The organism is Klebsiella scottii (genome assembly GCF_036561945.1).
GTDB classification, from domain to species: domain Bacteria; phylum Pseudomonadota; class Gammaproteobacteria; order Enterobacterales; family Enterobacteriaceae; genus Klebsiella; species Klebsiella scottii.
Genome location: NZ_JARXNI010000020.1, coordinates 2454535 through 2569877, shown reverse-complemented (window position 1 = coordinate 2569877; position 115343 = coordinate 2454535). Strand labels below are relative to the sequence as shown.

97 protein-coding genes and 1 pseudogene (2 of these 98 only partly in view) are annotated in these 115343 nt (G+C 57.4%); 50 read left to right on the top strand and 48 right to left on the bottom strand.

Annotation, left to right across the window (positions count from 1 at the left end; genetic code table 11):
- On the top strand, window positions 1-235 hold the end of the coding sequence (locus QFI97_RS19735; protein ID WP_076945013.1) for a GntR family transcriptional regulator. 479 nt of this gene lie to the left of the window's left edge; the window shows 235 of its 714 coding nt (coding positions 480-714); the start codon falls outside the window, past its left edge; it ends in the stop codon at window positions 233-235.
- Between the two features lie 63 nt (window positions 236-298).
- Here QFI97_RS19735 and ldtB read toward each other — a convergent pair whose 3' ends face one another.
- Window positions 299-1219, bottom strand: a complete 921-nt coding sequence (ldtB, locus tag QFI97_RS19730; protein WP_045855429.1) for a L,D-transpeptidase — start codon at window positions 1217-1219, stop codon at window positions 299-301.
- 368 nt (window positions 1220-1587) lie between these two features.
- Here ldtB and QFI97_RS19725 point away from each other — a divergent pair, with 368 nt between their 5' ends.
- Window positions 1588-3183: an ABC-F family ATPase gene (locus QFI97_RS19725; RefSeq protein ID WP_346431839.1), complete on the top strand. Its 1596-nt coding sequence runs from the start codon at window positions 1588-1590 to the stop codon at window positions 3181-3183.
- Between the two features lie 78 nt (window positions 3184-3261).
- Here QFI97_RS19725 and QFI97_RS19720 read toward each other — a convergent pair whose 3' ends face one another.
- Window positions 3262-5628, bottom strand: coding sequence for a glycoside hydrolase family 31 protein (locus tag QFI97_RS19720; protein WP_346431837.1), 2367 nt, complete (start codon window positions 5626-5628; stop codon window positions 3262-3264).
- A gap of 14 nt (window positions 5629-5642) precedes the next feature.
- Window positions 5643-6944 (bottom strand): MFS transporter, encoded by a 1302-nt coding sequence (locus QFI97_RS19715; RefSeq protein WP_095095422.1) that lies wholly within the window; start codon window positions 6942-6944, stop codon window positions 5643-5645.
- 301 nt (window positions 6945-7245) lie between these two features.
- Between QFI97_RS19715 and QFI97_RS19710 the strand changes: the two genes are divergently transcribed.
- Window positions 7246-8319: a LacI family DNA-binding transcriptional regulator gene (locus tag QFI97_RS19710; protein ID WP_331835713.1), complete on the top strand. Its 1074-nt coding sequence runs from the start codon at window positions 7246-7248 to the stop codon at window positions 8317-8319.
- Here QFI97_RS19710 and QFI97_RS19705 read toward each other — a convergent pair.
- The 6 genes from QFI97_RS19705 to moeA form a co-directional block, all read right to left on the bottom strand.
- Window positions 8316-9581 carry a DUF1479 domain-containing protein gene (locus tag QFI97_RS19705; RefSeq protein ID WP_346431836.1) on the bottom strand — a complete coding sequence of 422 codons (1266 nt, stop codon included), beginning with the start codon at window positions 9579-9581 and terminating at the stop codon, window positions 8316-8318. The two genes, QFI97_RS19710 and QFI97_RS19705, sit on opposite strands and share 4 nt — an antisense overlap.
- A gap of 140 nt (window positions 9582-9721) precedes the next feature.
- On the bottom strand, window positions 9722-10537 hold the full coding sequence (locus QFI97_RS19700; RefSeq protein ID WP_095095428.1) for a Cof-type HAD-IIB family hydrolase: 816 nt from the start codon (window positions 10535-10537) through the stop codon (window positions 9722-9724).
- A gap of 192 nt (window positions 10538-10729) precedes the next feature.
- Entirely contained in the window at window positions 10730-13162 is a 2433-nt protein-coding gene (locus QFI97_RS19695; RefSeq protein ID WP_346431835.1) for a formate C-acetyltransferase/glycerol dehydratase family glycyl radical enzyme, read from the bottom strand.
- Window positions 13163-13166: 4 nt separating this feature from the next.
- Window positions 13167-14066 carry a glycyl-radical enzyme activating protein gene (locus QFI97_RS19690; protein ID WP_331850527.1) on the bottom strand — a complete coding sequence of 300 codons (900 nt, stop codon included), beginning with the start codon at window positions 14064-14066 and terminating at the stop codon, window positions 13167-13169.
- Between the two features lie 156 nt (window positions 14067-14222).
- A complete protein-coding gene (gene moeB, locus QFI97_RS19685) occupies window positions 14223-14978 on the bottom strand; it encodes a molybdopterin-synthase adenylyltransferase MoeB (protein WP_095095434.1) in 756 nt (251 codons plus the stop codon).
- Window positions 14978-16213: a molybdopterin molybdotransferase MoeA gene (moeA, locus tag QFI97_RS19680; protein ID WP_346431834.1), complete on the bottom strand. Its 1236-nt coding sequence runs from the start codon at window positions 16211-16213 to the stop codon at window positions 14978-14980. Before moeA ends, moeB begins: the two co-directional genes overlap by 1 nt.
- A gap of 254 nt (window positions 16214-16467) precedes the next feature.
- On the opposite strand from moeA, the gene iaaA reads away from it, so the two are divergent.
- From iaaA to gsiD, 5 genes are all read left to right on the top strand, one after another.
- The gene (gene iaaA / locus QFI97_RS19675) at window positions 16468-17409 is read left to right on the top strand and encodes a beta-aspartyl-peptidase (protein ID WP_095095440.1); all 942 of its coding nucleotides are present in this window, start codon (window positions 16468-16470) and stop codon (window positions 17407-17409) included.
- Window positions 17410-17422: 13 nt separating this feature from the next.
- Window positions 17423-19282 carry a glutathione ABC transporter ATP-binding protein GsiA gene (gene gsiA, locus QFI97_RS19670; protein ID WP_346431833.1) on the top strand — a complete coding sequence of 620 codons (1860 nt, stop codon included), beginning with the start codon at window positions 17423-17425 and terminating at the stop codon, window positions 19280-19282.
- A 37-nt stretch (window positions 19283-19319) separates the two neighbouring features.
- Window positions 19320-20861, top strand: a complete 1542-nt coding sequence (gene gsiB / locus QFI97_RS19665) for a glutathione ABC transporter substrate-binding protein GsiB (RefSeq protein WP_346431832.1) — start codon at window positions 19320-19322, stop codon at window positions 20859-20861.
- Between the two features lie 99 nt (window positions 20862-20960).
- A complete protein-coding gene (gene gsiC, locus QFI97_RS19660; protein ID WP_346431831.1) occupies window positions 20961-21881 on the top strand; it encodes a glutathione ABC transporter permease GsiC in 921 nt (306 codons plus the stop codon).
- A gap of 1 nt (window position 21882) precedes the next feature.
- Window positions 21883-22794, top strand: coding sequence for a glutathione ABC transporter permease GsiD (gene gsiD, locus QFI97_RS19655; RefSeq protein WP_331835706.1), 912 nt, complete (start codon window positions 21883-21885; stop codon window positions 22792-22794).
- A 62-nt stretch (window positions 22795-22856) separates the two neighbouring features.
- On the opposite strand, the gene QFI97_RS19650 is transcribed toward gsiD, so the two are convergent.
- Window positions 22857-23861: a LacI family DNA-binding transcriptional regulator gene (locus QFI97_RS19650; RefSeq protein WP_346431830.1), complete on the bottom strand. Its 1005-nt coding sequence runs from the start codon at window positions 23859-23861 to the stop codon at window positions 22857-22859.
- A gap of 248 nt (window positions 23862-24109) precedes the next feature.
- Here QFI97_RS19650 and QFI97_RS19645 point away from each other — a divergent pair, with 248 nt between their 5' ends.
- Together QFI97_RS19645 and QFI97_RS19640 are read left to right on the top strand one after the other, a co-directional pair.
- Window positions 24110-26173 (top strand): glycoside hydrolase family 31 protein, encoded by a 2064-nt coding sequence (locus QFI97_RS19645; protein WP_346431829.1) that lies wholly within the window; start codon window positions 24110-24112, stop codon window positions 26171-26173.
- Entirely contained in the window at window positions 26170-27549 is a 1380-nt protein-coding gene (locus tag QFI97_RS19640; RefSeq protein ID WP_346431828.1) for an MFS transporter, read from the top strand. Before QFI97_RS19645 ends, QFI97_RS19640 begins: the two co-directional genes overlap by 4 nt.
- Window positions 27550-27595: 46 nt before the next feature.
- Here QFI97_RS19640 and rimO read toward each other — a convergent pair whose 3' ends face one another.
- Window positions 27596-28921, bottom strand: a complete 1326-nt coding sequence (gene rimO / locus QFI97_RS19635) for a 30S ribosomal protein S12 methylthiotransferase RimO (RefSeq protein ID WP_095095453.1) — start codon at window positions 28919-28921, stop codon at window positions 27596-27598.
- Window positions 28922-29190: 269 nt separating this feature from the next.
- Here rimO and QFI97_RS19630 point away from each other — a divergent pair, with 269 nt between their 5' ends.
- Entirely contained in the window at window positions 29191-29706 is a 516-nt protein-coding gene (locus tag QFI97_RS19630; RefSeq protein ID WP_499843348.1) for a hypothetical protein, read from the top strand.
- A gap of 317 nt (window positions 29707-30023) precedes the next feature.
- Here QFI97_RS19630 and QFI97_RS19625 read toward each other — a convergent pair whose 3' ends face one another.
- Window positions 30024-30302, bottom strand: coding sequence for a hypothetical protein (locus QFI97_RS19625; RefSeq protein WP_346431827.1), 279 nt, complete (start codon window positions 30300-30302; stop codon window positions 30024-30026).
- A gap of 1211 nt (window positions 30303-31513) precedes the next feature.
- On the opposite strand from QFI97_RS19625, the gene bssR reads away from it, so the two are divergent.
- Entirely contained in the window at window positions 31514-31897 is a 384-nt protein-coding gene (bssR, locus tag QFI97_RS19620) for a biofilm formation regulator BssR (protein WP_095098005.1), read from the top strand.
- Between the two features lie 102 nt (window positions 31898-31999).
- Window positions 32000-33112: a PQQ-dependent sugar dehydrogenase gene (locus tag QFI97_RS19615; protein WP_346431826.1), complete on the top strand. Its 1113-nt coding sequence runs from the start codon at window positions 32000-32002 to the stop codon at window positions 33110-33112.
- 2 nt (window positions 33113-33114) lie between these two features.
- Here the strand turns inward: QFI97_RS19615 and QFI97_RS19610 are convergent, their stop codons facing one another.
- A complete protein-coding gene (locus tag QFI97_RS19610) occupies window positions 33115-33735 on the bottom strand; it encodes a glutathione S-transferase family protein (RefSeq protein ID WP_346431825.1) in 621 nt (206 codons plus the stop codon).
- 256 nt (window positions 33736-33991) lie between these two features.
- Here QFI97_RS19610 and dacC point away from each other — a divergent pair, with 256 nt between their 5' ends.
- A complete protein-coding gene (gene dacC / locus QFI97_RS19605) occupies window positions 33992-35194 on the top strand; it encodes a serine-type D-Ala-D-Ala carboxypeptidase (RefSeq protein WP_095095471.1) in 1203 nt (400 codons plus the stop codon).
- A gap of 28 nt (window positions 35195-35222) precedes the next feature.
- Here dacC and deoR read toward each other — a convergent pair whose 3' ends face one another.
- Together deoR and ybjG are read right to left on the bottom strand one after the other, a co-directional pair.
- Window positions 35223-35981: a DNA-binding transcriptional repressor DeoR gene (gene deoR / locus QFI97_RS19600; protein ID WP_095095474.1), complete on the bottom strand. Its 759-nt coding sequence runs from the start codon at window positions 35979-35981 to the stop codon at window positions 35223-35225.
- Between the two features lie 120 nt (window positions 35982-36101).
- Window positions 36102-36695: an undecaprenyl-diphosphate phosphatase gene (gene ybjG, locus QFI97_RS19595; protein ID WP_095095477.1), complete on the bottom strand. Its 594-nt coding sequence runs from the start codon at window positions 36693-36695 to the stop codon at window positions 36102-36104.
- Between the two features lie 315 nt (window positions 36696-37010).
- Between ybjG and QFI97_RS19590 the strand changes: the two genes are divergently transcribed.
- Window positions 37011-38246 (top strand): MFS transporter, encoded by a 1236-nt coding sequence (locus QFI97_RS19590; protein ID WP_346431824.1) that lies wholly within the window; start codon window positions 37011-37013, stop codon window positions 38244-38246.
- Window positions 38247-38290: 44 nt separating this feature from the next.
- On the opposite strand, the gene QFI97_RS19585 is transcribed toward QFI97_RS19590, so the two are convergent.
- Together QFI97_RS19585 and QFI97_RS19580 are read right to left on the bottom strand one after the other, a co-directional pair.
- Entirely contained in the window at window positions 38291-39103 is an 813-nt protein-coding gene (locus tag QFI97_RS19585; protein WP_095095482.1) for a Cof-type HAD-IIB family hydrolase, read from the bottom strand.
- Window positions 39103-40305, bottom strand: coding sequence for an MFS transporter (locus QFI97_RS19580; protein ID WP_095095484.1), 1203 nt, complete (start codon window positions 40303-40305; stop codon window positions 39103-39105). The genes QFI97_RS19585 and QFI97_RS19580 overlap by 1 nt, the downstream gene beginning before the upstream one ends.
- A 151-nt stretch (window positions 40306-40456) precedes the next feature.
- Between QFI97_RS19580 and QFI97_RS19575 the strand changes: the two genes are divergently transcribed.
- Window positions 40457-41002, top strand: a complete 546-nt coding sequence (locus tag QFI97_RS19575; protein ID WP_095098008.1) for a TetR/AcrR family transcriptional regulator — start codon at window positions 40457-40459, stop codon at window positions 41000-41002.
- A 288-nt stretch (window positions 41003-41290) separates the two neighbouring features.
- On the opposite strand, the gene QFI97_RS19570 is transcribed toward QFI97_RS19575, so the two are convergent.
- On the bottom strand, window positions 41291-42976 hold the full coding sequence (locus QFI97_RS19570; protein WP_095095512.1) for an aspartate:alanine antiporter: 1686 nt from the start codon (window positions 42974-42976) through the stop codon (window positions 41291-41293).
- Between the two features lie 269 nt (window positions 42977-43245).
- Between QFI97_RS19570 and ybjM the strand changes: the two genes are divergently transcribed.
- The gene (ybjM, locus tag QFI97_RS19565; RefSeq protein ID WP_331835699.1) at window positions 43246-43629 is read left to right on the top strand and encodes an inner membrane protein YbjM; all 384 of its coding nucleotides are present in this window, start codon (window positions 43246-43248) and stop codon (window positions 43627-43629) included.
- A 6-nt stretch (window positions 43630-43635) separates the two neighbouring features.
- On the opposite strand, the gene QFI97_RS19560 is transcribed toward ybjM, so the two are convergent.
- On the bottom strand, window positions 43636-43899 hold the full coding sequence (locus QFI97_RS19560) for a GrxA family glutaredoxin (protein ID WP_004859945.1): 264 nt from the start codon (window positions 43897-43899) through the stop codon (window positions 43636-43638).
- A gap of 205 nt (window positions 43900-44104) precedes the next feature.
- Here QFI97_RS19560 and QFI97_RS19555 point away from each other — a divergent pair, with 205 nt between their 5' ends.
- The 12 genes and pseudogenes from QFI97_RS19555 (at window position 44105) to QFI97_RS19500 (ending at window position 55240) form a co-directional block, all read left to right on the top strand.
- Window positions 44105-44395, top strand: coding sequence for a YbjC family protein (locus tag QFI97_RS19555; RefSeq protein WP_095095517.1), 291 nt, complete (start codon window positions 44105-44107; stop codon window positions 44393-44395).
- Window positions 44379-45101 (top strand): nitroreductase NfsA, encoded by a 723-nt coding sequence (gene nfsA, locus QFI97_RS19550; RefSeq protein ID WP_331835697.1) that lies wholly within the window; start codon window positions 44379-44381, stop codon window positions 45099-45101. The genes QFI97_RS19555 and nfsA overlap by 17 nt, the downstream gene beginning before the upstream one ends.
- A gap of 116 nt (window positions 45102-45217) precedes the next feature.
- On the top strand, window positions 45218-46120 hold the full coding sequence (gene rimK, locus QFI97_RS19545) for a 30S ribosomal protein S6--L-glutamate ligase (RefSeq protein ID WP_095095523.1): 903 nt from the start codon (window positions 45218-45220) through the stop codon (window positions 46118-46120).
- Window positions 46121-46208: 88 nt separating this feature from the next.
- Window positions 46209-46691: a type III secretion system chaperone family protein gene (locus QFI97_RS19540; RefSeq protein ID WP_095095526.1), complete on the top strand. Its 483-nt coding sequence runs from the start codon at window positions 46209-46211 to the stop codon at window positions 46689-46691.
- 347 nt (window positions 46692-47038) lie between these two features.
- Window positions 47039-48151: a spermidine/putrescine ABC transporter substrate-binding protein PotF gene (gene potF / locus QFI97_RS19535; RefSeq protein ID WP_095095530.1), complete on the top strand. Its 1113-nt coding sequence runs from the start codon at window positions 47039-47041 to the stop codon at window positions 48149-48151.
- 162 nt (window positions 48152-48313) lie between these two features.
- Complete coding sequence (potG, locus tag QFI97_RS19530) at window positions 48314-49447, top strand: putrescine ABC transporter ATP-binding subunit PotG (RefSeq protein ID WP_095095533.1); 1134 nt, start codon at window positions 48314-48316, stop codon at window positions 49445-49447.
- Window positions 49448-49457: 10 nt separating this feature from the next.
- Window positions 49458-50411, top strand: a complete 954-nt coding sequence (potH, locus tag QFI97_RS19525) for a putrescine ABC transporter permease PotH (RefSeq protein ID WP_331835696.1) — start codon at window positions 49458-49460, stop codon at window positions 50409-50411.
- Complete coding sequence (gene potI, locus QFI97_RS19520) at window positions 50408-51253, top strand: putrescine ABC transporter permease PotI (protein WP_095095539.1); 846 nt, start codon at window positions 50408-50410, stop codon at window positions 51251-51253. Before potH ends, potI begins: the two co-directional genes overlap by 4 nt.
- Window positions 51254-51313: 60 nt before the next feature.
- Window positions 51314-51803: pseudogene (locus QFI97_RS19515) on the top strand (YbjO family protein).
- Between the two features lie 42 nt (window positions 51804-51845).
- Complete coding sequence (rlmC, locus tag QFI97_RS19510; RefSeq protein WP_346431823.1) at window positions 51846-52976, top strand: 23S rRNA (uracil(747)-C(5))-methyltransferase RlmC; 1131 nt, start codon at window positions 51846-51848, stop codon at window positions 52974-52976.
- Between the two features lie 78 nt (window positions 52977-53054).
- On the top strand, window positions 53055-53771 hold the full coding sequence (locus QFI97_RS19505; RefSeq protein ID WP_095095548.1) for a response regulator transcription factor: 717 nt from the start codon (window positions 53055-53057) through the stop codon (window positions 53769-53771).
- On the top strand, window positions 53768-55240 hold the full coding sequence (locus tag QFI97_RS19500; protein WP_331835694.1) for a sensor histidine kinase: 1473 nt from the start codon (window positions 53768-53770) through the stop codon (window positions 55238-55240). Before QFI97_RS19505 ends, QFI97_RS19500 begins: the two co-directional genes overlap by 4 nt.
- 89 nt (window positions 55241-55329) lie before the next feature.
- Here QFI97_RS19500 and artJ read toward each other — a convergent pair whose 3' ends face one another.
- From artJ to QFI97_RS19470, 6 genes are all read right to left on the bottom strand, one after another.
- Window positions 55330-56061 carry an arginine ABC transporter substrate-binding protein ArtJ gene (artJ, locus tag QFI97_RS19495; RefSeq protein ID WP_331835693.1) on the bottom strand — a complete coding sequence of 244 codons (732 nt, stop codon included), beginning with the start codon at window positions 56059-56061 and terminating at the stop codon, window positions 55330-55332.
- Between the two features lie 181 nt (window positions 56062-56242).
- Window positions 56243-56911, bottom strand: coding sequence for an arginine ABC transporter permease ArtM (gene artM / locus QFI97_RS19490; RefSeq protein ID WP_346431822.1), 669 nt, complete (start codon window positions 56909-56911; stop codon window positions 56243-56245).
- Complete coding sequence (gene artQ / locus QFI97_RS19485) at window positions 56911-57627, bottom strand: arginine ABC transporter permease ArtQ (protein WP_095095560.1); 717 nt, start codon at window positions 57625-57627, stop codon at window positions 56911-56913. The genes artM and artQ overlap by 1 nt, the downstream gene beginning before the upstream one ends.
- A gap of 6 nt (window positions 57628-57633) precedes the next feature.
- The gene (gene artI, locus QFI97_RS19480; protein WP_095098014.1) at window positions 57634-58365 is read right to left on the bottom strand and encodes an arginine ABC transporter substrate-binding protein ArtI; all 732 of its coding nucleotides are present in this window, start codon (window positions 58363-58365) and stop codon (window positions 57634-57636) included.
- Between the two features lie 20 nt (window positions 58366-58385).
- The gene (gene artP / locus QFI97_RS19475) at window positions 58386-59114 is read right to left on the bottom strand and encodes an arginine ABC transporter ATP-binding protein ArtP (protein WP_095095563.1); all 729 of its coding nucleotides are present in this window, start codon (window positions 59112-59114) and stop codon (window positions 58386-58388) included.
- Window positions 59115-59337: 223 nt separating this feature from the next.
- A complete protein-coding gene (locus QFI97_RS19470; protein ID WP_095095566.1) occupies window positions 59338-59856 on the bottom strand; it encodes a lipoprotein in 519 nt (172 codons plus the stop codon).
- 117 nt (window positions 59857-59973) lie between these two features.
- Here QFI97_RS19470 and QFI97_RS19465 point away from each other — a divergent pair, with 117 nt between their 5' ends.
- Both QFI97_RS19465 and QFI97_RS19460 read left to right on the top strand, forming a co-directional pair.
- Complete coding sequence (locus QFI97_RS19465; RefSeq protein ID WP_095098017.1) at window positions 59974-60294, top strand: heavy metal-binding domain-containing protein; 321 nt, start codon at window positions 59974-59976, stop codon at window positions 60292-60294.
- A gap of 2 nt (window positions 60295-60296) precedes the next feature.
- Entirely contained in the window at window positions 60297-61127 is an 831-nt protein-coding gene (locus QFI97_RS19460) for an N-acetylmuramoyl-L-alanine amidase (protein ID WP_095095569.1), read from the top strand.
- A 7-nt stretch (window positions 61128-61134) separates the two neighbouring features.
- On the opposite strand, the gene QFI97_RS19455 is transcribed toward QFI97_RS19460, so the two are convergent.
- From QFI97_RS19455 to poxB, 4 genes are all read right to left on the bottom strand, one after another.
- Entirely contained in the window at window positions 61135-62148 is a 1014-nt protein-coding gene (locus QFI97_RS19455) for a 3-beta-hydroxysteroid dehydrogenase (RefSeq protein WP_095095573.1), read from the bottom strand.
- 96 nt (window positions 62149-62244) lie between these two features.
- Entirely contained in the window at window positions 62245-63678 is a 1434-nt protein-coding gene (locus QFI97_RS19450) for an SDR family oxidoreductase (RefSeq protein ID WP_346431821.1), read from the bottom strand.
- 10 nt (window positions 63679-63688) lie between these two features.
- Window positions 63689-64690 carry a low-specificity L-threonine aldolase gene (gene ltaE / locus QFI97_RS19445; RefSeq protein WP_095095580.1) on the bottom strand — a complete coding sequence of 334 codons (1002 nt, stop codon included), beginning with the start codon at window positions 64688-64690 and terminating at the stop codon, window positions 63689-63691.
- Window positions 64691-64808: 118 nt separating this feature from the next.
- On the bottom strand, window positions 64809-66527 hold the full coding sequence (gene poxB / locus QFI97_RS19440) for a ubiquinone-dependent pyruvate dehydrogenase (protein WP_346431820.1): 1719 nt from the start codon (window positions 66525-66527) through the stop codon (window positions 64809-64811).
- Between the two features lie 151 nt (window positions 66528-66678).
- Between poxB and QFI97_RS19435 the strand changes: the two genes are divergently transcribed.
- Window positions 66679-67113, top strand: a complete 435-nt coding sequence (locus QFI97_RS19435; RefSeq protein ID WP_331835689.1) for a DoxX family protein — start codon at window positions 66679-66681, stop codon at window positions 67111-67113.
- Between the two features lie 46 nt (window positions 67114-67159).
- On the opposite strand, the gene hcr is transcribed toward QFI97_RS19435, so the two are convergent.
- The 4 genes from hcr to aqpZ all read right to left on the bottom strand — a co-directional run bounded on the left by hcr (window position 67160) and on the right by aqpZ (window position 71660).
- Window positions 67160-68128 carry an NADH oxidoreductase gene (gene hcr, locus QFI97_RS19430; RefSeq protein ID WP_346431819.1) on the bottom strand — a complete coding sequence of 323 codons (969 nt, stop codon included), beginning with the start codon at window positions 68126-68128 and terminating at the stop codon, window positions 67160-67162.
- Between the two features lie 11 nt (window positions 68129-68139).
- Window positions 68140-69792, bottom strand: a complete 1653-nt coding sequence (gene hcp, locus QFI97_RS19425) for a hydroxylamine reductase (RefSeq protein WP_346431818.1) — start codon at window positions 69790-69792, stop codon at window positions 68140-68142.
- A 145-nt stretch (window positions 69793-69937) separates the two neighbouring features.
- Window positions 69938-70837, bottom strand: coding sequence for a LysO family transporter (locus tag QFI97_RS19420; RefSeq protein WP_095095594.1), 900 nt, complete (start codon window positions 70835-70837; stop codon window positions 69938-69940).
- Between the two features lie 127 nt (window positions 70838-70964).
- Window positions 70965-71660, bottom strand: coding sequence for an aquaporin Z (aqpZ, locus tag QFI97_RS19415; RefSeq protein ID WP_041144770.1), 696 nt, complete (start codon window positions 71658-71660; stop codon window positions 70965-70967).
- A 391-nt stretch (window positions 71661-72051) separates the two neighbouring features.
- Between aqpZ and QFI97_RS19410 the strand changes: the two genes are divergently transcribed.
- The 3 genes from QFI97_RS19410 to macB all read left to right on the top strand — a co-directional run bounded on the left by QFI97_RS19410 (window position 72052) and on the right by macB (window position 76870).
- On the top strand, window positions 72052-73710 hold the full coding sequence (locus QFI97_RS19410) for an ATP-dependent endonuclease (protein ID WP_346431817.1): 1659 nt from the start codon (window positions 72052-72054) through the stop codon (window positions 73708-73710).
- A 101-nt stretch (window positions 73711-73811) separates the two neighbouring features.
- The gene (gene macA / locus QFI97_RS19405; RefSeq protein ID WP_346431816.1) at window positions 73812-74927 is read left to right on the top strand and encodes a macrolide transporter subunit MacA; all 1116 of its coding nucleotides are present in this window, start codon (window positions 73812-73814) and stop codon (window positions 74925-74927) included.
- Window positions 74924-76870, top strand: a complete 1947-nt coding sequence (gene macB, locus QFI97_RS19400; protein ID WP_346431815.1) for a macrolide ABC transporter ATP-binding protein/permease MacB — start codon at window positions 74924-74926, stop codon at window positions 76868-76870. Before macA ends, macB begins: the two co-directional genes overlap by 4 nt.
- Window positions 76871-76938: 68 nt before the next feature.
- Here the strand turns inward: macB and cspD are convergent, their stop codons facing one another.
- Window positions 76939-77160 carry a cold shock-like protein CspD gene (gene cspD / locus QFI97_RS19395; protein WP_004860015.1) on the bottom strand — a complete coding sequence of 74 codons (222 nt, stop codon included), beginning with the start codon at window positions 77158-77160 and terminating at the stop codon, window positions 76939-76941.
- A 325-nt stretch (window positions 77161-77485) separates the two neighbouring features.
- Between cspD and clpS the strand changes: the two genes are divergently transcribed.
- Complete coding sequence (gene clpS, locus QFI97_RS19390; RefSeq protein ID WP_095095606.1) at window positions 77486-77803, top strand: ATP-dependent Clp protease adapter ClpS; 318 nt, start codon at window positions 77486-77488, stop codon at window positions 77801-77803.
- A gap of 30 nt (window positions 77804-77833) precedes the next feature.
- On the top strand, window positions 77834-80113 hold the full coding sequence (gene clpA / locus QFI97_RS19385) for an ATP-dependent Clp protease ATP-binding subunit ClpA (RefSeq protein WP_076945049.1): 2280 nt from the start codon (window positions 77834-77836) through the stop codon (window positions 80111-80113).
- 136 nt (window positions 80114-80249) lie between these two features.
- Here clpA and infA read toward each other — a convergent pair whose 3' ends face one another.
- The 5 genes from infA to trxB form a co-directional block, all read right to left on the bottom strand.
- Window positions 80250-80468: a translation initiation factor IF-1 gene (gene infA / locus QFI97_RS19380; protein ID WP_002211347.1), complete on the bottom strand. Its 219-nt coding sequence runs from the start codon at window positions 80466-80468 to the stop codon at window positions 80250-80252.
- A gap of 512 nt (window positions 80469-80980) precedes the next feature.
- Window positions 80981-81685, bottom strand: a complete 705-nt coding sequence (aat, locus tag QFI97_RS19375) for a leucyl/phenylalanyl-tRNA--protein transferase (protein ID WP_095098020.1) — start codon at window positions 81683-81685, stop codon at window positions 80981-80983.
- Window positions 81686-81865: 180 nt separating this feature from the next.
- A complete protein-coding gene (gene cydC, locus QFI97_RS19370) occupies window positions 81866-83587 on the bottom strand; it encodes a heme ABC transporter ATP-binding protein/permease CydC (RefSeq protein ID WP_095095609.1) in 1722 nt (573 codons plus the stop codon).
- The gene (gene cydD, locus QFI97_RS19365; protein WP_095095612.1) at window positions 83588-85354 is read right to left on the bottom strand and encodes a heme ABC transporter permease/ATP-binding protein CydD; all 1767 of its coding nucleotides are present in this window, start codon (window positions 85352-85354) and stop codon (window positions 83588-83590) included.
- Between the two features lie 113 nt (window positions 85355-85467).
- Entirely contained in the window at window positions 85468-86436 is a 969-nt protein-coding gene (gene trxB, locus QFI97_RS19360; RefSeq protein ID WP_095095615.1) for a thioredoxin-disulfide reductase, read from the bottom strand.
- 531 nt (window positions 86437-86967) lie between these two features.
- Between trxB and lrp the strand changes: the two genes are divergently transcribed.
- The 9 genes from lrp to QFI97_RS19315 all read left to right on the top strand — a co-directional run bounded on the left by lrp (window position 86968) and on the right by QFI97_RS19315 (window position 100728).
- Entirely contained in the window at window positions 86968-87462 is a 495-nt protein-coding gene (gene lrp, locus QFI97_RS19355; RefSeq protein ID WP_000228469.1) for a leucine-responsive transcriptional regulator Lrp, read from the top strand.
- Window positions 87463-87597: 135 nt separating this feature from the next.
- Window positions 87598-91692: a DNA translocase FtsK gene (gene ftsK, locus QFI97_RS19350; protein WP_346431814.1), complete on the top strand. Its 4095-nt coding sequence runs from the start codon at window positions 87598-87600 to the stop codon at window positions 91690-91692.
- Window positions 91693-91824: 132 nt separating this feature from the next.
- Window positions 91825-92436, top strand: coding sequence for an outer membrane lipoprotein periplasmic chaperone LolA (gene lolA, locus QFI97_RS19345; protein ID WP_095095621.1), 612 nt, complete (start codon window positions 91825-91827; stop codon window positions 92434-92436).
- Window positions 92437-92444: 8 nt separating this feature from the next.
- On the top strand, window positions 92445-93788 hold the full coding sequence (gene rarA / locus QFI97_RS19340; RefSeq protein WP_095095624.1) for a replication-associated recombination protein RarA: 1344 nt from the start codon (window positions 92445-92447) through the stop codon (window positions 93786-93788).
- A gap of 92 nt (window positions 93789-93880) precedes the next feature.
- On the top strand, window positions 93881-95173 hold the full coding sequence (gene serS, locus QFI97_RS19335) for a serine--tRNA ligase (RefSeq protein ID WP_041144783.1): 1293 nt from the start codon (window positions 93881-93883) through the stop codon (window positions 95171-95173).
- A gap of 201 nt (window positions 95174-95374) precedes the next feature.
- Complete coding sequence (gene dmsA, locus QFI97_RS19330; RefSeq protein ID WP_331850522.1) at window positions 95375-97813, top strand: dimethylsulfoxide reductase subunit A; 2439 nt, start codon at window positions 95375-95377, stop codon at window positions 97811-97813.
- A 10-nt stretch (window positions 97814-97823) separates the two neighbouring features.
- Complete coding sequence (locus tag QFI97_RS19325; RefSeq protein ID WP_095095630.1) at window positions 97824-98441, top strand: DMSO/selenate family reductase complex B subunit; 618 nt, start codon at window positions 97824-97826, stop codon at window positions 98439-98441.
- Window position 98442: 1 nt separating this feature from the next.
- Window positions 98443-99306 carry a dimethyl sulfoxide reductase anchor subunit family protein gene (locus QFI97_RS19320; protein WP_346431813.1) on the top strand — a complete coding sequence of 288 codons (864 nt, stop codon included), beginning with the start codon at window positions 98443-98445 and terminating at the stop codon, window positions 99304-99306.
- A 273-nt stretch (window positions 99307-99579) separates the two neighbouring features.
- Window positions 99580-100728, top strand: a complete 1149-nt coding sequence (locus QFI97_RS19315; protein ID WP_346431812.1) for an MFS transporter — start codon at window positions 99580-99582, stop codon at window positions 100726-100728.
- Window positions 100729-100783: 55 nt separating this feature from the next.
- Here QFI97_RS19315 and QFI97_RS19310 read toward each other — a convergent pair whose 3' ends face one another.
- Genes QFI97_RS19310 through QFI97_RS19290 form a run of 5 tightly spaced genes read right to left on the bottom strand, consistent with a single transcriptional unit; the run spans window position 100784 to window position 104556 of the window.
- A complete protein-coding gene (locus QFI97_RS19310) occupies window positions 100784-101224 on the bottom strand; it encodes a PTS sugar transporter subunit IIA (protein ID WP_346431811.1) in 441 nt (146 codons plus the stop codon).
- A gap of 52 nt (window positions 101225-101276) precedes the next feature.
- Window positions 101277-102188, bottom strand: a complete 912-nt coding sequence (locus QFI97_RS19305; protein WP_346431810.1) for a transketolase family protein — start codon at window positions 102186-102188, stop codon at window positions 101277-101279.
- Window positions 102188-102985, bottom strand: coding sequence for a transketolase (locus tag QFI97_RS19300; RefSeq protein WP_044352287.1), 798 nt, complete (start codon window positions 102983-102985; stop codon window positions 102188-102190). Before QFI97_RS19300 ends, QFI97_RS19305 begins: the two co-directional genes overlap by 1 nt.
- Before the next feature lie 12 nt (window positions 102986-102997).
- Window positions 102998-104263, bottom strand: coding sequence for a PTS ascorbate transporter subunit IIC (gene ulaA, locus QFI97_RS19295; RefSeq protein ID WP_095095648.1), 1266 nt, complete (start codon window positions 104261-104263; stop codon window positions 102998-103000).
- A gap of 17 nt (window positions 104264-104280) precedes the next feature.
- Window positions 104281-104556, bottom strand: coding sequence for a PTS sugar transporter subunit IIB (locus QFI97_RS19290; RefSeq protein WP_095095651.1), 276 nt, complete (start codon window positions 104554-104556; stop codon window positions 104281-104283).
- Window positions 104557-104678: 122 nt separating this feature from the next.
- On the opposite strand from QFI97_RS19290, the gene QFI97_RS19285 reads away from it, so the two are divergent.
- Window positions 104679-105527 carry a MurR/RpiR family transcriptional regulator gene (locus tag QFI97_RS19285; protein WP_095095654.1) on the top strand — a complete coding sequence of 283 codons (849 nt, stop codon included), beginning with the start codon at window positions 104679-104681 and terminating at the stop codon, window positions 105525-105527.
- Between the two features lie 88 nt (window positions 105528-105615).
- Here the strand turns inward: QFI97_RS19285 and pflA are convergent, their stop codons facing one another.
- From pflA to ycaO, 4 genes are all read right to left on the bottom strand, one after another.
- Entirely contained in the window at window positions 105616-106356 is a 741-nt protein-coding gene (gene pflA, locus QFI97_RS19280) for a pyruvate formate lyase 1-activating protein (RefSeq protein WP_041144788.1), read from the bottom strand.
- A gap of 205 nt (window positions 106357-106561) precedes the next feature.
- Window positions 106562-108844 carry a formate C-acetyltransferase gene (gene pflB / locus QFI97_RS19275; RefSeq protein WP_095095657.1) on the bottom strand — a complete coding sequence of 761 codons (2283 nt, stop codon included), beginning with the start codon at window positions 108842-108844 and terminating at the stop codon, window positions 106562-106564.
- 51 nt (window positions 108845-108895) lie between these two features.
- A complete protein-coding gene (gene focA, locus QFI97_RS19270) occupies window positions 108896-109753 on the bottom strand; it encodes a formate transporter FocA (RefSeq protein WP_095095660.1) in 858 nt (285 codons plus the stop codon).
- Between the two features lie 384 nt (window positions 109754-110137).
- Entirely contained in the window at window positions 110138-111898 is a 1761-nt protein-coding gene (gene ycaO, locus QFI97_RS19265; protein ID WP_346431809.1) for a 30S ribosomal protein S12 methylthiotransferase accessory factor YcaO, read from the bottom strand.
- Window positions 111899-112036: 138 nt separating this feature from the next.
- Here ycaO and QFI97_RS19260 point away from each other — a divergent pair, with 138 nt between their 5' ends.
- From QFI97_RS19260 to aroA, 3 genes are all read left to right on the top strand, one after another.
- Window positions 112037-112729, top strand: a complete 693-nt coding sequence (locus QFI97_RS19260; RefSeq protein WP_095095665.1) for a DUF421 domain-containing protein — start codon at window positions 112037-112039, stop codon at window positions 112727-112729.
- Between the two features lie 310 nt (window positions 112730-113039).
- A complete protein-coding gene (gene serC / locus QFI97_RS19255) occupies window positions 113040-114128 on the top strand; it encodes a 3-phosphoserine/phosphohydroxythreonine transaminase (RefSeq protein ID WP_095095668.1) in 1089 nt (362 codons plus the stop codon).
- Window positions 114129-114200: 72 nt separating this feature from the next.
- A protein-coding gene (aroA, locus tag QFI97_RS19250) for a 3-phosphoshikimate 1-carboxyvinyltransferase (protein WP_095095673.1) crosses the window boundary here: on the top strand, window positions 114201-115343 show its 5' portion. The gene runs 141 nt beyond the window's last position; 1143 of the gene's 1284 nt are visible here — the first part of the coding sequence; it begins with the start codon at window positions 114201-114203; its stop codon lies beyond the right edge, outside the window.

Here is a 115343-nt window from a genome sequence, read left to right as displayed (position 1 = left end):
AAGCTCCGTATTCCAGTATGTTGAGACGCTTGGGCTGAAGATAATGGGGTCGTACCGCGTGGTGCGCGCCATTAAGCCCGGCGAGCTCGAACAGCAGCACCTGGTGTGCGAAGCCGGCGATCCGGTGCTGGAAGTTGAGCAGGTTATCTACCTGGAGGACGGTACGCCGCTGGAGTATGCCCACTGTCACTACCGCTACGATCACGGCGGCATCGTTATCGTTAACAACGGCTGACGTCAGGCGAAAAGAAAAGGGCGAGGTTTTCACCTCGCCCTTTTTTGTGCATGGCGCTCAGGATCAGTTCAGACGAACCGGCATACCGGAACGGTTTTGCACCGCCTGCTCAACCACGCTCTGATCGACGTCGGACTGGCCGGTAACGGCCTGTACGGATTTGTTCAGCGTAATCGGGACGATTTCACCGCCCTGGAACTGGGCTTCAGTGGTCGACAGCGGGTTATGGACTTCAACGTAACGGCTGCCGTCCGGCTCGCTGGTGGCTTTCACCGGCTCATCGATAAATTCGACGCGGGTGCCGACCGGCACATTCTCAAACAGGAATTTGATATCGTCGTTACGCAGACGGACGCAGCCGTGGCTTACGCGCAGGCCGATACCGAAGTTGGCGTTGGTACCGTGGATCGCGTACAGACGACCGATATACAGCGCGTACAGGCCCATCGGGTTATCAGGACCGGCCGGCACCACGGCCGGCAGCGGGTTACCGGCTGCGATGTATTCGGCGTGCATTTTCGCCGTCGGCGTCCAGGTCGGGCCGGCTTTCTTGCGCTCAACCTTGGTCACCCAGTTGATCGGCGTATCTTTGCCGAGCTGGCCGATACCAATCGGCAGCACGATCACGGTGTTAGTGCCTTTCGGGTAGTAGTAAAGACGCATTTCCGCGCTGTTGATGACGATACCTTCATGCACGGTGTCCGGCAGAATCAGCTGCTGCGGGATATTCAGCACGGTGCCGCCTTTCGGCAGATAGGTATCCACGCCCGGGTTCGCTTCCAGCATGTTGGACAGACCCATCTGATATTTGGCGGCGAAATATTCCAGCGGCTGTTTGTTGTCGTCCGGAACCGTAACAACCTGGTTCTGGCCAATCAGTCGGCTACCGTCAGTCGGCAGGGGATAGGTTACCGCGGATGCGGTATTGCAAAAGCCCACGATGGCGAAGGCTGCCGCAAGGAGTGTCGATAATTTCATATTCATCATGTCGTGTGCGATGTTAAAGCCACACAGGCCTTTGTTTGATTTTTCAGGGAGTAGATGGGAGCGCATTATATGTGCATTCCCGCCAACAGGGAAATGAGATGTGTACGAAATCACACTTTTTTGCCGGTTGTTTCAACTGTCGTCCTTTGGCTGCTCAGGCTGCGTCGACGGAGGGGCGATCGCACGGCATACCTGGTGCCGCCGGCCGCAGCCGCAGCCTGCCGGACGCCGCCGGCTGAGGTCAAAAGGCGCCATTCGCTGCGCCGGCGGTAAGGGAATTCACCGCAGACCGTGAAAAGAGATGGTTTTGCTGGCATAATGTCCGATGTGTCACACTTCTCATTCTCTTTTTTCAGGATAACCCCGTGCTAGTATCCAGCAACGTCACCATGCAGTTTGGCAGTAAGCCGCTGTTCGAAAACATTTCCGTCAAATTTGGCGGCGGCAACCGTTACGGCCTGATTGGCGCCAACGGTAGCGGTAAATCTACCTTTATGAAGATCCTCGGCAACGACCTGGAGCCAACGCTGGGCAACGTCTCCCTCGATCCGAACGAGCGTATCGGTAAGCTGCGTCAGGATCAGTTTGCGTTCGAAGAGTTCACCGTGCTGGATACGGTCATCATGGGCCACGGCGAGCTGTGGGAAGTGAAGCAGGAGCGCGATCGCATCTATTCTCTGGCGGAAATGAGCGAAGCCGACGGCTATAAGGTGGCGGATCTGGAAGTGACCTACGGCGAGATGGACGGCTACTCCGCCGAAGCCCGCGCCGGCGAGCTGCTGCTCGGCGTCGGCATCCCGGTTGAACAGCATTACGGCCCGATGAGCGAAGTCGCTCCCGGCTGGAAGCTGCGCGTACTGTTAGCCCAGGCGCTGTTCTCCAACCCGGATATCCTGCTGCTCGACGAACCGACGAACAACCTCGACATCGATACCATTCGCTGGCTGGAGCAGACGCTCAACGAACGTGACAGCACCATGATCATCATTTCGCACGACCGTCATTTCCTTAACATGGTGTGTACCCACATGGCGGATCTCGACTACGGTGAACTGCGCGTCTACGCCGGTAACTACGACGAATACATGACCGCGGCCACCCAGGCCCGCGAGCGTCTGCTGTCTGATAACGCCAAGAAAAAGGCGCAGATTGCCGATCTGCAGTCTTTCGTCAGCCGCTTTAGCGCTAACGCCTCTAAATCCCGTCAGGCGACCTCACGCGCGCGTCAGATTGATAAAATCAAGCTCGACGAAGTGAAAGCCTCCAGCCGTCAGAACCCGTTCATCCGCTTCGAGCAGGACAAGAAACTGTTCCGTAACGCGCTGGCTGTCGAAGAGCTGGCGAAAGGTTTTGATAACGGCCCGCTGTTTAAAAAATTCAATCTGCTGCTGGAAGTGGGCGAGAAGATTGCCATTCTGGGTGCCAACGGCGTGGGTAAAACCACCATGCTGAAAACCCTGGTTGGTGAACTGACGCCGGATAACGGTAGCGTTAAATGGTCTGAGAATGCGCAGATTGGTTACTACGCGCAGGATCACGCCGAAGACTTCGATAACGATCTGAGCGTTTTCGACTGGATGAGCCAGTGGAAGCAGGAAGGCGACGATGAGCAGGTTGTGCGCAGCTTCCTCGGCCGTCTGCTGTTCAGCCAGGACGATATCAAAAAGCCGGCAAAAGTGCTGTCCGGTGGCGAAAAAGGCCGCATGCTGTTCGGCAAGCTGATGATGCAAAAACCAAACATTCTGGTGATGGACGAACCGACCAACCACCTGGATATGGAATCTATCGAATCGCTCAACATGGCGCTGGAGATGTATCAGGGCACCCTGATTTTCGTTTCCCACGACCGTGAGTTCGTCAGCTCGCTGGCCACCCGGGTGATTGAAATTACGCCGGAGCGCGTCATCGACTTTAGCGGTAATTACGAAGATTATCTGCGCAGCAGAGGCATCGACGGCTAACCGTCTGCCGCCCCGGCGCTGCCGGGAGTGAAACAGAAGCCCCGGCCAGCCTCGCGCGACCGGGGTTTTTTATTGCCCTTAGTCCAGCAGCCACTCGTCGACGTCTTTGCCATTCACCGACAGCCGGCGCTTTTCACCCGCGGGTAGCGTTATCTTCAGCGCCTTCCACGCCGGGCGGTAGCGGCCGCGCGCGTTCACCTGCAGGCTGATGGCGCTGGCGCTGCAGGTCATTTCCCACCCCAGCCACAGCGCGTCGCCGTCGCGATAGCCCCAGCTCTCGCCGTCATCTTCAAAGATCAGGCCGCTCGTCGAGCCCGCGCCCTTGAGCGGAAACAGCTTCAGCTCGCGGCTATCGTCTTTTTTGGCGTCGACGTGGACGATCCTCTCGCTGAGCGGCAGACCCGCCCCGGCGCGCACCATCAGCGGCAGTTTTTCCAGCGGCGCATCGAGCGTTATCCACTGGCCGCCGGCGAACCACTCCCCGCTATAAAAGTCGTACCAGCCGGACTCATTTTCCGGCAGCCACACCCGGCGATGGTGCTGGCCTGGCTCCACGACGCTGGCGACGAGGAGATCGCGGCCGAGCAGGAAGTCGTCGCACTCCTCGAAGGTCTGCGGGTCATGCTGGTGATCGAGGAAGGTCGGGCGCAGTATCGGCTCATCGTCAGCGTGCGCCTGCCACAGCAGGGTGTAGAGGTAGGGCAGCAGGCGATAGCGCAGCTCAATCGCGCCGCGAATCGCCGGCAGGACCGCCGGATACATCCACGCCTCGTTAACCGTCCGATCGTCGTTCCATGAGTGGATCGTGAAGCGCGGATGCATCACCCCGTTCTGCACCCAGCGGACGAACAGTTCGGCATCCGGCTTATCGCCGGAGAAGCCGCCGACGTCGTGACCGACGTTATACAGACCGGAGAGGCTCATCCCCAGCCCCATGCGGGTGTTGTAGCGCAGGGTATCCCAACTGGTGCGGTTATCGCCGCTCCAGGTTTGCACGTAGCGCTGCATCCCGGCGCAGCCGGAGCGCGAGATCAGGTACGGGCGTTTCTCCGGGGCGAAGCGCTGCTGGGCCTCCAGCGACGCGCGCATCATCAGCAGCGGCATCACCGGACGGATATGCTTGATGGCAATCTCCTGGCCAAAACCGTGGCAGCGCGCCTCGCCGTCCCAGACTTCAAATTCGTTATTGTCGTTCCACGTCGAATCGATCCCCATCTCCAGCAGCTGAGCGGTGACCCCCTCCTGCCACCAGGCGACGGTTTGCGGGTTGGTGAAGTCGAGGTGGGAACCTTCGTCATCCCAGAAGCTGGAGCGCTCCGGGGATTCGCTTTCGGAGTCCTGAATAAACAGCCCGCGCTCCGCCACCTCGCTATAGCGCGGGTGATCCTGCAGCAGGCAGGGCTTAATATTGGCCGCCAGCTTGATGCCCGCGTCGTGGAAGCGCTGGCTCATCACCTTCGGCTGCGGGACCTTGTCGTAATTCCAGTTAAAGACGTAGCGCTTACCGCCGATCGAGGTATAGCCGGAGGAGAGCTGGAACGAGTCGCATGGAATGGCGTGCTCATCGCAGAGGCGGATAAAGTTCATCAGCTGGTTTTGCGCATCCGGCGCATCGGTGTAGTGCATCGTCGAGCCGCTGTAGCCCAGGCTCCACTTCGGCCCGAACAGCGTTTTTCCGGTCAGGCGGACAAAGGCTTTGGTGACGTCCAGCACGCGTTTGCCGGTAAACATGTAGTAATCAATATCTCCCGCCTCGGCCTGCCAGCGGCGATAGGCGGTGTGATAGTTGTCGATTTCGTTGCCCAGATCCAGCCAGCAGCTGCTGAGGTTATCGTAGAACAGGCCGTAGCTAATATCGCCGCGCTGGGTGATGGTGAAGGGGATGTGCTTATACAGCGGATCGGTGCTGACGGCGTTATAGCCCATCGCATCCAGGTTGCGCATCTCGTAGCGATTCCCGTTGCGCTGCAGATTGCCCGCCTTCTCGCCAAGACCGTAGAAGCGTTCATCTTGACGTCGGCTCTGGTAGTGCGCGACGCCATCGCCGTGCGCGTTCACCAGATAGGCGCTGGTCGGGCGGTCGTTGACCAGCGGCTGCCATTCTCCGGCATCGTCGCGGTAGCTCCACTCCAGCCACAGCGGCTGGTGGACGGTGACGCGCAGCCGTTCGGTGGCGACCGTCAGGGTCTCCTGCTGCTGCTCCAGGGTCCAGGCGGGAAGGGTAAAGCCGCTGACGTCGTCGCGGCTGCGTCCCTCCCAGGGAACGTCCTGCTGCGGAGCGATGCTCCAGGTGCGGTCCAGCGCCAGCTCCCCTCTGCGCTTAAGCAGGACGCGGAACAGGTTTTCTTCCAGTACGTACAGGCACAGGGTGTGCTGCCCGTCGACCGTCAGCTCGACGTGGTGGGCCAGCTGCTGTTGTAATTTCCAGTGTTTCAACGTTTTCATTTTTACATCCACTCTCAGGCGCGTTTGGCGCGACGTTCAGCAATAAAAGCCACCAGGAAAACCGCGCCAATCAGGTCAAAGAAGCCCATGGCGACGAATAGCGGGTTGAAGCCAATCTTGTCGGCGGTCACCCCGATTAATAAGGAGAACAGGAAGCTGGCGATCCAGGCCGCGGAGCCGCGCATGCCGTTGACGGTCGCCATCTGGCCCTTATCGAACGACTCCACCACCAGCGCGCTCAGCATGCAGGAGATAATCTGGTGGCCGAAGCCGCCGATGGAGATCAGGATGATGGTGATGTAGGGGTCGCGGGTAATGGCGACGAGGGCCAGAGAAATCATCAGGAAAGCGCCGGTCAGCGAGCTTGCTACCACGGAATTAACCCGTGAACAGCCGAACCAGCGGGTGTACAGTTTGGTCAGATAGCCGCTGACCACGCTGCCGAGATCGGCGGCGAGGAACGGCAGCCAGGCGAACATGGCAATTTGCTTCAGGTCCATGCCGTGCTCTTTGGCGAGGTACAGCGGCACCCAAAAGCTCAGGACCGCCCAGGCGGGCTCCGCCATAAAGGCCGGGATCGCAATACCGTAGAAACGCTTATTTTTCGACACGGTTTTCAGCGCGGTAAAGAACGGCAGCTTCACCGCCGGCGGCTCGTTGTCCTGACGAATGAACTCCAGCTCGGTCTTGCTCAGATTCGGATGCTTCTCCGGATTGTTGTAAAACACCCACCACAGGATCACCCACAGCAGCGCCAGCACCCCGGTGAACATAAACGCGCCCTGCCAGCCGAAAGAGGCGTGGGCAAAATAGATGATCGGCGGCGCCAGCATCGCGCCGACGGAGAAGCCGACGCCGGCCCAGCCGGCGGCAATTGGGCGTTCAGATTTTGGAAACCATTCGCCGATGGTTTTGGCGTTGGCCGGGGTTGCGGCGGCTTCTGCTCCGCCCATGAAAAAACGCAGGATCGCCAGATGCAGCCAGCTGCCGGCACCGGCGTGGGCGATACAGGCCACGGCCCACAGGGTGGCGCAGATCATAAAGCCGAGCTTCAGGCCAATAACGTCAATAAGCCAGCCGCAGAGTGGCTGGAAGAGGGTGTAGGCCAGCTGAAAAGCGCCGACGATCCATGAATACTGCTCGGTGGTTATGCCCAGCGTCACCTTCAGCTCGGGGGCGATAATGCCTAAGGAGTTGCGGGTAATGTAGTTAACGGTGACGCCGAGTAAGAACAGGGTCAGCATCCACCAGCGTAGGTTTTTGACTACGCGGCGCGATTTACTGACCGCCATATCGTTGTTGAGGCCTTGGCTCATAGAACTCTCCACAAGAATTTTGTAGGGGGAAATGACCGATGCTCAGTCCCTGAGTTGTCATACCTGTTTTATTAACGCTATGAATATTATTGTTTTATTTATCTGGTTTTCCGTATAACTAGTATGGAAGTTATCGGACCAATTCAGGTTAAGATAGAAAATGAGCGGCCAATAGTCTTATTTATGCAACTTTTTTCATGAGATGAGGAAAAGCTCACGACAGATAGCGAATCTGGCTTGATAAACTGCTTTTTAGCGCCATGAAAATTCTTTCATTTGCAAGATGGAGCTGGATCACAAAATGGATAAAAAGCTGAGAATTGCCGAAATCGCGGCCCGCACGGGGATGTCGGCGAGTACCGTTTCCCGGGTGCTGGCGGGCAAAGCGAACACCAGCGAAAAGGCGCGCCAGCGGGTCCTGCAGTGCGCCCGCGAAATGGGGGTGATGGAGGGACTCGCCGCCGGACGCATGCTGCTGAACAGCCTGGTGGTTTTCGCCCCTTCCCGGGCGTTTGATGAGCGCTCAGATATCTATTACTACCGGGTCATTCAGAGCATTAATAATGCGCTGGCTCCGCATGAGGTCCGCCTGCGAACCTGCGCGCTGGAAGAGAACGACAGCGATGCCAACCTGTTTTTGGCCCGCATGAACGAGGCGGAGACCGAGGCGGCCATTCTGCTGGGCATTGACGATCCGCATATTCACGATCTGGCCGCCGATTTCGCCAAACCCTGCGTGCTGATCAACTGCCGGGATGAGGGCATGCGCCTGACGTCGATCGCCCCGGATCACCGGCTGATTGGCCAGTTTGCCGCGCGCTATCTGTTTGAGATGGGGCATCGGGCGGTCATGAACGTGATGTGTCTGCGGCGCTACACCATGGAGCTGCGGCTGGTGGGCATCAAGGAGGCCTGGCGGGCGCGTAACCTACGTTTCCTCGACGGGCGAGATCTGATCGGCGTGGCGAACTTCAGCGCCAGGGAGACGGAGGAGCAGGTAGGAGAGTGGCTCGATGCTCAGGCGGGTAAGCCGCTGCCGACGGCCTTCCTGGTTGGCGGAGATTATATGGTGGTGGGGACCGTGAACGCCTTGCAAAAGCGCGGCCTGCGGGTTCCTCAGGACATCTCGGTCATGAGCATCGACGGGTTTAACCTCGCGGCTATCCAGGATGTGCCGCTTACCGCCGTCCACGTCCCGCGCGATGAGCTCGGCACTGAGGCGGTGCAGCTCCTGCAGCAGCGGCTGATCCGTCCCCACGCCCCGCGCGGTTCGCTGCTGCTAAACGGGACGCTGGTGGTTCGGGATTCGGTACGGCGGATACGGCCCGGCAGCCGCCGCACCGCCGTTGAGCAACAGGGGCTGTACGACGATTAAACGTCGATACCCAGCGCGCGTTTGCCGTGAACGTTGAGATCGTCGAGGGTAAAGCGCGCCTGCCAGTCGGCTTCGTAGTCTTCGCGCGGGAAATCGCCCGGCGATGCGCCTTTCTCGAGCGCGATTTTAACCTTGTGCGCGTAGGCGAGATTCTTCTCGCACAGCGGGGCGGCGGGGATATACATCACGTTGCCCCAGCCCTGCTGGTTTTCGACCGGCGCCACCGAGTGGATCACGTCGCAGTGCCACCACACCGAATCGCCGGCGCTGATGGCCGGGATCGCGCTTAGCGCTTTAATCAGCAGCGGGTGCCATTTCTCGGAAATCGGCAACACTTTACCCGGCGCCACGCCGCACAGCTCATCGTCAGGGACGTCGTCGAGCAGCGGACGCAGCAGAACGTAGGCCATCGCCTCCGGAATCGGCACCACGTGCAGCAGGCCCTGATCCGGGATCATATCGGAGAGCGCCGTCCAGCCCTGGAAGGTGCGGAATACCGAGCATTTGGTGGTGTTGTCGACGGTGTACTCTTCCACTTCGGTCCGGTGCGCCGCATCCCACGGGTCGTAAGCGTCAATATTGCCGTTAAAGACGTTGGCGAATACCTGCTGATAGGCGGGCAGCAGCCAGCGCTCGAGGGCGCCTGAATCGGTGTGCGCCCCCAGCCCCTTCGAGGTGGTGCCCGGCGGGCGGCGGCGGATGCGGTCAGGATAGATAACGCTGACGTCCGGGTCGAACCACTGCTTGCCGTCATGGCTGAAGGTCCACAGGCGGTTAAGGAACGACTGCACCGCGGCCATCTCGTCGCTCTGCCGCGCCTGCATCTGCGCCTGCGACCAGTAAATCGGGTAAATCTCCGGACGCGAGGCGTCGAGCGAGCCGAAGAAGGTATCGCCGGGGCCTTTGTAAACGTCGTCGAAGCGGTTGAGATCGAGGTATTCCAGCATCGAGTTATCCCACGCCAGCGCCCGCTCGCGTGAGAAGTGACCTTTGATCACCGCGCAGCCGCGGCGTCTGATGGCCTCGCGCTGGGCATCGCTCACTTTGCCCTGCGCAATATCGCTGAACGGGATAATCGGCCAGACCTCTTCCCCGCGCGCCTTGATGGCGTCAATTTCGTCGAGGCGCGCGCTAATTCGCGCCGTCAGCCGCTCGAACACGGCCTGCACGTCGCCAATTTGCGCGCGCAGATCCTGTTTTATTTGTCGAATCGCCGCTTTGTGGTCGGCGGGGAGCGTTTCGCTGGTATGGATAACCGTCATGATAGCCTCACCTTGCTTTCATTCGAAAGTATTAAATCTTACAAACGTTAATTTAAGTTAAATTTAAGTTAATGCAAGTTTAAAAATTGGATGAGGTGCACAAAATGGAAAAAACCGGGGCAGGAGGCCCCGGCGGCAGGCTATTCGTTGAAGGGGGCGGCGTGGTCCACAACGGCCTGAATCACATTCAGCGCGCCGTGGTGGTTATTGTCATCGGTCGCAAAGCGGGAGATGGCCTTGATGCTATCGGCGGCGTTGCCCATAGCGAAAGAGTACTTCACCAGCTTCAGCATTTCGGCGTCGTTGCCGCTGTCGCCAATCGCCACGCACTCCTGCGGCGAGATGTGCCAGCGTTTCAGCAGGCGGCTGATACCGTTAGCTTTATGCAGGCCGGGGATAATTAAATCGACGAAGCCAAAGCCGCTGGTCACCGGCTTCATGATGCCGTCCAGCGAGACGTGCAGCTTATCAATAAGCTGCGGGATATCGCTGTCCGGCAGGTTAAGCGAGAACTTAAACAGCGTGTCGTCGATATCATGGTAACTGGCGATGCGCTGCAGACGATGATAGTGCTTTGACATCAGCGCGACGAAGCTGTCGGGCGCGCGGTCGCTGACGTAGGCGCTTTCAAGGCCGCAGGCGACGAAGTTGAGCTGCGGGTCTTTGAGCAGCTCGCCGATCACAATCTGCGACTCATGGCGGGTCAGCTCGCCGTGAAACAGCTGCCGGCCGTGCTCGTACACCAGCGCGCCATTCTCGGCGACGAAGGAGATCTGCTCGCGAATTTCCGGGAAAAAGGAGATCAGCTGGTAGTACTGATTGCCGCTGGCGACAACGAATTCAATACCCTGCTTATTGAGCTGCGCGAACTGCGCGAGAAAACGCGAGCGGTCATACTGCTTGGCGTCATTGAGAAAAGTTCCGTCCATATCAGTGACGATAACTTTAATGGTCATACCTATGCTCCTGGCTTAACTGCGACCAGTAACATTCTAATTACAATGTGACCCAAAGCACAAATTTATTTCGAATGAAAGGCTACCCGCCGTCTTTGCGGCTTCCTGCCGCGCAAAATCCAAAACCGGCGAGGAGCGGGTAGCCCGGCCAGGCGTAGCGCCAGCCGGGTGTTGTGTGATGCGGGGTCCGCTCTACAGCGTATGCTCGGTACGGGCGATAATATCGTCCTGGGCATCCGGCGACAGGGCGGTAAAGAACGCCGAGTAGCCGGCGACGCGAACCACTAAATCACGATACTGGTCAGGGTGTTTCTTCGCGTCCAGCAGCGTTTCGCGCGAGACGATGTTGTACTGGATATGCCAGCCTTTGTGCACCTCGAAGAAGGTGCGCAGCAGCACCATTAGCTTCTGCTTATCGGACTCGTTCTCCAGCGTCGCCGGGTTGAGCTTCTGATTCAGCAGTACGCCGCCGAGAATCGCCCCGGTGGGGAGCTTACCGACCGAGCTAATCACCGCGGTTGGCCCGAGGTGGTCGGTGCCGGAAGCCGGGCTTGCCCCTTCGGCCAGCGGAGAGTGGGCTTTGCGTCCATCCGGGGTAGCCATCGTCTGGGCGCCAAACGGCACGTTGGCGGAAATAGACGAGGTCCCGGCGTAGTAGTTCCCGCCAATCGGGCCGCGGCCGTAGCGCGGGTTATGGTAATGCTTCAGCTCGTCGATATAGGTTTGATAGGCGCGGGCCAGCAGGGCGTCGACGCTGTCCTCATCGTTGCCGTACTTCGGTGCGCCGTTGATTAAGCGCTGGCGCAGCTGCTCGTGGGTCAGCCCTTCGAAGTCCTCCGCGAGGGCTGTCGCCAGCTGCTGCTGGCCGATGGCGCCCTGCTCGAAGACCAGCTTTTTCACCGCCACCAGGCTATTACCGAGGTTGGCGATCCCGACCTGCAGACCGGAAACCCAGTCATACTTCGCGCCGCCCTGTTTGATGCTTTTCGCCCGCTCGATGCAGTCATCCACCAGCGCGGAGCAGAGAATATCGTGCACGTTCTCTTCCAGCATGGTATCGACGACGTACTCAATTTCGATCGACTTACGCGTGTAGTAGCGGATCTGGGTATCCCAGTCGGCCAGCACCTGCTCGAAGCTGCCGAAGTTGCCTTTCGATAGCGCGTGCTCCTGCGGCAGAAACACCTGGCCGCTGGTGGCGTCGCGGCCGCCTTCCAGCGCGGCCAGCATCACGCGGGCGAAGTTGATAAAGCTCATCCCGGTGCAGCGATAGCCCCATTTGCCGCCCACGGCGGTTTCGATACAGCCAATCGCCGCGTAGTCGTAGGCATCCTGAGGCTCAATCCCGAGCTTGATGAACTCTGGAATAACGATCTCATCGTTATTGAACGCCGGCATGCCGAAGCCGCAGCGAATGACCTGCACGCAGGCATCGAGGAAGTCGTTACTCATCCCGGCGTGGTAGCGCACGCTGAGGTTGGGCTGAGTCGAGCGCAGACGCCCGCAGGATTCGAGGATCGCGTACGAGAGCGGGTTCACCGCATCCTGCGGCTGGCCGTCGCGCAGGTTCTGGCCGCCGATGGTGACGTTCTGATACAGCGGGCTGCCCGCGGATGCTTTGGAGTGCGAGCCGGAGCGGATCTTGTTCACTTCCAGCAGCTTCAGCCAGCAGCTGTGCAGCAGCTCGATGGCATGCTCGCGGTCCAGCGACTGCTGGAGCTCGACGTCGCGACGGTAGTAAGGATACAGGTGCTGATCCATACGGCCGAAGGAGACCGAATGGCCGTTGGATTCAATCTGCAGGATCAGCTGAATGAAGTAGCACAGCTGCAGCGCCTGCCAGAAGGTTTTCGGCGGCTCGTGGGCAACGATCTCGCAGCCTTCGGCGATAGTCAGCAGCTCGTCGCGGCGGGAGGCGCGGGTTTCTTCCGCCGCCATGCTGCGCGCCAGTTCGGCAAAGCGTCGGCTGTGATCGCTGACCGCCTCCAGCACGATATCAATGGCCTTAAGGAACTGCTCGCCGTGCAGATCTTCCAGCACGGTCAGGTTAATACGCGAGCGGCGTTCGGCGACCTTAGCGCGCATGCCGTCGAGGCCTTTTTCCAGCAGCAGCGGATAGTTCACCGCGAGGTGAGCATCGCCGGAAGTCATGTTGCCTTCCGCTTTAATAATTCCGGCGGCGAGCAGCGCTTTTTGTTCATCGGTGAACATCCCGTAGCAGCGATCCTGCACGGTCTGACCGCGCCACCACGGGCAGATTTCATGCAGGATGCGCTTGTTCTCTTCGCTGACCGCGAAACCGGCGCCGGGACGATCGGCGAGATCGTCAATCTCCTTCTCAATCCAGCTGACGGTATATTCCGGGAAAATTGGCGCCGCGCGCACTTCGCTGGCCTGGTTGCCGACGATCAGCTCGTCGTGTTTGATCCAGATGGTGCGTTCTGCCAGATGGTGGGCCAGCGCCAGCGCGCGGCGTACCGGGATTGGCTTATCCAGGTGCTGCTGATAAGCGGCGGTATAGTGCCGCGCCCGTTCGGTGCACACCGGCGGCTTAACGATATGTACCAGCGCGGTTTTATGCGCCTGAATGCGGGGGCTTAGCGTATCCAGTTTCAGAGTGGTCATCATTTTATCCTCGTAGAGTAGCCGTTAAACCTTTGCTCTGAGCGTAGGTCTGCGCGAAGGCGAGCAGCTCGGGGGCAGCAAGGGGTTTGTCCGGAGCGGTATAGGGCTGACTGAGTAACTGATATTTGTTCATTCCCAGCGTGTGGTACGGCAGGAAGTGGATCTCGCCAACCTGCAGACGGTCGGCGGCAAAGTCGGTAATCGCGGCAATCGTCGCCTCATCGGCGTTGAAGCCCTGAATCAGCGGGACGCGGATGATGATTTTCTTCCCCGCCTGCGCTACGCGCTGCAGGTTATCGAGCACCCGGCCGGCGCTGCCGTCGGTCCACTCTTTGAAAATGGCTTCGTTGACGTGCTTGAGGTCGGCGAGGAACAGGTCAACATAGGGCAGCGAGGGCTCAACGTATTTCCACGGCACGTGCAGGCAGGTTTCGACCGCGGTATGAATCCCCGCCGCGCGGCTGGCCTGCAGCAGCTGCCGCGCCAGCTCGGGATTCATAAACGGCTCGCCGCCGGAAAGGGTCACGCCGCCGCCGCTGCGATCGTAAAAAGGCTTATCGCGCAGCACCGTGGCCATAATCTGCGCCACCTCTTTTTCTTCGCCGCATACGCTGAGGGCGGTTGTCGGGCAGCAGTCGCGCAGCCGCTCATAGCCTTCGGCGGTGAGCTTCTGGCGGTGGATAATCAGGCCGTCGAGTTTACGGGTTATCACATCCGGCGCGGCCTGCTGGCACAGATCGCAGCCCGCAAGGCACAGGCGGGCGTCGTATAGCAGATCCGCAGTGCGAGAGCGGCTTTCCGGGTTTTGACACCAGCGGCAGCCCAGCGAGCAGCCTTTAAGGAATACGACGGTGCGGATCCCAGGGCCGTCATGGGTTGAGTAGCGCTGAATGTTGAAAATCATGAAGGCCCCCCCCTTTTTTTGCATATGAAGATTAAATAACTTTCGAATGAAAGTTGTATTGATGCAAATCAACAAGCGGGGCGGGCCGCTGCGGCGAAGAGGGGAAAGGCGCGGTCGATCACAAATTTTCCGGCGACGGCCGCCGCCGGAGAAGGGCTAACGGCTGGCGCAAACCTCGCACTGCGGGTCGCGCATCAGCTTCATTTCGCGGAACTGACAGGTCATGGCGTCGTACATGACCAGCTTGCCCGCGGCAGGCGTGCCGTACTGAGTTAAGACTTTAATGGCCTCCATCGCCTGCAGGGAGCCAATGACGCCGACCAGCGGCGCCATCACGCCAGCCTCAACGCAGGTGAGGGCATTCTCGCCGAACAGCCGGCTCAGGCAGCGATAGCAGGGCTCGTTATCCTGATACATAAAGACGCTGATTTGCCCCTCCATGCGGATCGCGGCGCCGGAGACCAGCGGCGTTTGATGCTGAAAACAGCCCGCGTTGAGCTGATTGCGTATCGCCACGTTATCGGTACAGTCGAGCACCAGATCGTGGGCGGCGATCTGCGCCGCCAGCGCCTGCTGGTCCAGCAGCGCATTCAGCGGGGTGAGCCGTACGTGGGGGTTGATCCGCGCCAGCGAATCGCGGGCGGAGTCCACCTTCGGCAGACCGATAGCGGCATCGCTGTGCAGCGTCTGGCGCTGTAGATTGGAGAGCGAGACGCTATCGAAATCGAGCAGGGTAAGCTCGCCGACGCCGGCCGCCGCCAGATACTGGGCGGCAGCGCAGCCCAGGCCACCGAGGCCGACCACCAGCACCCGGGCGCCTTTCAGCCGCTCCTGACCGTCAAAATCGAAATTGCGCAGGATTATCTGCCGGTTGTAGCGCAGCATCTCCTCATCGCTCAGCTCGACGTCCATCACAGCCCTCCGAGGAGGTGGTGAAAGGGTTCGACTTCGACCCACTCGCCCGCTTCCACGTTACCGCGCTCGCGCTCCAGCACGATAAAGCAGTTACCCTGGCTAAATGAGCTGAAAATGTGTGAGCCCTGATGACCGGTGGACGTCACCACCAGCTCGCCGTCCGGGTTACGCTGCAGCACGCCGCGCTGGAAGTCGAGGCGTCCCGGGGATTTTTTCAGTCGCGTCGCCGCCCGCACGCGGAGGCGCATCGGCTGCGCGCCGCCCGCGCTGCCGCTCAGTTTTGCCAGCAGCGGCAGCACCAGCTGATAGAAGGTGAGGGTGGCGGAAACCGGATTGCCCGGCAGGCCGCAGAACCAGCTGTGGCTGAGCTTGCCGAAAGCAAAAGGTTTACCGGGCTTGATCGCCAGCTTCCAGAAGCCGATTTCGCCGAGCTCCTCAAGGATCTCTTTGGTGTAATCCGCTTCGCCGACCGAGACGCCGCCCGAGCTAATCACCACATCGGCCTGCTGGTCGGCGGCGATAAACGCCGCGCGCAGTTTTGCCGGGTCGTCGGCAATAATGCCGAGGTTGATCACCTCGCAGCCCAGCTGCTGGAGCATCAGATGCACCGCCAGGCGGTTGGTATCGTAGATTTGCCCGTCGCCAAGCGGTTGGCCCGGCAGCTGCAGCTCGTCGCCGGTAGAGAATACCGCCACGCGAACTTTGCGCACTACCTCGACGTCGGCGATGCCCAGCGACGCCAGCACCGGCAGCTCCGCGACGGTCAACGGCGTACCTGCCGGGAATACCACCGCGCCGTTAGCGATATCTTCGCCGCGACGACGAATATTCTGGCCGGGTTTTACCGCGGCGATGAAGCGAACGCCGTCGGCGGTTTGCTCGGTCTCTTCCTGCATCACCACCGCATCGCAGCCCTGCGGAACCGGCGCGCCGGTCATAATGCGAATGCAGGTTCCCGCAGGCCAGGCAGCGTGGAACGGCTGGCCGGCGAACGCTTTACCGGCGACCGGCAGCGCCGCGCCGTCGGCAAGATCGGCGAGGCGTACGGCGTAGCCGTCCATGGCCGAGTTGTCAAACCCGGGGACGTCCAGCGGCGAAACGAGATCATGGGCGGTCACGCGCGAAAAGGCCTGTAACAGCGGCACGGTTTCCACCGTATTCAGCGGCGTAATACGGTTGAGCATCTGGGTCAGGGCTGTGTCGAGAGGCATCAGTCCGGCGGTAAAATCCATGGGTTTCTCCTGCGGGCAAACATCGAAAACGCCTATTATGGCAGAAAAGTGCGGGCGGCTATATGCCACCTGGGTACAGGCTTTACATCACCGTCCGCTCTTTCTATATTCAAAAATTGTATAGGACAGTCAGCACGATAATGATATCTATACACTTTATTATTTAAGCTCGCTTTGCGGGGGCTGAGACCTGATGCGGCGTGAATAAATAGCGAAACCCGCGGCGGATCGGCGCAGCATGAAGGAATGGCGGAATGAGCAAGGCGGTGATAGCAATTCACGGTGGCGCAGGGGCAATCACCCGATCGCAGCTGACGCCGGAGCGCGAACGGCAGTTCATGGCGGCGCTGTCGGCGATTGTCGATAGCGGGCAGAAAATGCTGGCGGCGGGCGCCAGCGCGCTGGACACGGTCACCGAGGCGGTGCGCCAGCTGGAGGAGTGTCCGCTGTTTAACGCCGGGATCGGCTCGGTGTTTACCCGGGACGCCACCCATGAGCTCGACGCCTGCGTGATGGACGGCAACAGCCTGCATGCCGGAGCGGTTGCCGGCGTTAAGCATCTGCGCAACCCGGTACTGGCCGCGCGGCTGGTGCTGGAACAGAGCCCGCACGTGCTGCTGATTGGCGAAGGGGCGGAAGCGTTCGCCGCCTCGCACGGTATGGCGCGGGTGGAAAACGATCTATTTTCGACGACCGAGCGCCGTCTGCAGCTACAGCAGGCGCAGGAAGACGATGAGGTCGTCCTCGACCACGGCGCAGCGCCGCTGGACGAGCGGCATAAAATGGGCACCGTCGGCGCGGTAGCGCTGGATATCGCCGGCAACCTTGCCGCCGCCACGTCCACCGGCGGGATGACCAATAAGCTCCCCGGGCGCGTTGGCGATAGTCCGCTGCCCGGAGCCGGCTGCTACGCCAATAACGCCAGCGTGGCGGTCTCCTGTACCGGCACCGGCGAGGTGTTTATCCGCACCCTCGCGGCCTACGATATCGCCGCGCTCATGGAGTACGCGAACCTGAGCCTGCATGAGGCCTGTGAGCGGGTGGTGATGGAGAAGCTTCCGGCGCTCGGCGGCAGCGGCGGGCTGATTGCTATCGACAGAGAAGGCAACGTGGTGCTGCCGTTTAACAGCGAGGGGATGTATCGGGCCTGGTGCTACGCGGGCGATACGCCCACTATTGGTATTTATCGGGAATAAGGGGGAAGGGACGTTGCCGCATAGTCAAGAAATCGACGCCAGTGATGTTCTGGCGGTGCGCGATCTGAACGTGGCGTTCAGCCAGGAGCAGCAGACTTTTTCTGCGGTGCGGCATCTTTCGTTCAACCTGCGGCGCGGCGAAACGCTAGCCATTGTGGGCGAGTCGGGCTCGGGTAAGTCGGTCACCGCGCTGGCGCTGATGCGCCTGCTCGATGACGCCGTCAGTCAGGTCAGCAGCGACGCGCTGTGGCTGCGTCGGCGCAATAATCAGGTCATTGCGCTTGGCGAACAGTCCGCTTCGGCAATGCGCCACGTGCGCGGGGCGGATATTGCGATGATTTTCCAGGAGCCGATGACCTCGCTGAATCCGGTGTTTACCATCGGCGAACAGATTGCCGAGTCTATTCGTCTTCACCAGCGGCTGGGTCATGACGAGGCGCTGCGCGAAGCGAAAAAAATGCTCGACCAGGTGCGGATACCGGAGGCGGAGGCCATGCTGTCACGCTATCCGCATCAGCTCTCCGGCGGGATGCGCCAGCGGGTCATGATCGCGATGGCGCTTTCGTGCCGCCCGGCCGTGCTGATTGCCGACGAACCCACCACCGCGCTGGATGTCACTATCCAGGCGCAGATCCTTCAGCTTATTGCCGTGCTGCAAAAAGAGATGGAGATGGGGGTTATTTTTATTACTCACGATATGGGCGTCGTGGCCGATATCGCCGACCGCGTGCTGGTGATGTACCGCGGCGAAGCTGTGGAGAGCGGGACGGTCGAGGAGATTTTCCGCGCGCCTGAGCACCCTTACACCCAGGCGCTGCTGGCAGCCGTTCCGCGCTTAGGCTCGATGCGCGGCAGCGACCTGCCGCGCCGCTTCCCGCTGCTCAATCAACGCGCGGCTGATGAAGGCGAACAGGATACCGTCGTCGCCGGCGAGCCGATTCTGCAGGTACGCGACCTGGTGGCGCGTTTCCCGCTGCGCAGCGGCATTTTGAACCGGATTACCCGCGAGGTGCATGCCGTTGAAAAGGTGAGCTTTGACCTCTGGCCGGGAGAAACCTTGTCGCTGGTCGGCGAGTCCGGCTGCGGCAAATCCACCACCGGTCGGGCGCTGCTGCGGCTGGTGGCGACCGAGAGTGGGACTATCGTATTTAACGGCGAACGTATCGATACCCTGGCCGGCGGCAGGCTCCAGGCGCTGCGCCGCGATATTCAGTTTATTTTCCAGGACCCGTATGCCTCGCTCGATCCGCGGCAAACGGTGGGCTACTCGATTATGGAGCCGCTGCGCGTACACGGGCTGCTGGAAGGCGAGGCGGCCCGCCAGCGCGTCGCCTGGCTTCTTGAGCGCGTCGGCCTGCAGCCTGAACACGCCTGGCGCTACCCGCACGAGTTTTCCGGCGGCCAGCGCCAGCGCGTATGCATTGCGCGGGCGCTGGCGCTGAATCCAAAGGTGGTGATTGCCGATGAATCGGTTTCGGCGCTAGACGTCTCGATTCGCGCGCAGATTATCAACCTGATGCTCGATTTACAGCGTGAAATGGGCATCGCCTTTTTGTTTATTTCCCACGATATGGCGGTGGTTGAACGTATCAGCCATCGCGTTGCGGTGATGTATCGCGGGCGGATCGTTGAGATTGGCCCGCGTCGCGCCGTGTTTGAAAACCCGCAGCATCCCTATACCCGCAAGCTGATGGCCGCCGTACCGGTGGCCGACCCGGCGCATCGTCATCCGCAGCGCGTACTGCTCTCTGACGAGCTGCCGGGCAATATCTATAAGCGAGGAGGGGAAGAGGTAGCCAGCGCGCCGCTACAACAGGTAGGGCCTGGGCATTTCGTTGCCCGGGAACCTGCCGCCGGCGTTCTGGGAAGATAACAACGACACCAATAACGCAGCATTTCAGGAGAACAACATGACACAACGCGTATCACGCAAATGGTTGCTGGCGCTGGGCGTCGCTTCGGCGCTGGCGACGGCGCCGGCGCTGGCCGCAAAAGATCTGGTGGTGGCGGTCGGCTCTAACTTCACGACCCTCGACCCTTATGATGCCAACGACACCTTATCCCAGGCCGTTGCCAAGTCGTTCTATCAGGGGCTGTTCGGCCTTGATAAAGAGATGAAGCTGAAAAACGTTCTCGCGGAAAGCTATACCGTTTCGCCCGACGGCCTGGTCTACACCATTAAGCTGCACCCGGGGGTGAAGTTCCAGGACGGTACCGATTTTAACGCCGAAGCGGTGAAGGCTAACCTCGACCGCGCCAGCAATCCGGATAATCATCTCAAGCGCTATAACCTGTACAAAAATATCGCCAGCACCGAGGCGGTTGATCCGACGACGGTAAAAATCACCCTCAGGCAGCCTTTCTCGGCGTTTATCAATATCCTTGCCCATCCGGCAACGGCGATGATCTCTCCGGCGGCGCTGAAAAAATATGGCAAAGAGATTGGTTTTCATCCTGTCGGTACCGGCCCGTATCAGCTCGATACCTGGAACCAGACCGATTTTGTGAAGGTGACGAAGTTTGCCGGCTACTGGCAGCCAGGCCTGCCGAAGCTCGACTCCATCACCTGGCGTCCGGTGGTGGATAACAACACCCGCGCCGCGATGCTGCAAACCGGCGAAGCGCAGTTTGCCTTCCCGATCCCCTACGAGCAGGCGCCGCTGCTGGCGAAAAACGACAAGCTGGAGCTGGTTGCCAGCCCGTCGATCATGCAGCGTTATATCAGCATGAACGTCACGCAGAAGCCGTTTGATAACCCGAAGGTGCGCGAGGCGATTAACTACGCCATCAACCGCCAGGCGCTGGTGAAGGTCGCCTTCGCCGGGTACGCCACCCCGGCGACCGGCGTCGTGCCGCCGTCTATCGCCTATGCCGAGACCTTTAAACCGTGGCCGTACGATCCGGCTAAGGCCCGCGAGCTGCTCAAAGAGGCCGGTTTCCCTAACGGATTCAGCACCACGCTGTGGTCATCGCATAACCACAGCACCGCTCAGAAGGTGCTGCAGTTTACCCAGCAGCAGCTGGCGCAGGTGGGCATTAAAGCGCAGCTGACGGCGATGGATGCCGGCCAGCGCGCGGCGGAAGTGGAAGGCAAAGGACAGAAAGAGAGCGGAGTACGCATGTTCTACACCGGCTGGTCGGCCTCGACCGGTGAAGCCGACTGGGCGCTGTCGCCGCTTTTCGCCTCACAAAACTGGCCGCCGACCCTGTTTAATACCGCCTTCTACGGCAATCCGCAGGTGGATAAAGACCTGACCGATGCCCTGAAAACGACCGATGCGCAGGAAAAAACGCGGCTCTACAAACAGGCCCAGGACATTATCTGGAAAGAGTCGCCGTGGGTGCCGCTGGTGGTGGAAAAACTGGTCTCCGCGCACAGTAAGAATCTGAGCGGTTTTTATATTCAGCCGGATACCGGATTCAGCTTTGAGCAGGCGGATTTAGCCCAGTGACGGTTGTTACCTTTATCCCGACCCTCTCCCCCGCGGGGAGAGGCCGCCGGGCCTTGCTCCCTCTGCCATTCGCGCAGAGGGTTCGGGTGAGGAGAGGCGATGCTTAATTATGTGATTAAACGCCTGCTGGGACTGATTCCCACCCTGCTGATTGTGGCGGTGCTGGTTTTTCTGTTTGTACATATGCTGCCCGGCGACCCGGCGCGGCTGATTGCCGGACCGGAAGCCGATGCGCAGATCGTCGCGATGGTCCGCGAGCAGCTGGGGCTCGATCGGCCGCTGCACGTCCAGTTCTGGCACTATATCACCAGCGTGCTGCAGGGGGATTTTGGCATCTCGATGGCATCGCGTCGCCCGGTGAGTAGCGAAATCGCCAGCCGCTTTATGCCGACGCTGTGGCTGACGCTTGCCAGCATGAGCTGGGCGGTGGTGTTTGGTATGGCGGCGGGGATTGCCGCCGCGGTCTGGCGCAATCGCTGGCCGGACCGGCTGGGGATGGCGCTGGCGGTGACCGGTATTTCCTTTCCGGCTTTTGCCCTCGGGATGCTGCTGATGCAGGTCTTCTCCGTCGAACTTGGCTGGCTGCCGACGGTGGGCGCCGATAGCTGGCGGCACTATATTCTGCCCTCCGTGACCCTGGGCGCGGCGGTAGCCGCGGTGATGGCGCGCTTCACCCGCGCATCTTTCGTCGATGTGCTGCACGAGGACTATATGCGCACCGCGCGGGCGAAAGGGGTCAGCGAGACGCTGGTGGTGCTTAAGCACGGCCTGCGCAATGCGATGATCCCGGTGGTGACGATGATGGGGCTGCAGTTTGGCTTCCTGCTCGGCGGCTCGATCGTGGTGGAGAAAGTCTTCAACTGGCCGGGGCTCGGCAGGCTGCTGGTTGATTCGGTCGAGATGCGCGACTATCCGGTGATTCAGGCGGAAGTACTGCTGTTTTCGCTGGAATTTATTCTTATCAATTTAGTGGTGGACGTGCTGTATGCCGCCATTAACCCGGCTATCAGGTACAAGTAAGGTGCGATTGCTCAACTGGAGAAGGCAGGCGGTTATCAACGCCATGCCGGGGATCAAACCCGGTCAGATACGTACGCCGTGGCATGAGTTCTGGCGGCGCTTTCGCCGTCAGCCGGTGGCGATGGGCGCCGGCGTTTTTGTTCTGCTGCTGATCGCGGTGGCCGTCGTGGCGCCGTGGGTAGCGCCGTTCGATGCGGAAAACTACTTTGACTACGATCGCCTCAACGACGGCCCGTCGATGCTGCACTGGTTCGGCGTCGATTCGCTGGGCCGGGATATCTTCAGCCGGGTGCTGGTCGGGGCGCAGATTTCGCTGGCGGCCGGGGTGCTGGCAGTGCTGATCGGCGCGGCAATCGGCACCGTACTCGGGCTGCTGGCCGGTTACTATGAAGGCTGGTGGGACCGGATAATTATGCGCATCTGCGACGTGCTGTTCGCGTTCCCGGGGATCCTGCTGGCGATCGCCGTGGTGGCGGTTATGGGGAGCGGGATGTCGAACGTGATCATCGCGGTGGCGATCTTCTCCATTCCGGCTTTTGCTCGCCTGGTGCGCGGCAATACGCTGGTCCTCAAGCAGCAGACTTTTATCGAGTCGGCGCGCAGCATCGGCGCCAGCGATGCGACGATCCTGTTCAGCCATATTCTGCCCGGCACGGTGTCGTCGATTGTGGTCTATTTCACCATGCGTATCGGGGTGTCGATAATCTCCGCCGCCAGCCTCTCATTCCTCGGCCTCGGCGCGCAGCCCCCGACCCCGGAATGGGGGGCAATGCTGAACGAAGCGCGGGCGGATATGGTGATGGCGCCGCACGTGGCGCTGTTCCCGGCGATTGCGATTTTCCTGACGGTGCTGGCGTTTAACCTGCTGGGTGACGGCCTGCGCGATGCGCTGGATCCGAAGATAAAGGGGTAGGGTGGAGTTTTCCCGGCCGGGCTACTCTCATATGTAGCCCGGCCGAACCGCGTAAAACCGGGTCAGCGCATAACGTGTTCCCGACGCTCAACAAACCGTAACTCAGGCAGTGAATGCCGTGGCTCGCTCTTTTTCTGCATTGCGTTCAGTACGGCAAGAGCAAGCTCGCTGCCGAGCTGCTGGTAGGGAATTTCAAAACCAGTGGGTTTGGTGGGTAAAAAAGAGGACATATCGCTGCTGAATACGCCGGCAAAAAAAGCAAGATCCCAGCCATGTTGCTGTGAGTAAGCGCTGGCGCCTAATAGCTGCAGGTCGCTTAGGAAAACGACATAATCCGGAAGCGCGGTCAGGGCGTGAAAATATTGTAGCGCTTCATAACCTGATGCTTCGCTAATTTCACCGTAGTAGACGTAGTTGTCGTTGACTGGAATATCGTGCAGGCTTAGCGCATCGCGCCACGCGCGGGCAAATATATCCCCCTGAGCGCTTTGTCTGCCAAGAGTGACCAGAGCGAAATTTTTGTAGCCGGCTCGTTTCCCGCGCTCAATAGCCACTTTTGCGACATAAGCAAAATCAAGGTCGACCCAGTTAAATTCACCTTGCAGAGTATGGCTTCGTCCCAGCGTGGCAAAAGGGAAGGCGTGCTGATCGAGGTATTCAATTCTGGGGTCGTGAAGGGTGGTATTGGTCAGGATGACCGCATCCGCTTTTCGCTGTTCGATAATTTTCTGTAGCCAGAGCCGTTCATCTTCATCATCAAGCGCCAGGTGCAGGATGGTATCAATATCTTGCTGGCGAAGCCGGGCTTGCAGTCCGGCAGCGACGCGCATGAAGAAGGAGGCGGTATAAAAATTATCGCCATCTCCCGAAGGCAGCAGCAACGCGACGGTATTGACCTTGCCTTTCCGTAAGTTACGTCCTGCGGCATTGGGCAGATAGCCATAAAGCGTTGCCGCTTCACGCACTCTTTGCTGGGTGGCTGCACTGACTTCAGGATGATTGTTTAGCGCACGAGAAACGGTAGCGATAGAAAGATTCAATTTTTTCGCTAATGCTTTGATGTTCATTAATTTCCTTTCTATTGCATATGGACGATATCGCTGAATTTATATCGCGGACTGTTCAATTTATCTCTCTGGGACATTATCCACAATAATATATCATGATAACGATAAACGTGTTTAAAAATAAATCGCGGATCACAAAAGCGTTTATTTGTATTTAAGTTGATAGTTTTCATCATTGACATGCCGTGGAATATTGACCAGGATCGGAAACGTTTCCGGAATCATGCTTAATATTTTCTGAGGTGAACATGAACACGTTGAAGATCAAAGGTAATATATTATATTGGACCTGGAATGGGCAGTATTTGAAAATAATCCCATGGGGTGAGAATAGCCTTAGGGTTATTTCTGGATGGCAACCTGACGACGTCATTACAACGGATTATGCGATGCAGGATGTGCCAGAATTTGTACCTGATTTTTATCAGGGGGAAGATGAAATAACGATTACCAATGGGAACATCCGGGCACGAGTGGATATACAAGGACGAATAACATTTTTTAATCATAAAGGGGAATGCCTGCTGGAGGAACTCTGGCGGCAGCGTGACAATGGCGAGCATTTTTGGAATATAGGGACACAGCCGCAAAAGAAAATTAGTGCGCTGAAAATATCGGCCAGAGAGTGTAAGCCGCTGGCAGGGAACGCATTTGAAGTTAATGTCAGATTTGAAAGCAACCCGGATGAAAAAATATGTGGAATGGGTCAGTATCAGCACTCCTTTATCAATTTAAAAGGGTGTGCCATTGAGCTGGCGCAGCGTAATTCACAAGCCAGCGTACCGTTCATGGTATCGAGTTTAGGTTATGGATTTTTATGGAATAATCCTGCGATTGGTGACGCTATATTTGCGAATAACGAAACCCGCTGGCATGCGCAAGCCGCGGCGCGTATTGACTACTGGATTACGGCTGGCGATACGCCGGGAGAGATTGTTCGTCAGTATGCCGCCGTCACAGGGAAACCGCCGTTAATGCCCGAGTTTGCACTAGGCTTATGGCAATCAAAACTGCGCTATCGGACGCAGGAAGAGTTGCTGACCGTCGCTCGACGGTACCGGGACGAAGGGATCCCATTAGCGGTGATTGTCGCCGACTTCTTCCATTGGCCGGTTCAAGGTGACTGGCGATTTGATGAGCGTGAATGGCCCGACCCGGCGGCAATGACCGCCGAGCTCCGCGAGATGGGAACCGAGCTGATGGTATCCGTTTGGCCAACGGTTGATGTACGCAGTGAAAATTATGCGCAGATGAATGAACGCGGATTTTTAGTCAACACCCGTAAAGGGCTCAATATTAACTTTGATTTTCTCGGCAATACGCGCTTCTTAGACCCAACGCATCCTGATGCGCGAAAATTTGTCTGGCAGGTATGTAAGAAAAACTATTTCGATCGAGGTGTTAATCTTTTCTGGCTTGATGAAGCTGAGCCTGAGTACGGTGTTTATGACTTTGATAACTATCGCTACCACATTGGCTCCACTCTGGAAGTGGGGAATATCTACCCGCTCAACTATACCCAGACGTTTTATCAAGGATTACGCGATTCCGGTCAGCAAAATCCGGTGAATCTTGTTCGTTGTGCCTGGGCGGGAAGCCAACGCTATGGTGCACTCGTTTGGTCTGGCGACATCCACTCTTCGTTTGAATCTATGCGCAACCAGATTTGCGCCGGACTCAGTATGGGGATGGCCGGCATTCCCTGGTGGACAACGGATATCGGTGGATTCCACGGCGGGAATGTTAACGATCCCGGGTTCCATGAGCTGCTGATTCGCTGGTTTCAGTGGGCGGTGTTCAGCCCGGTGCTTAGGATGCACGGTCATCGCGATCCTATTATTGAGCCAGAAATTCCGTATCGTGACGGTATTGCGCAGTGTAATAGTGGTGCCGGGAATGAGCTGTGGAGTTTCGGGGAGCCAACGTTCGAGATCCTTAAACAATATACTGCCTTACGCGAAGCTCTACGTCCGTACCTGCGCCAACTGATGCGCCAGGCCCACGAAAGCGGTGAACCGCTGATGAGACCGATGTTTTATCATTATCCGCAGCAGCAGAATAGTTGGGCCGCCACCGATCAGTATCTGTTTGGCGCAGATGTGCTGGTGGCTCCCATCGTCAATGCCGGGCAGAATTCCCGCTCGGTGTGGCTGCCGGAAAATGAGTATTGGGTCGATGCGAACAGCGGGGAACGTTATCGCGGTGGAGTTAACGTCACCGTGGCTGCACCGCTCTCCGTACTGCCGCTATTTGTTCGGGAAGGGGCTGATGTGCTGCCGATTCTGACTTCGGATCGGGGGATGGGAAAATGAGTGATTTCCTGGATGCAGGACCTTCAGATGTCCCTCCGACGGCGCTGGCCCGCTTAACCGTCGCTGAAAAAATAAGCTATGGCTTAGGCGACGCTGGCGGAACGATCGTTACTGGGCTTATTTCCAATTTTTTGACTTTTTTCTATACAGATATTTTTGGATTGACGCCAGCGATAGTCGGCACCTTATTTGTGGTGCTACGTATTATTGATGCTATCTCCGACCCGTTGATTGGTATTGTTGCCGACCGCACGTCGACAACAATGGGGCAATTTCGCCCCTTTATCCTGTGGACGGCGATACCGCTGGGTTTGATTGCGTTTTTAACCTTCAGCGTCCCCGATTTAGCGTATCAATGGAAAATTGTTTATGCGGTACTGACCTATTTTGCGCTGTCCGTGCTTTATTCACTAAACAACGTTCCGTATTGCGCGCTGATCACCAAAATTACCGCGAATCCGCTTGAGTTAGTGTCATGTCAATCGTGGCGTTTTGCGCTCTGTGGCATTGCGGGATTTGCCGTCTCGGTCGGTTTACCTGTTATGGTGAAATACTTCGGCGGCGACAGCCAGGCGCAGGGCTATCGTTGGGGCGTGGGGATATTGGCGTTCTTTGCCGTGGTAATGTTCCTGTGCTGTTTTTATGGAGTAAAAGAGCGCGTTACCGCGCGGAGTCAGCATACTTTTAACTTAAAGGAGAGCCTTAAAAGCATCCGCCACAACGACCAGCTGCTGCTGACGTTTGTGATGTCGCTGCTTATTATTAGCATCTTTAACACCAAGGGCGGGGCAGCGATGTATTTTATCACCTATGTCCTGCATGGTGATGCGGCCTATACCTCTCTGTTTTTTGGATTGGCGACGCTGGGAGGTATTATTGGCTCAATATTGGTGCAGTATCTGACGCGAGTTTTTGAAATCCGGCGAATCTATTTTTGGGTTAACGTCGTGCTCGGCCTCGCGCATTTTGCCGTATGGTTCGTACCCGGCGATGCGACTACGCTGTGGCTAATTCTGGTTTTTCTTTGCTGTCTGGTGCTGGGCTTTATACTGCCGATGCATTTTACGCTGGTGACCTTCGCTGATGCCTATGGTGAGTGGAAATCAGGACGTCGTTCCTCGGGGATGAACTTTGCCTTTAACCTGTTTTTCGTGAAGCTTGCCTGGGCGGTGGCGGGCGTGATTATCAGCGTGACGCTGATGGCGGTGTCCTATCAGTCGGGTATGGAGAATCAGACGCCATCATCGATTGCCGGAATCACCTTGCTATCAACAATAATACCCGGCTGCCTGCATTTACTGTTGGCCACAACGGTCATTTTTTTCCGGATTGATAATCAAATGGTTGCCAGGATGGATAAAGCGGCGGGGCGTTGAGAGTTCCCGGCGTCGAGCTGAGCGACGCCGGGGAAGTTAGCGGGAATTAAACCCGGCTACCCCACAGGTCGTACTCGTCGGCATGCTCAACTTTGACCCGCAGCACGTCGCCCGGTTTCACTTTGGTTTCGCCGTTCAGATACACCGCGCCGTCGATTTCCGGGGCGTCGGCCATGCTGCGGCCAATGGCGCCTTCTTCGTCAACTTCGTCGATAAGTACCATGATTTCGCGGCCGACCTTCTCCTGCAGACGTTCGGCGGAAATCTGCTGCTGCAGCTGCATAAAGCGGTTCCAGCGCTCCTCTTTCACCTCTTCCGCAACCTGATCCGCCAGCTCGTTGGCGGTAGCGCCATCGACCGGGCTGTATTTAAAGCAGCCGACGCGGTCAAGGCGGGCTTCTTTCAGGAAGTCGAGCAGCATCTGGAAATCTTCTTCCGTTTCTCCCGGGAAGCCGACGATAAAGGTCGAACGCAGGGTCAGGTCAGGGCAGACTTCACGCCACTGCTTGATGCGCGCCAGCTGGCGATCGGCGGAGCCCGGGCGTTTCATCATCTTGAGGATCCGCGGGCTGGCGTGCTGCAGCGGGATATCGAGATACGGCAGGATTTTACCTTCCGCCATCAGCGGGATCACGTCGTCGACGTGCGGGTATGGATAAACGTAGTGCAGGCGCACCCAGATACCCAGTTTTGCCAGCTCTTCGCACAGGCTGACCATGCTGGTTTTCACCGGCATGCCGTTGTGGAAACCGGTGCGATGCTTCACATCGACGCCGTAGGCGGAGGTATCCTGAGAAATCACCAGCAGCTCTTTCACCCCGGCGTCGGCCAGGCGCTTAGCTTCAGACAGCACTTCGCCAATCGGACGGCTCACAAGATCGCCGCGCATGGACGGAATGATGCAGAACGTGCAGCGGTGGTTACAGCCTTCGGAAATTTTCAGGTAAGCGTAGTGGCGCGGCGTCAGCTTAACGCCCTGTTCCGGCACCAGGCTCAGGAACGGGTTGTGCTTCGGCTTCGGCGTGTAGTGGTGTACGTGCTCGAGAACCTGCTCGTAGCTGTGCGGGCCGGTGATCTCCAGCACTTTCGGATGAACCTCGCGGATCTGGTCGACTTTTGCGCCCAGGCAGCCGGTAACGATCACTTTGCCGTTTTCTTTTAAGGCTTCGCCAATCGCTTCCAGCGACTCCTGAACGGCGCTATCGATAAAGCCGCAGGTGTTGACGATAACCATATCGGCGTTTTCGTAGGTAGGAACCACGTCATACCCTTCGGTGCGCAGTTCGGTCAGGATGCGTTCTGAGTCTACAAGGTTTTTCGGACAGCCAAGGGAGACGAAGCCGATCTTCGGCTGGTGCGTTACATTGCTCATAGCTTAAAAAGTGTTCAATTATTGGAATGGTCAGGGCAGGGATTCTACAGAGGTTGGCGGGAAAATTGTACTGGTATCTCCGTTTTCGCCATCGGTCGGGCGATATTTATCACCACCCGTTTCCCAGGAAGTGAAGAGGGGAAAGCATAGCCGGCGAAGGGCGGCTGAAGATGCGGTATAAAAAGTGATTGAGCATCGGTTTAGACGCGCTGTGCTAGCGTTATGCTTTTCTTTTCAGGTTATCCGTTTGCCGTTTTCTGAGTTGGTCCATGTTTAAAAAACGAAGTTGTATATTAGGTATTTCAATGATGGCCGCAGGGCCAGGGTATGCCGGGGAGCTTAATTTATATTCGATAAATACCGGTTCGTATGTCTACCACCTGACGGGAAATCATGGGCAGTATAACGAGCATTTTAATAATCAGTTTCTGTCAGTAGAGCGAAAGTTTTCGCCGGATTCCAGATATAGCGCGTTAGCCGGGACGATGAAAAATAGTTTTGACGATCGCTGCCTGTCGCTGGGTATGAGAAGAGACTGGGTTGCAGGCCAAAGCGGCTGGACGTTTAAAGGCGTATACGCCTACACCGGGGAATTCTTTTTTAAAGCGTTCAGCCACTGCGGCGACTCGGGGGCCTACCGGACGGCGAAGAAGTTAACCGGGGTAGGCTTCTCCCCGTATGTTTATCATGGCCTGCAATATAACTTTACGGATTATTTTGGCGTTGAGGGCGGAATTATTATTCCGGCGATTTTCGTTATGAGTGTTCAGTGGAGTTTCCGCTAAGCAGTATTATCCCCAGTCGCATGTAATAATACTATTTCGGCTTGCGCACTGCGGCCTGTTCAGCCGTATGTCGGGTAGGTCGTCCTCTTTTTTATCTAAAGGGTAGCAGCTGCAAAGTACCAAAATACAGCAGAGCATCAGCAAAGGGCGGAGCATATATTGATCCTGAAAGTGAGCGCCGGACGTTGATATCTGGCGTCATCCCTGTCCAGCGTAGAATATCGCCTGATAAGACGGGCATGCCCGGTAATACCGATACAACAGTTCGGGAACTTACCGGCCCTGGGCGCTGCCCGAACTGCCTTTATACGTCGGGATTAAAGATTGCCGTACAGGCTAATCAGCACATTAATATGTACGGTGAGCGCCAGCATAATCAGCATGGCGATAAGGAACACAATCCCTAACCGCAGCACTCTGATCTTTTGCTCATTGATGCTTAAATCAGAGCAATGGCGGATTTTTTTACGCTGATACAAATACATAAGGCAGAGGGTGACGTAGATAACCGGTGACAGAATATGGAGGTAACTGTATGACCAAAGTAATAATTCACTGGTGCCCATAGCAATGAGCCAGACGAGGATAAATATCATGCTGCTTTCCGTAATAGGTAGAAGATTGGCGTGTTATTTTCTTTTGAAGAAAAAGTAAACTGAAAAAATGACATCGAAGAAAATCCACAGGCCGCTAAGAAAGAGGATGTGCTTGAATGCGCTAATCCAGAAGGTCGCGTCGCGGATAATTCTGTGATCCGCAAAGGGGGCCGCAGAGCTAAAATAGAGCACGTAGATGCTGACGGCCAGCATCAGAACGTTCATTACGATAAATAATGTAAATACGATGCTGCCAGTATGTGTTTTTTTACTATTTTTAAGTTTCATATTCTCTGTCATGGTCAGTGGATAAACAGGTTAATGGTCACCGGCTGATTTTACATTGCAGGCGATCTCAGGTTATTTTATGGGCTATTTAACGGGCGCTATTCTCCCTACGCTACCGGCAGTGGTTCCGCCATTTACGGGCTGTCTTTACAGGTTTCGTGGGAAGGCGCGAGGATTTATCTCTGGCTCCTGATGCCGGTCGTTAATGCTAACGTGGGATGTATCAAAATAATAATCATGATGCGTAACAGGCTCTGAATCCAGAGGGTTTATGAAAATAAAAATGAGTGCTGACAGCACAATTATTATCATCATTATTTTCATAAGAACGCCTGGTATGGTTTATAGGGACCTATATTCTGCTGCGTTGTGCCGGGTATGTATACTGTAAAAATAGTTTTCTCTCTTCCGTTTGCTATCCATTTAGCATCTTGTCCGAATGATGGGCTAATGTTAAATAAAAATAAATCACTATTTATATAGTTGTTAGCAGCTGCGGATGTAAAATATTTACCGGCAGGCCGGGATCGCGGCCTTAATATCCTGCTGATATCCGCAGATGCTTCGCGGATATCCGGTTTATTATGCCCACGGATCTTTTCTTATTTTCCGCCGACGCGGCCGGCGTCTGTTCATATTGCGTCGGGGGAGCGGCTTTTCTCTTACCTCTATATTGGCCGTTTGCTCCCTTTGTGCGCCAGGTTTTGCGCTATATCGCCGCGGTTGCGCTATCGAACCGCTGAGCGGCGCGTCAATGCTCGCCGGATGGCATCCCGGCAGGCGGCGCATTTCGACAGATTTAAACATTATCGCAACATTGTAAATGATGTTAATTAACCGGGAATTATTGACCTCGCGCATGACTTTGCGCAAAAAACGACCATATTATAATTATGGTAATGGACGACAGAGGAGGAACCATGATGACCGTTGACAGACTGTACCGTAACCTTTTGAATAAGCTGATTAATGCTAACATTGATCTCGATGCTTATCTGCAGCTACGCAAAGCTAAAGGCTATATGTCAGTCAGCGAGAACGAGCATCTGCGTGATAACCTGTTTGAGCTTTGTTGTGAAATGCGTGAACACGCGCCGCGATTGCAGCACGCTGTTACGCCGGAGGAAAGGGAAGCTCTTCGCCTTGCGGGTGAATTCGTTGCTTCCGCAGCGGTTTGCCTGATGAGCGGGCATCACGATTGTCCGTCTTATATTGCGGTTAACGTAGAGACGCTAGAACGCTGCCTGGCAGGATTGTCGCTAAACATTCATAAACTGAATGCATCAGCGCCAATAACCCGCGTCTGAATTCAGGGGGGCATGCCCCCCTGCTTAATGTTATGTAAAGCTCCCCCTGCCGATCCCCTTCGCTGGCTACCCTTATTTCATTGCTGATAAAAGGAGTGTGCCATGCGCCAGACCGTCGCCCTGATAGCCCTTACCGCTCTGCTGTTACCTGCCGCCGCCGTCGCCCAGAAGGTGCACGTTGAGGTTTTGCAAAATAAGCTCGAACATCCGTGGGCGCTGGCGTTTCTCCCCGACCGGCAGGGGATACTTATCACCCTACGCGGCGGCGAGCTGAAGCTCTGGCGCCAGGGGGAGGGGCTGTCGCCGGCTATTTCCGGCGTACCTCAGGTGTGGGCCAGCGGGCAGGGCGGGTTGCTGGACGTGGCGCTGGCGCCGGACTTTATCCACTCCCGGAAGGTGTGGCTGAGCTACGCGGAAGCCGGTGACGATGGCAAAGCGGGAACCGCGGCAGGATACGGCCGCCTGAGTGAGGATCGTCGGCGGCTGGAGAATTTTCGGGTGGTCTTTCGCCAGCAGCCGAAGCTCTCCACCGGCAACCACTTTGGCGGGCGTCTGGCGTTTGACGGTAAGGGGCACCTGTTTATTGGCTTAGGGGAGAATAACCAGCGGGCGACGGCCCAGGATCTGGACAAGCTGCAGGGCAAGGTGGTGCGTTTGACCGAGGCGGGAGAGGTTCCGGCGGATAATCCGTTTGTCGGCCGCGCCGACGCAAGGCCGGAGATTTGGGCCTACGGGATCCGTAACCCGCAGGGAATGGCGATCAATCCGTGGAGCGATACCCTGTGGCTCAATGAACACGGCCCGCGCGGCGGGGATGAGCTTAACATCCCGCAGAGAGGTAAGAACTACGGCTGGCCGCTGGCGACGCACGGCATAAATTACAGCGGTCTGCCTATCCCGGAAGCTCAGGGAGCGGCGGTGGACGGAACCGAAGCGCCGCTGTTTGTCTGGAAAACGTCGCCCGCGGTGAGCGGCATGGCCTTCTACGATTCCGCAACCTTCCCCCAGTGGCGGCACAAGCTGTTTATCGGCGCGCTGAAGGACCAGTCGCTGATTGTCCTCGACGTAAAGGGCAATAGCGTCAGCGAAGAGGCGCGAATTCTGCGCGATCGCGGCCAGCGTATCCGCGATGTTCGCGTCGGACCCGATGGCTATCTGTACGTCCTGACCGACGAATCCAACGGCGAACTGCTGAAGGTCAGCCCGCAGAGTTAGCCTCAGGTGACCGGGATCGCCACGACGCTGCGCCAGGCCGGGCGTTCGTTAATCTGCTGATACCAGCGCAGCAGGTTCGGGCGCGGTTGCCAGGTCGTTACGATGGTCATCAGGTTGTAGACGAACGGCGCAACGGCAATATCGCCGAGGCCAAACGACTCGCCGGACAGCCACGGGAATACCGCCAGCTCGGCGTCGAGGATGGCGAAGAGCGCTTCACAGGCGGCGATACCGGCGGCAATCGCCGCAGGGTCGCGTTTTTCCTCCGGCGTTCTCACCAGCCCCATCAATACCGGGCGGTGGGCGGGAGAGAGCGAGCCGTTGGCCCAGTCCATCCATTTGTCGCCCTGCGCCCGCTGGACCGGATCGTCAACCCACAGGCGGTTTTGCCCGTACTGCGCCGCCAGATAGCGAATAATGGCGTTCGACTCCCACAGCACGAGGCCATCGTCTTTCAGCAGCGGCACCAGACCGTTCGGGTTCATCGCCAGATACTCCGCGTCGTGATTCACACCAAACTCCAGCCCCGCCATAATCTGCTGATAGGGAAGGTCCAGCTCTTCCAGCACCCAGCGTACTTTTTTCACGTTAGTCGAATTGTTTCTACCCCATAGCGTAATCATATCGGTTCCCGTCAGTTATTGAGCCGTCGTTGCAGCAAGGTGAGTCATCATGTTGGAATAAAGTTAATATATAGGCAATCGCGATCAAAAAAATTGCTCTGTTTTCAGCAAGACGCGAGGTTATTGAGTAAACTTTAAAAACTTTACCAACTCGCTGTTTCTTTAAGGTCATTTGTACGCTTTACTCACCGGCTGCTGCTGCGCCGATAGAGTGCTGCGGCATATTTTGTTTGGAAAGGATACTTGGGTGGCTCTTATGACGCATGATGCTTTTTCCCTTCGCGGCCTCGCGGCAGGCTGCGCTCTTCTCGTTCTCGTTGCGCCTGCGGTTCAGGCTGCAGAACAACTCCCCGACGCCCCGTCGATTGATGCGCGAGCCTGGGTCCTGATGGACTACGCCAGCGGCAAGGTGCTCAGCGAAGGCAATGCCGATGAAAAACTCGATCCGGCAAGTCTGACCAAAATTATGACCAGCTATGTCGTTGGGCAGGCGCTGAAAGCGGGCAAGATTAAATCTACCGATATGGTGACCGTGGGTCGCGATGCCTGGGCAACCGGCAACCCGGCGCTGCGCGGCTCATCGGTGATGTTCCTCAAACCGGGTATGCAGGTGTCGGTTGAGGATCTCAATAAGGGCGTCATCATTCAGTCCGGCAACGATGCCAGCATTGCGATTGCCGACTATGTCGCAGGAAGCCAGGATGCGTTTGTTAGCCTGATGAACGGCTATGCGCAGAAAATGGGCCTGGCGAATACCACCTTTATGACCGTGCACGGCCTTGATGCGCCGGGTCAGTTCAGTACCGCCCGCGATATGGCGCTGCTGACCAAAGCGATGATCCACGACGTCCCTGAAGAGTACGCTATCCATAAAGAAAAAGAGTTTACCTTCAATAAGATCCGTCAGCCTAACCGTAACCGCCTGCTGTGGAGCTCCAACCTCAACGCCGATGGCGTGAAAACGGGGACCACAACCGGAGCGGGCTATAACCTGGTCTCCTCGGCAACGCAGGGCGACATGCGCCTGATTGCCGTAGTGCTGGGCACCAAAACCGACCGTATTCGCTTTAACGAGTCAGAAAAGCTGCTGACCTGGGGCTTCCGCTTCTATGAAACCGTGACGCCCATTAAGCCGGACGCCACCTTTATCACCCAGCGCGTGTGGTTTGGCGATAGCAGCGAAGCGAAGCTAGGCGCAGGTGAAGCCGGCTCGATTACCATTCCGCGCGGTCAGATGAAGAACCTGAAAGCCAGCTACGCCCTGAAGGATACGCAGCTGACGGCACCGCTGACCAAAGGGCAGGTGGTGGGGACCATCGACTTTAAACTCAATGATAAAACCATTGAGCAGCGTCCGCTTATCGTGATGGAAGCGGTAAACGAAGGCGGCTTCTTTAGCCGAATGATGGACTTCGTGCTGATGAAACTGCACGGCTGGTTCGGCGGCTGGTTCTCATAATCTGCCGGTCGCGCCCTGCGGGGCGCGATCAGTACAGCAGTGAAATCTGTTTTTCCTTCGCCAGCGCCAGCAGATCGTCATCCGGACAGACGTCGCTGGCAATCACGTCAAAACGCGATAAATCGCCCATTCTCGCCGGCCTGACCTTACCGAATTTACTGTGATCCACCACCAGCACGTGGTAGCGCGCGCTGCTCATCGCCCAGTGCTTAACCGGCAGTTCCTCAAGGTTGTAGCAGGTCGCCCCCTGCTCGCAGTCAATTCCCGCCGCCGAGTAGAAGGCGATGTCCGGGCACAGATGGCTCAGGGTATCCTGCAGGCTCAGCGGTTTAAAAATCGCGTTGCTGGCGTGAAACTCGCCGCCGCAGAGGATGGCCCGACAGTGGGGCTTTTCCTGCAGCGCAAGAAAGGTATTCAGCGAATAGCAGACGCCGGTAAACGGCAGGGCGTTATCAATCGCGTCGATGATCCACGGCGTGGTGGTCCCGCAGTCAAAAAAGGCCATCTGGTGGGCTTCAAGCAGGCCGGCAGCGTGGCGGGCGGCGCGGCGTTTTTCATCCACGAGGCGAGTTTTCTGGTCGCTAAGCAGGTAGTGCGTGGCGCTGCGCGGCTCCAGGACGATGTAGCCGCCCAGCAGGACAACGGGCCCATTATGGCCGTTCAGGTCGCGACGGATGGTCATTTCAGAAACGCCCAGCAGCGCTGCGGCTTCTTTTAGATGAAGCTTATCGCTGCGCTTGAGGGCCTGAATAAGCTGGCTGATGCGTTCATCACGACGTGTTTCCATAATCCCTCTAAGCTGAAATCGCCCTGCATTGGCAGGGCGTCAGTGGGCAATTTTACCTGCCTGAAGGAGGTTAGTCACGCGTCTGAAGTGCGCGCCGGGTGAGGGGCCAGGCGGCGCGGGCTATTCGCGGACCCAGCCTTTGCGGATCGGCAGGGAGAAACAGAGGCGGTACAGCCGCTGCAGGTATTGATAGAGCGGACGACCGCCGCTGTGCCACAGCAGCTGCGCGGCCAGGCAGCCGCACATGGCGGTCAGCAGGCCGCCGAGCATGTCCAGCGGCCAGTGAACGCCGAGATAGACCCGAGACCAGGCGATAGCCATCGCTGCGGCCATCAGCGCGATCCCGGCGCCCAGGCGATGCCAGAATAAGAAGGCCAGCGCGAAGGTAAAGCTGATGGTGCCGTGGTTGCTTGGGAACGAGTTATTCGGCGAGTGGTGCAGGAACTGATAGCCGACGTCGGCGGCGAAGGGGCGCTGATGCGGGAAGAGAAGGCCGAAGATCCACGACAGCGTCAGGCTTATTGCCAGGGCCAGCAGCACCTTAAATACCAGCTGGCGCTGGTTCGGTCGCCACAGCCACAGCGCGGCCGTCAGTAAAGGAACAATCAAAATCAAATCTTTGGCGAGCAGGGTGGCCAGCGCAATAGCCCACGACGGTGAGGCGGGGGTGGCGTTGATCGATGCGAACAGCGCGTAGTTGATATTTTCCAGCATACTTTCAGGCTCTTAGGGTCCGATAACAATAAGCCGCCCACCTTAAGAGACGGTGGCGATGAAATAAAGCAGTATTGTCTTAATTATCAGCTTGTTATGATGCGTTTTCGGCTGGCGTCTTCGTTTGCGCGCCGGCTGGAATGAGTATAAGGCCTGTAACCTAATTGAAATATAAACGAAATATAGACAGGGATAATAAAAATGGCGCCGGGCGGGGGAAACGTTGTGCTATTTTTAATTGTCACTCACAATTCACTATCTCCCCGGCAAGACTTTCATTAAACTTTGCGCGATTTTTTCTAAATAAGAGCTTTCATGCAGAATTATTCGCTTTCAGGCAAACGCCTCGGACGGCAGGCGCTGCTTTTTCCGCTGTGCCTGGTTTTATACGAATTCTCCACTTATATCGCCAACGATATGATCCAACCGGGCATGCTCTCGGTGGTCGCCGAGTTTCAGGTCGGTAATGAGTGGGTTCCGACTTCCATGACCGCCTACCTTGCGGGCGGGATGTTTTTACAGTGGCTGCTTGGCCCGCTGTCGGACCGTATTGGTCGCCGCCCGGTGATGCTGACCGGGGTGGTGTGGTTTATCGTCACCTGCCTGGCGACGCTGCTGGCCCAATCCATCGAACAGTTCACGCTGCTGCGTTTTTTGCAGGGCATCAGCCTGTGCTTTATCGGGGCGGTTGGCTACGCGGCGATTCAGGAGTCATTCGATGAGGCGATGTGTATCAAAATCACCGCCCTGATGGCTAACGTCGCGCTGATTGCGCCGCTGCTCGGGCCGCTGGTCGGCGCGGCCTGGGTCCACATCCTGCCGTGGGAAATGATGTTCGTGCTGTTTGCCGTGCTGGCGGCCGTCGCCTTCTTCGGGCTGCAGCGGGCGATGCCGGAGACCGCCACCCGCATGGGCGAGAAGCTGTCGATGAAAGAGCTGGGCCGTGATTATGGCCTGGTGCTGAAAAATCTGCGCTTTGTCGCCGGGGCGCAGGCTACCGGTTTTGTTAGCCTGCCGCTGCTGGCGTGGATTGCCCAGTCGCCGGTCATTATTATCAGCGGTGAGCAGGCGACCAGCTATGAGTACGGTCTGCTGCAGGTGCCGGTGTTTGGCGCGCTGATTGCCGGTAATCTGGTGCTGGCGCGGCTGACCTCCCGACGCACGGTACGCTCGCTGATTATCCTCGGCGGCTGGCCGATTATGCTTGGTCTGCTGCTCTCCGCGGTGGCGACGGTGGTATCGACCCACGCCTATCTGTGGATGACCGCCGGCCTGAGCGTCTATGCCTTCGGAATTGGCCTGGCTAACGCCGGCCTGGTTCGCCTGACGCTGTTTGCCAGCGACATGAGCAAAGGGACGGTGTCGGCGGCGATGGGGATGCTGCAAATGCTGATCTTCACCGTCGGGATTGAAGTCAGCAAACACGCTTATGAGCTGGGGGGCAGCGGGATGTTCAGCCTGTTTAACCTGCTAAGCGGCGTGCTGTGGCTGGCGATGATTATCTATTTTCTGCACGATAAAAGCGTCGGTAGCGGCAACGATCCGCAGTAAATCATGCTGGTAATCCCGGGTGCGGCGTCTCACCCGGGAAAGCGTCAGGCGAACGGCGCTTCGCGATTCAGCACCTTATCGATAATATGCAGCACCCCTTCCTCATTGTTATGCGGCGCGTTGTAACCGGCGACGGCTTTTACCGGCGCGGCGGCGTTGGCCATGGCATAACCGAATCCGGCGTGTTGCAGCATTTCAATATCATTCCCGCTGTCGCCAAAGGCGACGACCTGATGATTTTCAATCCCCCAGCGTTCCTGCAGGATGCGCAGGCCGTTGGCCTTGTGCACGCCAGGCATAATCAGGTCGATGCTGCCGTAGCCGGTGGCGACGGCGTTGACCATCCCGCCTAGCGCCGCATGCAGCTTTGGCTGCATCTCGGGGATCAGATTATCGGGCACGTTAAGGCCAAATTTCAGGATCGCATCGTCGAGGTTATTGAAGTCATCCACCAGTTCAAGGCGATGATAATACTTCGCCGCGACCGCTTTTAGCTCATCGTTGTATCGATTGAGCGTATAGGCGCTGCGCTTGCCGCAGGCGATAATTTCAATTTCCGGCAGCGTCTGCAGAAAGTCGATGACCGCGTGAAAGTGATCTTTCGGCATCTGGCAGTTAAATACGTCATCTCCGGCGTTGACCACCCAGCCGCCGTTTTCGGCGACGAAGGCAATCTCATTGGCCACTTCGGGGAAAAACGAAATCAGCTGGTAGTACTGGTTGCCGCTGGCGACGACAAAGCGGATATCCTGCTCGCGCATCCGCCGATACTGGCTGAGAAAACGCTGGCGATTATAGGTTTTGGCATCGCTTAAAAAGGTACCGTCCATATCTACCGCAATTAGTTTGATGCTCATTAACTGTTCTCCATTACAGGTTCAGGCTGCGGCCTGGCCACCGCCCGAGCGACCAGAGCCGCCACCATGACCAGCCCCAGCACCACCATCATGGCGCTGCGCAGGCCGAAATGTTCGCCGAGGAAGCCCAGCAGCGGCGGCCCGACGAGGAAGGCGAGGTAGCCGGTTATCGCCACCACGCTGACGCGCTTCGGCGCATCCGGCCCGGTGTCGCTGGCGGCCGAAATGGTCAGCGGGAAACCGAGCGACGCGCCGAGCCCCCAGAGCAGCACGGAGATCCCGGCGACCCACGGATTATCAACAAAAATAATCAGACCAATGCCCAGCGCGCCCATTACCGCGCTGGCGCGAACCACCGTCACCCGGCTGTAGCGGTCAATGAACCAGCCGCCGGTAAAGCGGCCAACGGTCATCCCGAGGGTGAATCCGGCGTAAATTAAGGAGCCTGAGGTTGGGCTAAAGCCGTGACCATCCACCATCAGCAGAGGCAGCCAGTCGTTGGCGGAGCCTTCGGCGAACGCCATTGCCAGCACCACGACGCCAATCAGCAGCAGCTGAACGTCGCGCCAGACCGGCAGGCCTTTTTCCCCCTGCTGAGCGGCCTCGGCGGCATTTTTCCCGGTGCCATCAGGGATGGCGCGAATGGCTATCGCAATTGGCGCGATGGCCACCAGCGCGGCCAGCAGAATGTGCGGCGCGGCGGGCAGGCCAAAGCCGGTGACCGCCATACCTATACCGGCGCCGATCAGGGTGCCGAAGCTGTAGAAGCCGTGCATCATCGGCAGCACGGTTTTATTCATTTCGCGTTCGACGGCGGCGCCTTCAACGTTAATCGCCACTTCTGCCGAACCGAAGCTGGCGCCGAAAATCGCCAGCCCGATGGCAAACAGGGTCGCCGAAGTGAACCACAGCGCCACGCTCAGCACCGCCATGCCCACCACCGCGCAGGACATGGTGGTACGAATAACCTTGCGGGTGCCGAAACGTTTAACCAGCCACGCCGAGCAGAGAATGCCGCTCATCGAGCCAATCGACAGGCCAAACAGGACGATGCCCATTTCCGCCGTCGATAGCGCCAGCAGATCGCGGATTGCCGGCGTGCGCGTGGCCCACGAGGCCATTAGTAATCCGGGGATAAAGAAGAACATAAATAGCGCCCATAGCCGAAGCTGGAGGGCTCTGCGGGAGTTTTGCGCTGTCATCCGTAAACGCCAGTGAATGAGAAGATGCAGACAACACTAGCAAGTTTGTGTACATTTGTACATACACCGGATAGCCTTCAGGTTAGCGAATTGTTGGCTATCGTTATTCCCATCATGACCTGTGAATGGGGCGCAATGAAAAGAGATGAATATGGCCCGTCGACCGAACGATCCCCAGCGTCGGGAGCGCATTTTGAACGCGACCCTGGACACGATTGCCGCCCACGGTATTCATGCGGTCACGCATCGTAAGATTGCCTGCTGCGCCGAAGTCCCGCTGGGTTCGCTGACCTACTATTTCAGCGGTATAGATGCGCTGATTGAGGAGGCGTTTTGCATTTTTACCGCCGAGATGTCCGCTCAGTATCAGCAGTTTTTCGCCGGAGTGAGCAATCGCGATGAGGCCTGTGACGCCATCGCCGATCTGATTTTTAGCGCCCAGGTGACCACCGCGCGGAACATGGAGCTGATGTATCAGCTGTATGCCTTCTGCAGCAGCCAGCCGGCGCTAAAGGCGGTGATGCAAAGCTGGATGCAGCGCAGCCAGCAGACGCTGGAGCAGTGGTTTGAACCGCAAACCGCCCGCGGGCTGGATGCGTTTATTGAAGGCATGACGCTGCATTTCGTTACCGACAGCGCGCCGCTCTCAAAAGAGGCCATTCGCCTGATGGTCGGCCGCCTGGCCGGGGAAGCGTAGCGCCGCCGAAGATCTGTCTTTAGATAAGACAGCTTCTGTCCCGTTAGCGCAAAACTATGGGTAATAAACGTCATGATGCAAACCGCCGTCGGCGCTGTAAACGGACGATTGAGGGCGGAGTGATTCAGGATGGGGAATTTCAGGCAACAAAAAACCCATCAACCTTGAACCTAAGTGGCGGGGTTGATGGGCTCCACAAAATGGGGACATCAAAGAAAAGCAGTGGCACTACTTATGACTGATGCCCGTGAGAAAAGTTCTGCCAATGCGCATTTTTTTCGCAAAAATTTACTGAAGCCCCGGCCAGATGATGACAATCAGCGTCCCGGCGAGGGTCAGCAGCACGTTGGCTATCGCATAGGTCCCCGCATATCCCAGCGCCGGAATGTTGCTGCGCGCGGTGTCGCTGATAATCTCCATCGCCGGCGCGCAGGTTCTGGCCCCCATCATCGCGCCAAACAGCATTGCGCGGTTCATGCGCAGGACGTAGGCGCCGAACAGGAAGCAGATCACTACCGGCACCAGGCTGACGATCAGGCCCGCCGCCAGCATCTGTCCGCCGACGGCGCCGAGGCCGTGGCCAATCCCGGCGCCGGCGCTCAGGCCGACCCCGGCCATAAAGACCATCAGGCCGAACTCTTTCACCATATTCAGCGCCCCCTGCGGGATATAGCCGAAAGTCGGGTGGTTGGCCCGCAGGAAACCGAGCATGATCCCGGCAAACAGCAGCCCTGCGGCGTTGCCGATGCCGAAGCTGAACGAGCTGAACTGGAAGGTGATCATGCCGATCATCAGGCCGACGATGAAAAAGGCGCAGAAGGCGAGCAGGTCGGTGACCTGGCTGTGGATGGAGATAAAGCCGATGCGGTCCGCCACGGTTTTTACCCGGCGCGCGTCGCCGCTGACCTGCAGAACGTCGCCTTTGTTGAGCACCACGTTATCGTCGATAGGCATTTCAATCTGGCTGCGGATCACGCGGTTTAAGAAACAGCCGTGATCGGTCAGCTTCAGCTGGGCGAGACGGCGGCCCACCGCATTGTGGTTTTTGACCACAATCTCTTCGGTGACGATGCGCATATCCAGCAGGTCGCGGTCGAAGACCTCCTTGCCGTTACGGAAGCTAGGGTCAAGGCGGGCGTGGGCATCCGGGTAGCCTACCAGCGCGATATCATCCCCTTTTTGCAGTACCGCATCGCCGTCCGGGTTAGCCAGAATACCGTTACGCCGAATACGTTCGATATAGCAGCCGGTCTGGCGGTAGATCCCCAGCTCGCGCAGATTTTTGCCGTCCGCCCAGGCCACCAGCTCCGGGCCAACGCGGTAGGCGCGGATCACCGGCAGATAGACCTTACGCTTAGAGTCAGTATCCAGCCCGCGCTCACGGGCAATCTGCTGGGCGCTGGTTTGCAGATCCTGATGCTGCAGCTTGGGCATATAGCGCGCGCCGACGATCAGGCTGACCAGGCCAACCAGATAGGTCAGGGCATAGCCGAGGCTCAGATGGTCGAGCGAAAGCGCCAGCTGGTCGGCCGGTAGACCAAAGTGGCGCAGCGTATCGCCCGCGCCGACCAGCACCGGCGTTGAGGTCATTGCGCCGGCGAGCATCCCGGCGGTCAGGCCGATATCCCAGCCGAAGAGTTTACCCAGCCCTAAGGCCAGCAGCATCGCGCTGCCAACCATCACCAGGGCGAGCATCAAATAGTTTTTCCCGTCGCGGAAAAAAATAGAAAAAAAGTTGGGGCCGGCTTCGACGCCGACGCAAAAAATAAACAACATAAAGCCCAGATTCAGCGCATCAGTGTTAATACTGAAATGCTGCTGGCCTAATAATAAGGAAACTACTAAAACGCCAATGGAATTACCAAGTTGTACTGACCCGAGGCGCAGTTTCCCGAGACAGAGACCGAGTGCAAGGACAACGAATAATAACAGGATGTAATTCCCGTTTAACAAATCTGCGACGTTTATATTCACGAAAACCAACTTCTCATTTACTAGTAAGTTGTTGAAGGAAATGGTTATTTGGTCTAAGGTTGCTTCAGTGTTCGCGTTGTCCCGAACCCTATTCTGGCATCCCGTTATAACCGGCAAAAATATAGTCGACAGTTTAATCCTTCCTGGATGCTGCGGCTAGTCACAATCGTATTTACGCCATCGGGAGCCTTTATTGGCATGGATTGCCAGAATGCTTTATCTGACTGGGCTAATTGGAAGTGGGTTAGAGGCAGAATCAGGAGGATGTTGTGAAAGCTGAGCGTGCTTGGGCGGGTGTCGCCTGCGGGTTCTTTCTGTTTATCGTGGTCTGTTTATTGCTGTTATTACATATGAAAGGCGCCTTTCGGGCTGGCGGTAACCCTGAGCTCGGGCTGCTGCTTTTTTTGCTGCCCGGCGCGCTGGCGAGCTGTCTCTCTCCGGGACGGCGCGTGCTACAGCCGCTGGTCGGCGCAATTCTGGCGGCGCCGGTTTGCCTGGCGATAATGCGGATTTTTTTCGTTACTCAGCGGACGTTCTGGCAGGAGCTGGCGTGGCTGTTTAGCGCGGTATTCTGGTGTGCGCTCGGCGCGCTGTGCTCTTTGTTTATCTGCGTCTGGCTCGATACCAGACGCAGCAACTCATCAGAGCAATGAACCGGCTCAGGCAAACAGGCCGAGGTTCTCTTTGGCCCAGGCTTCAAAGTCGGTGCAGCCGCCGATATGCTTCTGATCGACGAAAATCTGCGGCACGGTCTCAACCGGTTTACCTACGGTCTTTTCCAGATCGCTTTTGCTGATGCCCTCAGCGTGAATATCAACGTAGCGATAGTTAAAATCGTCGCGCTCGTTGGTCAGTTTTTCTGCCAGCTCTTTGGCACGTACGCAATATGGGCAACCTGGACGACCAAAAATTACGGTAAACATTATTTCTCTCCTTAAATCTCAGCCGGATGGCGAATGGGGCCTATGATGCCGCGTTCTGCCGGTGAGTAAAAGAAGGTTCTGCCTTTTGCTTTGATGGTTTAAGGCTATGTTTGATAAATGACTTTGCTTTTGAACCGTTATACTGACTCTGTTGTGCAACGATTTTTTGCTTCGCCGCGCGAAACCCACGGACCGGAGGAGAGTTATGCGATCGCCCGCTGCGTTACCCAAAAGCGTTCTGCTGGTAGAGATCGTCGGCATCGTGCTGCTGACGCTGGCCTGGCTCTCGCTTAATCAGTACCTGCATCTGCCGGCGCCTTTTGCCAGCCCAACCGCGGCGCTGATCATGATTTTTGTCGGCGTGCTGCTGATGATCCCGGCCGCGATAGCGCTGGTGTGGCGGATGGCGAAGATCGTTGCGCCCCAGCTAACCGAAAGCAAAAAAACACCTTCTTCATTGTCAGACAGAGAAAAACGAGATGACGCCGACCATTGAGCTGCTGCGTAGCCACCGCTCCATTCGCCACTTTACCGACGAACCCATTAGCGACGAACAGCGCGCGGCGATTATTGCCAGCGCGCAGGGAGCTTCCAGCTCCAGCTTTTTACAATGTACTTCGATTATTCGTATTACCGACCCGTGCCTGCGCGAGCAGCTGGCGGCGATGAGCGGCGGCCAGCAGCACGTCGCGCAGGCGGCGGAGTTTTGGCTATTCTGCGCCGACTTTAACCGTCTGCTGCAAATTTGCCCGGATGCCCAGCTGGGCCTGGCGGAGCAGCTCCTGCTCGGCGCCGTCGATACCGCGATGCTGGCGCAGAACGCGCTGGTGGCCGCGGAGTCGCTGGGCCTTGGCGGCGTCTATATCGGCGGCATCCGCAACAGCATTGAGGCGGTGACCGAGCTGCTGCAGCTGCCGCAGCACGTCCTGCCGCTGTTTGGGCTGTGCCTCGGCTGGCCGGCCGATAATCCTGACGTCAAGCCGCGCATGCCAGCGGCGATGCTGGTCCATGAAAACGGCTATCAGCCGGTCGATGACGACGTGCTGGCACAGTATGACGAGCAGATGGCGCAGTACTACCGGTCGCGCGGCAGCAACGCGCGCCGGGATACCTGGAGCGACCATATCCGCCGCACCATCATCAAAGAAAGCCGGCCGTTTATTCTCGACTATCTGCATAAGCAGGGATGGGCAACGCGCTGATTGCGTGTAAACTGCACCCGGTCTGGCATCCGGGTGTTCCGCCAGGCCAGCGCTAATGTTGCGACTTGTCAGCTATCAACGGCCCGCCTGAACGGGTCTTTTTGCCGAGGTGCAGGGTGAAAATTGCCATATTATCCCGGGACGGGACGCTGTACTCATGTCGTCGCCTGAGTGAAGCCGCGCATAAATGCGGCCACCAGGTCGAAATCCTCGATCCGCTCTCCTGCTATATGAACGTCAGCCCGGTGGCCTCATCGATTCACTATAAAGGCCGCCAGCTGCCGCATTTCGATGCCGTGATCCCGCGCATCGGCTCGGCAATTACCTATTACGGCACCGCCGCGCTGCGTCAGTTCGAGCTGCTGGGCAGCTATCCGCTGAATGAATCTGTCGCCATTACCCGCGCGCGCGACAAGCTGCGTTCGCTGCAGCTGCTGGCGCGTCAGGGGATCGACCTGCCGCTGACCGGTATTGCCCACTCCCCGGATGACACCAGCGACCTGATCGCTATGGTCGGCGGCGCGCCGCTGGTGGTCAAGCTGGTCGAAGGCACGCAGGGAATCGGCGTGGTGCTGGCAGAGACCCGTCAGGCGGCGGAGAGCGTGATTGACGCCTTCCGCGTGCTGAACGCCCATATTCTGGTGCAGGAGTATATCGCCGAGGCGAAAGGGCGGGATATTCGCTGTCTGGTGGTGGGGGATGAGGTCGTGGCGGCGATTGAGCGGCGGGCGAAAGAGGGCGATTTCCGCTCCAACCTGCACCGCGGCGGCGTTGCAACGGTGGCGACGATTAGCGAGCAGGAGAGAGCGATCGCCATTAAGGCGGCGAAAACGCTCGGTCTGGACGTTGCCGGGGTCGATATCCTGCGCGCCGACCGCGGGCCGCTGGTGATGGAAGTTAACGCCTCGCCGGGTCTTGAGGGCATCGAAACGACTACCGGCGTTGATATCGCCGGGCATATGGTGGCCTGGATTGAGCGGCAGGCGACGCCGGAATTCTGTCTGAAAATGGGCGGATAGCGCGCATTGATGACACTTTCATGGTATGCGCCGCGTTTTTTGCGTAAGCTATGACGTCGTTTTTCCACAGCAAGAGGTTACAGGTCATATGGATTCACTGGTCGTTCCGGGTCTTGATACGTTACGTCACTGGCTCGACGAATTAGGCATCAGCTTTTTTGAGTGTGATTCCTGCCAGGCATTGCACCTGCCGCACATGCAGAACTTCGACGGCATTTTTGACGCCAAGCTCGATCTGGTGGATAACGTGGTGCTCTTTTCCGCGCTGGCGGAGGTGAAGCCGTCGGCGCTGCTGCCGCTCGCGGCGGATCTCTCGGCGATTAACGCCAGCTCGCTGACCGCCAAAGCCTTCCTCGATATCCAGGACGATAATCTGCCCAAGCTGGTGGTTTGTCAGGCGCTGCCCGTTGGCGTCGGCATTACCGTCGATCAGTTCGGCTGGTTCTTCCGCCTGGGCGAAGAGCAGATCTCTATGATTATCCTCGAAGCCGCGGCCAATCAGCTGCTGTATAAAGCCGATGAGGAAGAGGATCTCGCGGTGCAGGAGGTTCAGCACCATTTTCTTCACTAGCCCCGTCGATGAATAGCGCAGCCACTGCCAGAGCGGCTGCGTATTACACGCTTTTATTCTGCTTTTAACCCGCCGTTAAAGAATTTTTCACCGCCATTCTGCCGCTTTCGGCTTATCACATAGACCCATATTGCATAAAAAATTGATAAAAGGCGTTATTTTACCTGGGCTATAGCCTCTTATTCTGGCTACAGTTATTCTGACGCTGCTTCCAGTTGCGGGCAACCATTCCGGGAGAGGTCCTCTCTCCTTTTCTTAGACAATGAAAAAATATGCATGATTTTTGCATGCGGATAATTGCGTATATTAAGTCCGTTGTTAACGGGCATTGAGAAGGAATAAGAGATATGACCGCCTTTGGTAAAAAATGGTTAACAGGTTTGGTGACTGGCGCGCTGATGGCCGTCTCTGCCGGTTCGCTCGCCGCTGAACAGAAAACCCTGCACGTTTACAACTGGTCTGACTATATTGCCCCGGACACGGTGGCCGATTTTGAAAAAGAGACCGGCATTAAAGTGGTGTACGACGTTTTTGATTCCAACGAAGTGCTGGAAGGCAAACTGATGGCGGGCAGCACCGGTTTTGACCTGGTGGTACCGTCAGCCAGCTTCCTTGAGCGCCAGCTGGCGGCGGGCGTGTTCCAGCCGCTGGATAAAAGCAAGCTGCCTAACTGGAAAAACCTCGATCCGGAAGTCTTAAAGCTGGTGGCGAAGCACGACCCGGATAACAAATATGCGATGCCGTATCTGTGGGCTACCACCGGTATTGGCTATAACGTCGATAAAGTGAAAGCCATCCTGGGTAAAGACGCGCCGCTGGATAGCTGGGATCTGGTGCTGAAGCCGGAAAACCTCGAAAAACTGAAAAGCTGCGGCGTCTCCTTCCTCGATGCGCCGGAAGAGATTTTTGCAACCGTGCTCAACTACCTCGGCAAAGATCCGAACAGCATGAAGGCCGATGACTATACCGGTCCGGCGACCGACCTGCTGCTCAAGCTGCGGCCGAACATCCGCTACTTCCACTCCTCGCAGTACATCAACGACCTGGCCAACGGCGATATCTGCGTCGCGATCGGCTGGGCGGGCGACGTATGGCAGGCCGCAAACCGGGCAAAAGAGGCGAAAAATGGCGTGAACGTCTCCTACTTTATTCCGAAAGAGGGGGCGATGGCGTTCTTCGATGTCTTTGCGATGCCGGCAGATGCTAAGAATAAAGATGAGGCTTATCAGTTCCTTAACTATCTGATGCGCCCTGAAGTCATCGCTAAGATTAGCGATCAGGTGTACTACGCCAACGGCAACAAGGCCTCAACGCCGCTGGTCAGCGAAGCCATCCGCAGTAATCCGGCGATTTATCCGCCGGCCGACGTGTTCGCCAAGCTGTTCACCCTGAAGGTTCAGGAGCCGAAAATCGACCGCGTGCGCACCCGCGCGTGGACCAAGGTAAAAAGCGGGAAATAAAATCTGATGGCCCGGTTCGCCGGGCCTGACCAGGTGACGAGTAGCCGGAGTATTGCAGTATGCCCGGCTAAAAAAACGCACCAGGATGGTGCGACTGCACGAAAAGAATGATGTATGGCAACCGGGCCATACGGTGGTGAGTTTTTGCCGGAGAGCGCTTAAGTGAATGACCTAATTTCCCGCCCACAAATGAAAACCCCTAAGGCGCTGACCCCGCTGCTGGAAATCCGTAACCTGACCAAATCGTTCGATGGGCAGCACGCCGTCGATGACGTCAATCTCACTATTTATAAAGGCGAAATCTTCGCTCTGCTGGGCGCATCCGGCTGCGGGAAATCAACGCTGCTGCGCATGCTGGCTGGCTTCGAGCAGCCTACCGCCGGGCAGATTGTGCTGGATGGCGTCGACCTGTCGCGCGTCCCGCCGTACCAGCGGCCGATCAACATGATGTTTCAGTCCTACGCGCTGTTCCCCCATATGACGGTGGAGCAGAACATCGCCTTTGGCCTGAAGCAGGACAAGCTGCCGAAGGCCGAAATCACCAGCCGGGTGCAGGAGATGCTGGCGCTGGTGCATATGCAGGAGTTTGCGAAACGCAAGCCGCACCAGCTGTCCGGCGGCCAGCGCCAGCGCGTGGCTCTGGCCCGTAGCCTGGCAAAACGGCCGAAGCTGCTGCTGCTCGACGAGCCGATGGGCGCGCTGGATAAAAAGCTGCGCGACCGGATGCAGCTGGAGGTGGTGGACATCCTCGAACGCGTGGGGGCGACCTGCGTGATGGTGACCCACGATCAGGAAGAGGCGATGACTATGGCCGGGCGTATTGCGATTATGAATCGCGGTAAGTTCGTGCAAATCGGCGAACCGGAGGAGATCTACGAGCACCCGACGACCCGCTACAGCGCGGAGTTTATCGGCTCGGTCAACGTCTTCGAAGGGCTGGTGCAGGAGCGGCTGGAAGATGGTCTGGTGCTCAACTCGCCGGGGCTGGTGCATCCGCTCAAGGTCGACCCTGATGCTTCCATCGTCGATAACGTGCCGGTCTGGGTCGCCCTGCGTCCGGAGAAAATCATGCTCTGCGACGAGCCGCCGGCGGATGGCTATAACTTTGCCGTCGGTGAGGTGATCCACATTGCCTACCTCGGCGATCTGTCTATCTACCACGTGCGCCTGCAAAGCGGGCAGATGCTCAGCGCTCAGCTGCAGAATGAACATCGTCATCGCAAAGGCTCGCCAACCTGGGGTGATGAAGTCCGTTTATGCTGGGACGCGGACAGCTGCGTCGTTCTGACGGTGTAAGGAGAGGGCGATGAGTATATTAGAACCACCGGCAGGGGCGAAAAAGCCGGGCGGCGTGACGCCGTGGCTGACGCGCCTGCAAATGGCCCACGGCCGCAAGCTGGTGATTGCGCTGCCGTATCTGTGGATGACGCTGCTGTTTCTGCTGCCGTTCCTGATCGTCTTTAAAATAAGCCTCGCAGAGATGGCGCGGGCTATACCGCCCTATACCGACCTGCTGGAGTGGGCCGACGGTCAGCTGACGGTCACCCTTAATCTGGCGAACTTCCTGCAGCTAACCGACGATCCGCTCTACTTTGAGGCCTATCTGCAGTCGCTGCAGGTGGCCGGGATCTCAACGTTCTGCTGCCTGCTGCTGGGCTATCCGCTGGCGTGGGCGGTGGCGCACAGCAAGCCGTCAACGCGCAATATCCTGCTGCTGCTGGTGATCCTGCCGTCGTGGACCTCGTTCTTAATCCGCGTATATGCGTGGATGGGGCTGCTGAAAAGTAACGGCGTGCTGAATAACTTTCTGCTGTGGCTGGGGGTCATCGACCAGCCGCTGGAGATTCTGCACACCAACCTGGCGGTCTATATCGGCATTGTTTACGCCTACCTGCCGTTTATGGTGCTGCCCATTTATACCGCGCTGACGCGGATCGACTACTCGCTGGTGGAAGCGTCGCTGGATCTGGGCGCCCGCCCGTTGAAAACGTTCTTCCAGGTGATCGTGCCGTTGACCAAAGGCGGGATTATCGCCGGTTCGATGCTGGTCTTTATTCCGGCCGTGGGCGAGTTTGTTATTCCGGAACTGCTCGGCGGCCCGGACAGCATCATGATCGGCCGCGTGCTGTGGCAGGAGTTCTTTAACAACCGCGACTGGCCGGTGGCTTCGGCGGTGGCCATTGTGATGCTGCTGCTGCTGATCGTACCGATTATGTGGTTCCACAAGCATCAGCAAAAACAGATAGGGGAACACGGATGAGTGATTTGCCGGTAGTACGTTCGCCGTGGCGAATTTTGATCCTCGTGATTGGGTTTACCTTCCTGTATGCGCCGATGCTGATGCTGGTGATCTACTCGTTCAACAGCTCGAAGCTGGTGACCGTGTGGGCCGGCTGGTCAACGCGCTGGTATAGCGTGCTGTTCCACGACGATGCGATGATGAGCGCCGTGGGTCTTAGCCTGACTATCGCCACCTGCGCGGCAACGGCGGCGGCGATCCTCGGGACTATCGCCGCGGTGGTGCTGGTGCGCTTCGGCCGCTTTCGCGGATCGAACGGCTTTGCGTTTATGATCACCGCGCCGCTGGTGATGCCGGATGTCATTACCGGCCTGTCGCTGCTGCTGCTTTTCGTCGCGCTGGGACACGCGATTGGCTGGCCGTCGGATCGCGGTATGCTGACCATCTGGCTGGCGCACGTGACCTTCTGTACCGCCTACGTCGCGGTGGTGATTTCGTCGCGGCTGCGCGAGCTGGATCACTCCATCGAGGAGGCGGCGATGGATCTGGGCGCCGCGCCGCTGAAGGTGTTTTTCATCATCACGCTGCCGATGATCATGCCGGCGGTGATTTCCGGCTGGCTGCTGGCGTTCACCCTGTCGCTGGACGATCTGGTGATTGCCAGCTTTGTTTCCGGCCCTGGCGCCACCACGCTGCCGATGCTGGTCTTCTCCAGCGTGCGCATGGGCGTCAATCCGGAAATCAACGCCCTGGCGACGCTTATCCTCGGCGTGGTCGGGATTGTTGGTTTTATCGCCTGGTATTTGATGGCCCGCGCAGAAAAGCAGCGAGTACGCGATATCCAGCGTGCAAGACGCGGCTGAAGCCCCTAAAATCGATAGCAAGACCTGGTGCCGGCGTCGCGATTGCGCGACGCCGTTTTCATGGAAGACTTAACCGTTGGGATTGTTTACAAAAACTCGTTCCTCTCATGCTCGCCTGAACGTCCCTGCGCTGGTGCAGGTGGCGGCGTTCGCCATTATTTTAATCCGCGCCCTCGACCTGCTGATGATCCTCAATCAGCTTGGCGTGCGGGGGGTCGGTGAGTTTATCCATCGCAGCGTGCAGACGTGGCCCCTGACGCTGGTCTTCTTCTCAAGCCTGCTGCTGGTATTTGTTGAAATCTGGTGCGCGTTTTCATTGGTGAAAGGGCGTAACCGGGCGCGCTGGATCTATCTGCTGACGCAAATTATCGTCAGCGGCTATCTGTGGGCCGCCTCGCTGGGCTACGGCTACCCGGAACTGTTTAGCATTGCCGGTGAATCGAAGCGGGAAATTTTCCGTTCGCTGGTGATGCAGAAGCTGCCCGACCTGCTGGTGCTGATGCTGCTGTTTGTCCCGGCATCGTGCCGACGGTTTTTCCGACTGCAATAACGGTGATACAATCCCCGCCCCTGATTTTTTGAAGGTCTTTTTATGCACTGCGCACTCTATGACGCGGGCCGCTGTCGCTCCTGTCAGTGGCTGGAACTGCCGCTGGAACAACAGCTCGCCGATAAAATGGCCGATCTGCGGTCGCTGCTGGCAGAACGCCCGGTGACGACGTGGTGCGAACCGGTCTCCGGTCCGGAAGCCGGCTTTCGCAATAAGGCCAAAATGGTGGTCAGCGGCAGCGTTGAGCGTCCGCTGCTCGGCATGCTGCACCGCGATGGCAACCCTGAAGACCTGACCGATTGTCCGCTGTACCCGGCAAGCTTTGCGCCGGTCTTCGCGCTGCTGAAGCCGTTTATCGCCCGCGCCGGCCTCACCCCTTATCAGGTGGCCCGCCGACGCGGGGAGCTGAAGTATCTGCTGCTCACCGAAAGCCGGCTCGACGGCGGCATGATGCTGCGCTTTGTGCTGCGCTCTGAGACGAAGCTCGCCCAGCTGCGCGCCGCGCTGCCGTGGCTGCAGGCGCAGCTGCCGCAGCTGAAGGTGATTACCGCCAATATTCAGCCGGTGCACATGGCGATTATGGAAGGGGAGCAGGAGATTTTCCTCACCCCGCAGCAGGCGCTGGCGGAGAGCTTTAACGACGTACCGCTGTGGATCCGCCCGCAAAGCTTCTTTCAAACGAATCCTGAGGTAGCCAGCCGGCTGTACGCCACCGCCCGGGACTGGGTGCGCCAGCTGCCGGTGGATCACATGTGGGACCTGTTCTGCGGCGTCGGCGGTTTTGGCCTGCACTGCGCCACTCCGCAGATGCGGCTGACCGGCATCGAGATTGCGCCGGAGGCCATTGCCTGCGCGCGGCAGTCCGCCGCCGGGCTGGGCCTCAGCAACATCCACTTCCAGGCGCTGGACTCCACCCGCTTTGCCACCGGCGAGGGCGAAATTCCGCAGCTGGTGCTGGTGAACCCGCCGCGCCGCGGGATTGGCAGCGAGCTGTGCGACTACTTAAGCCGCATGGCTCCGCCCTATATTATCTACTCCAGCTGCAACGCCCGCACGATGGCCAAAGATATCGCCCAGCTGGCGGGCTATCGAACCGAGCGGGTGCAGCTGTTCGACATGTTCCCCCACACCGCGCACTATGAAGTGCTGACGCTGCTGGTACGCGAAGTTTAAACAAAATGTGAACTCTTCTGCTGGCCAAAATCGGGTAAGCTTCGTTAATAAGAGCATGATATTAGCGGAGCGACACCGGTGGCGAAGAAAATCCTGTTAGTTGAAGATGACGATGATATTGCCGCCCTGCTGCGCCTGAATTTGCAGGACGAGGGGTATCAGATTGTCCACGTGGCGGACGGCGCGCAGGCCCTGGCGCTGCTGGAAAAAAGCCCCTGGGATGCGGTGATCCTCGACCTGATGCTGCCGAACGTTGACGGCCTGGAGATCTGCCGGCGCATCCGTCAGATGACCCGCTATCTGCCGGTGATCATCATCAGCGCCCGATCCAGCGAAATCCAGCGCGTGCAGGGGCTGGAGATGGGGGCGGATGATTATCTGGCTAAACCCTTCTCCGTTCTGGAACTTATTGCGCGCGTCAAAGCGGTGTTCCGCCGCCAGGAGGCGATGGGGCTAAATCTGCTGATGGATGCCGGGCGCATCGCCTGCCACGGCCTCAATATCGATCCGCTGTCGCGCGAGGTCAGACTGCGCGGCGAACTGGTCGATTTGACCCCGCGCGAGTTCGATCTGCTGTACTACTTCGCCCGTCATCCGGGAGAGGTTTTTTCGCGCCTGGCCCTGCTCGACAGCGTCTGGGGCTACCAGCACGAAGGCTACGAACATACGGTCAATACCCATATCAACCGCCTGCGCAGCAAAATCGAGCACGAGCCGACGGAGCCTGAAATTATCCTCACCGTGTGGGGAAAGGGCTATAAGTTTGCCGTGGAGCGCAAAGAGGTGGGGCAATGATGCGCCGTCTCAGCCTGAGCCAGCGCCTGGCGCTGGTCTTCACCTCGCTGCTGCTGCTGTGCGCGGCGGCGGTGTGCCTCGTTCAGCTCTATATCAGCGCGCAGTACGGTAACGCGATGGTGCAGCGTCTTTCTGCCGGGCTGGCGCAGCAGATTGTCGCCCGCGAGCCGCTGCTGGATGCGCAGGGGCAGGTCGATCGCCAGGCGCTGAAGCCGCTGTTCGACCGGCTGATGATTTTTAATCCCAGCGTTGAGCTCTATCTGGTTTCTCCTGACGGCGAGCTGTTAGCCGATGCCGCGCCGCCGGGCCATATCAAACGCCAGCGCATCGATCTGGCGCCGGTGCAGGCGTTCCTCTCTGGCGGCACGTGGCCGGTTTACGGCGACGATCCCCGCAGCCTCGAACAGCAGAAAGTCTTTAGCGTTGCGCCGCTGCGCCTCGAGGGCCAGCTGCGCGGCTATCTCTATATCATTCTGCAGGGAGAAACCTTTAACGAACTGGCGGCAACCGCCTGGCAGCAGACGCTGTGGAGCCTGCTGCTGTGGACGCTGCTGCTGGTGGCGCTGTTTGGCCTGCTGGCGGGAGGGCTGGCGTGGTACTGGGTCACGAGGCCGGTGCGTCAGCTCACCGCCCAGGTGGCGATACCCGGTCCGGACAGCATGGTGGCGATCAAAGCGCTGGCGGCGCAGACGCCCGACCCGCATCCCGGGAATGAGGTGGCGATCCTGCATAATCGCTTTATTGAGTTGGCCCGGCAGATTGCCGATCAGTGGGATCGTCTGGCCGATAGCGACCGCCAGCGGCGCGAGTTTATCGCCAATATTTCCCACGATCTGCGCACTCCGCTGACCTCGCTGCTTGGCTATCTGGAGACGCTGACGCTGAAGGCCGACCGGCTTAATGCCGAGGATCGCCAGCAGTATCTGAATATCGCGCTGCGCCAGGGCAATAAGGTTCGCCATTTGTCGCAGCAGCTGTTTGAGCTGGCCCGGCTCGAACATGGCGGCATCAAACCGCAGCCGGAGAAGTTCATCTTCGCTGAGCTGGTTCAGGACGTCGCGCAGAAATTCGATTTAGCCATTGCTACCCGCGGTATCGGTTTACAGCTGTCGCTGGCCGAGGGATTGCCGCCGGTGGTGGCCGATTTATCGATGATCGAGCGGGTGCTGACGAATTTACTCGATAACGCCATTCGCCACACGCCGGAAGGAGGGCTGATTCGCCTGACGGCGCGCCAGCAGGCGTCGCAGATTGTCGTCGAGGTGGCGGACAGCGGCCCTGGCGTCGCCAGCGAGCTGCGGGCAACCCTGTTTGAACGTCCTTCGGTGCTTGAGCCTGGCCAGCGCCGGGAATCGACGGGGGGATTGGGGCTGATGATCGTGCGCCGCATGCTGCAGCTGCACGGCGGCGATATTCGCCTGCAGGACGCCGCGGCAGGGGCCAGCTTCCGCTTTACCCTGCCGCTGTAAGATGCCTCCGGTGGCGCTGCGCGTAGCGGGCGATGGTTTTCTCTCGCCCGCCTCAGGCATTTACCGCGCAGGCCGGGAATGGCCTGCTCTTACTCAGGGAACCACTGGCTGCTGATTTTCTGATAGGTGCCGTCTGCTTTAATTGCTTTCAGCGCGCCGTTCAGCTTCTCCAGCAGCGCTTTGTTATCCGGGCGTACCGCGATCCCGAGGCCGGTACCGAAGTATTGCGCATCGGTCACTTTCGGCGTGGCGACGCCCAGCTGCGGGTTGGTTTTCAGCCACTCGTTGACCACCGCGGTGTCGCCGAATACGCCATCAATACGGCCATTTTTCAGGTCGATAAACGCATTCTGGTAGCTGTCATAGGCGACGGTTTTCACTTCAGGATGCTTATCCTGCAGGTATTTCTGATGGGTGGTGCCGTTTTCCATCCCGATACGTTTGCCTTTCAGATCGGCAAATGAGTGGAAGGCATCTTTTTTGGCGATAACCAGCGCGGAGTTGGCGTAGTACGGTTCGGTGAACGACACCTGCTTGCTGCGCTCCGGGGTAATATCCATGCCGGAAATCACCGCATCATATTTTTTAAATTTTAGCGCCGGGATCAGGCTGTCGAAGGCATGGTTGGTAAAAGTACACTCCGCCTGCATCTGCTTGCACAGCGCTTTCGCCAGGTCGAGATCGAAGCCAACGATCTGATTATTAGCATCCATGGATTCAAACGGAGGATAGGTTGCGGAAACGCCAAAGCTGATTTTTTCTGCGCCAGCGGCGCCAAAAGCGAAAGAGGTAAGCAGTGCAGCCAGAACTAACTTTTTCATCGTCGAACTCCCGTCGGTCAATCTTATGATGTTGTGCCGTGTTTGCGGTCGGGTTTTACAATGCCATTAAATGAATTTATATTCAATAATGATGTATAAGTATTTTTATTGGCATAAAAAAAGACGGGTAAGTCATCATCCTTACCCGTCTTGCTATTTACTAATTATGCATTTATGAACGTTAGCTTCGGCGCTCAAACGCCAGCGCTCTGTGCTCCAACAGACGCATTAACAGCGTCAGCAGGCCGTTGACGATCAGGTACACAATACCGGCCGCGCCGAAGACCATAACGTCGTAGGTCCGCCCGTACAGCAGCTGGCTGTGGCCCATCACCTCCATCAGCGTGATGGTATAAGCCAGCGAGGTACTCTTGAAGACCAGCACCACTTCGTTGGAGTAGGAGGAGAGGGCGCGCTTAAAGGCATACGGCAGCAGGATCGCCAGCGTGTCCTTTTTGCTCATCCCCAGCGCGCCGCAGGACTGCCACTGGCCCTCAGGAATGGCGCGGATCGCGCCATAAAACAGCTGCGTAGTATAGGCGGCGCTGTTTAGCGACAGGGCAATCAGGGCGCACAGCCACGGCTCAGAAATCAGATGCCACAGCACCGGATACTCCTGCAGTGTCGGAAACTGCCCCGGACCGTAGTAAATCAGGAAGATCTGCACCAGCAGCGGCGTACCGGTAAAGAGCGTGATATACGCCCGCACAATCCATACCAGCCCCGGCGTTTTCAGCGTCAGGATGATGGTAAAGATCAGCGACAGAATCAGCGCGACGACGATCGAAGCCGCCGTCAGCGTCAGGCTGGTATGCAGCCCTTTGAGCAGTTCTGGTAAGTAGTCGAGCATCAGCCAGGTCTCCGTTCGAAGCGCGTCGCACGCTGGTCAATACGTTTGAGGATGTACTGACTGAGCAGAGTGATAACCAGGTAGATTGCCGCCGCGATGATGTACCAGTTAAACGGCTCCTGGGTGCGGGTGGCAATGCTCTTGGTTTGCAGCATCAGATCGTTAACGCTGATTAAGCTGACCAGGGCGGTATCTTTTAGCAGCACCAGCCACTGGTTGCCGAGCCCCGGCAGGGCGTGGCGCCACATTTGCGGCATCACCAGGCGGAAGAAAATCGCGCTTTTCGACAGCCCCAGCGCCTGACCCGACTCCCACTGTCCCTGCGGCACCGCTTTTAGCGCGCCGCGCAGGGTTTGCGAAGCGTAGGCGGCGTAAAGCAGAGACAGCGCGACCGCGCCGCACAGGAACGGGCTGACGTCGAAGTTTTCAATCTGCATCTGCACCGGGATCTGCGCAAAGCCCAGATTGATGGTGAAGCCGTCAGAGAGCGTAAGCAGCAGCTGCGAAGATCCGAAATAGATAAACAGGACCACCAGAATTTCCGGCAGCCCGCGCAGAATCGTCACCACGGCGGTGGTCAGCCACGCCAGCGGGCGCCATTTGACTGACTCCAGCACGGCAAAAAGCATCGCCAGGGCGAGGCCGATAATGAGCGCGCAGACGGCAAGGCCGACGGTCATCCCGGCGGCGCTTGCTAATGGAAAAATTTCGTTCATTGAGGGCTACTTCTGAAACCATTTGCTATAGATGGTCTGGTAAGTCCCATCTTTTTTCACTTTTTCCAGCGCAGCGTTAAATTTCTGCTGCAGCTCGGTATTGCCCTGACGAAGCGCAATGCCAAGGCCGGTACCGAAGTAGTCTTTATCCGTCACTTTATCGCCCACTGCCGCCAGCTTCGGATTGCTCTTCAGCCATTCGGTGACCACGGCGTTGTCGCCAAATACGGCATCAATGCGGCCGTTTTGCAGATCCAGCTTCGCATTCTGGTAGCTGTCGTACGGAACGGTGGTGATTTCCGGATGCTTGTCGTTAATGAACTTCTGGTGGGTGGTTCCGTTCTGGACGCCGACCTTTTTGCCCTTCAGCTGTTCGATGCTGGTAAATTTGCCCTGCTGGCCAACGAACAGCGCGGAGTTTTCATAGTAAGGCGTGCTGAACAGCACCTGCTTTTCGCGCTCAGGCGTAATGTCCATCCCGGCCATCACCGCGTCGAAGCGACGGAATTTCAGGCCAGGGATCAGGCTGTCAAAAGCCTGGTTGGTAAAGGTACAGGTGGCATCGATCTCTTTGCACAGCGCGTTAGCCAGATCGACGTCAAAACCGACGATTTTGTTGTTAGCGTCGGTCGTTTCAAACGGAGGATAGGACGCCTCGGTGGCAAAACGGATGGTCTGGGCTGCGGTAGCAGAAAGGCTCATGCTGGCCAGAAGCGCGGCAATCAGTACTTTTTTCATCGTCATTTCCCCGAAAAACATCAATGTGAAAGATAGTTTTTAAACGCGTCGGTCTGCGGATGCGCGAAGCAGTCAGCATTCCCTTGTTCAACGATATGGCCATTTTCCATATACACCACGCGGCTGGCCGTTTTACGCGCCACTTCCACTTCGTGGGTGACGATGACCTGCGTAATGCCGGTGCCCGCCAGCTCGCGGATAATGCTGACGATCTGGGCGGTAATTTCCGGATCGAGCGCCGCCGTTGGCTCATCAAACAGCAGCACCTGCGGCTCCATCATCAGCGCGCGCGCAATGGCGACGCGCTGCTGCTGACCGCCGGAGAGGTGCAGAGGATAGCGGTCGCTGTAGGGTTTCAGGCGCAAACGTTCCAGCAGCTTCTCGGCGCGGGCCAGAGCACTCTCTTTGCTCAGACCCAGCACGCGGCAGGGGGCTTCAATCAGGTTTTGCTGCACGGTCAGGTGCGGCCACAGATTGTACTGCTGGAAAACCATACCGACGTTCTGGCGCAGCTCACGGATGGCTTTGTCAGACGGCGCTTTGGTGAAGTCGAAGTGGTTACCGGCGATATGTAGCGTGCCGGAACGCGGCATCTCCAGCAGGTTGAGTACGCGAAGCAGCGAGCTTTTCCCGGCGCCGCTCGGGCCGAGCAGCACCAGCGTTTCCCCCTGCGGGCAATCCAGCGTGATGTCGAACAGCGCCTGGTGCGCGCCGTAGAAGCAGTTAATGCCGTTTAGTTTAATACTCATCTGGGCTGTCTGATACGAATAGCTATTGAGGCCGCAAATACTACCTTTGACAGAATAGTTATGCAATATTTATGCGTTAAAAGTTAAATGTAACCCGCATTTACCTCTAAACTTAGCACAAAATATGGGTTCGTGGGGGCGGCGGGAGCAAATGTCGGCATTACCTAAGGAAATACCGACATTTTACCGGGGGTATCGTTTCAGTAGAGCAGGTTCAGCGCCCTTATCCGCGTTTTTCGAGACTCTGTTGCAGTGAACCCGCCGGCGCATGGGCGTTAATCCCGAGGTAGCGAACATCATCTACCGCCCAGCACTGGCCTTCCTGAATCATCAGCACTTCATCTTTCCAGCTTTGGCTGCCCTGGCTGAACTCAACGCGCAGCGGAATATTGCGCGCATCGCGGTTCGGGATGGTGGATGCGCTGGCGACTTCCGCGCTATCAGCCGGGGTGGCCGAACTGGAGAACGGGTTGGACTGCAGCACAGCGCTGCGTGACGGGTCCTGACGCGCGTCGTTGAGCAGTTTAGCCAGATCGTCGCTCAGGTAGGGACGCAGTGCCGTCAGGTCGTTATTGCGGTGCTGGATCTGATAATCATAAAATTTTTGCGCAACCGCATCCGGGCCGCCTTCGATGCAGGGACCGCTGCGGGTGCCGTTATCTTTATAGGCCGGCGTGACGGTGGTACAGGCGCTAAGTACCAGCGCGCAGGGGATAATAAAGGCCATGATTTTGTAGCGCATAATGATTTCCTTATAAGCTCACTACGTTAAAATATCCATTCAAGCATAGCGTATCGATACGGGAATGTGCTTGACTCTCAGAGCTAACACCTTGAACGCTAAAGAAGGAGCTTTATGATGCAATTTTCCACCACCCCAACCCTCGAAGGGCAGCCTATCGTGAAATACTGCGGCGTTGTGACGGGGGAGGCGATCCTCGGCGCGAACGTGTTTCGCGACTTCTTCGCCAGCATCCGCGATATCGTCGGTGGCCGCGCGGGGTCCTATGAAAAAGAGCTGCGCAAGGCGCGGGAGATAGCGTTCGGAGAAATGGGCGAGCAGGCAAAGGCGCTGGGCGCCAACGCGGTAGTCGGTATTGATATCGATTATGAGACGGTGGGCAAGGATGGCAGTATGCTGATGGTCACCGTCAGCGGCACGGCGGTGCAGACCCGGTGAGGATGCGCCCTGGCCCGATCGCGGCGATGCTGGCGCTGCTGCTGGTGGGCTGCTCGGCGGAAAAGGGGATTATCGATCGCGACGGCTACCAGCTGGATACCCGCCATCCGGCGCAGGCCGCCTACCCGCGGGTGAAGGTATTGGTCATTCACTATACCGCCGATGATTTTGACGTATCGCTGGCGACCTTGACCGACAATCAGGTGAGCTCCCACTACCTGATCCCTGAACAGCCGCCGCTGCACCGCGGTAAGCCGCGCATCTGGCAGCTGGTGCCGGAAGAGGATCTGGCCTGGCATGCGGGTATTAGCTTCTGGCGCGGCAGTACGCGTATTAACGACACCTCAATCGGCATTGAGCTGGAGAACCGCGGCTGGCAGAAAGAGGCGGGGGTGAAAAGCTTTACGCCGTTTAGTCCGGCGCAGATTAATGCCTTGATTCCCCTGGCGAAGGATATTATCGCCCGCTACCACATTGCGGCGCAAAACGTGGTTGCCCATGCCGATATTGCCCCGCAGCGCAAGGACGACCCTGGGCCGCTGTTCCCCTGGCGCCAGCTGGCTGAGCAGGGCATTGGCGCATGGCCGGATGGCGACCGGGTCGCCTTTTATCTCAATGGTCGCCCGACCTGGCAGCCGGTCGATAGCGCAGAGCTGCTGGATATACTCGCCCGCTACGGCTATCAGGTGACGCCGGAGATGACGCCAGCGCAGCAGAAACGGGTGATTATGGCATTTCAGATGCATTTCCGGCCGGCGCGCTGGGATGGCGTCGCCGATGCTGAAACCCAGGCCATCGCCGAGGCGCTGCTGGAGAAATACGGCCAGGGTTAATTCGACGCTAGCGGTGCAGCTTACCGTGATCTTTCAGCCAGGCGGCGGTGCGGATAATCCCCTCATCCAGCGTCACCACCGGCCGGTAGCCTAGCTCTTCCTCAGCGCGGGAAATATCGAGGGTAAAATCAAAGTTCAGCTTGGAGACGCCGTAGTGGGTAAAGGCCGGCTCCTTGGCTGACTTATTGCCAAAATGCTCCATGCTGCGGGCGATGATATCCAGCATCGGATAGGGGACCGAGCGGATACGGCACTTTATTCCCAGTTCATCAATCAGCTTTTGCACAATGCTGCGCAGGGTGCGCGGTTCGCCGTTGGTGATATTCCACGCCCGCGCGGAAGGCAGGTGGTCGCACTGCGGCTGGCTGGCGAGCCACATCGCGTGCACCGCATTCTCATAGTAGGTCATATCAACCAGCGCGCTGCCGCCGCGGGGCAGCATCACGCTGCCGTAGTGCTGCATCATCTGCGCAAGGCGGGGGATGAACACTTTGTCATGGGCGCCGAACAGACTCTGCGGGCGCAGGATGGCAAAGCGGGTATTTGGGTTCGCCTGTGCCAGCAGATTAATCACCTCTTCGCTCGCCGCCTTGCTGCGGGCAAACTCGTTGGCAAAGCGGTGCGGGCGGAAATCTTCCCGCACGTCGCGATGGTGGTGATAATCAAAATAGAGCGAAGGAGAGGAGATATGAACGAAGTTGCGTACGCCCCAGGCCACGGCCCATTCGCCAAGGCGACGGGTGGCGCGGACGTTGGCTAAATCGAAGGCCTGCTGCGTGCCCCACGGCGAGGTAAAGCTTGAACAGTGCCATAGGGTATCGATACCGGCGAGCATCACCTTGGCCTGGGATGAAACCAGTTCGGTTAAATCTGCGGGTACAAACTCGGCGCCCATTTTGCTCAGAAGCTTGCCCATCGCTTCGTTTCGCCCGGTCGCTCTTACGCTGATGCCTTTGTTACGCAGATATTCCACCGCGTTGCGGCCTAACCCGCTGGTCGCACCGGTAACCAGTACCTTCATATCAACCTACTGTCCCAGAAAAGAATTTCGTGCGCATTTTTCCGTGATTCTCCTCACGATGCAATGAGAATGATAGCAGAATGACGTATATGCTTCCTATTTGCCTGTGATTTGCTCTGCCTGCCGGGCAATGCGTCGCGCCATGCCGCGAAAGATAAACAGATGGGCGGGGATCATCAGCAGCCAGTAGAACAGCCCGGGCATACCGTGAGGATGCCACCAGGCCCGGACGTCAAGCTCGCGGCGATCGCCTTTATCGCTCAAGGTAAAGCTCAGGCGCCCCAGGCCGGGTGCCTTCATGCCGAAGAGCAAGGTGAGCTGCTTTTCCGGTTCGACAATGATCACCTTCCAGCTGTCTACCGCATCGCCGGTTTGCAGGAGGTCACGCGATGGTCGGCCTTTTGCCAGACGATGGCCCACCAGCAGGTCCATAGCGCCGCGGATCTTCCACAACGCGTTGCCGAAGAAGTAGCCCTCTTTGCCGCCGATTTGGTTGACGACCTGCCAGATTGCCGCCGCGCTGGCGGACGTGCTGACCGTACAGCCGGCCTGCTTAGGGTAATAGCCATATTCCGGCCGCCAGCGGGCGAAGGCCTGTGCGTCGTAGCCCCAGTCGCTGGAGTTAACTAACTGCTCCTCTTCTTTAAGCGTGCGGCGCACGGCTTCGTCAAATGAGATTAGCGCCTGGGGGATCAGCGCCCGCAGCGCGCGATCGTCGGCGATCAGATCGTGCTTCAGCCCCTGAATCAGCGCCTTCGCGATGGTGGGCGGAACCGAAGTAATCACGTTGAGGAACCACACCGAAATCCAGCGGGTGGGAAAAGGGATCGGGATCAGCAGGCGATGCTTGCCGCTGACCGCCATAAAGCGGGTGAACTGCTGCTGATAGCTTAACACTTCCGGTCCGGCGGCTTCGAAGACGCGATGTTCGCTGGCCGGGTGGTTGAGCAGCTGCACCAGATAATAGAGCAGATTTTCGAGATCGATCGGCGTGGTGCGCGAGCGCACCCAGCGCGGAGGGGTTAAAACCGGCAGGTTGTAGACCATATCGCGCATCACCTCGAACGCAGCGGAGCCGGCGCCCACGATGATACCTGCCCGCAGCTCGGTGACCGGCACGCCGGATTCGCGCAGAACGTCGGCGGTAATCTGCCTGGCGCGCAGATGGTCAGACTGTTCCGCCGCCGGTACCTGCAGCGAGCTGAGGAATATCAGCTGCTTTACCGGCGTCGCGCGCAGCGCGTCGCGCACGTTTTGGGCCACCTCGCGTTCGTGCCGAATAAAGTCACCGCCTTCGCCCATTCCGTGCACCAGATAGTAAACGGTATCCGCCTGCGCCAGCAGGTCAGAGAGCCCCTGGGGCCGGGTCAGGTCGATGGGATGACAGCTTACCCCCGGGAGATTGCGTTTCTTTAGCCGCTCAACGTGGCGCGCCGCCGCCAGCACGGAATAGCCCCGATCGCTCAATGCCTGCACCAGATGCTGGCCGATATAGCCGCTGGCGCCGAGCACCAGAATAGGTTGCGACACGCCTGACTCCTTAGCGGTTCAAAAATTCCTGCCAGTAGCCAACGACTTCCGCCAGCTGCTGACGGTTGACGTCGAGGTGGGTGACCAGACGCACAACCGGCGAGGCGTTGATCAGTACGCCGCGCTGTTGCATAAACGCCCCCAGCGCCCGGGCCTGCTCATCGCCAACGCGCACGAACAGCATGTTGGTATCGTGGCGGGTAACGTCAGCGCCGATGGCGCGCAGCTGTCCGGCCATCCATGCGGCGTTGTCATGATCTTCCTGCAGGCGCGCGACGTTATTTTGCAAAGCGTACAGGCCCGCAGCCGCCAGAATTCCGGCCTGGCGCATGCCGCCGCCGACCATTTTACGCCAGCGGGTGGCGCGGCGAATGTAGTCGTGGCTGCCGACCAGCAGCGAGCCCACCGGGGTTCCCAGCCCCTTCGAGAGGCAGATAGTGAAGGTGTCGCAGTATTGGGCGATATCGCGCAGCTCGCAGCCGTAATCCACCACCGCATTAAAGATGCGCGCGCCGTCAACGTGCAGCGCCAGGCCGCGTTCGCGGGTAAACTCCCACGCCTCTTTGAGGTATTCGCGCGGCAGCACCTTGCCGTTATGGGTATTTTCGAGGCTCAGCAGGCGAGTGGGGGCAAAATGGATATCGTCAGGCTTAATCTTTGCCGCGACCTTATCCAGCGGCAGGGTGCCATCCGCCGCCGCGTCGATGGGCTGCGGCTGAATGCTGCCGAGCACCGCCGCCCCGCCGGCTTCATACAGATAGTTATGCGCGCCCTGGCCGACGATATACTCTTCACCGCGCTGGCAGTGGCTCAGCAGGCCCACCAGATTCGCCTGGGTGCCGGTCGGCAGGAACAGCGCCGCCTCTTTCCCGGCCAGCTCTGCGGCGTAGCGCTGGAGCTCGTTAACGGTCGGGTCATCGCCATAAACGTCGTCGCCGACCGGGGCTGACATCATGGCATCCAGCATGGCGCGCCCCGGACGGGTTACGGTATCACTGCGGAGATCTATCACGGCATTTCCTTGTTAATGTTTCATCCTTCACGCTGTATCCGCGTTAGCCGCGTGAACCACCTCTGCGGGGCCTTCGATGCATCATGAATGATGGTATGTGTGGGCTTAAAAGGATGTTTTACCTGAGCCAGTTGGTTTTCGCCAGTTCGATAACTTCATCCCCGCGTCCGCTGATGATGGCGCGCAGCATATACAGGCTGAAACCCTTAGCCTGATCCAGCTTAATTTGCGGCGGGATCGCCAGCTCTTCCTTAGCGACCACCACGTCGACCAGCACCGGGCCGTCGGTGCTAAACGCGGTTTGCAGCGCGTCGTCGACCTCAGAGGCTTTTTCGACGCGAATGCCCTTAATGCCGCAGGCTTCGGCGATGCGGGCGAAGTTAGTGTCGTGCAGGTCGGTACCGTCGGTCAGATAGCCTCCGGCCTTCATCTCCATCGCCACAAATCCCAGCACGCTGTTGTTAAAAATCACGATTTTTACCGGCAGCTTCATCTGCGCCAGCGAGAGGAAGTCGCCCATCAGCATGCTGAAGCCGCCGTCGCCGCACATCGCGACGACCTGCCGCTCAGGCGCCGTTGCCTTGGCGCCAATCGCCTGCGGCATAGCGTTGGCCATTGAGCCGTGGTTAAACGAGCCGATCAGCCGGCGCCTGCCGTTCATTTTCAGATAGCGTGCGGCCCAGACGGTTGGCGTGCCGACGTCGCAGGTGAAAATGGCGTCGTCAGCGGCGAAGCGGCTAATCTGCTGCGCCAGGTACTGGGGATGAATGGCCTTATCGCTCGGCTTAGCCAGATCGTCGAGCCCTTTACGCGCCTCGCGGTAGTGCTCAAGCGCTTTGTCGAGGAAGCGACGATCCGTCTTCTCTTCCAGATGCGGCAGCAGCGCTTTTAAGGTCGATTTGATATCGCCGATCAGCGCCATATCGACTTTGCTGTGCGCGCCGATGCTGCCGGGATTGATATCAATCTGAATGATTTTTGCGCTGCTGGGGTAGAAAGGCCGGTAGGGAAACTGGGTGCCGAGAAGCACCAGGGTATCGGCGTTCATCATCGTGTGGAAGCCGGACGAGAAGCCGATCAGCCCGGTCATCCCGACGTCATAAGGGTTGTCGTACTCAACGTGCTCCTTGCCGCGCAGGGCGTGGACGATGGGTGCCTTGAGCTTGGCGGCGAACTCCACCAGCTCCGCATGGGCTCCGGCACAGCCGCTGCCGCACATCAGGGCAATGTTGCTGGAATAGCGCAGCAGCTGCGCCAGACGAGCTATTTCTTCCGCCGGTGGCGTCACCTCCGGCAGCGGGGCGGAGTACCAGTGGCTGCTGGCGCCTTCCGGGGCGGCTTTCAGCGCCACGTCTCCCGGCAGTACCACCACCGAAACGCCGCGGTTGAGGACCGCTTTGCGCATGGCGATGGCCAGCACCTGCGGGATCTGTTCCGGCGTGGAGACCAGCTCACAATAGTGGCTGCATTCGCGGAACAGCTCCTGCGGATGGGTTTCCTGAAAATAGCCGCTGCCGATTTCGCTGGAGGGGATATGGGCGGCAATGGCAAGAACGGGAACGTGGTTGCGGTGACAGTCAAAAAGACCGTTGATCAGATGGAGGTTGCCCGGGCCGCAGGAGCCTGCGCATACCGCCAGTTCACCGGTAAGCTGGGCTTCGGCGCCCGCGGCAAACGCGGCAACTTCTTCGTGACGCGTTGGCATCCAGGCAATCGTACCCATGCGGTTCAGGCTGTCGCTCAATCCGTTGAGTGAATCGCCGGTGACGCCCCAGATGCGCTTCACGCCGGCCTGTTCAAGAGTTTTCGCTACGTATGCGGCCACGGTTTGTTTCATGGTTCTCCATCTCCTTTATGTGATAACGCTTACAAGCTTAGATGAAACTCATCGTTACGCCCGCATTCCCCTCCTATTTTCAGCTGGTATTATTGCGCGAAAATTCCGCATAATCTGTTACCACTAAAAGAGTAAACAGGAATCATTTTAAATGGTTAAATCTCTGTTAAATGCTGTTAATAAAATGCTAAATCACGACGATTTTGGCAAACTCTTGTTACGACTTGCCGTGGGCGGGCTGATGCTGTTCCACGGGCTGCATAAGCTGTTTGACGGCGTGGCGGGGATCGGCGGGATGCTGGTGGCGAAGGGATTGCCTGAGTTTATTGCCTATGGCGTGCTGGTGGGGGAAGTGCTGGCGCCGTGCCTGTTGATTCTGGGGATCCTCACCCGTCCGGCGGCGCTGGTGCTGGCATTTACCATGATTGTGGCGTGGCTGATGGTCGGTATGGGAGAAACCTGGCAGCTGGATAAAACCGGCGCGTGGGCGATTGAGAGTCTGGTCTATTTCTTTGTTGGCGCGCTGGCGATTGCCTTTATGGGCGCCGGTCGCTACTCGCTGGTAAAAGACCCGGCGTGGAAATAAAAAAAGCCCCGCCGAGGCGGGGCTTGCCGTTAAGGATTGTTCCCCGCTAAGCCAGAACCAGATCGCCCAGCGGGTGGCAGGAGCAGGCCAGCACGTAGCCGTCGGCGATCTCCTGCCCGGTCAGCGTCATGGTGCTGCTGACCGTATAGTCGCCGGCAACGACTTTGGTTTTGCAGCAGCCGCAGACGCCGGCACGGCAGGCGACGGTAACCGGCACCTTGTTGCTTTCCAGCGCCTCCAGCAGGGTGGTGCCTACCGGCGCATAGAACTCCTGCGCCGGCTGCAGTTTGGTAAACTTCAGCCCGCTGGTGGCCGCCTGAGCAACTGGCGTAAAGAACTTCTCTTTAAAGAAGCGCGTGACGCCCAGCGCGCTGACCTCCCGCTCAACCATTTCCATATAAGGCGCAGGCCCGCAGGTCATCACGGTAAGCGAGGCCAGGTCCGGCACGCTTTTCAGCAGATCGGCGGTCAGGCGGCCGGCAACAAAGCCGTGGGTGGCGTTGTTTTCCGCCACCAGGGTGACCGCATACTGGCGCCACTCTTCGGCGAAAATGACGTCCTCAGGCGAACGCACGTTGAAAATGACCTGCACATCCGCCTCGGGGCGGTACTTCGCCAACCAGCGACGCATCGACATAATCGGCGTCACGCCGCAGCCGGCTGCCAGCATCAGGATACGATCCGCCGGCTTATCTGCACAGGTAAAATCACCCATCGCATCGGACAGCCAGATGTAGTCACCGCGCTTGACGTCACGGGTTAACCACTGAGAGCCGGCACCGTCATCAATACGCCGCACGGTCAGCGTAATGTACTCGCTGACGCCCGGCGTAGAGGAAATAGTGTAGGCGCGCAGCGTATCCGCCGAGTTGCGTACGCTGACCAGCGCATACTGCCCGGCCTGATAGGGATAGTAGTCGTGGCACAGCAGCGATACCGTCCAGACGTCCGGGGTTTCCTGATGGATGTGGTGTACCTGCATCCGCCACGGGCACTGATTGGTTGGCATAGTCATTCGTTCGCTCCTTACGCGCTCAACAGTTGCTGCATGTCTTGTTCAACGGTAGTCACAGAGCGCAGGCCAAATTTCTCATTGAGAATAGCCAGCAGATCCGGGGTGAAGAAGCCCGGAGCGGTTGGGCCGGTGACGATGTTTTTCACGCCGAGGGAGAGCAGGGTCAGCAGGATCACGATCGCTTTCTGTTCGAACCAGGAGAGCACCAGCGACAGCGGCAGGTCGTTCACGCCGCAGCCCAGTTTTTCAGCCAGGGTGACGGCCAGAATAATCGCCGAGTAGGCGTCGTTGCATTGACCGGCATCCACCAGGCGCGGCAGGCCTTCGATGTCGCCGAAGTCCAGCTTGTTGAAGCGATATTTACCGCAGGCCAGGGTCAGGATCAGGCAGTCGTCCGGAACGCTGGTGGCAAAGTCGGTGAAGTAGTTGCGCTCGCCGCGCGCGCCGTCGCAGCCGCCGACCAGGAAGATATGGCGCAGTTTTTCGCGGCTGACCAGGTCGATCAGCGTATCCGCCGCGCCCAGCAGGGTCTGACGGCCGAAGCCAACGGTAATCAGGTGCGGAATTTCGCTATACGGGAAGCCGGCCATCTGCTGCGCCTGGGCGATCACCGGCGCGAAGTTTTCGCCTTCAAGGTGGCTCACGCCCGGCCAGCCGACGATGCTGCGGGTCCAGATACGGTCGTCATAGGCGCCAACGGTCGGATCGATGATGCAGTTAGAGGTCATTACGATAGGGCCAGGGAAGCGGGCAAATTCAACCTGCTGATTCTGCCAGCCGCTGCCGTAGTTACCGACCAGGTGTTTGAATTTACGCAGCTCAGGGTAGCCGTGCGCCGGCAGCATTTCACCGTGGGTATAGACGTTAACGCCGGTGCCTTCGGTTTGTTCCAGCAGGTTATACAGATCTTTCAGGTCGTGGCCGGAGATCAGGATGCACTTACCTTCAACCGATTTCACGTTGACCTGAGTCGGGGTCGGGTGGCCGTATTTGGTGGTTTCACCGGCGTCCAGAATGCTCATGACCTTAAAGTTCATCTGGCCGATTTCCATTGAGCACTCCAGCAGAGCGTTCAGGTCGGCAGGCCAGGTGCCCAGCCACGCCATAATTTTGTGGTACTGAGCGTAGATATCGTTGTCGTACTGACCCAGAACGTGAGCGTGCTCCATATAGGCCGCGGCGCCTTTCAGGCCGTACAGGCACAGCAGACGCAGGCCGAGAATGTTTTCGCCGATGTCCGGTTTGTCTTTATTCGGGGTAAATTCTGCGGCCTGACGCTGCAGGTCGCCCAAATCGTCGCTAACCAGCTGCAGGCTGGCCATCGGGTTGTCCACCGCCGCGCTGGCGTCAATGTTCAGACACCGGGCCTTCAGCGCATCGCGCATCGCGATGGCTTCACGCGCGTAGCCAACGATACGCGGGGAGTCGAAGTTAACGTTGGTCAGCGTGGAGAAGAAAGCACGCGGCGCAAAGTTATCAATTTCATGATCAATGATGCCATATTCACGGGCTTTAACGGCCCAGGCGGACAGACCTTGCAGGGAGGCAATCAGCAGATCCTGCAGATCGGAGGTTTCGGCCGTTTTACCGCACATACCCTGCGCGTAAGAGCAGCCGTTCCCCGCCGGGGTACGGATGGTTTGTTCACATTGCACACAAAACATGGTCACACCTTTTTTAAAGTTATATTTTAGATACATGTTTAAGGTTATGCCCGAGCGCGCGGGGATTAAAGGTATTTCTGGCACAATTTACAGGGAGATTGATTTAGCGCAATTTTGGCGGTAGATGACTACCGCCACGGGGGTATTAAGCGGAGAAAAAGGCCATCAGCACGGGCACCAGCAGGCTCAGGATAAAGCCATGAACAATAGCCGCCGGCACGATTTCGACGCCGCCGGAGCGCTGTAATACCGGAAGCGTAAAGTCCATCGAGGTCGCACCGCAGAGGCCTAATGCCGTTGAGCGGCTGCGGCGAACCAGGCCGGGAATAAGCATAATCGCCAGCAGCTCACGGGCAAGATCGTTAAAGAACGCGGCGCTGCCAATAACCGGCCCGTAGGATTCGGTCAGCAGGATCCCTGATAGCGAATACCAGCCAAAACCTGAAGCCATTGCCAGGCCGGTCTTTAGCGGCAGGTCAAGAATAAAGGCGTTGATCATCCCGCCGAGTAATGAGCTGACCATGACGACGACCGCAACAATCATTCCCCGACGATTAAGCACTATTTGCCGCAGGGTCATTCCGTTATTGCGCAGCTGAATACCAATCAGGAACAGCAGGAAGATCAGCGTATATTCGCTGGCTTCGGTGGCGTGCTGCAGAAATGACAAACCGCTTAAACCAATCAGGAAACCAATAAGTACGACGCCGCACAGCTGCAGCGATTCCATTGCCATCGCCACGCGCGAAGGTAATTTTTCCTGCCGATGCTGGCTGCGCCACGGCATCTTCTGCTCGAGCCACATTAATGCCGCAATATTACACAGCATAATAATGACGACGCTGACCGCAGCATAATGAAGAATGGCAAGCAGGTTGCTGGCTAAATTGTCGAGGAAGGCGAGGCTAATCCCCATGAAAAAGAGGATAACGTAGACAATCCAGCTCAAAAGCCGCGTGATAACTTTAAGAGCTACCGGCTGACGGAGTGGAATGATATAGCCGATAACCAACGGCAACAGAATGATTAATAATCCCGAAAACATGAACGTCCTGGTCCTTGCAGAATGAAAATAGCGCCACTGACACTACCCAAATCATTGAACCGAGTAAAGCTGTCGCCAAAAAGAAAGGCCCGGCATAGCCGGGCCTGAGCACGATTTCCTGGGGAGACTAGCTGCGTTTTTCCAGCAGCGTGCGGTACAGCACGCCGCCGAGGATCCCGCCGATGATCGGCATAACCCAGAACAGCCACAGCTGCTGCAGCGCCCAGCCGCCCTGGAAGATAGCGACCGCGGTGCTACGCGCCGGGTTGACGGAGGTATTGGTCACCGGAATGCTGATGAGGTGGATTAAGGTCAGCGCCAGGCCAATGGCGATCGGTGCAAAGCCCGCCGGAGCGTTTTTATCCGTTGCGCCGTGAATAACCAGCAGGAAACCGCAGGTCAGAACAATTTCGATGACAATCGCCGAAAGCATTGAGTAGCCGCCCGGTGAGTGTTCGCCAAAGCCGTTAGACGCAAAGCCGCTGGCCGCTGCGTCAAAGCCCGCTTTACCGCTGGCAACCACGTACAGAACGCCGGCAGCAATAATACCGCCAACCACCTGGGCGATAATATAACCGATTACGTCTTTTGCCGGGAAACGGCCGCCGGCCCACAGGCCTAAGGTCACCGCCGGGTTAAAGTGCCCGCCGGAAATATGGCCCACGGCAAACGCCATCGTTAATACGGTTAAACCAAAGGCCAGAGCGACCCCGGCAAAACCTATTCCCAGCTCAGGGAATGCTGCTGCAAGAACCGCGCTACCGCAGCCACCGAACACAAGCCAGAATGTACCAAAACATTCCGCTGCTAATTTTCTAAACATAACCACCTCAAATAATAATGTTAATGAGCACGGTTAACGTGCCGATCTTTATTTATCAACTAAAGGATGAAGATAAAAATAAAGCGCCGCTATTTTATGGACGATCGTCATCCTGTAACCAGTTAAATAAATAGATGTAATTTGATTTAGGGCAAGGTGATGTTAATCCTTATACCATTCATTGTGCAAGAAAAGAGTAGTACAAAAATAATAGTTCTAACCACTGCGCCGAATGAATTATTTTTTAAACAAATACCCTTATCAATAACCATATAGAAAACGTTTTTATTCGCCCCTGTTGATATTGGCGTTTGCGGCAGTGTCATGTTCCAGCATGTGTCGCTATACTGCTGATAACTGAAGGAGAAAGTGGTTACTGAGCGGAGGGGATATGCTTCTTGAACGCGTGGAGATCGTCGGTTTTCGCGGTATCAATCGTTTATCATTGATGCTGGAGCAAAATAACGTGCTGATCGGCGAGAATGCGTGGGGAAAATCCAGCCTTCTGGATGCCCTGACGCTGCTCTTGTCGCCAGAGTTCGAACTTTATCATTTTGTCCGGGATGATTTCTGGTTCCCGCCCGGCGACGTGCAGGGACGCGAACACCATCTGCACATCATTCTCACCTTCCGCGAGAGCGAGCCTGGGCACCATCGGGTGCGGCGCTTTCGCCCGCTCAGCAGCAGCTGGGTACCCTGTGATGACGGCTATCAGCGAATTTTCTATCGTCTGGAGGGTGAGCTGGCCGATGATGGCAGCGTGATGACGCTGCGCACCTTTATCGACGGCAAAGGGGAAGCGCTGGAGCTGGAGGATATTGACGAGATCGTGCGCCATCTGGTGCGCCTGATGCCGGTCCTGCGCCTGCGCGATGCCCGCTTTATGCGGCGCATTCATAACGACAGCGTGCCGCACTCTCCGCAAATTGAGGTCACCGCCCGCCAGCTTGATTATCTCTCCCGCGAGCTGGTGAGCCATCCGCAAAACTTAACCGACGGCCAGATCCGTCAGGGGCTGTCGGCCATGGTGCAGCTCCTTGAGCACTATTTTGCCGAGCAGAGCAGCGCGCAGTCCCGTAATCGCCTGATGCGTCGGCATTCGCACGATGAGCAGCGCAGCTGGCGCTATCTGGATATCATCAACCGGATGATTGATAAGCCGGGCGGGCGGAGCCACCGGGTAATCTTACTGGGGCTGTTTTCTACTCTGCTGCAGGCCAAGGGCACGGTCCGGCTCGACCGCGACGCGCGGCCGCTGCTGCTGATTGAAGACCCGGAAACGCGGCTGCACCCGATTATGCTCTCCGTCGCCTGGCATCTGCTCAATCTGCTGCCGCTGCAGCGCGTGACTACCACCAACTCCGGCGAGCTGCTGTCGCTGACACCCGTTGAGCACGTCTGCCGGCTGGTGCGCGAATCGTCGCGAGTCTCGGCCTGGCGGCTTGGGCCGGGGGGAATGAATGCCGAAGACAGCCGGCGCATCGCTTTTCACATTCGCTTCAATCGCGCGTCGTCGCTGTTTGCCCGCTGCTGGCTGCTGGTGGAAGGGGAGACCGAGACCTGGGTAATCAACGAACTGGCCAGACAGTGCGGGCATCACTTTGATGCGGAAGGGGTGAAGGTCATCGAGTTTGCCCAGTCGGGATTAAAACCGTTGATTAAATTCGCCCGGCGGATGGGAATTCAATGGCACGTTCTGGTCGATGGCGACGAAGCGGGGAAGAAATACGCCGCGACGGTGCGCAGCCTGCTTAACGACGATCGCGATCTGGAGCGCGACCATCTGACGACGCTACCGGCGCTGGACATGGAACACTTTATGTATCGCCAGGGCTTTAATGATGTCTATCATCGGGTGGCGCAACTGCCGCCAAACGTGCCGATGAACATGCGACGGGTGATCACCAAAGCTATCCATCGTTCATCAAAACCGGATCTGGCGATTGAAGTGGCGATGGAAGCCGGGAGGCGCGGGGTTGAATCCGTGCCGGCGCTGCTGAAAAAAATGTTCTCCCGCGTGCTGTGGCTGGCGCGTGGCCGGGCGGATTAAGTGCGCTAACGGTAAGGATGCATCAAATTCAGGGTTATGTTTTCGCTATCTCCGGATAGAATCACCGGCTTGCGCTGCGGTTTAAAACATCAGGAATTTTTATGAAGCTCAATGGAAAACGCAGGAAAGTCTGGTGGCTACTGGCCATTGTCGTACTGGCTCTGGCCATCTGGGGATGGCGGGTGCTGAATGCGCCGCTGCCGCACTATCAGACTCTGGTGGTGCGTAAAGGCGATCTCCAGCAGAGCGTGCTGGCCACCGGTAAGCTGGATGCGGTACGTAAAGTCGACGTTGGGGCGCAGGTGAGCGGGCAGCTGAAGACGCTGCGCGTGAGTATCGGCGACAAGGTACAGAAGGATCAGCTGCTGGGGGTTATCGATCCCGAGCAGGCGGAGAACCAAATTAAAGAAGTCGAAGCGACGCTGATGGAGCTGCGCGCGCAGCTGAATCAGGCCCGCGCCGAACGTCAGCTGGCCGCCGTGACCTTAGCGCGTCAGCAGCAGCTGGCGCAGCGTCAGCTGGTTTCGCGCCAGGATCTGGATACCGCGGCCACCGATTTAGCGGTCAAAGAGGCGCAGATTGGCACCATCGAGGCGCAGGTCAAACGTAACCAGGCCACGCTGGATACCGCGAAAACTAACCTCGATTACACTAAAATTTTGGCCCCGATGTCCGGGGAAGTAACGCAAATCACCACCCTGCAGGGGCAGACGGTTATTGCCGCCCAGCAGGCGCCGAATATTCTGACCCTCGCCGATCTCAGCACCATGCTGGTGAAGGCGCAGATCTCTGAAGCGGACGTTATCCACCTTCGCGCCGGGCAAAAGGCGTGGTTCACCGTGCTTGGCGACCCGCTTACCCGCTACGAAGGGACCCTGAAGGATATTTTACCCACGCCGGAAAAGGTGAACGACGCGATCTTCTACTACGCCCGCTTTGAGGTCCCGAACCCGCAGGGGATCCTGCGTCTCGAGATGACGGCCCAGGTCCATATCCAGATGGCGGAAGTGAAAAACGTGATCGCTATTCCGCTGAGCGCGCTGGGGGACGCCATCGGTGAAAACCGCTATCACGTGCGGCTGCTGCGCGCCGGTGAGGTCAAAGAACGTGAAGTCACTATCGGCGCGCGCAACGATATCGATGTGGCGATAGTGAAGGGCTTAGACGAAGGCGATGAGGTTATCGTCGGGGAAAGTGCGCCCGGGACGGCTAAATGACGGCGCTGCTCGAACTGCGTGATATACGCCGCAGCTATCTTTCCGGCGACGGGAGCGTCGATGTCCTGAAGGGGGTCTCGCTAAGCATCGCCGCCGGAGAAATGGTGGCCATTGTCGGGGCTTCCGGCTCCGGTAAATCGACCCTGATGAATATCCTCGGCTGTCTCGATAAGCCGAGCAGCGGCACCTATCGGGTGGCGGGAACGGACGTGTCGCGGCTCAATGGCGACGAGCTGGCGCGGCTGCGGCGAGAGCATTTTGGCTTTATCTTCCAGCGCTACCATCTGCTGTCGCACCTGACGGCGGTACAGAACGTCGAAGTGCCGGCGGTTTACGCCGGAACCGAACGACGGGCTCGCCTGGAGCGCGCGCGGGAACTGCTGGTGCGGCTGGGGCTTGGCGACCGGGCGGAGTATCAGCCTTCGCAGCTCTCCGGCGGCCAGCAGCAGCGGGTCAGCATTGCCCGTGCGTTAATGAACGGTGGAGAAGTTATTCTGGCGGATGAGCCAACCGGCGCGCTGGATAGCCGTTCCGGCGAAGAGGTGATGGCGATTCTGCACCAGCTTAAATCGCAGGGACATACGGTTATCATCGTCACCCACGATCCGCTGGTCGCGGCGCAGGCAGAACGCATCATTGAGATCCACGATGGCGAGATCGTGCGTAACCCGCCAGCGCAGGCGGCAGGCAGCGCCGGCGTCATTCGCCAGGGCTCCGCGGCCGAATCTTCTGCCTGGCGTCAGTTCAGCAGCGGCTTTCGTGAAGCGCTGGTGATGGCCTGGCGGGCAATGACCGCCAATAAAATGCGCACTCTGCTCACCATGCTCGGCATTATTATCGGCATCGCCTCGGTGGTGTCGATTGTGGTGGTGGGGGATGCGGCGAAGCAGATGGTGCTGGCTGACATTCGCGCCATCGGCACCAATACGATCGATGTCTATCCCGGGAAGGATTTCGGCGATGACGACCCCCGCTATCAGCAGGCGCTGAAGTATGACGACCTGCTGGCTATTCAGAAGCAGCCCTGGGTAAGCTCGGCGACGCCTGCGGTTTCGAAAAGCCTGCGCCTGCGCGCCGATAATATCGACGTTGCCGCCAGCGCCGAGGGCGTCGGGGCGCAGTATTTCAACGTCTACGGCATGACCTTTAGCGAAGGCAATACCTTTAATGAGCTGCAGCTAAGCAGCCGGGCGCAGGTGGTGGTGCTGGACAGCAATGCCCGACGCCAGCTCTTTCCGCACAAGGCGCGGGTGGTGGGCGAAGTTATTCTGGTTGGCAATATGCCCGCGACGGTGATTGGCGTGGCGGATGAGAAGCAGTCGATGTTCGGCAGCAGCAAAATCCTCCGCGTCTGGTTGCCTTATACCACTATGGCCGGAAGAGTGATGGGGCAGTCGTGGCTGAACTCAATCACCGTACGGGTGCGCGAAGGATACGATAGCTCAATCGCCGAACAGCAGCTGCTGCGTTTGTTCGAACTGCGGCATGGCAAAAAAGATGTTTTCACCTGGAATATGGACAGCATCTTGAAAACCGCAGAACGGACCACACATACACTACAGCTGTTTCTGACTTTGGTGGCGGTTATCGCGCTGGTGGTTGGCGGCATCGGGGTGATGAATATCATGCTGGTATCGGTAACCGAACGGACCCGCGAGATTGGTATCCGAATGGCGGTCGGGGCGCGGGCCAGCGACGTGCTGCAGCAGTTCCTGATTGAGGCGGTGTTAGTCTGCCTGGTGGGCGGTGCGCTGGGGGTGACGCTATCGCTGATGATAGCCTTCATCCTGCAGCTGTTTTTGCCCGGCTGGGAGATTGGTTTTTCACCGCTGGCGCTGCTGACGGCGTTTTTGTGTTCGACGCTAACCGGCGTGCTGTTTGGCTGGCTTCCTGCGCGAAACGCCGCCCGTCTCGATCCGGTGGATGCGCTGGCTCGCGAGTAGGAGCAAAAAAATGCCAGTCAGAAGGACTGGCATTTTACTGGCAGGATGTACACAATGAAGCGAAAGAGTTATGCAGCCGCTTCCGCTTCTACAGGAACAATCACGCTGGCGTGATTACCTTTCGGTCCCTGGTGGACATCAAACCGAACGGCTTGTCCGGCTTTTAGCGTTCTGTAACCATCCATCTGGATGGTGGAGTAATGGGCGAAAATGTCTTCGCCTCCGCCCTCAGGGCAAATAAAACCAAACCCTTTGGCATTGTTGAACCACTTAACAGTACCCATTTCCATACTTCGACATCCTTCGTAATTCTTTATAAGTAAGATGGAATGAACCGGTAGTGGAGTGACGAGTTGTTCAAATGCTCGCCAACTCTCGCCAGTACAATTTAGAGAAATACGAAAATGCGTCAAGCGATTGACGGTAGGGGAAGGCGAAAAATGCGTCAAAATTTGAAGCAGTTAACGCTATTGCCGGGGAATGTGACAGACATCGCGGATGGAAGTAATAGATGATAGTTATCTATGATCTATTGTAGATTTGTGATGGGCATAACTTTTGATCATCGACAGGCCACCGCCTGTTGGCAACAGCAACCGATGATGAATACTGACGATGAGTAAGAAAGATTGGCTGGACTTCGATCAGCTACTTGAAGACGAAGTGCGCGATGAGCTTAAACCACCATCGATGTATAAAGTGATATTGCTCAATGATGACTACACTCCAATGGAGTTTGTTATTGACGTGTTACAAAAATTCTTTTCTTATGATGTAGAACGTGCGACGCAACTGATGCTGACGGTTCACTATCAAGGTAAAGCGATTTGTGGTGTATTTACCGCAGAGGTTGCGGAAACCAAAGTCGCGATGGTGAGCCAGTATGCGAAGGAGAACGAGCATCCATTGCTGTGTACGCTAGAGAAAGCCTGAAGACAGGCATGAAAATTGGGGGAGGTGCCAATGCTCAATCAAGAACTGGAACTCAGTTTAAACATGGCTTTCGCCAGAGCGCGCGAGCACCGTCATGAGTTCATGACCGTCGAGCACTTGCTGCTGGCGCTGCTCAGCAACCCTTCGGCCCGCGAAGCGCTGGAAGCGTGTTCCGTGGACCTGGTGGCGCTGCGTCAGGAACTTGAAGCCTTCATCGAACAGACCACGCCTGTTCTACCCGCCACGGAAGAAGAGCGCGACACTCAGCCGACGCTGAGCTTCCAGCGCGTACTGCAGCGTGCAGTCTTCCACGTACAATCCTCTGGCCGCAGCGAAGTGACCGGCGCCAACGTTTTGGTCGCTATTTTTAGCGAGCAGGAGTCGCAGGCGGCCTATCTGCTGCGTAAACATGAAGTCAGCCGTCTTGACGTGGTGAACTTCATCTCTCACGGTACGCGTAAAGACGAGCCGAGCCAGCCTTCCGAAAACAGCGGAAGCCAGCCCAGCAATGAAGAGCAAGCAGGCGGGGAGGATCGTATGGAAAACTTCACCACCAACCTCAATCAGCTTGCTCGCGTTGGCGGAATCGATCCGCTGATTGGCCGCGAAAAAGAGCTGGAGCGCGCCATTCAGGTTCTGTGCCGCCGTCGTAAGAACAACCCGCTGCTGGTGGGTGAGTCCGGCGTGGGTAAAACCGCGATTGCCGAAGGGCTGGCCTGGCGAATTGTGCAGGGCGACGTGCCGGAAATTATGGCCGATTGCACGATCTATTCGCTGGATATCGGCTCCCTGCTGGCAGGAACAAAATACCGCGGTGATTTTGAAAAACGTTTCAAAGCGCTGCTGAAACAGCTGGAGCAGGATACCAACAGTATTCTGTTCATCGATGAAATCCACACCATCATCGGCGCGGGCGCCGCTTCCGGCGGCCAGGTCGATGCCGCCAACCTGATTAAACCGCTGCTCTCCAGCGGCAAGATTCGGGTGATGGGGTCTACGACCTACCAGGAGTTCAGCAATATCTTCGAAAAAGACCGCGCGTTAGCCCGGCGCTTCCAGAAGATAGACATCACTGAACCTTCGGTAGAAGAGACGGTGCAGATTATTAACGGCCTGAAGCCGAAGTACGAAGCGCACCACGACGTGCGTTATACGGCGAAAGCGGTGCGTGCGGCGGTCGAACTGGCGGTGAAATATATTAACGATCGTCATCTGCCGGATAAGGCGATTGATGTTATCGACGAAGCGGGCGCGCGGGCGCGGCTGATGCCGGCCAGCAAGCGTAAGAAAACGGTTAACGTGGCGGATATCGAATCGGTGGTGGCGCGCATTGCCCGCATCCCTGAGAAGAGCGTCTCCCAAAGCGACCGCGATACGCTGAGAAATCTTGGCGATCGGCTGAAAATGCTGGTCTTTGGTCAGGGTAAGGCGATCGAGGCTTTAACCGAAGCCATCAAGATGGCGCGTGCCGGACTGGGCCACGAGCATAAGCCGGTGGGTTCCTTCCTGTTCGCCGGGCCTACCGGCGTCGGGAAAACCGAGGTCACCGTACAGCTGGCCAAGGCGCTGGGTATCGAGCTGCTGCGCTTTGACATGTCTGAGTATATGGAGCGTCACACCGTCAGCCGTTTGATCGGTGCGCCTCCGGGCTACGTTGGTTTCGATCAGGGCGGGCTGCTGACCGATGCGGTCATTAAACATCCGCACGCGGTGCTGCTGCTTGATGAGATTGAAAAAGCGCATCCGGACGTCTTTAACCTGCTGCTGCAGGTGATGGACAACGGTACGCTGACCGACAACAACGGCCGCAAGGCGGACTTCCGCAACGTGGTGCTGGTGATGACCACCAACGCCGGCGTGCGTGAAACCGAGCGTAAGTCGATTGGCCTTATTCATCAGGATAACAGTCCCGATGCGATGGATGAGATCAAGAAGATCTTTACGCCGGAGTTTCGTAACCGTCTCGACAACATTATCTGGTTCGATCATCTGTCAACGACGGTGATCCATCAGGTGGTGGATAAGTTTATCGTCGAGCTGCAGGTTCAGCTGGATCAGAAAGGCGTGTCGCTGGAAGTGAGTCAGGAAGCGCGAGACTGGCTGGCAGAAAAAGGCTATGACCGGGCGATGGGCGCGCGTCCAATGGCGCGGGTGATTCAGGATAACCTGAAGAAACCGCTGGCCAACGAGCTGCTGTTTGGTTCGTTAGTTGACGGCGGACAGGTCACCGTCGCGCTGGATAAAGAGAAGAGTTCGCTGACCTATGATTTCCAAAGTGCGCAGAAGCACAAACCGGAAACGGCGCATTAATTCTCCCTCTGAAACGTCAAAAACCGGCCTGTGGGCCGGTTTTTTTATATCCGCAGTCGCTTAGCGGAGAAGGGATGTAAAAAGACCGGGAATTATCCCGGCCTTTCGCATCTAACGCCACGAGGGCGGAAAACTATCAGCGACTACGGAAGACAATGCGGCCTTTGCTCAGGTCGTACGGGGTCAGCTCAACAGTCACTTTGTCGCCCGTCAGAATGCGGATGTAGTTCTTACGCATTTTACCGGAAATATGCGCAGTTACCACGTGACCGTTTTCCAGTTCTACGCGGAACATTGTGTTAGGCAACGTGTCAAGTACGGTGCCCTGCATTTCAATATTGTCTTCTTTGGCCATCTAGTCCTCTGGGGTATCACTACCGTAGTTTTGAACCGGCAAGATAATGCCGAAGTTCAGCGAGTAAGTAAAGTTTTACGTTTATACCCGTCACACTCCGCGTTGCATCCACGCTGGCTGCGTTCATCGATCCCGGCTACCTGTTTCAGTAAGCGCTGGGGATTCGTTCACTTGCCGCCCGCCTGCAACCCGACTTATTGCGAGTCTATATACTTTATCTTGCTGGCTGCCTTAGTTCTCACGGTCACATAGTTATTGATGCTGCCTGGCGTTTGGTTTGTCGTCCCGGCGCATCATGAATAAGTTTGGGTTTAAATCACTGAAGTAGTTTTGGCGCATTGCCCGGAATGCACGCGGATAAACCGCACGACAGGCGCAAACGTAAAGGGGGGGAGTGACAGAACGATGGGCGTTATCTGACTCTTATTATTCCCAAACGGCGGCGGGGCAACGGGCAGAAGCTACTCTACCGCGCAATTATACCATCCCGGCGAAGAATGTGCTGAAAACATTTACACATTGCCGGTAAATAGCACCCTCGGCACCCAAAATCTTTCCGGTAAACGCTGGCTGCGCAATTGCGCCAGACGATCGAGATAGTCGCGGCGGGGAATTTCGACGGCGCCCAGCGACGCGGTATGATTATTTAGCACCTGGCAGTCAATTAACTGGCCACCGTCGCGCATAAACGCCTGGCAGAATACCAGCAAGGCTGTTTTAGACGCGTTTTCCGCATGACTGAACATCGACTCGCCGCAAAATAGCGCCCCCTGAGCCACGCCGTACATCCCGCCAACCAGCGTCTCGTCACGCCACACCTCGATTGAGTGCGCGTGGCCCAGCTCGTGCAGCTGGTGGTAGGCCTTGACGATGCTGGCGGTTATCCAGGTGCCCTCATCACGATTGGCGGCGCAGCCCTCAATCACCTCGCCAAAAGCATGGTTCAGCGTCACGCGATAGGGAGAGCGCTGGTGGAAGCGCTTCATGCTGCGGCTGAGATGAAACTGCCCGGGCCACAGAACCGCGCGGGGATCGGGAGACCACCATAAAATGGGGTCCCCCGGCGAAAACCACGGAAAGATGCCGTGCTGATAGGCCATCAGCAGGCGCGCCGGGCTAAGATCGCCCCCCAGCGCCAGCAGGCCATTCGGTTCACGCAGGGCGCCTTCCGGAGCGGGGAAGGCAATGGACTGACGGGAGAGCTGAACCAGACGCATTTTAACCTCAATACGCACCAGCAATTGTCCAGTATATTCGCTGTCTTTCAGGCGCCGGCGTACTATCTGCGCCCGTGACCAGCGGCCAGGGGCTCGCATGCTGCGCGTGCCTGAAACTCATTGAGTATATACACAAAATCATTCGGGATGCCCGGCGGCGATAGCCCGATAACGATTGGCCTACAGGCGCTGCTTAAACTGGTAGTAGCGCCCTTGTTGAGCCAGCAGTTCTGCGTGACTACCTTGCTCAATAATCTTCCCGTTGTCCATGATAATTATCTGATTAAAACGCGCCAGCCCGCGCAGGCGGTGGGTGACCATCAGCACGGTTTTTTCTTTCATCACTTCGGCTAATAAATCAAGGATTTGGCTTTCCGTTGTGGCGTCCAGGCCTTCGGTCGGCTCATCGAGCAGCATCAGCGGCGCGTCGTGAAGCAGGGCGCGGGCAATCGCCAGCCGGCGCAGCTCGCCGCCGGAAAGCTGACGGCCGCCTTCTCCCAGCCAGCTGTTGAGGCCGCTATCGTCGAGCAATTTGCCCAGCCCGACCCGTTCGAGGGTGTTCGCCAGATGCGCATCGCTCGCCTGCGGGGCCGCCAGCAGCAGGTTGTCGCGCAGCGTTGCGCTAAACAGATGCACGCGCTGAGGAACCACGCTCATTGCCCGGCGTAGGGTCGTTTCGTTGAGCTGCGTAAGCGGCTGGTCGTTGAGTAAAATCTCTCCCTGGGCCGGATCCCAGGCGCGGGTAAGCAGCTGCAGAAGGGTCGATTTTCCGCAGCCGGTGCGTCCGAGAATAGCGATATGCTCGCCGGCGGCAATCTGTAAAGAGATATTCTCCAGCGCCGCGGTGGGCTGCTGCGGATAGCTAAAGGTGACCTGATTCAGCGTGAGCGTCACGCGTGAGAAGGCCTGGTTAGCGCTCTGCGCAAAGGAGACTTCCGGCGGCTGCTCGGTGATTTGCGTAATCCGCCGCGCGGAGGCGATGACCTGCCCGAGATGCTGGAACGCGCCGGTGACCGGCGCCAGCGCCTCAAACGCCGCCAGCGCGCAGAAAACGAAGAGCGCGATCAGCGCGCCCGGCTGGCTATCGCCGCCGACGCCGGCGGACGTCAGCCACAGCATCGCAATCACCGCAACGCCGCCAATCAGCAGCATCAGCGCCTGGGAAAGCGCGGTAAGTTCGGCCTGACGTCGCTGGGCATCCTGCCAGCGCTGTTCGGTTTTCTCCAGCTGCTCGCGGTAGCGATCGCTGGCGTTAAACAGCATCAGCTCCGCCTGTCCCTGCAGCCAGGCCGTGAGCTGCTGGCGGTACTGGCCGCGCATTTGGGTTATGCACTCGCCGGCCGGTTTGCCGGCCCGATAAAACAGCGGCGGCAGTATCAGCACGGTCAGCAGCATAATACCGCCAAGCGTCAGGGCCAGCGTGACGTCCAGAATACTTAGGCCGGCGGTGACCACCAGAATGACCACCAGCGCCCCTACCAGCGGCGAAATGACCCGCAGATAGAGATGATCCAGGGTATCGACGTCGGCAACGATGCGGTTAAGCAGTTCGCCCTGGCGAAAACGCGCCAGCCCGGCGGGGGAGAGCGGCAGCAGCTTGCTGAACGTGAAAACGCGCAGATGCTGCAGAACGCGGAAAGTCGCGTCGTGGCTCACCAGGCGTTCAAAGTAGCGCCCGGCGGTACGAATTATCGCCGCGCCGCGCACGCCGGCGGCGGGCAGCATGTAGTTAAAGCTGTAGATACCGGCAACGCCGACAACGGCCGATGCCGACAGGAACCAGCCTGACAGCGTCAGCAGTCCGATACTGGCCAGCAGGGTGACGATCGCCAGCACCACGCCGAGCATCAGCAGCCACAGGTGCCGCTTGTACAACGCCAGATAAGGTAATAATGCGCGCATTTAAATCTCCTCCTGACGATGAGCCAGCAGGGTCGCGAAGGGCCCTTCGGCGGCGGCAAGCTGCGAATATTCGCCCTGCTCGACAATCTGTCCGTTTTGCATCACCCAGATAGCGTCCCAGCCGGCTATACCTTCGAGCTGGTGAGTGACCATCAGCGTTGTTTGCTGCGAAGAGGCGTTTGACAGGGCCTGCATCACCCGCTGTTCGCTGTGGGCGTCAAGGCTGGCTGCAGGCTCATCAAGCAGCAGCAGACGGCAGGGAACCAGCAGCGCGCGCGCGACGGCGATACGCTGCGCCTGCCCAACCGATACGCGGGTCGCCTGATCGCCAACGGGCGTATTAATGCCCTGCGGCAGCTGCGAGATAAATTCGCTTACCCAGGCCTTATCCAGCGCAAGCTGAAGCTGCGCTTCGGTCGCCTCAGGCCACGCCAGAAGCACGTTTTCACGCAGCGTGGCCGCAGGCAGCTGCGGGTTTTGTCCAACCCAGCTCAGCATGTGATGCCAGCGCTGGCTATCAAGATCGCGCAGCTCGACGCCGTTGACCATCAGCGACCCGTCATAGGGCAGAAAACCCGCCAGCGTATTCAGCAGCGAGCTTTTGCCGGAGCCGCTTTGCCCAACCAGCACCACGCGCTTACCGGCGGGGAGGGTGAAGTTCAGCGGTCCTGCCAGCACTTTACCCTCCGGTGACTTGATCCGCAGATCGCGCGCTTCAAGACTCACCAGCTCGTTATCGCTAAGCACCTTCTCGCCGCGCTCGGCCTGCGCCAGCGGCGTTTCCATAAAGGCTTTCAGGCTGTCCGCCGCGCCGATAGCCTGCGCTTTCGCGTGGTAAAAGGTGCCCAGATCGCGCAGGGGCTGGAAAAACTCCGGCGCGAGGATCAGGGTCAGAAAGCCGGCCATCAGGGTGACGCCCGCGCCGTAATGACCAAAATTAAGCTCGCCCAGGTAGGAGAAACCGAAATAGACCGCCACCAGCGCGATGGAGAGGGAAGTGAAAAATTCCAGTACCCCGGAGGAGAGAAAGGCGAGACGCAGGACGTCCATCGTTCGCTGGCGGAAATCCTGCGAAGCCTCGCGGATATTGTCGGTTTCCGCGGCGCCGCGATCGAAAATTCGCAGCGTTTCCATGCCGCGCAGGCGGTCGAGGAAGTGGCCGCTCAGCCGCGCCAGGGCCTGGAAGTTGCGGCGGTTTGCATCCGCGGCGCCCATGCCGACCAGCGCCATAAACATCGGGATCAGCGGCGCGGTGCCGAGAAGAATCAGCGCTGCCGCCCAGTTAATCGGGAAAATAGTGATAACGATGAGCAGCGGTACGCACGCGGCCAGCGTCATCTGCGGCAGATAGCGCGCATAGTAATCGTGCATATCGTCGATTTGCTCGAGGATAAGCGTCGCCCAGCTGCCCGCAGGTTTGCCCTGTATCCATGCCGGCCCGGCCTCCTGCAGACGATCGAGCACCTGGCGACGGATCTCATAGCGGATATGCTGCCCGGCATAAAATCCTACCCGCTCGCGCAGCCATACCACCCACGCCCGGAGGACGAAAATCAGCACCAGCACGGTAAACGGCAGCAACAGCGCCGTCGCCGGAATATTCTCCATTATCATGCGGTGAAGGATCCGCGCCAGCAGCCAGGCCTGAGCGACAATCAGCAGGCCGCTAATGACGCCCAGCGTGCGGGAAATCATCAACCAGCGACGGGAGAGAATGCTCTGTTCTTTTAACCAGCGGGTTAACTCTTGTTGACGGGTTTTATTCATTGCGCACTTAGCAGGTGGAGTTATAAGTTTTTGGGCACGGCAATGTTACAACGCGGAAAAAATAAAGGCGACTTTTCGTCGCCTTCTTTACCTTTGTTACTGACTTGTAAAGATTATTTGCAAGCGTCAGCCAGGCCGTCAAGATAGCGCTCGGCGTCCAACGCGGCCATACAGCCGGTGCCGGCAGAGGTAATGGCCTGACGGTAGATGTGGTCCATCACGTCGCCGGCGGCGAAGACGCCAGCAACGCTGGTCTGGGTCGCGTTGCCGTGAATGCCGGACTGAACTTTGATATAGCCGTTTTCCAGCTCCAGCTGACCTTCAAAAATCGCCGTGTTCGGGCTGTGGCCGATAGCGACAAACAGGCCCGCAACCTCCAGCGATTCGACATTATCGGCATTCTGCGTATCGCGCAGGCGCAGGCCGCTCACGCCCATCTGGTCGCCGGTCACTTCTTCCAGGGTACGGTGGGTATGCAGCACGATGTTGCCGCTTTCCACTTTGTCCATCAGGCGCTTGATGAGAATTTTTTCAGCGCGGAAGGAGTCGCGACGGTGGATCAGGTGTACTTCAGCCGCGATGTTGGACAGGTACAGCGCTTCTTCAACCGCGGTGTTGCCGCCGCCGATAACCGCGACCTTCTGGTTACGGTAGAAGAAACCGTCGCAGGTGGCGCAGGCGGAAACGCCGCGGCCCTTAAAGGCTTCTTCAGACGGCAGGCCGAGATAGCGTGCGGAAGCGCCGGTGGCAATGATCAGCGCGTCACAGGTGTATTCGCCGCTGTCGCCGACCAGGCGGAACGGACGGTTTTGCAGATCGACGCTGCTGATGTGATCGAAAAGAATTTCGGTTTCGAACTTAGCCGCATGCTCGTGCATACGTTCCATCAGCAGCGGCCCGGTCAGATCGTTCGGATCCCCGGGCCAGTTTTCCACTTCGGTGGTGGTGGTCAGCTGACCCCCTTTTTCCATCCCGGTAATCAGCACCGGATGCAGGTTTGCACGTGCGGCATAGACCGCAGCGGTGTATCCCGCAGGTCCAGAACCAAGAATTAGCAGCTTACTGTGTTTGGCCGTGCCCATGAGAACCCCATAATTTATTGGCATACATTGGGCTGGATTGTAGGGAATTTGTTGTCGTAAAAAAAGAGCATAGCGATTTTGTTAACGATATGTGCAATAGCACCCGCCGATGAACTGGCGATTTAACGAACGGAGAATATAACTAATTCTACTGTCAGCAGCACAATTATAAGAGGAAAACATGAGAATCAACGGGGGGGGATAATGAATATCTGGCATCTTGTACTAAAAATCGATGTTTTGCTTTGACAATCCCCTGTGCTTTTGCGAAAACATTCATGGAAGAAGAAAAGCAGCGTTTTGCGTGTGGCGAATTTTCATGCATGCAAATGCCATTTTTATCCGGGTTAGCGAAATCTACGCATGGTGTGGACAGACGCCATGCGTGATGTCGGTGGCTGCCGTCAGGCAACGGGCTTCTCACGTACCCCTGGGTTACTCAAGTCGTACGGGTAAGAACAGGATGGGCTCTGGCAGTGAAGGCTCAGAGTCAGAACAGGAGTAGGGAAGGAATACAGAGAGACAATAATAATGGTAGATAGCAAGAAGCGCCCTGGCAAAGATCTCGACCGCATCGATCGTAACATTCTGAATGAGTTACAAAAAGACGGACGTATTTCTAACGTCGAACTTTCTAAACGGGTGGGACTTTCTCCGACGCCTTGCCTTGAGCGCGTGCGTCGACTGGAAAGACAGGGTTTTATTCAGGGCTATACGGCGCTGCTTAACCCGCATTATCTGGATGCATCACTTCTGGTATTTGTTGAGATTACTCTGAATCGTGGCGCGCCGGATGTGTTTGAGCAATTTAACGCCGCTGTGCAAAAACTTGAAGAAATTCAAGAGTGTCATCTGGTATCCGGCGATTTCGACTACCTGTTGAAAACTCGCGTACCGGATATGTCAGCGTATCGTAAACTACTGGGCGAAACCCTGCTGCGCCTGCCGGGCGTTAACGACACCCGTACCTACGTGGTAATGGAAGAGGTCAAGCAGAGCAATCGTCTGGTAATTAAGACGCGCTAACACGGAACAGGTGCAAAATCGACGTAGTTTGATTACACTCCTGTTAATCCATACAGCAACAGTGCCGGGGTGACCCGGCACTGTTGTCCGTTTTAGCAGCAGGCAGGAAACAGCCTGATACCTGGAGAGCCTTTTTTGAGCCAGGAATACACCGAAGACAAAGAAGTCAAACTGACGAAGCTAAGCAGCGGGCGCCGACTCCTTGAGGCGTTACTTATCCTTTGCACCCTTTTTGCCATCTGGCTGATGGCGGCCTTACTCAGCTTTAATCCCTCGGATCCAAGCTGGTCGCAAACTGCCTGGCACGAGCCTATCCACAACATCGGCGGTACGCCGGGAGCATGGCTTGCCGATACGCTATTTTTCATTTTTGGCGTAATGGCTTACACCATTCCTGTGATTATCATCGGCGGCTGCTGGTTTGCCTGGCGCAATCAGGCTAACGACGAGTACATCGATTATTTCGCCGTTTCGCTGCGCTTAATTGGCGCGCTGGCGCTGATCCTGACCTCCTGTGGCCTGGCCTCTATCAATGCCGATGATATTTGGTATTTCGCCTCCGGCGGGGTCATTGGCAGCTTGCTGAGCACCACTTTGCAACCGCTGCTGCACAGCAGCGGCGGGACTATTGCGCTGCTCTGCATCTGGGCGGCGGGTTTAACCCTGTTTACCGGCTGGTCGTGGGTCAGCATTGCCGAAAAGCTCGGCGGCGTGATTCTTTCCGTCCTTACCTTTGCCAGTAACCGTACCCGTCGGGACGATACGTGGGTGGATGAGGACGACTATGAGGATGACGAAGACGACGATACGGCGAAACCGCAGGGATCGCGTCGCGCACGAATTTTACGCAGCGCCCTGGCACGTCGCCAGCGTCTGGCTGAGAAGTTTTCCAACCCGATGGGGCGCAAGACCGACGCCGCGCTGTTCTCCGGTAAGCGCATGGATGATGCCGAGGAGGACGTTCAGTTCAGCGCCAACGGCGCGCCGGTTGCGGCAGACGATGTGCTGTTTTCTGGCGCCAGCGCCGCGCGTCCGTCAGATGCGGACGATGTCTTATTCTCCGGGGCCAGCGCCGCGCGTCCGGGTGACTTTGACCCCTACGATCCGCTGCTTAACGGCCATAGCATCGCCGATCCTGTCAGCGCGGCTGCGGCAGCAACCGCGGCGCCGCAGGTATGGGCTGAGCCGGTAGCCGGGCAGACTCCACAGGCCGGCTGGCAGCCGGAGGCGCAGGCGTATCAGCCTGAGCAGGCTCCTGTACATGAGCCACACTATCAGCCTGAGCCACCGTACCAGCCGCAGCAGGCGTATCAGCCTGAGCAGGCACCGGTGCAGCAGCCTCACTATCAGCCTGAACCACCGTACCAGCCGCAGCAGGCGTATCAGCCTGAGCAGGCGCCGGTGCAGCAGCCACACTACCAGCCTGAGCCAACGTACCAGCCGCAGCAGGCGTATCAGCCTGAGCAAGCGCCGGTGCAGCAGCCTCACTACCAGCCTGAGCCACCGTACCAGCCGCAGCAGGCGTATCAGCCTGAGCAGGCACCGGTGCAGCAGCCTCACTATCAGCCTGAACCACCGTACCAGCCGCAGCAGGCGTATCAGCCTGAGCAGGCGCCGGTGCAGCAGCCTCATTATCGCCCTGAGCCAACGTATCCGCCGCATCAGGCGTATCAGCCTGAACAGGCGCCGGTGCAGCAGCCTGCTTATCAGCCTGAACCCTATGCCGCCTCGCCGGTTACCGAGCCCGAAGCTCCGCAGGAAGAGGTTAAGCCGCAGCGTCCGCCGATGTACTATTTCGAAGAGGTCGAAGAGAAACGCGCGCGTGAACGCGAACAGCTTGCCGCCTGGTATCAGCCGATTCCGGAACCTGCCAGCCCGATTGCGACTAAACCGATCTCTTCGCCGCCGCCATCGTCGCCCGTTGATGCCGCCGCGGTGACCACGCTGGCTGCAGGCGTGCACCAGGCCACGGGCGCTGGTGCAACTGCCGGCATGGTGGCGTCCGCCGCGTCATCCGCCGCGCCGCTGTTCAGCCCGGCTGCGGGCGGGCCGCGCGTGCAGGTCAAAGAAGGCATTGGTCCGAAGCTGCCGCGTCCTAACCACGTCCGCGTACCGACCCGCCGTGAGCTGGCATCGTATGGCATTAAGCTGCCTTCTCAGCGCATTGCGGAAGAGCGCGCTCGTCAGGCGGAGCTGGACCAGAATTATGACGATGAACCGCTCACCGATGAAGAAGTTAACGAGCTGGAGCAGGGGGAGCTGGCGCGCCAGTTTGCCGCGACCCAGCAGCAGCGCTACGGTGAGGTCTACCAGGCCGACGAAGCCGACGATGACGATTCAGCCGCTGAAGCCGAGCTGGCCCGTCAGTTTGCCGCGACCCAGCAGCAGCGCTACAGCAGCGAGCAGCCGCGTGGGGCGAATCCGTTCTCCCCGGCTGATTATGATTTCTCGCCGATGAAAACGTTAGTGGACGACGGCCCGAGCGAACCGCTGTTTACGCCGATGCCGGAAGTTCAACAGCCGGTACAGCACTATCAGCAGCCGGCGCAGCAACCGCAGCCTGCATACCAGCAGCCTCAGGTTCAGCAGCCGGTACAATCTGCGCCAGCGGCGCAGAGCTATCAGCCGCAGCAGGCCCCTCAGGCCCATATGCAACCGCCGGTCCAACAGCCTGCACCGCAGCCGCAGGAGAGCCTAATTCACCCGCTCCTGATGCGTAACGGCAACAGCCATCCGCTGCAGCGGCCGACGACGCCGCTGCCGTCCCTGGATCTGCTGACGCCGCCGCCGAGTGAGGTAGAGCCGGTTGATACCTTCGCGCTGGAGCAAATGGCGCGCCTGGTGGAAGCTCGCCTCGCCGATTTCCGTATTAAAGCGGACGTCGTGAACTACTCTCCTGGCCCGGTTATCACCCGCTTTGAGCTGAACCTGGCGCCGGGGGTGAAGGCCGCGCGTATCTCTAACCTGTCGCGCGACCTGGCCCGTTCGCTATCCACGGTCGCCGTGCGCGTCGTGGAGGTTATTCCAGGTAAACCATACGTAGGCCTGGAGCTGCCGAATAAGAAGCGTCAGACCGTCTACCTGCGTGAAGTGCTGGATAATACCAAATTCCGCGATAACCCATCGCCGCTGACCGTGGTGCTGGGCAAAGATATCGCGGGCGATCCGGTCGTTGCCGATCTGGCAAAAATGCCGCACCTGCTGGTTGCCGGTACCACCGGCTCCGGTAAGTCGGTCGGCGTCAACGCCATGATCCTCAGCATGCTCTACAAGGCGCAGCCGGAAGATGTGCGCTTCATTATGATCGACCCGAAAATGCTCGAACTGTCGGTCTATGAAGGGATCCCGCATCTGCTGACGGAAGTGGTCACCGATATGAAAGACGCCGCCAACGCTCTGCGCTGGAGCGTGAACGAGATGGAGCGCCGCTACAAGCTGATGTCAGCTTTGGGCGTGCGTAACCTGGCGGGCTACAACGAGAAGATTGCCGAAGCGGCGCGCATGGGGCGGCCAATTCCGGATCCGTACTGGAAGCCGGGCGACAGCATGGATGCGGTCCATCCGGTGCTGGAAAAACTGCCTTACATCGTGGTACTGGTGGATGAATTCGCCGACCTGATGATGACCGTGGGTAAGAAAGTGGAAGAGCTGATTGCTCGTCTGGCGCAGAAAGCGCGTGCGGCGGGTATTCACCTCGTGCTCGCTACCCAGCGCCCGTCGGTTGATGTGATCACCGGCCTGATTAAGGCCAACATCCCGACGCGTATTGCGTTCACCGTGTCGAGTAAAATTGACTCGCGTACCATTCTCGACCAGAGCGGCGCCGAATCGCTGCTGGGGATGGGGGATATGCTCTACTCCGGGCCGAACTCGACTATCCCGGTGCGCGTGCACGGAGCATTTGTGCGTGACCAGGAAGTCCATGCGGTAGTCCAGGACTGGAAAGCGCGCGGGCGTCCGCAGTATGTCGACGGCATCACCTCCGATAGCGAAAGCGAAGGCGGCGGCGGCGGATTTGACGGCGGAGAAGAGCTGGACCCGCTGTTCGACCAGGCGGTCAATTTCGTAACCGAGAAGCGTAAAGCCTCTATCTCCGGGGTTCAACGTCAGTTCCGTATCGGCTATAACCGTGCCGCGCGTATCATCGAACAGATGGAAGCGCAGGGCATCGTCAGCGAGCAGGGCCATAACGGAAACCGCGAAGTGCTGGCGCCGCCGCCCTTCGAGTGAGTGCAAAGTTGGGTAAATAAGAGCAAAATCAGCCTATTCTTCTGTCCCGCCGCGCCAGGCGGTCCTACATTAGGGGCAGAAGAGGCTCCCGCGCCGGGAGCGACGCACGTTGACGGACATTAAGGAATAACAATGAAAAAACTCGCAATCACCTGTGCATTACTGTCTGGATTTGTTGTCAGCCAGGTTTGGGCTGATGCCGCCGGCGATTTGAAAAGCCGTCTGGATAAGGTGAGCAGCTTCCACGCCAGCTTTACGCAAAAAGTGACTGATGGCAGCGGCAATGCGGTACAGGACGGGCAGGGCGACCTGTGGGTAAAACGACCGAATCTGTTCAACTGGCATATGACCCAGCCGGATGAAAGTATTCTGGTCTCTGACGGTAAAACGCTGTGGTTCTATAACCCGTTCGTTGAGCAGGCGACCGTCACCTGGCTGAAAGACGCCACCAGCAACACGCCGTTTATGCTGATTGCGCGTAACCAGTCTAACGACTGGCAGCAGTATAATATTAAGCAAAACGGCGATGACTTTGTCCTGACGCCGAAAAGCGGCGGCGGTAACCTGAAGCAGTTCACCATTAACGTAGGGCGTGATGGCACCATCCATCAGTTCAGCGCGGTAGAGCAGGACGACCAGCGCAGCAGCTACCAGCTGAAGTCGCAGCAAAACGGTGCGATAGACGCATCTAAGTTTACCTTCACGCCGCCGCAAGGGGTTACGGTGGACGATCAACGTAAATAGAGGCGAATGTGGGCAATCTGTCGCTCGATTTTTCCGACAATGCGTTTCAACCTCTGGCCGCCCGTATGCGGCCAGAAAATTTAGCGCAGTACATTGGCCAGCAGCATCTGCTGGCACCGGGTAAACCTTTGCCGCGGGCAATTGAGGCCGGGCATCTTCATTCGATGATTTTATGGGGCCCGCCGGGCACCGGAAAAACCACCTTAGCGGAAGTGATTGCCCGCTATGCCAGCGCCGACGTCGAGCGTATTTCGGCCGTGACCTCCGGCGTTAAGGAGATCCGTGAAGCCATCGAACGCGCCCGGCAGAACCGTAATGCCGGTCGGCGCACCATCCTGTTTGTCGACGAAGTCCACCGCTTCAATAAAAGCCAGCAGGATGCGTTTCTGCCGCATATCGAAGATGGCACGATCACCTTTATCGGCGCGACGACGGAAAACCCCTCTTTTGAACTGAACTCCGCGCTGCTATCCAGAGCGCGCGTCTATCTGCTGAAATCGCTCACCAGCGAAGATATCGAGCAGGTATTAACGCAGGCGATGAGCGATAAAACCCGCGGCTACGGCGGGCAGAATATTGTGCTGCCTGATGAGACGCGTCGGGCGATCGCCGAGCTGGTAAACGGCGATGCGCGCCGTGCGCTCAACACGCTGGAGATGATGGCCGATATGGCCGAAACCGACGCCGCCGGTCAGCGGGTGCTGCAGGCCGAACTGTTGACCGAAATTGCCGGCGAGCGCAGCGCGCGTTTTGATAACAAGGGCGATCGTTTTTACGATTTAATTTCGGCGCTGCACAAGTCCGTTCGCGGCAGCGCGCCGGACGCCGCGTTGTACTGGTATGCCCGGATCATCAGCGCCGGCGGCGATCCGCTGTACGTTGCCCGCCGTTGCCTGGCGATTGCCTCGGAAGACGTCGGCAACGCCGACCCTCGGGCCATGCAGGTCGCTATCTCCGCCTGGGACTGCTTTACCCGGGTAGGGCCGGCGGAAGGCGAGCGGGCGATTGCTCAGGCCATTGTTTATCTGGCCTGCGCGCCGAAGAGCAACGCGGTTTACAGCGCCTTTAAGGCCGCGATGGCCGATGCCCGCGAACGTCCGGACTACGATGTGCCGGTCCATCTGCGCAACGCGCCGACGAAGCTGATGAAAGAGATGGGCTATGGCCAGCAGTATCGCTATGCCCACGATGAGCCCAACGCTTATGCCGCCGGGGAGGAGTACTTCCCGCAGGAAATGGCGCAAACTCGCTATTATCGGCCAACAAACAGAGGGCTTGAGGGGAAAATTGGCGAAAAACTCGCCTGGCTTAGCGAACAGGATCAAAATAGCCCCACAAAACGCTACCGCTAACAGAAGCGTTGCGGTAAGGTTATCAAGATATTCCGGTGGTCGTATTCTGCGGCCACTTTTCATTTTATTAATTCGATAAGCACAGGATAAGCATGCTCGATCCCAATCTGCTGCGTACCGAGCCAGACGCAGTCGCTGAAAAACTGGCACGCCGGGGCTTTAAGCTGGATGTAGATAAACTGCGCGCTCTGGAAGAGCGTCGTAAAGTTCTGCAGGTTGAAACTGAAAATCTGCAGGCGGAGCGTAACTCCCGATCGAAATCCATTGGCCAGGCGAAAGCGCGTGGGGAAGATATCGAGCCGTTACGCCTGGAAGTGAACAAGCTTGGCGAACAGCTGGATGCGGCGAAAACCGATCTGGACGCGCTGCTGGCCGAGATCCGCGACATCGCGCTGACCATCCCGAACGTCCCGCATGATGACGTTCCGCTGGGCAAAAGTGAAAACGACAACGTCGAAGTGAGCCGCTGGGGAACCCCGCGCGAGTTCGATTTTGACGTGCGCGATCACGTAACGCTGGGCGAAATGCACGGCGGGCTGGACTTCGCTGCGGCGGTCAAACTGACCGGCTCGCGCTTTGTGGTCATGAAGGGCCAGCTGGCTCGTCTGCACCGCGCGCTGTCGCAGTTTATGCTGGACCTGCATACCGAACAGCACGGCTATAGTGAAAACTATGTCCCGTATCTGGTAAACCAGGAAACGCTGTATGGCACCGGCCAGCTGCCGAAATTCGCCGGCGACCTGTTCCATACTCGTCCGCTGGAAGAAGAGGCGGATAGCAGCAACTACGCGCTGATCCCGACCGCCGAGGTTCCGCTGACGAACCTGGTTCGCGATGAGATCATCGATGAAGACGATTTGCCGATCAAAATGACCGCGCATACGCCGTGCTTCCGCTCTGAAGCAGGCTCCTACGGCCGTGATACCCGCGGTCTGATCCGTATGCACCAGTTCGACAAAGTTGAAATGGTGCAGATCGTCCGTCCGGAAGATTCCATGGCGGCGCTGGAAGAGATGACCGGCCATGCGGAAAAAGTTCTGCAGCTGCTGGGTCTGCCATACCGTAAAGTGGCGCTCTGCACCGGCGATATGGGCTTCAGCGCATGCAAAACCTACGATCTGGAAGTGTGGGTTCCGGCGCAGAACACCTACCGCGAAATTTCGTCCTGCTCGAACGTCTGGGATTTCCAGGCGCGCCGCATGCAGGCACGCTGCCGCAGCAAGTCTGATAAGAAAACGCGTCTGGTCCATACGCTGAACGGCTCTGGCCTGGCTGTGGGTCGTACTCTGGTTGCGCTGATGGAAAACTATCAGCAGGCAGACGGCCGTATTGAAATCCCGGAAATTCTGCGCCCGTATATGCGCGGCCTTGAGTTCATCGGCTGATTTTTCTACCTCCTTCTCAAAAGCGCCTACGGGCGCTTTTTTTTCATCTCCTTCTTGATGCTGGGCAATAACCCGTCCGTTGAACCCTTCCATACTCCCTTTGAGTTAAAGCAGCATAAAAAACTAATAAAATATAATTGCGTTATATATAAATCTATATAGCGATTGTCAGTAAATTGTGAGCAATCAAAGCGAGTACCCATGAAAACTAAAGCCCCCGATGCTTTACTGGCTGCCGAAGTAAGCCGGCGTGGTTTAATGAAAACCACGGCGATTGGCGGTCTGGCAGTGGCCAGTAGCGCATTTACCTTACCCTTCACGCGCATTGCCCATGCCGCAGATACCCTGTCACCGGTAAGCGAAACGGTAACCTGGAGCGCCTGTACCGTTAACTGCGGTAGCCGCTGCCCGCTGCGCATGCATGTTGTTGATGGCGAAATTAAATACGTTGAAACAGATAATACCGGCGATGATAACTACGACGGTCTGCACCAGGTGCGCGCCTGTCTGCGCGGACGTTCGATGCGTCGTCGCGTCTACAATCCCGATCGCCTGAAGTACCCGATGAAGCGCGTGGGTAAACGCGGTGAGGGTAAATTTGAACGCATCAGCTGGGAAGAGGCGTTCGATACCATTGCCGGCAATATGCAGCGCCTGATCAAGGACTATGGCAACGAGTCTATCTACCTGAACTACGGGACCGGGACCCTGGGTGGAACCATGACCCGCTCCTGGCCGCCGGGAAAAACGCTCATTGCCCGCCTGATGAACTGCTGCGGCGGTTATCTTAATCACTACGGCGACTACTCCTCCGCACAAATCGCCGCAGGGCTGAATTACACCTACGGCGGCTGGGCCGACGGCAACAGCCCGTCTGATATTGAAAACAGCCAGCTGGTCGTTCTGTTTGGTAATAACCCGGGCGAAACGCGGATGAGCGGCGGCGGGGTGACCTACTATCTGGAGCAGGCGCGACAAAAATCCAATGCGCGGATGATCATTGTCGATCCCCGCTACACGGATACCGGAGCCGGTCGTGAAGACGAGTGGATCCCGATCCGTCCGGGTACCGATGCGGCGCTGGTCTCCGCGCTGGCCTGGGTGATGATTACGGAAAACCTGGTCGATACCCCGTTCCTCGATAAATACTGCGTTGGCTACGATGAAAAAACGCTCCCTGCCGATGCGCCGGCAAACGGCCACTACAAGGCCTGGATCCTCGGCCAGGGCAGCGACGGTATCGCCAAAACGCCGACATGGGCGTCAACCATCACCGGGATTCCGGTCGATCGCATTGTGAAGCTGGCGCGTGAGATTGCCAGCGCGAAGCCTGCCTGTATTAGCCAGGGCTGGGGACCGCAGCGCCACGCTAACGGTGAAATTGCGACCCGGGCGATCTCGATGCTGTCGATTCTGACCGGCAACGTCGGCATTAACGGCGGCAACAGCGGCGCGCGCGAGGGCTCATACGATCTGCCGTTTGAGCGTATGCCGACGCTGGATAATCCGGTTGAGACCAGCATCTCCATGTTTATGTGGACCGACGCGATTGAGCGCGGCCCGGAGATGACGGCGCTACGTGACGGGGTCCGCGGCAAAGACAAGCTCGATGTACCGATCAAGATGATCTGGAACTATGCAGGCAACTGCCTGATTAACCAGCACTCTGATATTAACCGCACCCATGAAATTCTGCAGGACGACAAGAAATGCGAGATGATCGTGGTGATCGATTGCCATATGACTTCGTCGGCGAAATACGCCGATATCCTGCTGCCGGACTGCACCGCCTCCGAACAGATGGACTTCGCGCTGGACGCCTCCTGCGGCAACATGTCGTACGTTATCTTCACCGATGAGGTGATTAAGCCGCGCTTCGAATGCAAAACGATTTATGACATGACGACGGCGCTGGCAAAACGCATGGGCGTGGAGCAACGGTTTACCGAAGGCCGTAGCCAGGAAGGCTGGATGCGCTATCTGCATGAGCTTTCCCGTCAAGCGATCCCCGACCTCCCGGACTTTGATACCTTCCGTAAGCAGGGGATCTATAAGCAGCGCGATCCGGAAGGACACCACGTTGCCTATAAAGCGTTCCGTGAAAATCCGCAGGCGAATCCCTTGACCACTCCGTCGGGAAAAATCGAGATCTATTCGCAGGAGCTGGCAAAAATTGCCGCCACCTGGGAGCTAGCTGAAGGGGACGTGATCGATCCGCTGCCAATTTATACCCCAGGCTTTGAAAACTATAACGATCCGCTGATCGAGAAATTCCCGCTGCAGCTGACCGGCTTCCACTATAAATCCCGCGTTCACTCGACCTACGGCAACGTCGATGTGCTGAAGGCCGCCTGTCGCCAGGAGATGTGGATTAACCCGCTTGATGCGAAGGCGCGAGGTATCACCAACGGCGAGCGAATTCGTATTTTCAACGCCCGCGGTGAAGTGCATATCGAAGCCAAAGTTACGCCGCGTATGATGCCTGGCGTCGTCGCGCTGGGTGAGGGCGCCTGGTATAACCCGGACGCAGGCCGCGTGGATCAGGCGGGGAGTATTAACGTGCTCACCACCCAACGCCCGTCGCCCCTGGCGAAAGGAAACCCGTCGCATACCAACCTCGTCCAGGTTGAAAAGCTGTAAGGAATAACCGATGACAACTCAATATGGATTTTTTATCGATTCCGCCCGTTGCACCGGTTGTAAAACCTGCGAACTGGCTTGTAAAGACTATAAGAACCTGACGCCGGACGTCAGCTTCCGTCGCATTTATGAATATGCGGGCGGCGACTGGCAGGAGGATAACGGCGTCTGGCAGCAGAACGTGTTTGCCTACTACCTCTCTATCGCCTGTAACCACTGCGAGGACCCGGCCTGTACCAAGGTGTGTCCGAGCGGAGCAATGCATAAGCGTGACGATGGCTTTGTGGTGGTGGATGAAGACGTCTGTATCGGCTGCCGCTATTGCCATATGGCCTGTCCGTACGGCGCGCCGCAGTACAACGCGGCGAAAGGGCATATGACCAAGTGCGACGGCTGCCACGAGCGCGTCGCCGAAGGTAAAAAACCGATCTGCGTCGAGTCCTGCCCGCTGCGGGCGCTGGACTTTGGCCCAATCGAAGAGCTGCGGCAGAAGCACGGCAAGCTGGCCGCCGTTGCGCCGTTGCCGTCGGCGCATTTTACGCAACCCAGTATTGTCATTAAACCGAACGCCAACAGTCGCCCGTGTGGCGATACAACCGGCTATCTGGCCAACCCGAAGGAGGTGTGAGATGGGAAGTGGATGGCATGAATGGCCGCTGATGATCTTCACGGTCTTTGGTCAGTGCGTGGTGGGGGGCTTCATCGTCCTGGCGCTGGCTCTAATGAAGGGCAGCCTGTCGCGTGAGCAGCAGCAGCGCGTGGTGCTTAGCATGTTTGGCCTCTGGGTGCTGATGGGGATTGGCTTTATCGCCTCGACGCTGCACCTGGGATCGCCGATGCGGGCCTTCAATTCGCTGAACCGCGTAGGCGCATCGTCGCTGAGTAATGAAATCGCCAGCGGAGCTCTCTTCTTCGCCGTAGGCGGTATTGGCTGGCTGCTGGCGGCGGTTAAGAAGCTGCCGGCCGGGCTGCGCAGCCTGTGGCTGATCGTCACGATGGTATTGGGCGTCATTTTCGTCTGGATGATGGTGCGGGTGTACAACACCATTGATACGGTGCCGACCTGGTATAGCGTCTGGACGCCGCTGAGCTTCTTCCTGACGCTGTTTATCGGCGGGCCGCTGCTGGGCTATCTGCTGCTGCGCGTGGCCGGCGTGGAAGGTTGGGCGATGCGCCTGCTGCCCGCCATAACGCTGGTGGCCCTGGTGGCTAGCGTCGTTGTGGCGCTGATGCAGGGCAGCGAGCTGTCGACTATCCATAGCTCCATCCAGCAGGCGTCTGCGCTGGTGCCAGCCTACGGCTCGCTGATGGCCTGGCGCGTAGCGGCGCTGGCGCTGGCTTTGGCGTGCTGGGTTGCGCCAATGCTTAGAGGGTATCAGCCGGCGGTACCGCTGCTAGGCCTGGCATTTGCGCTGGTGCTGGTGGGCGAGATGGTGGGCCGCGGGGTCTTCTACGGTCTGCATATGACGGTTGGCATGGCTATCGCCAGCTAAGCCGCTATTCGCGCCGGAACCTGGCGGTTCTGGCGCGATAAAAAATGCGCTCTCTTCATGAAATATTTCAACTGATATTCCCGCCAGTTAATTCCAATAAATTAATAAAAACAATGGAATAATATAAAGAATAATTCTGCCGCCTCGCCGATGGATAAAAAACTTCAATCGTTGCCCGAGAAACCGCGTCCTGCCTGATTTCAGGTGGATTGACAATGTTTTTAGCGGTGGCATGATGCGCACGAAATCTGAACTTCCTCACGGTTTATATCCATGTCCATCTACACCCGGCCGGTGCAAATGTTGCTCTGCGGCCTGCTTTTGTTGACGCTGGCGATAGCGGTTTTAAATACCCTCGTCCCGCTTTGGCTCGCCCATGAAAACATGCCTACCTGGCAGGTCGGGATGGTTGGCTCATCCTATTTCACCGGTAACCTGGTCGGAACCCTGATGGCCGGATGGGTCATTAAACATCTGGGATTTAACCGTAGCTACTATCTTGCCTCGCTGATTTTTGCCGTCGGCTGCGTTGGGCTTGGCGTCACCATTGGCTTCTGGACCTGGTTTAGCTGGCGTTTTATCGCCGGCGTAGGCTGCGCAATGATTTGGGTGGTGGTGGAAAGCGCGCTGGTTTGCAGCGGGACCACCCGCAGCCGCGGTCGCCTGCTGGCAGCGTACATGATGGTTTACTATGTCGGTACCGTGCTGGGCCAGCTGATGGTGAGCAAGCTGCCGACGGATCTGATGAGCGTTCTGCCCTGGGTGACCGGGCTGGCGCTGGCCGCAATCCTTCCTCTGCTGTTTACGCGCGTGGTCAATCAGACGGATGAGCCGCACGAGCCGGCCCGCATCTGGCCGATGCTCAAGCTTCGTCAGGCTCGCCACGGCGTTAACGGCTGCATTATTTCCGGGATCGTCCTCGGCTCGCTGTACGGGCTTATGCCGCTGTGGCTGAATCATCAAGGGGTGAGCGACGCCGGGATTGGTTTCTGGATGGCGGTGATGGTGAGCGCCGGGATCCTCGGGCAGTGGCCGGTGGGGCGGCTGGCGGATCGCTATGGGCGTCTGCTGGTGCTGCGCGTTCAGGTCTTTATCGTTATTCTCGGCTGTCTGGCAATGCTGAGCCAGGCCGCGATGGCTCCTGCTCTGTTTATCCTTGGCGCCTCGGGCTTTACGCTGTATCCGGTGGCGATGGCGTGGGCATGCGAAAAAGTTGAGCGCCATCAGCTGGTGGCGATGAACCAGGCGCTATTGATGAGCTACACCATCGGCAGCCTGCTTGGGCCGACTCTTACTGCGATGCTGATGCAGAATTTATCCGATAATTTGCTGTTTATTATGATTGCCAGCGTGTCGTTTATTTACCTGCTGACGCTGCTGCGTAAAGCGGGGCACCACCCTACGCCGGTGGCTCACGCGTAATTTTTCTTCGGGCCTTCGCTACGGTGATAATAAAAGGGGACTTTGTCCCCTTTTATTATTTGCAGCCAGCGACGAGCGCATCAAGCTGGTTCTGATGCTCCACCCTGGTGAGCTGACGCAGTCGATCCTCCTCATCCAGCCAGCAGACTAATCGCTGGATCGTCTGAATATGTTGTTCGCTATCGGCCGCGGCCAGGACGATAATCAGCCGCACATCGGGGTGATCGGGAAACGCCACGGCTTCGGCGCAGCAAACCAGTGAGAGCACGCTGTGCGGGCTCAGAACCCCTTCATCCGGGCGGGCGTGCGGGAGCGCAAATTCCGGAGTGAGTATGTACCAGGGGCCATTTTCCTCGGTGGCGCTGATGATGGCATCCGCATAGCCGGCGCTGATTTTCCCCTGCTGCGCCAGCGGGCGGCAGGCCAGCTTAATGGCGCCGCGCCAGTCCAGACCACGCTCGGTGTACTGACAAGCGGCAAATAATTTCGCATCCATGTCGGCTCCTCAAATAGCGAGCCGGTCACTGGGCGACCGGCTCGTGCGACGGTCAGCGAAGCGCGTTATACAGCGCCTCGCCGGAGATGCCGTATTTTGCCTTGAGCTGCCGGCTGTTGCCCGACTCGGTGAAGGTATCCTGCGTTCCCAGGCGCGTCAGGCGCGCCGGATGGGCCGCCTGGGCCATCGCTTCGGCTACCTGACCGCCAAGGCCGCCGTTTACCGTGTGATTCTCCAGCGTGGCGATCAGCGGGCAGTTTTCGACCAGCGCATAAAATTCCTGCTGGTTAAACGGTTTGAGCGTCGCCACGTGGATGAGCTTGCCTTTCTTGCCGCTGGCAACCAGCTTTTCATAGCCTTCGCTGGCCTGTTCCAGCACCGTGCCCTCAAAGAGAATGGCGAACTCGTTGCCGCTGCTGGCGATGGCCGCGATATCGGTGACCCGGGGTATCACGCTTTTATCGCGCACCGGCATCGGTTCACGCGCCACGCGGATATAAACCGGGCCTTTGATTTTTGCCGCCTGCTCAAAGGCGTCGGCTATTTCTTCGGCATCTGCCGGCGTCAGGATCGTCAGGCCCGGCAGCACACGGGTCAGGGCAAGATCCTCCAGCGCGTGGTGCGAGGCGCCGTCCGGTCCGTCATCCATTCCCGGATGGCTACCCACCAGCTTGACGTTGGCTTTGGCGTAGCAGGCCTGTCGCAGCTGGGTCCATGCCGTCCCCGTCACAAACATTGCAAAATTGACATAGAAGGGGATATAGCCCTCAAGCGCCTGACCCACGGCAAAACTCATCGCTGAACCTTCCGCAATCCCCATTTCGAAGAAGGCCTCCGGGTAGCGCGCCTGAAACTGGTCGGTGCGGGTTGAACTGGCTAAGTCACTATCGATAGCGACGATGGGGTAGCCTTTTTCTTTCAGGGCAATCAGTGCATTACCGATCTCATCACGCGGTGCTTTCATCACTGTAACTCCTCCATTGCCTGCTGGTATTGTTCGTTGGTCGGGGTTTTTGAGTGCCAGTCGCCGTTATTTTCCATATAGCTGACGCCGGATCCCTTGGTGGTATGGGCAACGATGGCTACGGGCTTGCCTTTCAGATGGCGGGAGAGCATCAGGGTGTCGGCCACCTGGTGCATATCATTACCGTTATGCAGCTCCAGCACGTGCCAGCCGAAGCTGCGGATCTTATCCGCCAGCGGCTCGAGATTAACCACCTCATTGACCGGATCGTGGGAAGAGAAGCCGTTGTAATCGATAATCGCGACCAGATTATCCATTTTCATATGCCCGGCCTGCTGTAGGGTTTCCCAGATTTGCCCTTCGTGCATTTCGCCATCGCCGATGATGGCAAATACCCGATGAGGCTCGTCGCGCCGCTTTTTAGCGGCCGCCATACCGAAGGCGACGGATAGCCCCTGGCCGAGCAAACCGGTCGTCGCGTCGACATCCGGGAGCGATTTTATGCTGGGGTGTCCCTGCAGGCGCGAATTGATCTGGCGGAAGGTATTGAACTCGCTGCGATCGATTTTCCCTTTTTGGTAAAGCATGGCGTACTGCGCGGCAACGGCATGCCCTTTGCTCATGACGACGCGTGCGCGGGGCGAGGCCGCCAGGTCAACCTCCTGATAATAGATCCAGGTGAGAATATCGATTATCGATAAGGCACCGCCCGGGTGGCCAATGCCGGACTCATAAATCATCGTGACGATATCGCGGCGAGCGGCGAGCGCATGGGACTTCAGTTCATCAATGTTCATGTTGTTTCCTTCTTATGGCAGCATTTTGCCGATGTAGTACACAACCAGGCCCAGGGCGACAAAGTCGGTTTCCGGGAAGCTGGTTCCCGACAGGCCGACGGACTCCATGATGGGGTAGATCAACGCAGGGCCAATGCCGATAAGGATCCCGGTGACGAAGCTGCCGGCGATGGCCCCTTTCCAGCCGCCGGAGGCATTACCAAATACCGCTGCGGTGGCGCCGATAAAGAAGTAGGGGATAGCCACCGGAATAATGACGGTTTGCCCGAGGATCGCGAGAAAGCCCATCACCACCAGCCCGCCAACAAATGAAGAGATAAATCCCAGTACCGTGGCGGTTGGCGCATACGGGAAAACGACCGGGCAATCGAGGGCGGGTTTGGCGTTGGGAATGAATTTCTCCGAAATGCCGAGGAAGGCCGGGACAATTTCAGACAACAGCAGGCGTACCCCGGTAATGATGATGTACAGAGACGCGGTGAAAGTGAGCGACTGGAACAGAGGGTAAACCAGCCAGTGCATTCCGCCAGCCGCCGCCGTGACCGCCTCTTTCCCGGCGGCGAGCGCCGCAATGTAATAGAAAATACTGACCGAGATTGATACGGAGACGATGTAATCTTTAAAGATCCCCAGCCAGCCGGGCAGGTTCAGCTTTTCGGTCGACTGCTTAGGATCGCCCACCTTTGAACCGATCCATCCGGATGCCGCGTAGGCCAGCGTCACGTAGTGCCCCATCGCAATTTCATCATTACCGGTGATTTTTCTCATCCACGGCTGGGCAATTGCCGGGTACAGACAGGCGGCCAGCCCCAGCAGGATTGAACCGACAATAATGGTGGTCATGTCGCTATAGCCGAGCGCTTTCAAGGTGACGGTCAGCAGGGCCGAGAGATAGAGATTATGCTGTCCGGTGAGAAAGATGTATTTGAAAGGGGTCACGCGGGCAAAGAACAGGTTCCAGCCAAAACCAATCACCATAATGAGCGAGACGCACATCGCGAATTTAGTTTGCGCCAGTCCGGTCAGCGCTTCCGCCAGCGGCATAACGCCTTTCAGACCAAAGCCATCGCTGAATAATGTCTGAAAATTGCCGAGAGAGGTCACGGCCAGCCCGGCCCCACCGGCAAAAACCAGAAAGCCGACAATGGTTTTGAAAGTCCCGGAGAGCACTTTTTCAATGGGCTTTCGTTGGATCAATAAGCCAATTAATGCGATAAAACCAACTAAAAGTGGGGTGACGCCCAGAATGTCGAATACAATAAATCTGAGGAAATCCATATTGCCTCCGGGAGAGGTTAGTTGTGCTGGATTACGCGGATAAGCGCTGATTCCATTTCTTCACTGTTCATCAGGTCGGTGATACCGATAGCTTTAAACCCGGCAGCTTCGACTTCATCGGTGAGATCGCGCATCGTGATCACGAAATCAATATCTCGCCAGGTTCGTAAACCTGAGAGAACGTCGTGTTCCAGTTCGATATCCCAGCCGTGTTTATCGATGATTTTTTGTGCTTTTATTTTGAGCATTAAGGAACTGCCCATACCGGTGCGACAGACGATGAGACCTTTCATGAGATGTTCTCCTGTTTGTAAAAATAATTATTTTTATTTGTTTGTGTGAGATAATAATTATTATCTTTAGCGCGAAACGAAAGATGTGACTGTGTTTGCATTTTGAGCAAGAAAGGCAAAAAATGAGCCAGATAGACAATAATTTGTTGATAAACATACGAAATGGGTCTTCAGAACTCAGCCCGATACTGGAGAAAGTGGGCCGTTTTATTGCGGAAAATCCTGATTTTGTGATGCGGCATACGATTTCAGAACTGGCCGACTCTGTTGATACCAGCGAGGGCAGCATCACCCGTTTTTGTCGGGCGTTTGGATTTAAAGGTTTCTCAGATTTCAGAACGGCGCTGGCGGTTGAGCAGGGGGCTGCCCGCTCGGAAGCCGGCGATGACGACGATATTGCGCCGGTGCTGGCGAGCATTCGCGATAGCAATACCATTATCGATGCTCAGGAGCTGCAAAGCGCAGCGGTTTGGCTGAATGCGCTGAATAACATTGCCATTTATGCGGTGGGTACGGCGGTGCCCGTTGCCCTGTTTCTGCAAATGAATTTAATCAACATGGGCAAAGTTGCCAGCTTCGTCGATCGCTCTTATCCGGCGGCGATCCCGATATCAACCGATCGGCAAAAGACGGGAATTATCGTCGTTCATACCGAACAGGCCTCGGCGGATATGATGCAGGCTTTGACGCTGGCAAAGCAGCAGGGGGTGAAAATATTGTCGCTTACGCGCGGCACGTTTACGCCACTGGCCCGTTTATCGGACTGGAACCTGCAGGCTGCGGTGGCTTTACAGGGGGAAGGTGAATCAGGATTTGCCGAAATTGCGGGAGCAATGATGGTTGCCGATCGGATGCTTCGCGCGCTGGAGGAGCAGGATGAGCGCTATGTGGAGTATCGTAAGGCGCATCAGAAACGCATTTTCTCGATTGAAAGCGTGGCTAATAAGCTGTCGCAATACTTTATGTCGTAAGCTTGCCGAAGCGTTTTCCGCCCGGATAAGACGTTCTGCGCCGCTATCCGGGGAAAATTCTGCTTAGCCGGGCACGCCGCCCGTCGGCTTAGTACATGACCTTATGGCCATACTGCTCGAGGATGCCTTTTACGCGCTCCATGGTCTCTTTCTTCGGCGGATGCACGCCATCAAGCTTGTACTCTTCGCCCATCGCCACCCATTTATGTTTGCCTAGCTCGTGATACGGCAGCAGCTCGATTTTTTCGACGTTGCCCATATCGCGGGTAAACTCGCCGAGGCGGTGTGCGGAATCATCATCATCTGACCAGCCGGGCACCACCACATAGCGGATCCAGACGTTGATATTCTTCTGTGACAAATAGCGGGCAAACTCCAGCGTTCGGTGGTTAGAGACGCCGACCAGATTTTGGTGGATTTCATCATTCATCTGCTTAAGGTCAAGCATCACCAGATCGGTCACTTCAAGCAGCTCGTCAATCACCGGATCGTAGCGTCGAACAAAGCCGTTGGTATCGAGGCAGGTATGAATGCCTTCCTTGCGGCAGGCGCGGAACCAGTCGCGTACGAATTCAGCCTGCAGGATAGCCTCACCGCCGGACGCGGTCACGCCGCCGCCGGAAGCGTTCATAAAATGACGGTAGGTAACGACCTCTTTCATCAGGCTTTCGACGGTCACTTCCGTGCCGCCGTGGGTATCCCAGGTATCGCGGTTATGGCAATACAGGCAGCGCATCAGGCAGCCCTGGAAGAAGGTGATGAAGCGGATCCCAGGGCCATCGACGGTGCCACAGGATTCAAAGGAGTGAATGCGACCAATAGTTGACATTGCGGTGGTATCTCCAGATTCGGTCCGTCCGGGACCTGTGATGCACAGCTCAAACCGGCTGTGTTAAGTCTGTTTTGGCAGTTATCCATTCAGTATAGATAGCGGACAAAAGAGACTGGGGGACAGGGAGGTATCGTTAAAAAGGCCCCACTTGCGTGGAGCCTTTATTGTACGCTTTTTATATCGCGATTTCAGTCAAAACCCATTACATGGTCTGAGTGAAGGTACGAGTGATAACGTCCTGCTGCTGTTCTTTAGTCAGGGAGTTAAAACGTACTGCGTAGCCAGATACGCGGATGGTCAGCTGCGGATATTTTTCCGGGTTTTCCATCGCGTCGAGCAGCATTTCACGGTTCATGACGTTGACGTTCAGGTGCTGACCGCCTTCGATAGAAGCTTCGTGGTGGAAGTAACCATCCATCAGGCCGGCCAGGTTAGTCTTACGAACTTCGTCGTCTTTACCCAGAGCGTTAGGAACGATAGAGAAGGTGTAAGAGATACCATCTTTAGCGTAAGCAAACGGCAGTTTTGCAACGGAGGTCAGAGAGGCAACGGCACCTTTCTGGTCACGGCCGTGCATCGGGTTAGCACCTGGTCCGAACGGAGCGCCAGCGCGACGACCGTCAGGGGTGTTACCGGTTTTCTTACCGTACACAACGTTCGAGGTGATGGTCAGAACGGACTGAGTCGGGATAGCGTTGCGGTAGGTGTGCAGTTTCTGAATTTTCTTCATGAAACGTTCAACCAGATCGACCGCCATGTCATCTACGCGAGAGTCGTTGTTACCAAACTGCGGGTATTCGCCTTCGATTTCGAAGTCGATAGCCAGACCGTCTTCGTCACGAATCGGTTTAACTTTCGCATATTTGATAGCAGACAGGGAGTCAGCCGCAACGGACAGGCCGGCGATACCGCATGCCATAGTACGAACAACATCACGGTCGTGCAGCGCCATCAGAGATGCTTCGTAGCTGTACTTGTCGTGCATGTAGTGGATGATGTTCAGCGCGGTGACGTACTGTTTAGCCAGCCAGTCCATGAAGTGATCCATGCGTTCCATAACTTCATCAAAGTTCAGAACGTCGCCTTTGATCGGTGCAGACTTAGGACCAACCTGCATTTTCAGTTTTTCATCAACGCCGCCGTTGATAGCGTACAGCATGGTTTTCGCGAGGTTAGCACGAGCACCGAAGAACTGCATTTGCTTACCAACAACCATCGGGCTTACGCAGCAAGCGATAGCGTAGTCATCGTTGTTGAAGTCCGGACGCATCAGATCGTCATTCTCATACTGCAGAGAAGAGGTATCGATGGAGACTTTAGCCGCGTATTTTTTGAAGCTCAGCGGCAGTTTTTCAGACCACAGAATAGTGATGTTCGGCTCCGGAGACGGCCCCATGGTGTACAGGGTGTTCAGGAAGCGGAAGCTGTTTTTGGTAACCAGAGTACGGCCATCAACGCCCATACCGCCGATTGATTCAGTTGCCCAAATCGGGTCACCGGAGAACAGTTCATCATATTCAGGAGTACGCAGGAAACGAACCATACGCAGTTTCATGACCAGGTGGTCAATCATTTCCTGAGCGTCCTGCTCGGTGATTTTACCGGCTTTCAGGTCACGTTCGATGAAGATATCCAGGAAGCTGGAGGTACGACCGAAGGACATTGCCGCGCCGTTCTGAGATTTAACGGCAGCCAGGTAACCGAAGTAGGTCCACTGGATAGCTTCTTGCGCAGTTTTTGCCGGAGCGGAGATATCGCAGCCGTATTTTGCTGCCATTTCTTTGATCTGACCCAGCGCACGATACTGCTCGGAGATCTCTTCGCGCAGACGGATGGTCGCTTCCAGATCTTCGCCGTTTTCCAGTCTTTCTTGCAGAGACAGGAACTGAGCGTATTTGTCTTTCATCAGGAAGTCGATACCGTACAGCGCAACGCGACGGTAGTCACCGATGATACGGCCGCGGCCGTAGGCATCCGGCAGACCGGTTAGCACGCCAGATTTACGACAGTTCAGGATGTCTTTGGTGTAAACATCAAAAACGCCCTGGTTGTGAGTTTTACGGTACTCGGTGAAGATTTTTTTCAGCATCGGGTCCAGCTCGCGATCGTACGCTTTGCAAGAACCTTCAACCATTTTAATGCCGCCGAACGGGATGATCGCACGTTTCAGCGGAGCTTCAGTCTGCAGACCAACGATTTTCTCGAGCGCTTTCTCGATGTAGCCTGCGTCGTGAGAAGTGATGGTGGATGCAAGGGAAGTGTCAAAATCAACAGGCGCGTGAGTGCGGTTTTCCTGTTTAACACCTTCCATTACGTTGTCCCACAGCTTGGTGGTCGCGTCAGTGGCGCCAGCCAGGAAGGACTCGTCACCTTCGTACGGGGTATAGTTTTTCTGGATAAAGTCACGGACGTTGACTTCGTTCTGCCAGTCACCTTTCGCAAAACCTTCCCAGGCTGTGGCTAACTTTTCATTAAGCTCGGACATGTAACACCTACCTTCTTAAGTGGATTTTTTATTTACTGCCTGAAACAACCCTTAGTGATGGTCGTCGCCACGCAGGTAAATGACCCAGTATGTCAGCCCAACCAGCAGACCACCGCCAATAATGTTCCCGATAGTTACCGGAATCAGGTTATCAGTGATGAAGTTCATGATGGTCAGGTGAGAGAAACTTTCCGGAGTTGAACCAACGGCGGTCCAGAATTCCGGGCTTGCAAAGTCGCGGATTACGATACCCATCGGGATCATAAACATGTTAGCGATACTGTGCTCGAAGCCGCTGGCAACAAACATGGCTACGGGGAGAACCATAATCATTGCTTTGTCCATCAGGCTGCGGCCGGAGTAGCTCATCCACACCGCGAGGCAGACCATCAGGTTCGCCAGGATACCCAGGCTGACGGCTTCAATAAATGTATGATGCATTTTGTGGTCAGCGGTTTGCAGGACGTTGAGCCCCCAACCGCCGTTGGCGGCCATATATTCACCCGACAGCCACATCAGCAGCACGAACAGCAGTGCGCCTATCAGGTTACCAACATAGACGTTGAGCCAGTTTATTGCCAGTTGACCCCAGGTAATCCGTCCGCTGGCTTTCGCCACAACGATCAGTACGGTGGAGGTAAACAGGTCGGCACCGCAGATGACGCACAGAATCAAGCCGAGTGAAAAGCAGATCCCCCCGATAAGCTTGGCAATACCGAAAGGCATCGCGGCAGTACCGGTCGTCGCGGTGATGTAGAAGACAAAAGCAATGGAGATAAAGACACCAGCGGTAATCGCCAGATAAAAGGTCTTCATCGGGTGCTTTGTCGCTTTATAGACACCCGCTTCTTCGGCGACTTTCGCCATCGCTGCGGGGAGTAAAAGATCAAAAGGGTTGTCAGCTTTCACACTAACTCTCTCTTTATATAAGTTGGCGGTGAGATACTAACAAAGCATTATAGAAGGGAAATTGATGTAGATCATATCCCACCGGAACTATAAGCCCGTTTAGCGTATGGTTTTTGGGGTAATTGATACTAACAATTTGTTTTTTAACGGGAAAATAAAGTTTAAAATTTACAAATTATGTTGATTTTTTTCATTTTTGGGCTAAAGCATCGGTTAATTAAAATGGGGTATTTTTATTAAAATTAACATCTCCAAGGTGCTGTGCGATCAATTTTCACTGTAAATTAACTTTGCAACTACAAGTTATTGGCCCCGTGAATCAAATATAAAAAAACGGAGCCGTAAACGACTCCGTGATGGGGCACTCTGCGGTAGGGCTAAAGGCTATTCAGCCCAGTACGCCGCTTTAGCACGCTGCAGCTTTTCGTAGGCTTTCAGTAAGGACTGATGGGCCGGGAACGCATGCAGATCGCTATCTACCGCCTGCAGGCCGTAGAACGGCGCTTCACCGCTTAGCGCAGCGCTGGCGGCTTCCACCGCATCTGCGCCGTACATGCGGACAAAGGCATTCAGATACTGCAGCGGCTGGCGTTCTTCTTCCTGGCTCAGCAGCAGCAGCGTTTGCAGGCAGCGGTAGTAGTTTGCGCGCTCTGCGCTGAAGATTGACGCATTGAACTCAATGGTCCATTCCGTCCAGATCAGCGCCTGCTCCAGATCGCCGCCAGCCAGCGCCAGCATCGCTTTCAGTTCGCCAATACGCAGCGTATACCAGCCGTTGTCTTTGCCCGTTGCCAGACCCAGCAGTTCGCGGACGCGGGTGAAGTCGTCGTTGCCTTCATCGTCCAGCTGCTCAATCAGCGCCAGATAATCTTCTTTCTCCCATTCGCTGCCCGGCAGAGAGAGGAGCGTTTCGCGCAGATGGCTGCCCATGCTGTTGTTCGCCAGCCACAGATCTTCTGCCGGATAGATATCCGACATGCCCGGGACGATGATCCGACAGGCGTAGACGCTCAGGTGCTCGTAATCGGCGATGTAGACCTCTTTATCTTCTTCTTTAAAGATGGCCATCAGGGTGGCGAACTCTTCTTCCGTAGTGCCGGAGAAGTTCCAGTCGACGAACGGATAGTCGGCATCCTGTTTGAACATATCCCAGGAGATCAGGCCGCTGGAGTCGATAAAGTGGGTTTCAAGGTTGGCGTGCTCAGCAACTTCTTCGTCATCGAAGGTTGGCGGCGTGAAGACGTCGAGATCCTTCAGGCTACGGCCCTGCAGCAGTTCGGTGACGGTGCGCTCCAGCGCGACGCCGAAGTCAGGATGCGCGCCGAAGGAGGCGAAGCAGGTTCCGTTTTCCGGGTTAAACAGCACCACGCAGATCACCGGATACTTGCCGCCCAGCGAGCCGTCGTAGGCAAAAATCGGGAAACCTTCCGCTTCCAGCTTATTAATCGATTCCACCACGCCCGGATAGCGGGCCATCACTTCGGCAGGGATTTCCGGCAGGCTGATGCTTTCCGCAATGATGCGGTTCTTGATATGGCGCTCAAAGACTTCCGACAGGCCCTGAACGCGCGCTTCGTTAGCGGTGTTGCCCGCAGACATCCCGTTAGAAACGTACAGGTTGCCAATGATATTCATCGGAATATAGACGGTTTCACCGTCGGACTGACGGGTGAACGGCAGGCCACAAACGCCGCGATCGTCATTGCCGGACTGCAGATCGACCAGCATGCCGGCGGTCAGCTGATCGTCAGGATCGTAGAAGGCGCGCAGGCGAGGATCCAGCAGCCCCTGCGGCACTTCGTCATCTTCGGTCAGCGGGAACCATTTTTCGTTTGGATAGTGAACAAACGGCCCGTTAGCGATGGTTTCGCCTAACCAGAAGTCGGCGAAGAAATAGTTGGTCGACAGACGTTCGAAGTACTCGCCCAGCGCAGAGGCCAGCGCCGCTTTTTTGGTCGCGCCTTTACCGTTGGTGAAGCACAGCGAGCAGGCTTTATCGCGGATATGAACTGACCATACGTGCGGTACCGGATTCAGCCACGAGGCCTCTTCAATATCAAATCCGAGGTCGAGCAATTTCTGCTGGAAGCGAGCGATGGAATCTTCCAGGGCGGCGTCTTTGCCGGGGATAAACGTTTGAGTCATAGCGGTCACTTTTTTCGTACGTAAAGCGCGCAATGATACGGGGTTTGTGTGTCAGGCGCTATCTTCGTGAAGGCCCCGGCGAAAATAAAAGCCTGGGCTATGCTTACAGCCAGTAACCTACTGTTAAGGCATTAAAAAATGAAAGCGTTCGATCTTCATCGCATGGCGTTTGATAAAGTTCCGCCGGAGTTTTTAGGGGAAGTCGCGCTGCGCAGCCTCTACACCTTCCTGCTGGTTTTCCTGTTCCTTAAAATTACCGGGCGGCGCGGCGTCCGCCAGATGTCGCTCTTTGAAGTGCTGATCATTTTGACGCTAGGCTCTGCGGCCGGGGACGTCGCCTTTTATGATGACGTGCCGCTGATCCCGGTATTTATCGTTTTTGTCACCCTGGCGCTGCTGTACCGCCTGGTGATGTGGCTGATGTCCAAAAGCGAGAGGCTGGAAAACCTGCTGGAAGGAAAGCCGGTGGTTATCGTAGAGGCAGGGGAGCTGGCGTGGGAGAAAGTCCGCAGCGCCAACATGACCGAGTTCGAGTTTTTTATGGAGCTTCGTCTCTACAGCGTGGAGCAGCTCGGCCAGGTGCGGCTGGCGATAATGGAAACTAACGGTCAAATCAGTATGTACTATTACGCTGATGAAGAGGTGAAGCCGGGGCTATGCATTCTGCCGGACGGCTGCTATGAGCGTTTTGTGACCATTCCTGAGCGCGGCGAATATGCCTGCGTGCGCTGTAGTCAGGTGATCGAGATTGAGGCCGGTAAAAAGCAATTATGTCGACGCTGTCAAAATCCAGAATGGGCGAGGGTTAGCAGAGCTAAACGCATCACCTGACAGCCTTTTTGTCGGTTTTGTTCCGGAGGGGTAGTGAATTGTTTTGTGTGAAGCCGATCATATTTTTCCGGTCATAAGTTTTAGGCATTGCGATGCGTGTCGCTGAATGATAAAACCGATGTACCCGTCATACTTCAGGCTGCATGCGCGCTGGCTGCATTCATTCAATCCGCCCGCATACTTCAGCAGGCCCCAGCGGATTAATCCACTGGGCGCCCGCCTGCAGCCCGAATTATCAGGGTCAGATACCGGAATAACTTATGCACGCGACAGTTCGCGAGCAAATAACATAGCAACGTGGTGAGGGGAAATGGCTCAGGTCTATAACTTTAGTTCGGGCCCGGCAATGCTGCCGGCGGAAGTTCTCAAACTGGCTCAGCAGGAGCTTTGCGACTGGCAGGGTCTGGGAACGTCGGTAATGGAGATCAGTCACCGTGGTAAAGAGTTTATCCAGGTGGCCGAGGCGGCGGAGCAGGATTTTCGCGATCTGCTCAACATCCCCTCCAACTACAAAGTTTTATTCTGCCATGGCGGCGGTCGCGGCCAGTTTGCCGGCGTACCGCTGAACCTGCTCGGTGATAAAACCACCGCTGACTACGTTGACGCTGGCTACTGGGCAGCAAGCGCCATTAAAGAAGCGAAAAAATACTGTTCGCCAAATACCATCGACGCCAAAGTGAGCGTTGATGGCCTGCGGGCCGTCCGTCCGATGAGCGAATGGCAGCTGACGCCGGGCGCGGCCTACCTGCACTATTGCCCGAATGAAACCATCGACGGCATCGCCATTGATGAAACGCCGAACTTCGGCGATGATGTCGTTGTCGCCGCTGATTTCTCCTCGACTATTTTGTCTGCGCCGATCGATGTCAGCCGCTTTGGCGTTATCTACGCCGGCGCGCAGAAAAACATTGGTCCGGCGGGGCTGACGCTGGTAATCGTTCGCGAAGACCTGCTGGGTAAAGCGAACGTCGCCTGCCCGTCAATACTCGATTACTCCGTGCTTGATGCCAATGATTCGATGTTCAACACGCCGCCGACCTTTGCGTGGTACCTGTCAGGCCTGGTCTTCAAATGGCTGAAAGAGCAGGGCGGCGTTGCGGCAATGGATAAAATCAACCAGCAAAAAGCCGATCTGCTCTACGGCGCGATCGACGGCAGCAGCTTCTATCGTAACGACGTGGCGGCGGCCAACCGCTCCCGCATGAACGTCCCGTTCCAGCTGGCCGACAGCGCGCTGGACAAGCTGTTCCTCGAAGAGTCCTTCGCCGCCGGCCTGCATTCACTGAAGGGGCACCGCGTCGTGGGCGGCATGCGCGCATCTATCTACAATGCGATGCCGCTGGCTGGCGTGAAGGCGCTGACCGACTTTATGCAGGACTTTGAACGTCGTCACGGCTAATCATCGTTGTGCTTTTCATCCCCGCAGCCGGTCTGCGGGGTTTTTATTCCGTTTTTTTGAGAGTTGAGTTTGATGGAATCCCTGACGTTACAACCCATCGCGCGCGTGGATGGCACCGTGAACCTGCCTGGGTCTAAAAGTGTCTCTAACCGCGCTTTGCTGCTGGCGGCATTAGCCCGTGGCACCACGGTGCTGACCAACCTGCTGGACAGCGACGATGTACGCCACATGCTGAATGCTCTGAGCGCCCTGGGAGTTCATTACACCCTGTCCTCCGATCGCACCCGCTGCGAAGTGACCGGCAACGGTGGTCCGCTGCAGGCGAATAGCGCGCTGGAGCTGTTTCTTGGCAATGCCGGGACCGCAATGCGCCCGCTGGCGGCAGCCCTGTGCCTGGGAAGCAACGATATTGTGCTGACCGGCGAACCGCGGATGAAAGAGCGTCCGATTGGTCATCTGGTTGATGCGTTACGTCAGGGAGGCGCGCAGATTGAGTATCTGGAGCAGGAAAATTACCCGCCTCTGCGCCTGAACGGCGGCTTCGCCGGCGGCAGCGTTGAGGTTGACGGCAGCGTTTCCAGCCAGTTCCTCACTGCTCTGCTGATGGCTGCGCCGCTGGCGCCGCAGGATACCGTTATCACCATTAAAGGCGATCTGGTTTCCAAACCCTATATTGATATTACGCTGCACCTGATGAAGACCTTCGGCGTTAACGTTGAAAACCAGTCCTATCAGCGTTTTGTCGTCCGCGGCAACCAGCAGTATCTCTCCCCGGGCGACTACCTGGTTGAGGGCGATGCCTCTTCCGCGTCCTACTTCCTCGCGGCGGGCGCCATTAAGGGCGGTACGGTAAAAGTGACCGGCATCGGCCGTAACAGCGTGCAGGGCGATATCCGCTTTGCCGACGTGCTGGAAAAAATGGGCGCTATCGTGAGCTGGGGCGATGACTATATTGCCTGTACCCGCGGTGAGCTGAACGCCATCGATATGGATATGAACCATATCCCGGATGCGGCAATGACTATCGCCACCGCGGCGCTGTTTGCCAAAGGCACCACCACGCTGCGCAATATTTATAACTGGCGCGTGAAAGAGACCGATCGTCTGTTTGCGATGGCTACCGAACTGCGCAAAGTCGGCGCAGAGGTGGAGGAGGGCGAGGATTACATCCGCATTACGCCTCCGGTGGAGCTGCAGTTTGCTGAGATTGGCACC

Excerpts from the sequence above, each read along its gene's own strand:
- QFI97_RS19615 (WP_346431826.1), top strand. The coding sequence starts at position 32,000 with ATGCGCCAGACCGTCGCCCTGATAGCCCTTACCGCTCTGCTGTTACCT.
- QFI97_RS19710 (WP_331835713.1), top strand. The coding sequence starts at position 7,246 with ATGGATAAAAAGCTGAGAATTGCCGAAATCGCGGCCCGCACGGGGATG.
- bssR (WP_095098005.1), top strand. The coding sequence starts at position 31,514 with ATGACCGTTGACAGACTGTACCGTAACCTTTTGAATAAGCTGATTAAT.
- QFI97_RS19640 (WP_346431828.1), top strand. The coding sequence starts at position 26,170 with ATGAGTGATTTCCTGGATGCAGGACCTTCAGATGTCCCTCCGACGGCG.
- dmsA (WP_331850522.1), top strand. The coding sequence starts at position 95,375 with ATGAAAACTAAAGCCCCCGATGCTTTACTGGCTGCCGAAGTAAGCCGG.
- QFI97_RS19705 (WP_346431836.1), bottom strand. The coding sequence starts at position 9,581 with ATGACGGTTATCCATACCAGCGAAACGCTCCCCGCCGACCACAAAGCG.
- aat (WP_095098020.1), bottom strand. The coding sequence starts at position 81,685 with ATGCGTCTGGTTCAGCTCTCCCGTCAGTCCATTGCCTTCCCCGCTCCG.
- QFI97_RS19320 (WP_346431813.1), top strand. The coding sequence starts at position 98,443 with ATGGGAAGTGGATGGCATGAATGGCCGCTGATGATCTTCACGGTCTTT.
- QFI97_RS19410 (WP_346431817.1), top strand. The coding sequence starts at position 72,052 with ATGCTTCTTGAACGCGTGGAGATCGTCGGTTTTCGCGGTATCAATCGT.
- QFI97_RS19700 (WP_095095428.1), bottom strand. The coding sequence starts at position 10,537 with ATGACCATTAAAGTTATCGTCACTGATATGGACGGAACTTTTCTCAAT.
- nfsA (WP_331835697.1), top strand. The coding sequence starts at position 44,379 with ATGACGCCGACCATTGAGCTGCTGCGTAGCCACCGCTCCATTCGCCAC.
- QFI97_RS19645 (WP_346431829.1), top strand. The coding sequence starts at position 24,110 with ATGAACACGTTGAAGATCAAAGGTAATATATTATATTGGACCTGGAAT.
- aqpZ (WP_041144770.1), bottom strand. The coding sequence starts at position 71,660 with ATGTTTAGAAAATTAGCAGCGGAATGTTTTGGTACATTCTGGCTTGTG.
- lolA (WP_095095621.1), top strand. The coding sequence starts at position 91,825 with ATGAAAAAACTCGCAATCACCTGTGCATTACTGTCTGGATTTGTTGTC.
- QFI97_RS19455 (WP_095095573.1), bottom strand. The coding sequence starts at position 62,148 with ATGAAGGTACTGGTTACCGGTGCGACCAGCGGGTTAGGCCGCAACGCG.
- rimO (WP_095095453.1), bottom strand. The coding sequence starts at position 28,921 with ATGAGCAATGTAACGCACCAGCCGAAGATCGGCTTCGTCTCCCTTGGC.
- QFI97_RS19590 (WP_346431824.1), top strand. The coding sequence starts at position 37,011 with ATGCAGAATTATTCGCTTTCAGGCAAACGCCTCGGACGGCAGGCGCTG.
- infA (WP_002211347.1), bottom strand. The coding sequence starts at position 80,468 with ATGGCCAAAGAAGACAATATTGAAATGCAGGGCACCGTACTTGACACG.
- QFI97_RS19690 (WP_331850527.1), bottom strand. The coding sequence starts at position 14,066 with ATGATTTTCAACATTCAGCGCTACTCAACCCATGACGGCCCTGGGATC.
- moeA (WP_346431834.1), bottom strand. The coding sequence starts at position 16,213 with ATGGATTTTACCGCCGGACTGATGCCTCTCGACACAGCCCTGACCCAG.
- QFI97_RS19285 (WP_095095654.1), top strand. The coding sequence starts at position 104,679 with ATGAGCCAGATAGACAATAATTTGTTGATAAACATACGAAATGGGTCT.
- QFI97_RS19290 (WP_095095651.1), bottom strand. The coding sequence starts at position 104,556 with ATGAAAGGTCTCATCGTCTGTCGCACCGGTATGGGCAGTTCCTTAATG.
- clpA (WP_076945049.1), top strand. The coding sequence starts at position 77,834 with ATGCTCAATCAAGAACTGGAACTCAGTTTAAACATGGCTTTCGCCAGA.
- QFI97_RS19585 (WP_095095482.1), bottom strand. The coding sequence starts at position 39,103 with ATGAGCATCAAACTAATTGCGGTAGATATGGACGGTACCTTTTTAAGC.
- artM (WP_346431822.1), bottom strand. The coding sequence starts at position 56,911 with ATGCTCGACTACTTACCAGAACTGCTCAAAGGGCTGCATACCAGCCTG.
- deoR (WP_095095474.1), bottom strand. The coding sequence starts at position 35,981 with ATGGAAACACGTCGTGATGAACGCATCAGCCAGCTTATTCAGGCCCTC.
- QFI97_RS19720 (WP_346431837.1), bottom strand. The coding sequence starts at position 5,628 with ATGAAAACGTTGAAACACTGGAAATTACAACAGCAGCTGGCCCACCAC.
- QFI97_RS19650 (WP_346431830.1), bottom strand. The coding sequence starts at position 23,861 with ATGAACATCAAAGCATTAGCGAAAAAATTGAATCTTTCTATCGCTACC.
- artQ (WP_095095560.1), bottom strand. The coding sequence starts at position 57,627 with ATGAACGAAATTTTTCCATTAGCAAGCGCCGCCGGGATGACCGTCGGC.
- hcr (WP_346431819.1), bottom strand. The coding sequence starts at position 68,128 with ATGACTATGCCAACCAATCAGTGCCCGTGGCGGATGCAGGTACACCAC.
- iaaA (WP_095095440.1), top strand. The coding sequence starts at position 16,468 with ATGAGCAAGGCGGTGATAGCAATTCACGGTGGCGCAGGGGCAATCACC.
- gsiB (WP_346431832.1), top strand. The coding sequence starts at position 19,320 with ATGACACAACGCGTATCACGCAAATGGTTGCTGGCGCTGGGCGTCGCT.
- QFI97_RS19305 (WP_346431810.1), bottom strand. The coding sequence starts at position 102,188 with ATGAAAGCACCGCGTGATGAGATCGGTAATGCACTGATTGCCCTGAAA.
- QFI97_RS19715 (WP_095095422.1), bottom strand. The coding sequence starts at position 6,944 with ATGAGCCAAGGCCTCAACAACGATATGGCGGTCAGTAAATCGCGCCGC.
- QFI97_RS19310 (WP_346431811.1), bottom strand. The coding sequence starts at position 101,224 with ATGGATGCGAAATTATTTGCCGCTTGTCAGTACACCGAGCGTGGTCTG.
- QFI97_RS19560 (WP_004859945.1), bottom strand. The coding sequence starts at position 43,899 with ATGTTTACCGTAATTTTTGGTCGTCCAGGTTGCCCATATTGCGTACGT.
- artI (WP_095098014.1), bottom strand. The coding sequence starts at position 58,365 with ATGAAAAAAGTACTGATTGCCGCGCTTCTGGCCAGCATGAGCCTTTCT.
- ldtB (WP_045855429.1), bottom strand. The coding sequence starts at position 1,219 with ATGAATATGAAATTATCGACACTCCTTGCGGCAGCCTTCGCCATCGTG.
- clpS (WP_095095606.1), top strand. The coding sequence starts at position 77,486 with ATGAGTAAGAAAGATTGGCTGGACTTCGATCAGCTACTTGAAGACGAA.
- dacC (WP_095095471.1), top strand. The coding sequence starts at position 33,992 with ATGACGCATGATGCTTTTTCCCTTCGCGGCCTCGCGGCAGGCTGCGCT.
- QFI97_RS19575 (WP_095098008.1), top strand. The coding sequence starts at position 40,457 with ATGGCCCGTCGACCGAACGATCCCCAGCGTCGGGAGCGCATTTTGAAC.
- cydD (WP_095095612.1), bottom strand. The coding sequence starts at position 85,354 with ATGAATAAAACCCGTCAACAAGAGTTAACCCGCTGGTTAAAAGAACAG.
- QFI97_RS19465 (WP_095098017.1), top strand. The coding sequence starts at position 59,974 with ATGCAATTTTCCACCACCCCAACCCTCGAAGGGCAGCCTATCGTGAAA.
- serC (WP_095095668.1), top strand. The coding sequence starts at position 113,040 with ATGGCTCAGGTCTATAACTTTAGTTCGGGCCCGGCAATGCTGCCGGCG.
- QFI97_RS19325 (WP_095095630.1), top strand. The coding sequence starts at position 97,824 with ATGACAACTCAATATGGATTTTTTATCGATTCCGCCCGTTGCACCGGT.
- QFI97_RS19460 (WP_095095569.1), top strand. The coding sequence starts at position 60,297 with ATGCGCCCTGGCCCGATCGCGGCGATGCTGGCGCTGCTGCTGGTGGGC.
- ulaA (WP_095095648.1), bottom strand. The coding sequence starts at position 104,263 with ATGGATTTCCTCAGATTTATTGTATTCGACATTCTGGGCGTCACCCCA.
- trxB (WP_095095615.1), bottom strand. The coding sequence starts at position 86,436 with ATGGGCACGGCCAAACACAGTAAGCTGCTAATTCTTGGTTCTGGACCT.
- QFI97_RS19300 (WP_044352287.1), bottom strand. The coding sequence starts at position 102,985 with ATGAACATTGATGAACTGAAGTCCCATGCGCTCGCCGCTCGCCGCGAT.
- macB (WP_346431815.1), top strand. The coding sequence starts at position 74,924 with ATGACGGCGCTGCTCGAACTGCGTGATATACGCCGCAGCTATCTTTCC.
- QFI97_RS19580 (WP_095095484.1), bottom strand. The coding sequence starts at position 40,305 with ATGACAGCGCAAAACTCCCGCAGAGCCCTCCAGCTTCGGCTATGGGCG.
- QFI97_RS19610 (WP_346431825.1), bottom strand. The coding sequence starts at position 33,735 with ATGATTACGCTATGGGGTAGAAACAATTCGACTAACGTGAAAAAAGTA.
- macA (WP_346431816.1), top strand. The coding sequence starts at position 73,812 with ATGAAGCTCAATGGAAAACGCAGGAAAGTCTGGTGGCTACTGGCCATT.
- potI (WP_095095539.1), top strand. The coding sequence starts at position 50,408 with ATGAGTGATTTGCCGGTAGTACGTTCGCCGTGGCGAATTTTGATCCTC.
- artJ (WP_331835693.1), bottom strand. The coding sequence starts at position 56,061 with ATGAAAAAGTTAGTTCTGGCTGCACTGCTTACCTCTTTCGCTTTTGGC.
- gsiC (WP_346431831.1), top strand. The coding sequence starts at position 20,961 with ATGCTTAATTATGTGATTAAACGCCTGCTGGGACTGATTCCCACCCTG.
- lrp (WP_000228469.1), top strand. The coding sequence starts at position 86,968 with ATGGTAGATAGCAAGAAGCGCCCTGGCAAAGATCTCGACCGCATCGAT.
- QFI97_RS19540 (WP_095095526.1), top strand. The coding sequence starts at position 46,209 with ATGGATTCACTGGTCGTTCCGGGTCTTGATACGTTACGTCACTGGCTC.
- QFI97_RS19420 (WP_095095594.1), bottom strand. The coding sequence starts at position 70,837 with ATGTTTTCGGGATTATTAATCATTCTGTTGCCGTTGGTTATCGGCTAT.
- artP (WP_095095563.1), bottom strand. The coding sequence starts at position 59,114 with ATGAGTATTAAACTAAACGGCATTAACTGCTTCTACGGCGCGCACCAG.
- QFI97_RS19630 (WP_499843348.1), top strand. The coding sequence starts at position 29,191 with ATGTTTAAAAAACGAAGTTGTATATTAGGTATTTCAATGATGGCCGCA.
- QFI97_RS19315 (WP_346431812.1), top strand. The coding sequence starts at position 99,580 with ATGTCCATCTACACCCGGCCGGTGCAAATGTTGCTCTGCGGCCTGCTT.
- QFI97_RS19555 (WP_095095517.1), top strand. The coding sequence starts at position 44,105 with ATGCGATCGCCCGCTGCGTTACCCAAAAGCGTTCTGCTGGTAGAGATC.
- potF (WP_095095530.1), top strand. The coding sequence starts at position 47,039 with ATGACCGCCTTTGGTAAAAAATGGTTAACAGGTTTGGTGACTGGCGCG.
- ybjG (WP_095095477.1), bottom strand. The coding sequence starts at position 36,695 with ATGCTGGAAAATATCAACTACGCGCTGTTCGCATCGATCAACGCCACC.
- cspD (WP_004860015.1), bottom strand. The coding sequence starts at position 77,160 with ATGGAAATGGGTACTGTTAAGTGGTTCAACAATGCCAAAGGGTTTGGT.
- QFI97_RS19260 (WP_095095665.1), top strand. The coding sequence starts at position 112,037 with ATGAAAGCGTTCGATCTTCATCGCATGGCGTTTGATAAAGTTCCGCCG.
- hcp (WP_346431818.1), bottom strand. The coding sequence starts at position 69,792 with ATGTTTTGTGTGCAATGTGAACAAACCATCCGTACCCCGGCGGGGAAC.
- QFI97_RS19625 (WP_346431827.1), bottom strand. The coding sequence starts at position 30,302 with ATGATATTTATCCTCGTCTGGCTCATTGCTATGGGCACCAGTGAATTA.
- poxB (WP_346431820.1), bottom strand. The coding sequence starts at position 66,527 with ATGAAACAAACCGTGGCCGCATACGTAGCGAAAACTCTTGAACAGGCC.
- QFI97_RS19435 (WP_331835689.1), top strand. The coding sequence starts at position 66,679 with ATGGTTAAATCTCTGTTAAATGCTGTTAATAAAATGCTAAATCACGAC.
- QFI97_RS19695 (WP_346431835.1), bottom strand. The coding sequence starts at position 13,162 with ATGACCACTCTGAAACTGGATACGCTAAGCCCCCGCATTCAGGCGCAT.
- serS (WP_041144783.1), top strand. The coding sequence starts at position 93,881 with ATGCTCGATCCCAATCTGCTGCGTACCGAGCCAGACGCAGTCGCTGAA.
- pflB (WP_095095657.1), bottom strand. The coding sequence starts at position 108,844 with ATGTCCGAGCTTAATGAAAAGTTAGCCACAGCCTGGGAAGGTTTTGCG.
- potH (WP_331835696.1), top strand. The coding sequence starts at position 49,458 with ATGAGTATATTAGAACCACCGGCAGGGGCGAAAAAGCCGGGCGGCGTG.
- QFI97_RS19470 (WP_095095566.1), bottom strand. The coding sequence starts at position 59,856 with ATGCGCTACAAAATCATGGCCTTTATTATCCCCTGCGCGCTGGTACTT.
- QFI97_RS19500 (WP_331835694.1), top strand. The coding sequence starts at position 53,768 with ATGATGCGCCGTCTCAGCCTGAGCCAGCGCCTGGCGCTGGTCTTCACC.
- rlmC (WP_346431823.1), top strand. The coding sequence starts at position 51,846 with ATGCACTGCGCACTCTATGACGCGGGCCGCTGTCGCTCCTGTCAGTGG.
- ycaO (WP_346431809.1), bottom strand. The coding sequence starts at position 111,898 with ATGACTCAAACGTTTATCCCCGGCAAAGACGCCGCCCTGGAAGATTCC.
- pflA (WP_041144788.1), bottom strand. The coding sequence starts at position 106,356 with ATGTCAACTATTGGTCGCATTCACTCCTTTGAATCCTGTGGCACCGTC.
- moeB (WP_095095434.1), bottom strand. The coding sequence starts at position 14,978 with ATGGACGTCGAGCTGAGCGATGAGGAGATGCTGCGCTACAACCGGCAG.
- cydC (WP_095095609.1), bottom strand. The coding sequence starts at position 83,587 with ATGCGCGCATTATTACCTTATCTGGCGTTGTACAAGCGGCACCTGTGG.